Genomic DNA, 113,273 nt, shown 5'->3' with positions numbered 1-113,273 from the left:
CGAGCCCGTCACCGTCTTCTTGAGGAACAGGTGCAGCACCACCATGAGCACGAAGGCCGCCGCGATGATCAGCAGGCGCTGCACCGGCGCCGTGACTCCGCCCAGGTCGATGATGCCGGTGTACGGCGTCTGCATGCGGTGGAAGTCCGCGCCCCACAGGGCCTGCGCGCCGGCCTCCAGGAACAGCAGCACCCCGATGGCCGCGATCATCGGATGCAGGCCCGAGGCATTGCGCAGCGGGTGGAACACCAGCCGCTCCGACACCACGCCGATCAGCGCCACGGCAAGGGCCGAGCCCGCCATCGCCACCCAGTAGTTGAAGCCCCAGGCCGCCATGAGGTGCCACGACACGAACGCCCCGGCCATGTAGAACGCGCCATGGGCGAAATTGGGCACGTGCAGGATGCCGTACACCAGCGTGAGGCCCAGGGCCACCAGGCTGTAGATGCCGCCCAGCGTGAGGCCGTTGAGCACTTGCTGCAGGAACAGGTCCATCAACCGCCCCTCCCTGCGAGCGGTGCGCGGCCGTGCTGCGCGGGCGGCATGGCCTCGGGGCGTGGGCTCGGGGCGTCCCCGCGGGGGCGTGTCTCCATCGTCGTGCTCCTGGTAGGTTTGCAGACAGGCTGCGGCCATCGGCCCAGCCGCCCCGCATGCCGCACGCGATGCGCCGAAGCGGCGCGATCCCCTTGCGGTCGAGGCCGGGCCAGCTTAATAACGAAGCCCCGGATGCCCAACCTCGTATTCCGCTGTGCAGAACATTTCAGGGTAATCACCCAGCGATTGGCGGGTGCGCCAGTCATCTGCGCGACTTGCCGCCACAGGATGCCGCAACAGACTGAAACAATCCGTCCACCACCGGCGACGTTCCGACACGCGGAACTTGCGCGGGCCCCATTGCCACCACCGTCTCGAGGAACCCATGCACCCAGCCCCCCTGGCACGCCTGTGCCACGTACTTCAAGCCCATGTGGACCAGGGCCTGCTGCCCGGCGCGGTGGCGCTGGTGCACCACCAGGGCCGCACCGTGCTGCACCAGGCGGTGGGCGCACAGCGCCCCGGGGCGGACGCCCCCGCCATGGCGCACGACACGCTCTTTCGCATCTACTCGATGACCAAGCCGATTGCCTCGCTGGTGGCACTGATGCTCATGGAGGAAGGCCGCCTGCTGCTGGCACACCCCGTGTCGCACTACCTGCCCGCGTTTGCCGGGCAGCAGGTGTACGACCCGGCCACCGGCCAGCGGGCACCCGCGCCGCGCGCGGCCACCGTGCACGACCTGCTGCGCCACACCGCCGGCCTCAGCTACGCGTGGGAGGCGGGCCCGGTGCCCGACCTGTACCGCGCTGCCCGCATTGGTTCGCGCCGCCACACCAATGCCGGTCTCGCGGCCGCGCTGGGCCCCCTGCCGCTGGTGCATGCGCCCGGCAGCCGCTGGGAGTACAGCCGCGCCACGGATGTGCTGGGCGCCGTGCTCGAGGTGGTGGAAGGCGCGCCCCTGGGCACCATCCTGCAGCGCCGCGTGTTCGGGCCCCTGGGCATGCACGACACGGGCTTTAGCGTCCCTCCCCGGAACCTGCACCGGCTGGCCGAGCCCTTCGCGCGCGACCCCCAGACGGGTACCGAGGTCGCGCTGATCGACGTGGCCGCCCCGCCCGCGTTTGAATCCGCCGGGGGCGGGCTGGTGTCCACCGCCGCGGACTACGCGCGTTTCCTGCAGCTCCTGCTGGGCCGGGGCACCCTGGAAGGCACGGACGGCCCCGTGCGGCTGGCCAGCCGCGCCACGGTGGATTTCATGACGGCGGACCACCTGGGCGGCATCCCCACGGCCGGCGACGTGCTGCCCCCCGGCTACGGATTCGGGCTGGGCGTGGCGGTGCGCACGGCCACCGGGCTGGCGACGCGCCCCGGCTCGGCGGGGCACTACAGCTGGAGCGGACTGGGCGGCACCTTCTTCCTCGTGGACCCGGCGCAGGACCTGTTCGCCATCCTGCTCACACAGGCCCCGGGACAACTGCGCTACCTGAGCGAGCTGTATCCGGCCCTGGTGTACGCCGCGCTCTGAGCGCCCGCCGCCTTACACTCTGCGTCCAGTTGGGCAGCCATAACAACAGGAAATTTATGCAGATTCGCTGTGCACTGGTCGGTATGCCCGGCTCGGGCAAATCCACCATCGGCCGGCAACTCGCCCACCGGGCGGGTGTTCCATTCGTCGACCTGGACCACCGGCTGGAGCAGACCCTCGGCACCACCATCCGCAGCTTTTTCGAAGCGGAAGGCGAAGCGCGCTTTCGCGATGTCGAGTCCCAGGTCCTGGCCGAGGTGGCGCAGGAGCCTGGCGGCATGGTGCTCTCCACCGGTGGCGGCGCCGTGCTGCGCCCGGCCAACCGGGAGGTGCTGCGCCGCTTCGGCAACGTGCTGTACCTGCGCGCCTCGCCCGAAGAGATCTACCGCCGCGTCAAGCACGACAAGACCCGGCCACTGCTGCAGGTGGGCAACCCCATGGACAAGCTGCGCGAGCTGTACGCGCACCGCGACGGCCTGTACCGCGAAACGGCCCACTTCGTGATCGAGACCGGCCGCCCCACGGTGCACACGCTGGTCAACATGATCATGATGCAGCTGGAGATGGCGGCGGGCGCGCAGGGGTAGGTTTCCTGGCGGTTGATGGCTGCGCGGCGGGCTTCAGCGGTTTGGGTTGACCGGCCATCCTGAAGCTGAATGGGCCCCGGGCGCTTATCCATGAACCCTGAATGCTATATTTTCAATAGCTTTCATCGGCACGCCGCACCGCCACCGGTGCATGCAGCGCCATCAGCTCCACCACCCAGTCAATGAACACCCGGACCTTGGCGCTCACATGGCGGTTGGGCGGGTAGGCCACGTACAGGGGCATGGGGTCCATCGTCCAGCCTTCAAACAATGGCACCAGTTCGCCGCTGGCCGCGTGCGGCCGCGCCATGTAGCTGGGCAGCCACAGCACCCCCATGCCGGCCAGCCCTGCGGCCAGATAGGCATTGCCGTCGTCCATCGCGCACACGTAGCGGCCCTGCACGTGGATGCTCTCGCCGCCGCGGCGCATGGCATAGGGAACCGGCTTGCCGGTGCGCGCCCACAGGAAACCCACGATGCGGTGGTGCGAGTCCTCCAGCTCCCCCGGATGCGCGGGCACGCCCGCGTGCCGCAGGTAGCTGGGAGCGGCAAACACGCGCAGTGCGAGCTCGCCCACCTGGCGGGCGATGAGGGACTGGTCGGTGAGGGTGCCGCCGCGCACCACGCAGTCGACGTTCTCGCCCAGCATGTCCACGCGGCGGTCGCTCACGCCCATGTCGAGCTGGATGTCGGGATACCGCGCGTGGAACGCGGGCAGCGCGGGGACGAGGACGAGCCGGGCCAGGGGGCTGGGCACATCCACCCGCAGGCGGCCCCGGGGCGCGGCGGCGGCGGTGGAGAGGCTGGTCTCGGCGTCGTCCAGGTCGGCCAGCAGGCGCACCACGCGCTCGTAGTAGGCGGCGCCATCGGCGGTGACATGGACCTTGCGCGTGGTGCGGTTGAACAGCCGGACCCGCAGGCGTGCCTCCAGTTGCTGCACCAGCTGGGTCACCGTGGTCTTGCTCATGTGCAGGGTTGCCGCCGCCTTGGTGAAGCTGCCGGTTTCCACCACCCGCGCGAAGGCCTGCATTGCGTCAAAACGGTCCATGGGGATGCTCCGGTGCGGCCGCCTCAGGGGGCCCGTGGGGGTGCGCGGGTCGAGCCCGTGCCGCGCTCCAATGGGCCTGGTGCGGCCCGCGATTGTTTGGATTCTAAGAACAGTGATGGACAGGCTTGCCTCTTTATCGGCCGGCCCCGCGCTTCTACAGTGCCTTCATCGTCAACACGGGGCGGCTTGCCGGCCCCACCGAAGGAGTTTTTTCATGGCCCAACGTGATGTGGTGTTTCCGGCCGGTCGCCAGGCGCTGTACGAGCGCAACCGCTATTCGCCGGCGGTGCGGTCCAACGGTTTTCTGTTCGTGTCGGGCCAGGTGGGCAGCCGCGAGGATGGCTCGCCCGAGCCCGACCTGAAGGCGCAGGTGCGGCGGGCGTTCACCAACCTGGACGCGGTGCTGCAGGCGGCGGGCTGCACCTTTGACGATGTGGTGGACGTGACGATGTTTGTCGTCAACCCCGAGGCGAACTTTGAAGCGGTGTGGAGCATCGTGCCCGAGTTCTGGGGCGAGGCGCCCCACCCCACGCTGACGGGCATTGGCGTGACCTGGCTGTATGGGTTTCAGTTCGAGATCAAGGTGATTGCCCGGCTGCCGCAAGGCCAGGGCGGCTGAATCTTGCAGGGAGCGGATGGCTGCAATCTTTGAATGAAATGGGGCCCCAGCGCTTATCCCGAAAGCGCTGGCAGCTATGATTTTCATATCAACCGCACATCACCCCGCGCCCCGGCGGCGCTGGCCTGCGGCCACGGCCAGCAGACCCAGGGCCAGCCACCAGATCAGCCCGTCGCCCAGCGGCACGGCCGTGGCGGCCAGCCCGAAGCCCGCGCCGCCCGCGTCCACGACGGCGCCGTTGGCGGCCAGGTCATCATCCCCCAGGGCGCCGTCGGTGATGGAGAAGGTCGCCACCGCGCCCGCCACCCCGGCGGGCAGGGTGTACCAGCGTGGCGCCGCGTTGGGCGGGCTGGCCGGCGTGGGGCCGTACTTCCAGTACTGGGTGTGGGCCGGCAGCGCGCCGGGGTAGGTGATGGTGAACTGCAGCGTGCTGCCCGGCGTGCAGCCCGTGGTGGCGAAGTCAAACAGCCCGTGCGGAAACTGCACCCCCGCCGGGGCGCTGTGGGCGGGCGGGCTGGACGCGTGGCCCGACGGCGGGATGAACTGCGCGCTGGCGAACACGCACCCCGCACCGCCGCCGCCAAAGCTGGCCGTGATGGTGCCCGAGCCCGTGGGGGACGGGCCGCTGTAGGTCTGCGCCAGCGCCACCTGCAGCGTGTAGGCCTGGCTGCCTGCATAGGCCGCCCCGCTGGCGTCGGTGGCCGTGACGGTGAAATGGTAGGTGCCCGGTGCGCCCACGGTACCGGCCAGCACGCCGGCCGTGCTCAGCGCCAGGCCCGGGGGCAAGGCGCCGGTGCTCACGGCATAGCTGTGCGGGGCCAGCCCACCGGCCGCCGCGAGGGCCTGGCTGTAGGCGCTGTACGCGCCGGCAGCGGGCAGCGTGGCGGGCGCCAGGGTGACGGTGGGGGCTCCCACCGTGAGCGCCACAGCCTGCGCGCCGTTGAACGGGCCGGCGCCGGTGCTGCTGTCGGTGGCGGTGAGGTGGAGGTTGAACGCACCGGCCACCGAGGGCGTGCCCGACACCGTGGCGCTGTCGGCCGTGGTGGCCGTGACCGACAGGCCCGGGGGCAGGTTCTGCACCTGCAGGCCCGTGTAGGGGGCGGCGCCGCCGCTCCAGGTGAAGGTGCGGGTGTAGGCGCTGCCCACCGTGGCGGTCTGCGCACTGTTGGGGCTGACCACCAGGGTGGGCGGGCTCACGGTCAGCGTGACGGTGGCGGGCGACGATGTGCCGGAGGTGTTGGTGGCGGTATAGGCAAGACTGTCACTGCCCGCATAGCCCGGCGTGGGCGTGTACTGGAGGGTGGTGCCACTGACCATCGCCGTGCCGTGCGCGGCCGGCGTGGTGAGGGCCAGCGACGTGGCCGCCCCGCCGGAGAGGCTCAGCGGCACGGCGTTGCCGCTGGAGCCATAGGCCACCGTGTGCGCCGAGTGGCTGGCCACCGGCGCCGCATCGGCCACCACCAGCGTGTAGGCGCGCGTGGCGGTGTAGGGGCCGGTGCCGGTGCTGCTGTCGGTGGCGGTCACGCTGAAGTTGAAGGACCCCGTGGCCGTGGGCGTGCCCGACAGCACGCCACCCGCGCTGAGCAGCAGCCCGCCCGGCAACGCCCCGGCCGTGACGGCATGGGTGTACGGCGCCGTGCCGCCCGATGCCGCGAGCGGGGTGCTGTAGGCCACGGTGCGCGTGCCGCCCGGCACGGTGGCGGGGGCCAGCGACACCGTGGGGCTGGCAATGGCCACGGTATAGGCCTGCGAGCCCGCATACGGCCCCGGAAAGGCGCTGCTGTCGGTGGCGGTGACCGTGAAATTGAACGCACCGCCCGCCGTGGGCATGCCGCCGAGCAGCCCGCCGGTGGACAAGGCCAGCCCCGTGGGCAGCGCGCCCGCCGTCACCGCGAATGCATAAGGGCCTGCGCCACCGCTCCCCGCCAGGGTCTGGCTGTAGGCCGCCGCCACCGTGCCGACCGGCAGGGTGCCGGGGCCGACGGCCACAGGCACATCGTCGTTGGTGATGGTGCCCAGGCCCTGGTTGTCGGCGATGGTGGCGTTGACGGCGCCGCTCAGGTGGACGAAGAAGGTCTCGTGGGCCTCGGGCGTGGTGTCGCCGACCACGGGCACCGTGACGGTGAGCAAGGTTTGCCCTGGCATGAAAGTCAGCGTGCCGCTGGTGGCGGTGTAGTCGCCGGGCTGCGTGGCCGTGCCGTTGGCCGTGGCGTAGTTGACGCTGGTGGTGAAGCCACTCGGCGCGCTCAGGGACACGGTGAAGACGGCGCCGGTGGTACCGCCGTGGCCCTCCACCACGGTCACATCGTTGATCGACAGGCTGGGGGCCGCGTCGTCGTTGACGATGGTGCCCTGGCCCTGCGCGTCGCCCGCCACGGCATTCACCAGATTGGTCACATTCACCCAAAACGTCCTGTCCGGCTGGAAGAGCGCATTGCCCGGCACCTGCACCACGAAGGGGTAGGTGCTGCTGCCTGCGGGTATGGCCTGGCCCGCGAGGCTGTGCGCCACGTAGTCGGCCCCCGCGGTGGCCGAGCCATTGGCCGTGGCGATGTCGAAGGTGACGCCGCCCGGCCCGGCGGGCGCGCTGAGGCTGACCGTGAAACTGAAATGGGCCATGCCCGCATTGCCTTCGCTGGCCGCCACGTCGTTGATGGACAGCACGGGCTGCTGGCTGACCACCAGCGTGTAGTTCTCCAGCTCGAAATAGCTCCCAGGCCCCGTGCTGGCGTCCGTGACCCGCAAGGTCACCGGGTAGCTGCCCAGGGACGCCGCCGTGGTGCCGCTGACCACGCCCGCGCCGGAGATGCTGATGCCCGCCGGGAAGCTGCCCGTCTCCAGCAGATAGCTGTAGGGCGGCACACCGCCCGTGGTGGCCAGTGCTTGCGAGAAGGGCTGGCCCTGCACCGCCGTTCCCGTGGGGGTGGCCAGCGCCAGGCTCGGGTTGCCCACCGTGCCGGTGTAGCCCTTGTCCACGAACAGGCCGCCATGGCCGGTGGAGCGCACGCTGAAGGTGTAGCCCCCGCGCCGGGTGGGCGTGCCGGTGATGGCGCCCGAACCGGCCAGGCCGAGGCCCGGGGGCAGCGCGCCGCCTTGCAGCGTGTAGGTGTATGGCGCCGTGCCGCCGCTGGCGCTGAGGGCCTGCGAAAACGGCGTGCCCGCCGTCAGGGCGGGCAATGTTGCGGGTGCGACCGCAATGGGAGACGACGAGGGATGGATGGTGACCGTCACGCCCACGACGCTTTGCGCAGTGGCGTTGCCCGATGCGTCGGTGAACTCGAAGTAGTCGCTGGTGGCGCTGTTGCCATTGTGGCTGTAGTCCAGGACCCAGTTCGGTCCGGTGATGCGCAGGTTGGCACTGCCATGCACCGGCAACGCCGGCCCGTCCACCGGACCGGTGCCCGCCCAGCCAATACCTGGCGTGCAGTCGGTCACGTCGATGGTGACCGTGCCGCCTTGCGTGACCCCACCACCCTTGGCCGGGCAGATGAGCGAGGTGTGCGCGGCGCTGGCCATGCCAGGCTGCAGCAAACCCGCCAGCAGCGCCGCGCAAGCCAGCAGGCGCAGGGCCGCATGATGGAGCCCCTCCGGAAATCCATGGAAACGCAGCATTGGCATCGCCCCTACACAGTTCTTTGTCTTGTGCTTGGGCGGGCCCTGCGCGGCCCACGGCGGGAGCCACTGTCCTGTGAAAAGTGCAGCGGCAGCGCCGCACCGAGCTTGTCCCAATCGTGGCTGATTACATGCTGCGCCCTGGCAAATAGCATCCCTCCTGAAGTAGGGTTCCCACTGCCGAAAACACGCGCCAGGCATGGCGCAGGCGCGCCGGTCTGGAGGCAGGCCCATGGCTTGCGAAGCGCTTTCCGGCAAAGCCGCCAACAGAAAGGCCCCGCGTGCGGGGCCTTTCTGTCTATTCAATCAAATCAGCCCCTGGCGCTTATCCATCAAGCGCCAGAAGCTATAAAATCAATAGCATCACAGATTCGGCGCCAGCAACCGCTCCAGCACCTTCTCATCCATCCTGCGGCGCTGCGCCATGTCGTGCAACTGGTCTTCACCGATCTTGCCGACGTTGAAGTACACGGCATCCGGATGACCGATGTAGAAGCCGCTCACGCTGGCCGCCGGCATCATGGCCAGGCTTTCGGTGAGGGTCATGCCGATGTCTTCGCACTGCAGCACACGGAACAGCTCGCTCTTGGCGCTGTGGTCGGGGCAGGCGGGGTAGCCGGGCGCGGGGCGGATGCCGCGGTACTTCTCGGCGATCATGTCGTCGTTGCTCAGCGCCTCGCCGGCGGCATAGCCCCACAGGTCGGTGCGCACGCGGTGGTGCAGGGCTTCGGCAAAGGCTTCGGCCAGGCGGTCGGCCAGGCTCTTGAACAGGATGGCGGAGTAGTCGTCCAGCGCGTCGATGAAGGCCTTTTCCTTCTTCTCGATCCCCAGGCCCGCCGTCACGGCGAACATGCCGGCGTAGTCGGCAATGCCGCTTTCCTTGGGCGCCACGAAGTCGGCCAGGCAGCGGCTGGGGCGGGTCACGCCGTCGATGGTGTGCTTTTCCGCTTGCTGGCGCAGGCCGTACCAGGTCATGGCGACCTCGGTGCGGGTGTCGTCGGTGTAGAACTCGATGTCGTCGTCGTTCACGCTGTTGGCGGGCAGCAGCGCCATCACGCCGCTGGCCGTGAGCCACCGGCCTTCGATGATTTTTTTCAGCATGGCCTGGCCATCGGCAAACACCCGCGTGGCCTCCACGCCCACCACCTCATCGGTGAGGATGGCGGGGTACGGGCCGGCCAGGTCCCAGGTCTGGAAGAACGGGCCCCAGTCGATGTACCTGGCCAGCTCGGCCAGGTCGAAGTTCTTGAACACGCGGCGGCCCAGCGCACGTGGCACGGCGGGCTGGTAGGCGGACCAGTCCACGGGTGTCTTGTTCGCGCGGATCTTGGCCAGGGGCCACAGGGGCGTGGCCTTCTTGTTGGCGTGCTGGATGCGCACCTTGTCGTAGTCGGCATTCAGCTCGTCCACGTAGTTCTGCACGCCGTCGCCCAGCAGGCTCTGCGCCACGCTGACGCTGCGCGAGGCATCGGGAACGTAGACCACGGGGCCTTCGTAGTGCGGCGCGATCTTCACGGCGGTGTGCACGCGGCTGGTGGTGGCGCCGCCGATGAGCAGCGGGATCTTCTTGATGCGGAAGTGCTCGTCCTTCTGCATCTCGCCCGCGACGTACTGCATTTCTTCCAGGCTGGGGGTGATCAGGCCCGACAGGCCCACGATGTCGGCGCCCTCGACCTTGGCGCGCGCCAGGATCTCGTGGCAGGGCACCATCACGCCCATGTTCACCACCTCGAAGTTGTTGCACTGGAGCACGACGGTGACGATGTTCTTGCCGATGTCGTGCACGTCGCCCTTGACGGTGGCGATGACGATCTTGCCCTTGCTGCGCACGTCGCGCCCTGCCAGTTCGTCCTGGCGCTTTTCTTCCTCGATGTAGGGGATCAGGTGGGCCACGGCGGACTTCATCACGCGCGCGCTTTTCACCACCTGGGGCAGGAACATCTTGCCGGCGCCGAACAAATCGCCCACCACGTTCATGCCGTCCATGAGCGGGCCCTCGATCACGTGCAGCGGACGGCCGCCCCTGGCCAGGATCTCGCGGTAGGCCTCTTCGGTGTCCTCGGTGATGAAGTCGGTGATGCCGTGCACCAGCGCGTGCGACAGGCGCTCGCCCACGGTCTTGGGGTGCTCGGGCGTGCCGCGCCATTCGAGTTTCTTGCTCTCGTCCTTGGCGCCGCTCTTGGCGGTTTCGGCGATCTCGACCAGGCGCTCGCCGGCGTCGGGGCGGCGGTTGAGCACCACGTCTTCCACGCGCTCGCGCAGCACGGGCTCCAGGTCGTCGTACACACCCACCATGCCGGCATTGACGATGCCCATGTCCATGCCCGCCTTGATGGCGTGGTACAGGAACACGGTGTGGATGGCCTCGCGCACGGGGTCGTTGCCCCGGAAGCTGAACGACACGTTCGACACGCCGCCCGAGACCTTGGCGCCCGGCAGGTTCTGCTTGATCCAGCGCACGGCCTCGATGAAATCGACGGCGTAGTTGTTGTGCTCTTCGATGCCGGTGGCCACGGCGAAGATGTTGGGGTCGAAGATGATGTCTTCGGGCGGGAAACCCACTTCATCGACCAGGATGCGGTAGGCGCGTTCGCAGATTTCGATCTTGCGTTCGTAGGTGTCGGCCTGGCCTTTTTCGTCAAACGCCATGACCACCGCAGCGGCGCCGTAGCGGCGCACCAGGCGCGCCTCGTGCTTGAACTTGTCCACGCCCTCCTTCATGGAGATGGAGTTGACGATGCCCTTGCCCTGCACGCAACGCAGGCCGGCTTCGATCACCTCCCACTTGGAGCTGTCCACCATGATGGGCACCCGCGCGATGTCGGGCTCGGACGCGATGAGCTGCAGAAAGCGCACCATGGCGGCCTTGCTGTCGAGCATGGCCTCGTCCATGTTGATGTCGATGACCTGGGCGCCGTTCTCCACCTGCTGGCGCGCCACGGCCAGGGCCTCTTCGTACTGGCCGTTCAGAATCATGCGCGCGAACGCCTTGGAGCCGGTGACGTTGGTGCGCTCGCCGATGTTGACGAACAGCGTGCCCTCGCCAATGGAGACAGGCTCCAGGCCGGACAACTTCATGGGGGGGACGGACAAATCTGACATAAGGCTCACCTGCGCGGCACAAGGGGGTTCAGGTGAGCGTCGTTGTCAATGTACTGAGGGATGCGCGGCCCAAGCCTGACGAGCCGCCATGCCCCACCAGGGCACGGCAAGCCGCTGCAACGCTCCTTGGACCAAGGGGCCGATTGTAGTTGGCCCGCCCGCGGTCAGCGCATCTGGCGGCGCTGGCCCAGCGCGACCAGCAGCACCAGGCCGGCGAGCAGCCACAGCGCCCATTCCGACAGGGACGGAATCGCGCTCGGGGCCGCCGCGATGGTGTCGGTGTCGGTGGCGCTGTTGTTGCCGGGGTTGGGGTCGGTCACGCCACCTGGGGCCGCGACGGTCGCGGTGTTGACCAGTGTCCCCGTCGCCGACGCGCCCACCGTGGCGCTGACGGTGTAGGTCACCGATCCGCCCGCGGGCAGGTTGACGGTGTCGTTGATGCTGCCACTGCCCGCCGCCGTGCAGGTGCCGCCGCCCGCGCCCACGCAGGTCCAGGTGCCGGTCAGCACCGCGGGCAGGGTGTCCGCCACCGTTGCCCCAGCGACGCCGGAGGGCCCGGCATTGCTCGCGGTGATGGTGTAGGTCACCGAGCCGCCCGGGGTGGCCGTGGTCACGCCATCCGTCTTGGTGATGGCCAAATCCGCCTGCGGCGTGACGGTGTCGGTGTCGGTGGCGCTGTTGTTGGCCGGGTTGGGGTCGGTCACCCCGCCCGGTGCCGTCACCGTCGCCGTGTTGACCAGCGTTCCCGTGGCCGCCGCACTCACCGTGGCGCTGACGGTGTAGGTCACCGAGCCGCCCGCGGGCAGGTTGACGGTGTCGCTGATATTGCCGCTGCCCGCCGCCGTGCAGGTGCCTCCGCCCGCGCCGACGCAGGTCCAGGTGCCCGTGAGGGCGGCGGGGAAGGTGTCCACCACGCCCGCGCCTGCGGCGTTCGATGGGCCGGCGTTGCTGGCGGTGATGGTGTAGGTGACCGAGCCGCCCGGAACGGCCGTGGTCACGCCATCCGTCTTGGTGATGGCCAGGTCGGCTTGCGACGCGAGGGTGTCGGTGTCGGTGGCGCTGTTGTTGGCGGGGTTGGGATCGGTCACCCCGCCCGGCGCTGTCACCGTCGCCGTGTTGACCAGCGTTCCGGTCGCCGAACCGCTGATCGTGGCGCTCACCGTGTAGGTGACCGATCCCCCCGCGGGCAGGTTGACGATGTCGTTGATGTTGCCGCTGCCCGCCGCCGTGCAGGTGCCACCGCCCGCGCCGACGCAGGTCCAGGTGCCGGTGAGCGCGGCAGGGAAGGTATCGAGCACCGCGGCCCCCGACGCGTTGGACGGCCCCGCGTTGCTGGCGGTGATGGTGTACGTCACCGATCCGCCCGGAACGGCCGTGGTCACGCCATCGGTCTTGGTGATGGACAGATCCGCCTGTGGCGTGAGCGTGTCGGAGTCGGTGGCGCTGTTGTTGGCTGGGTTGGGGTCGTTCACGGCAGACGTCACCGTCGCGGTGTTGGTCAGCGTGCCCGTCGCAGACGCATTGATCACGGCGCTCACCGTGTAAGTCACCGAGCCGCCCGCGGGCAGATTGACGCCATCGTTGATGTTGCCGCTGCCCGCCGCCGTGCAGGTGCCGCCGCCCGCGCCCACGCAGGTCCAGGTGCCGGTGAGCACGGCCGGAAAAGTGTCCGCCACCGTGGCACCGACGGCGGGGTCCGGCCCTGCATTGCTGGCGGTGATGGTGTAGGTCACCGATCCGCCCGGCGTGGCCGTGGTCACTCCATCGGTCTTTGTGATGGAAAGGTCCGCGTCTTGGGCATGCGCTGCGGTCGCGGCCACCATGGCCAACAAGAACGCAGTGAGCCACAGCAATGCACGTTGGCGCATGGTGAAGTCCCGATTTGGAGTGGAAGGGTGGCCAAAGTGTAACGCCACGTTTCCATCTGGAACGTTCATGCGCGTCGGCGCGCGCTGACGGCGCGTCCCGCGCTGGACGCGGTCGAATCGCCCTTAACGCACCGGCAGAAACTGCAGGAAAGTCCCGCCCACGATACCCTGCACGTAGCTGATGGCAGCGCGACGGTACTTTTCGGTGGTCAGGGCGGCCAGCAGGTCGAGCCGCGCGATGACCTTGCCGAACTCGCGCTCGAAGCTCAGGTTGCGGCCCTGGGGCCCGATTTCGTCGGCCAGCAGCAGCGGCTGGCCCTGGGCATTGCGGCGCTGGGCCAGCAGCCACACGGCGCTTTCCACATTGCGCGCGGCGTTGTAGAGGTGCTGGGCATCCACACCATCGAGCAAGAAGAACTCGGTCTTGCCGCCATGGGCCGTGATGATCATGTCGGCCGTCGCATGGATGAACGCCGCCACGCGGTCTCCCGCAAACTCCGGCGCCAGCGCAAAGCCCATCGCGGCGATGTCACGACGCCCCTGCAGTGGCGCCCAGGGCTGGCGCTGCAGGATGGCCGTGCGCACCTGCTCGGCGGCGTGCTCGCGGCTGGTGGTGCTGGTCTTGCGCCATTCGGCGGGGTTGCGGCGGTAGAGCTTGTCCATGAGGCGGAACAAGCCCTCCAGGTTCTCCTGCATGGCCAGCGTGGCCAGGCGGTTCATGTCGGACTGGGCCAGCTCACCGGGCGCGGCGGATGCGCCCTTGACCTCGCCGCGCTGCGTGGGCGCGTTGCCCGCGCAGCCCGCGAGCACGGCGCACAGCAGCGCACAGGACGACATCCACAGGATAGAAAAGAACGGCCCACGCATGGGGGCCGATTATCGGGCGCAGTGCGGGCCTCGCACAGTCGGTTGACACTGTTTGAAGATCTCAGGCCGCTGCAATGCATCGAACGGGCGAACCCGCGCCACACCCCCCGTTGGCGTCAGCTGCGGCCTGCGCTGTCAGGGTTGGGGATGCCCTCCATCGGGCATTCCTCGGTGCCCACCATGGGCCGCGTGATGGCTTCCACGGCCTTGCGCGTGCCTTCGGGGTCATTCACCCAGCGGGTGTAGAAGTCATACGGGCAGGCGGCCACGCCCTGGTCCCCGTCGCGGGAGTTGATCATGCCGGTGTAGCCCCGGTGCAGCAGCTTGAAGAGGTGGTTTTCGGACTGCCCGTTCCTGCGGAAGTCGCGGATCAGGCTTTTTGACAACGCTGCGTACTGCACCCCGTATTCCTCCTCGCCGCATTCACCCAGCGTTCGGCCATCAAAGCCAATCAGCGCGCTGTGGCCAAAGTAGCTGTACACGCCGTCGAACCCGGCGGCATTGGCCACGGCCACGTAGGTGTTGTTGGCAAAGGCCATGGCCTTGCTCATCAGAATCTGTTGCTCCTTGGCGGGGTACATGTAGCCCTGGCACCGCACGATGAGCTCAGCGCCCTTCATGGCGCAGTCGCGCCAGATCTCGGGGTAGTTGCCGTCGTCGCAGATGATGAGGCTGATCTTCAGGCCCTTGGGGCCTTCGCTCACGTACGTGGTGTCCCCCGGGTACCAGCCTTCGATGGGGGTCCAGGGCATGATCTTGCGGTACTTCTGCACGATCTCGCCCTGGTCGTTCATCAGGATCAAGGTGTTGTACGGCACCTTGTGCGGATGCTTCTCATGGCGCTCGCCGGTGAGCGAGAAAACGCCCCACACCTTGGCCTTGCGGCAGGCGGCGGCGAAGATCTCGGTCTCCTCGCCGGGGATGGTGGCCGCCGTGTCCATCATCTCCTGGGCGTCGTACATGATGCCGTGGGTGCTGTACTCCGGGAAGATCACCAGGTCCATGCCGGGCAGGCCGGTCTTCATGCCCACCAGCATGTCCGCGATCTTGCGCGCGTTGTCCAGCACCTCGGCCTTGCTGTGCAGGCGTGGCATCTTGTAGTTGACCACCGCCACGCCAACGGTGTCCTTGCTGCTGGAGATATCGCCGTGAATCATGGTGAAGCATCCCCAATCAATGAGAAATCATCCAGGGCCGTTTGCTGGGAAACGCCTTGGCGCCGCTGGGCGCCGTCACCGTGGCCTTGCGGCTTTGCGATGACGAACAGCAACCACAGCCTGCGGGGTGCTTGAGGCGGGCGTAGTCGCCCGAGCGCTGCGGCTCGTGCCGCGCGCGCTCGTTGGTGGCGATGGCGCTGCGTGCGGACGCACTCATGAGCGCCAGGCGCGGCGCGGTGGCAAACACGCGCGGCGATGCGGCGCCGCAGTCCGGGCAGGCGGCGGGTTCGTTGCGGTCCGCCAGCAGGCGGAAGGCATCAAAACCGCCACACTGGGCACAGGCGTAGTCGTAGGTGGGCATGGCGGTTTCTTTCTGGCGAAGGCGCCCCGTGGGTCAGGCCAGATCGGGCGACAGCGGCATGGCCACCGAGCCATCCAGGTGCTGGACCGGCCCTGCGGCGCTGGGGTTGATGTCAAAGTCAAAGATCTGCGTGGGCAGCCACAGCGTGGCGCAGGCGTTGGGCACATCCACCACGCCGCTGATGTGGCCCTGCACAGGCGCGGTGCCCAGAATGGAATAGGCCTGCGCGCCCGAGTAGCCGAACTTCTTCAAGTACTCGATGGCGTTCAGGCAGGCCTGGCGGTAGGCCACGTTCACATCCAGGTAGTACTGCTTGCCGCTTTCGTCCACGCTGATGCCTTCAAAGATCAGGTAGTCGTTGTAGGTGGGCGTGATGGGGCTGGGCTTGAAGATGGGGTTCTTGATGCCGTACTTGGCCATGCCGCCCTTGATGAGCGTGACCTTCATGTGCACCCAGCCCGCCATCTCGATGGCGCCGCAGAAGGTGATTTCGCCATCGCCCTGACTGAAGTGCAGGTCGCCCACCGACAGCCCGGCACCGTCCACATACACCGGGAAGAACACCTTGGCGCCGCGCGACAAGTCCTTGATGTCGCAGTTGCCCCCATGCTCGCGCGGTGGCACCGTGCGGGCGCCTTCGGCAGCCGCCTTGGCCTTGGCCTCTCCAGTCAGGCGACCCATGTGCGCGGTGCCCGCCGAGGGTGGGTTGGCCAGCCCGGCCGTGGGGTCCGAGTCGATCAGGGTCTGCTCACGGGCGTTCCACTGCTCCAGCATCTTGCGGTCGGGCAGGCAGCCGATCAGGCCGGGGTGGATGAGGCCGGCGTACTTCACACCCGGCACATGGCGCGAGCTGGTGAACATCCCATGAAAGTCCCAGATGGACTTTTGCGCCTGGGGAAAGTGCTCGGTCAGAAAACCGCCGCCATTTTTCTTGCTGAAGAAACCGTTGAAGCCCCACAGGCTGTCCTGCTTGGCGCCAATGTCCAGCAGGTCCACCACCAGCAGGTCGCCCGGCTCGGCGCCCTTCACGCCCACGGGGCCGCTGAGGTAGTGCACCGTGGTCAGGTCGATGTCGCGCACGTCGTCGGCGCTGTCATTGTTCTTGATGAAACCGCCGGTCCAGTCGAACGTCTCCAGCACGAACTCATCGCCGGGGTTGACCCAGCAGGCCATGGGGATGTCGGGATGCCAGCGGTTGTGGATGTTCTCGTTCTCGGTGGGCGACTTGCTCAGATCGACCTTGATCAGGGTTTCAGCCATGGCGTGCTCCTTGGAAGGGGTGGGTGATGAAAGGGGTTGAAGGCAGGACGTTGCGCTGGCGCAGCTGCGAACTTCGTCAAACAGACAGATAGGCTTTGATGCGCTGCTGGTCGGTGTCAGCGCGTGCCGTCTCATGCACCAGACGGCCGCCTTCGATGACGAACAGCCGGTCGGCCACGTCCATGGCGAATGACAGCACCTGCTCGCTCACCACGATGGTGATCTGGCGCAGCTTGCGGATCTCGTTGAGCGCCTTGGCGATGTCCTTGATGATCGAGGGCTGGATGCCCTCGGTGGGCTCGTCGAGCAGCAGCACCTTGGGGTCGGTGACCAGCGCGCGGGCAATGGCCAGCTGCTGCTGCTGCCCGCCCGACAGGTTGCCGCCCTTGCGGCGGCGCATGTCCCACAGCACGGGGAACAGCGCGTAGATGTCTTCGGGAATCTGTCGCGTCTTGGAGTTTTCCAGCCCGGTCTCGATGTTCTCTTGCACCGTGAGGGTTGGGAAGATCATGCGGCCTTGCGGCACATAGGCAATGCCCTTGGCCACGCGGCGAAAGCTCTCGTCTTTGGTCACGTCCTGGCCTGCCACGGTGATCTGGCCGCTCTTGACGGGCATCACGCCCATGAGGCTCTTGAACAGCGTGGTTTTGCCCATGCCATTGCGGCCCATGATGGCCACGGTCTCGTTGGCACGGCCGTCAAACGAGATGCCGTGCAGCGCCTCGCTCTGGCCGTAGGCCACAAACAGATCCTTGACTTCCAGCATGCTGCGCTCCTGTGGGGGTTCGGTGGGCGGGTGGCGAGGTCAATGACCGAGGTACACGTCGATGACCTTGGGGTTCGCCTGCACCTTCTCCATGGGGCCTTCGGCCAGGATCTTTCCCTGGTGCATCACGGTGACCTTGTGGGCAATGCGCTTGACGAACTCCATGTCGTGCTCAATGACGATCACCGCGCGGTTCTTGCAGATGCGCTGCAGCAGCTCGGCCGTCAGCTCACGCTCGCGGGCGCTCATGCCAGCGATGGGCTCGTCCAGCATCAGCAGCTCGGGCTCCTGCATCAGCAGCATGCCGATCTCCAGCCACTGCTTTTGCCCGTGGCTGAGCAGGCCCGCCTCGGTGTCGAGCTTGTCCCCCAGGCCGATGTCCTCGGCCACCACCTGCACACGCGCCTTGACTTCGTCGGTGCACTTGAACGCCAGCGCGCCCAGCACCGAGCGGCCCGCGGGGTAGGACACCTCCAGGTTCTGGAAGACCGACAGGTTCTCGTAGATGGAGGGGGTCTGGAACTTGCGCCCGATGCCCAGCCGCACGCGCTTGTGCTCGGCCATGCGGGTGAGTTCTTCGTTCTTGAACTTGATGCTGCCGCCGGTTGCGCGGGTCTTGCCGCAGATCAGATCCAGCAGCGTGGTCTTGCCCGCGCCGTTGGGGCCGATGATCACGCGCAGCTCGTTCTTGTCGATGTACAGCGTGAGGTCGTCGATGGCCTTGAAGCCGTCGAACGACACGGTCAGGTCTTCAATGGCCAGCGCGAAGTCGGTGTTGCTCATGAGGAGTGCTCCGGTGGTTTCAGACGCCCTGGCGGCTCACGCCATCAGGCAGCGTGGCAGACGGTACGGGCGACGATGCCGCCGCTGGCCCAGCATCGGCGGGTGGGCGGACTGCGGGTGCCCGGCCTTGGGCGGACGCCTGGCGCAACGCTTCGCGGCGGCCCTTCCACCAGGGCACCACATGGCTCTCCCACAGGCCCGCCAGGCCCATGGGGAAGGCCATGGTCACGCCGATGAAAAGCCCGGCCATGAGGAACAGCCACAACTCGGGAAAGCTCTCCGAGAAATACGTCTTGCCCGCGTTCACCAGCAAGGTGCCATACACGGCACCCACCAGGCTCATGCGCCCGCCCACGGCGGCGTAGATCACCATCTCGATGGACGGAACGATGCCCACGAAGCTGGGCGACATGAAGCCCACCTGCAGCGAGAACATGGCGCCCCCGATGCCCGACAGCGCGGCGGCCAAGCAGAAGGTGAAGACCTTGAAATTGGCCACGTCGTAGCCCGAAAAGCGCACGCGGTCTTCCTTGTCGCGCATGGCCAGCAGCAGCGTGCCCACCTTGCCGGTCTGTATCCAGCGGCACAGGACGATGGAGCCGATGAGCAGCGCCACGCACACGTAATACAGGATGTACTTGGCGCTGTCGGTGCGCGTGTCCCAGCCCCACAGGGTCTTGAGGTCCGTCATGCCGTTCACGCCCCCGGTGTAGCCCTGCTGGCCGATGATGAGCACGGTCAGGATCAGCGCCACGGCCTGCGTGATGATGGCAAAGTACACGCCGCCCACGCGGCGCTTGAACATCGCGAAGCTGATGACCCAGGCCAGCACCGTGGGCACCACGATGACCGCTGCCAGCGCAAACGGCAGGCTCTTGAAGGGAATCCAGAAGCTGGGCAGCTCGGTGATCTGGTTCCAGTCCATGAAGTCCGGGATGCCGGGCGTGGACTGGATCTTGGTGCTGATGGGGTCCGACGCCTCGAGCTTGAGGAACATGGCCATGGCATAGCCCCCCAGGCCAAAGAACACGCCCTGCCCCAGGCTGAGCACGCCGCCGTAGCCCCACACCATCACGAGGCCGATGGCGACGAACGCATAGGTGAGGTACTTGCCCACCAGGTTCAGCCGAAAGATGTCGAGTGCCAGCGGCAGCACCACGGCCAGCAGCACGGTGAGCAGTACCAGGCTGGCGAGCTGGTAGCGCAGGATCCAGGCTTTGAGGGCGTTCATGCGGAGACTCCGGTGGGCTCGAAGGAAATGGACAGTTGAGCGAATTTCATCGGCGAACTTTGGAGGCGAACAAACCCTGCGGCCGCACCATCAGGATCAGCACGATCAGCGACAGCGTGATCATCTTGGCCATGGAGCCCGCCATGAAGAACTCGGTGATGGACTGCGTCTGCGCAATGCCGAAGGCCGACACCACGGTGCCCAGCAGGCTGGCGGCGCCGCCAAACGTCACCACCAGGAAGGCGTCCACGATGTAGAGCGAGCCCGATGTGGGGCCGGTGGAGCCGATGGTGGTGAACGCTGCGCCCGCCACGCCGGCAATGCCGCAGCCGATGGCGAACGTGAGGCGGTCGGTCTTCTGGGTGTCGATGCCAATGGCGTTGGCCATGACGCGGTTGCTCACCGTGGCGCGCACCCGCAGGCCCCAGCGGCTTCGGTGCAGGGCGAGCAGCACGCCGCCCGTGACCACCGCCGTCAGCGCCAGCACGAACAGGCCATTGATCGGGATGTCCAGCCCCTCGGCGGGCGCCCAGGAGCCCAGCAGCCAGTCGGGCAAGGTCGGGCTGACCTCCTTGGGGCCGATGAAGGTGCGAAACGATTGCTGCAGGGCCAGGCTGATGCCCCAGGTGGCCAGCAGCGTGTCGAGCGGGCGCTTGTACAGGTGGCGGATCAGCCCCCATTCCACCAGCCAGCCCGCCGCAAACGCAAATCCGAACGCCGCCACGATCGCCAGCGGAAAGTAATACGGAATCATCTGCGGCGCATGGTTGGCCGCCAGGGTGGAGCCCAGGTAGATGGTGTAGGCGCCAATGGTCATGAACTCGCCATGGGCCATGTTGATCACGCCCATCTGCCCAAAGATGATGGCCAGGCCCAGCCCCATGAGCAGCAGCACGGCAAACAGACTCAGGCCCGCAAAGCCCTGCATGAGGCCGATGTTCATCATTTCGGAAAAGGTCATGTTGCAGCTCCTGCGTGGGCAGCGTTGGAAAACGAACAGCGGTGCCATGGGGCGGCCTCTTGCGAGGGACACCGAGGAAGGGCCGCCCCGCACCGAGGGTGTCGTCCCCCTCCCGCGCAGCAAGAGAGGGGGAAGGCGCGAAGCGCCTCAGGGGGTGTTTATTGATAACCTTTGGGAAATGGATCGGGCTTGATCAGCGCGGGCGACTCGGACACCACCTTGAACGACGCGTCCGGCATTCCCATGGCGATGCGCGACTTGCTCCACAGGTGGTGGTTGGCGTCCACCTTCACATAGCCCTCCGGCGCGGTGGTCAGTTCAATGCCGGGCGATGCGGCCACCACCTTGTCCACGTCAAAGCTCTTGGCTTTTTCGACCGCCGCCTTCCACAGCCAGGGGCCCAGGTAACCCGCCTGGGTCACGTCGCCAATCACGGCCTCCTTGCCGTACTTGGCCTTGAAGGCGGTCACAAACTTCTTGTTGTTTTCGTTGTCGAGCGACTGGAAGTACTTCATCGACGAATAGAAGCCCGCGAAGTTCTCGCCGCCCACCCCGGTCATTTCGTCCTCGGTGACCGACAGCGTGACGAGCAGCTGCTTGTCACCCGTGATGCCCGCGGCCTTGAGCGCCTTGTAGAACGCCACGTTGGAGCCACCCACCACCGCCACAAACAGGCAGTCGGGCTTTTGCACCTTGATCTTGTTCATGAGCGAGCCGAAGTTGGTGCTGCCCAGCGGGTAGTACTCCTCGCCCACGACCTTGCCCTTCTGGAAGTTCTCGATGTGCTTGCGCGCAATCTTCATGGAGGTGCGGGGCCAGATGTAGTCGGAGCCAATCAGGAAGAAGCTCTTGGCCTTCTTCTCGGTCTTGGCCCATTCCAGGCTGTACAGGATCTGCTGCGTGGCTTCCTGGCCGGTGTAGATCACATTCTTGGACTGCTCCAGGCCTTCATAGAACGTGGGGTAGTAGAGCAGGCCGTTTTCCTTTTCGAACACCGGCAGCACGGCCTTGCGCGAGGCACTGGTCCAGCAGCCAAACACGGCGGCGCAGCGGTCGTTGATGAGCAGCTTCTTGGACTTCTCGGCAAACGTGGGCCAGTCGGAGGCGCCGTCTTCCTTGATCACCTTGATCTTGCGGCCCAGCACACCGCCCATGGCGTTGATCTGGTCAATGGCCAGCTGCTCGGCCTGGATGGAGCCCGTTTCGGAAATCGCCATGGTGCCGGTGGCCGAGTGCAACTGGCCCACGGTGACTTCGGTGTCGGTGATGGCCAGCTTGGTGGTGTTGACCTGCGCCGTGGGCTGGCCAAAAGACCAGGCGGGCAGGCCCGCTACCGACGCGGCGCCCAGCGCCTGCAGGATGCGACGGCGGCCGGGTTCGGCCTGGACGGAGTCACTGAAGCGGGGGTCGGAGGGGTGGCTCATGAAGGCGCTCCTTGCGGGATCGGTGTGAATGAATGAAGGAAGGGACGGGACGAAAGCGGGTTGTTGTTTGCGCTGTGGAATGAAGGTTAGGGACAACCCTTGCATGCGCCCATACGTCAATTAACGTAGGGCTGCCTACGCACCCCGGTGCGCACCCTGCGCATGGCCCCGCGCACCCGTGCAGCGCCCCAACGCGGTGCACGCCTAGAACGCTTCTTGCTTGAAGCCTGCGCATGGCCCCACCGCTCCCACCCAACGCCCAGAGCGCGCCGCAGACCATCTTCCGGTTCCGGCGCGAATACAACGCGTGGGTGGCCGACGAGACCATGGAGGACTACGCGCTGCGCTACACGCCCAAGAGCTTTCGGCGCTGGAGCGAATTCCGCGTGGCGAACACCGCATTTGGGTCGCTGTCGTTCCTGGCGCTGGAGGCCATTGGTGGTGCGATTGCGCTGAACTACGGCTTCAGCAACGCCATGTGGGCGATCCTCACCGTGGGCCTCCTGATCTTTCTGACGGGCCTGCCCATTGCCTACTACGCCGCGCGCTACGGCCTGGACATGGACCTGCTCACGCGCGGCGCGGGCTTTGGCTACCTGGGCTCCACCATCACGTCGCTGATCTATGCGGTGTTCACCTTCATCTTCTTTGCGCTGGAGGCGGCCATCATGGCGCTGGCGCTGCAGATGGTGGTGGACTGGCCGCTGGAGTGGTGCTACATCGCGTCGTCGCTGGTGGTCCTGCCGCTGGCCATGCGCGGCATCACCCTCATATCGCGCCTGCAGGCGTGGACGCAGCCGCTGTGGCTGTTCCTGCTGCTGCTGCCCTTTGTGTGGATTGCACTGGCCCAGCCGCAGCTGTACCGCGACTTTGCGGGGCTTTCGGGCCTCAAGAGCGGCAGCAGCCAGTTCGACCCGCTCATGTTTGGTGCAGCGGCTGCGGTGATCTTTTCGCTGGTGGTGCAGATTGGCGAGCAGGTGGACTTTCTGCGCTTTCTGCCCGAGCGCACGTGCGCCAACCGCCTGCGCTGGTGGGGCGCCGTGCTGGTGGCAGGCCCCGGATGGATCGTCATGGGCATGCTCAAGATGGCGGGCGGGGCCTTTCTGGCGTTTGCCGCGCTGCAGTTCGAGGTGGGCGCCCAGCGCGCCGCCGAGCCCACGCAGATGTTCCTCGCAGGCTTTCACCAGGTCACGCAGGCGCTGGGCCTGCCAGGGCTGGCCGTGGCGGTGACGGTGGTGTTCGTGGTGGTGTCGCAGATCAAGATCAACCTCACCAACGCGTATGCGGGCTCGCTGGCATGGTCCAACTTTTTCGCGCGCGTCACCCGCAGCCACCCGGGGCGTGTGGTGTGGTTGGTGTTCAACGTGTTGATTGCCACGCTGCTGATGACGCTCGGGGTGTTTGGAGCGCTGGAGAAGGTGCTGGCCGTGTACAGCAACGTGGCCATCGCCTGGGTGGGCGCGCTGGTGGCCGACCTCGTCATCAACAAGCCGCTCGGGCTCTCCCCCAAGGGCATCGAGTTTCGGCGCGCGCACCTGTACGACTTCAACCCCGTGGGGCTGGGCGCCATGGTGCTGGCGGCCACGGTGGCCTGCGGCGCCTATGCGGGGCTGCTGGGCGAAGAGGCGGCCGCGTTTTCGCCCTTCATCGCGCTGGTGCTGTCGATGGCGCTGGCGCCGCTGCTGGCCTGGCTGACGCAGGGCCGCTACTACCTGGCGCGCGCGCCGGGCAACGAGTGGCGCCCCGGCGAGATCGTGCGCTGCGCCGTGTGCGAGAACCAGTTCGAGTCCGAAGACATGGCGCGCTGCCCGGCCTATGCCGCGCCCATTTGTTCGCTGTGCTGCTCGCTGGAGTCGCGCTGCCACGACCGTTGCAAGACCGGCTCGCGCGCGGCCGACCAGTTGCGCGGCGTGGTGATGGCCCTGCTGCCGCAGCGCTGGGCCATCAAGGTGAACTTTCGCCTCGGACAGTACCTGATGGTCGTGGTGTCGCTGTGCGCGGTGATGGCGTTTCTGGTGGGCGTGGTGTATGTGCAAGAGAGCCTGCAAACCCCTGCGCCCGAGCAGGTGCTGCGGATGCCGTTCCTCAAGGTGTTTGCGTTGCTGGCGCTGCTGGCGGCCGTGTGCGCGTGGTGGGTGGTGCTGAGCACTGACAGCCGGCGCATGGCGCAAGATGAATCAGAGCGGCAGACGCAGCTGCTGCTGCAGGAGATCGAGGCCCACAAGCGCACCGACGCCGAACTGCAGGCCGCCAAGGACCAGGCCGAGTCGGCCAACCAGGCCAAGACACGCTACGTGGCGGGCATGACGCACGAGCTGCGTTCCCCCCTCAACAGCATCCTGGGCTACACGCAGATCCTGCTCAAGAACCCGCACACCGAAGGCTGGATGCGCGAGACGCTGTCCACCATGCAGCACAGCGGCCAGCACATGCATGCGCTCATTGACGGGTCGCTGGAGCTGGCGCGCATCGAGGCCGGGCGCCTGCGGCTGGACATGGCCCCGCTGCCGCTGCCCGACCTGATCGAGAACATCGAAGCCATGCTGCGCCCGCAGGCCGAGGCCAAGGGCCTGCACTTTGTGGTGGAGACACTGGGCACCATGCCCGGCTGGATTCGGGCCGACGCCAAGCGCCTGCGGCAGATCCTCATCAACCTGCTGTCCAACGCGGTGCGGTTTACCGAGCGCGGCGAGGTGCGGCTGCGCATGGACTTTCGCCAGCATGTCTCGCGCATTGAAGTGATCGACACCGGCATCGGCATCGAGCCGCAAGACCTGGAGCGCATCTTTGTGCCGTTTGAACGCGGCAGCGCGGGGCGCCGGGCCAGCGAGGCGGGCACGGGCCTGGGGCTGACCATCACGCACCTGCTTGCCGAGCTGATGGGTGGCCAGCTCACACTGACCAGCACCCCGGGCCAGGGCAGCACCTTCACCGTGCGGCTGTACCTGCCCGGCATTGCGGTGGACCCGGCCTGGACCCCGCCCAGCCGCGCCACGCTGCGCCCGGTGATCGGCTACCTGGCACCCCGGCGCACGCTGCTGGTGGTGGACGACCAGCCCCTGCAGCGCCAGCTGCTGGCCGGCCTGCTGGTGCCCCTGGGCTTTGATGTGCGCGAGGCCGCCAGCGGCCGCGAATGCCTGGAGATCGTGCGCCAGACACCGCCCGACCTGGTGCTGCTCGATATCACCATGGACGACCTGGACGGCTGGCAGACCGCTGCCCTGCTGCGCGCGCTGCGCCCCGCGGCCGAGCTGCCCGTCGTGTTCGTATCGGCCAACCTGTTTGAACATGAAGCGACGCGCCTGGCCGCCCAGCAGTGCCAAGGCTTCGTGGGCAAGCCCGTGATCGAATCCGAACTGCTGCAGGCGCTGGAGCACGCGCTGCAGCTGGAATGGGTGCGCGACAACACCCCGCTGGCGCCCGGCCCGGATCCCGCCGCAGGCCCCGCCAACCCGGACGACACCCTGGCCACCCTGCCCGAAGAGCTGCGCGAAGACCTCACCCGGCTGGCGCGATCCGGCCAGGCCGCCGCGCTGCGCGAGCGGCTGCGGCGCGCACGCGGCGACCTGCCGGGCCACGCCGCCACGCTGGCGCTGCTGCAGGCCAGCGCCGACCGCTTTGACTTCGAAACCCTGGCACACCACCTGCGCGAGCCCGAAGAGGGAACCCCATGAACGACCAACCCGACGCCGCCCCGCAGATCAGCCAGCGCGTGATCCTGGTGGTGGACGACGCGCTCGACACCCTGCGCATGCTGTGCGATGCACTGGCCGCCGAAGGCTACGCCGTGCTGGCCGCGCGCGATGCCGAAGAAGCCTTGCAGCGCTTTGACCTCACCGTGCCCGACGGCGTGCTGCTGGACGCGGTGATGCCCGGCATGGACGGCTTTGCGCTGTGCCGCCAGCTCAAGGCCACCCCGCCCTGGTCGCATGTGCCCGTGGTGTTCATGACGGGCTTGTCGGACACCGAACAGATCCTGCAGGGCTTTGCCAGCGGCGGCGTGGACTACGTGGTCAAGCCCCTGCGTATCCCCGAGGTGCTGGCCCGGCTGGCCACGCATGTGCGCAACGCCCAGGCCACGCGGCTGGCGCGCGAGGCGGTGGACGTGGCCGGGCTCGGCGTGGTGGTGCTCGACGGCCAGGGCCGCGTGGCCTGGCGCTCACCGCAGGCCACGCGCTGGCTGGAGACAGCTTTCGCCCGTGAAGAGGCACCGGCCGAACGCGCGGCCGCCTGGCTGGTGCAGGCGCGCCGGGAGGGCGCGCAAACCCTGCCCCTGGCCGATGGCCGGCAGCTGCTGGCCCGGCACATGGGCGCCAGCGGCCTGGCCGAATCCATGCTGCTGCTCAGCCACGCGCAGCCCGAGGCCGCCGCGCCGCGCCACCTGCAGCAGGTGGCGCTGACCCCGCGCGAGACCGAGGTGCTGTCCTGGCTGAGCAAGGGCAAGACCAACCGCGACATCGCCGACATCCTGGGCATGAGCCCGCGCACGGTGAACAAGCACCTGGAGCACATTTTTGAAAAGCTGGGGGTGGAAACACGCACCGCCGCCGCGGCCATTGCGGGGCAGTTGCTGCAGGTCTGAGTCCGGATTTTCCGGATGGGCCACGCCTGCCCCCATTCGTCCGGGCGGAGCCTGTCGACGCCAGGGCGCTCCTTGCGAGCGGCCCTTCGACGGGCCCGGGCGACCGGCTGATCCGAGGCAGGCACCCATCAGGTCAGTTGAGGTCAAATTGACCTTTGGCGCTTATCCATCAAGCGCCAATAGCTATTAATTTAATAGCGAAATTCCTTGCAACCTCAGGCAGCCACGGGCTCCATGGCCGAGGCCGGCAGGCCGAACAGATGGTCGAACACCCAGTTGAAGACAAAGGTGTAGCACAGGAAGAACACGATCAGCCCCAGGTCCATCACGAACGCGTGCCACAGGCTGATGCCGAACCACCACGCGAACAGCGGCACCAGCGTGAAGACCAGTCCGCCCTCGAAACCGATGGCATGCGCCACGCGCCGCGCCACGCTGCGGCCGCGCACGGGCTGGCGTGCTTCCCAGCGCTCGAAGGCCCAGTTGAAGATGATGTTCCAGAGGATGGCAATCACCGAGGCCGCCACGGCCACCACGCTCGAATGGCCCGCGCCCTGACCCGTCAGCAGGGCCAGCCCCGCCGTCGCCGCCACGATGGCGATCAGTTCGTACAAGGTCACATAGATCAGGCGGCGCTTGAGGCCCTGCAGACCAAAAAGAGTAGGTTTCTTGTCCATGGGCCGGACTTTATATTCAACAATCTGACATATAAAGTCAGCTTGTTTCAGTTTTATTGATAGATCAGGAACCACCATGGCCTTCAGTTCCGACAGCGTGCAGGTCTTTCTGGCCGCGCTGGACCACGGCTCGTTCTCGGCGGCGGCACGCGCGCTCTCGCGGGTGCCCTCGGCGGTGAGCATGACGATGGCCCATCTGGAGGCCGAGCTGGACGTGCAGCTTTTCGACCGCAGCGGGCGCGAGCCCCGGCCCACCGCGGCAGCGCGTGCGCTGGAGCCCCAGGCCCGGCTGCTGGCGGGCCAGCTGCAGCAGCTCAACGCCCAGGCGCTCGCGCTGACCCAGGGGCTGGAGGAGCGGCTGACGCTGGCCATCGCCCCCGAGCTGCTCGCTGCGCGCTGGACCGGGCCCCTGGCCGCGCTGGCGCAGGAGTACCCGCTGCTCCAGGTCGAGGTGCTGGCCGCGCCGCAGGTGGATGCGCTGGAGCTGCTGCACGGCGGCCGCGCCCAGCTGGCGCTGGTGTTCGAGCGCCCCAGCATCGACGGGCGCGAGGGTTTCCAGGAGGTGGGCACCGAGACGCTGGTCGCCGTGATCGCCCCCGAGCATCCGGTGCTGGAGGGCGCACGGGCGTCGGCGAAGGCGCGGGGCGAAGACCCCGGGCGCGCCATGCTGCGCGAGGAGCACCTGACCACCACGCGCCAGATCGTCGTGGCCAGCCGCGACCTGGCGCAGACCGATCCCCGCTTTGTGTTTGCCCGGCACCACTGGCGCACCGACAACCACCTGGCCGCGCTGGGGCTGATCGAAGCGGGCCTGGGCTGGGGCTGGCAGCCCCGCGCGCTGGTGCAGCCACGCATCGAGGCCGGCCGCCTGGTGGAAATGCCCTTCGAGAACCTGAGCAACGGCACCGCGCTGTGGGTGGACGTGGTGTGGTCCAAGGAGCGCCCGCTGGGCCTGGGCGCGGCGCGCTTCGTGGCGCTGATGCGGGAGAGCACGGGGGTGCGCTCGGCCCCCGGCGACTGCACCCTCAAGAAGGGCTCCAGCGCCTGACCATCATGCGCAATTAGCTATTATTTCAATAGCATCCATGCCGCCAGTCGTGCGCCGGAACCGCCGCGCCTCGCCGTCCTCGGGCACCCACAGGCGGTGCGCCCAGCCGCCCTGCTCGGCCAGCGCACGCACTGCCGCGCGGGTGGTGGGGCAGTGGTCCAGGGCCTGCAGGTGGTTGACCACCAGGGTGCCGGGCGTCAGCGCGGCGGCCTCGGCCATGTCGGCGGCGTCCATGAGGATTTCCGCGCCGATGTCGAAGCGCGCGCCCCCAGCGGGCAGCACCGCCACATCCGGCTTCAGTCGCGCCAGGCAGTCGCGCACGGCGGGGGTCAGCAGCGTGTCGCCCGCCAGGTACACGCGGGGCTCGCCCGGCAGCTCCAGCAGGTAGCCATGGCCGTGCTCCATGAACCGGCCGATCCAGCCCCGGCCGTGCACGCAGGCGATCGGCGTGACATGGCCGCCCAGCGCGAACGGCTGGCGCTGCGGGCCGGACAGCGGCCACGCCGCCAGGCCCCGTTGCGCCAGGTAGCCCGCGTCGCGCGGCATGCAGACCACCGGAATCTGCCGCTCTCGCAGAAAACGCTTGCCCGCGCGGTCCAGGTGGTCGAAGTGGCCGCGCTGGCAGTGCGTGATGAGGGCGTGCGTCACGCGCTCCAGCGCCGCGTCCGTGCCCGGCGGCAGGTCGACGATGGGATTGCGCTCGCGCCCCTGGCCCAGGTAGCGCAGCGCAGGCAGGGCGCCGCGCGGGGCGAGCATCGGGTCCACCAGCAGGCCCACGGGGCGGCCTTCCGATGAGAATTCCAGCAGGACGGTGGCATTGCGCAGATGGGTGATGTGCATGGGGGTCTCCAACAGGGCCGGGGGGTGGGTCGATGGCCGATTGTGGGATGCCGCGGCCTGCGCGAGAATGGCCTGATCGGACAACTTCTTGCCATTTCCGGGCAACCACTTTTTTCCCCCATGGCAACACCCGTCGAGCCATCCCTCCCGCGTCGCTCCGTGCCGCCGCCCGCCGCCCCGCTGCGCCTGGGCCTGCTGCTGTACCCCGGCTGCATGCCGGCGGGCCTGTTCGCTGCCGCCGACATGGCCCGCGCGGCCGGCCTGCGGGTGCAGCGGCCCGTGGTGCAGACGCAGTGGGTGGGCGCCGACCTGCAGCCCGTGCCCACGTGGCAGGGGCCGGCGCTGGCGCCCACCGCCGCCCTGGCCGGGGCCGATGTGGATGCGGTGCTGGTCCCCGGCCTGTGGCTTTCGTCCACGAACGGCCTGGCCGCGCAACTGCAGCAGCTGGCCCCGGTGGTGCGCGCCCTGGCCGCCCTGCCCCGCCGCACGCAGGTGTGGAGCTACTGCGCCGGTGTGCTGCTGGCCGCAGCCAGCGGCCGCCTGCGCGGGCGTGGCGCCACGGCCACCTGGTGGCTGCGCGCCGCGCTGGAGCAACAGTTCGGCGCCGTGCGCTGGCGCTTCGACGAACCCCTGGTGCAGGACGGCGCCGCCACCACGGCGGCCGGTGCCAACGGCCACCTGCCGCTGATGCTGCACGCCCTGGGCGCGCGGATCGCGCCCGAGGCCCTGGCGGACCTGCAGGCGCTGCTGATGCTGCCGCGCCCGCGCGCCACCCACCCGGCGTTCGCGGGGCACGACCTCATGGCCACGGCCGACGCCGAACTGCGCCGCGCCATGCTCTGGGTGCAGCGCAGCCCCGCCGCAGAGCTGCGGCTGCCCGCGCTGGCGGACGCGCTGGGCGTGTCGCCCCGCACGCTGGCGCGCCGGGTGCAGGCCCACACGGGGCTGCCGGCGGCGCACTGGATGCGCCGCATCAAGCTGCGCCAGGTGAGCGAGGCGCTGTGCGACACGCCACGGCCCTTGAAGCGCATCGCCGAAGACCTGGGTTTTGCCAGCGAAGCCGGCCTGCACCGGGCCTTTCGCCAGGCCACGGGGCAGACGCCGCTGGCCTACCGCATGGCGCACGGGCGCGGTTGAAGAAAGAACCCCGGCAGAAGGCTGGCGGGGTAGCCCCGCAGCCGCGCTTTTGCGATCATCCGCCCTCGCCCTGCAAGATCGCCACACGTTCCGAGGACCCGCCCATGCCCCAGACCTACACCGCCACCTGCCATTGCGGCGCCGTCCATGTGCAAGCGGGCCTGGACCTGAGCCAGCCCACCTTCCGCTGCAACTGCTCCATCTGCCGGCGCACGCGCTTCTGGGCAGCCGTGGCGCTGCCGGGCCAGTTCCACATCGTGCGCGGGCAGGACGAGCTCACGCGCTACCAGTTCAACACGCGCAAGAACCTGCACTACTTCTGCAGGCACTGCGGCGTGCGCGTGTTCGGCCACGGCACCGAGACGCCGATGGGCGAGATGTACGGCGTCAACGTGGGCTGCATCGACGGGCTGACGGACGAAGACCTCTCGCGGCTGGCCATCGTGCGCATCGACGGCCGGCACGACCAGTGGCAGCAACCGCCGGCCCACGCAGGCCACTTGTGAGCTAACCTCTTTCACACCAACGCACCGCCCCTGGAACCCCATGCCGTCACCCCTGATTCCCAAGTCCCGCAACAAGGCCGCCGAGCTCTGGTCGCAATGGCAACCCGGCAAGCCCGCCGATGGCGAGGGCAAGGGCAGCAGCCGGGGCAAGCCGCCACGCGGCGTGTCGCTGCAGGACTACGACCCGGGCGCCAAGCCGTTTTCGCAGGGCGAGAAAGCCCGGGACAAGGCCGCCGTCGAGGCGCTGGCCGAGGAACTCGATGTGCTGCAGAACCTGTTCTATGCCGACAAACGCTACAAGCTGCTCGTGGTGCTCCAGGGCACCGACACCTCGGGCAAGGACGGGACGATCCGGGGCGTGTTCGGCCGCATGAGCGCCCTGGGCGTGCATGCCGTGGGCTGGAAGGCGCCGACCGAGGCCGAGCGCGCCCGCGACTACCTCTGGCGCATCCACCAGCAGGTGCCACAGGCCGGCGACATCACGGTGTTCAACCGCAGCCACTACGAGGACGTGCTGGTGCCCGTGGTCAACGGCTGGATCACGCCCGAACAGCACCAGCAGCGCCTGGCCCACATCAACGACTTCGAGCGCATGCTCGGCGAAACGGGCACCATCGTGCTCAAGTTCCTGCTGCACATCAGCCCCGAGGAGCAGCGACAGCGCCTGCAGGAGCGCCTGGACGATCCGGCCAAGCACTGGAAGTTCAGCATGGGCGACATCGAGGTGCGCAAGCAATGGGCGGAGTACCAGCGCGCCTACGACGCCCTGCTGGCCGCCACCCACACGCCCTGGGCACCGTGGACCATCGTGCCCGCCAATTCCAAGACCCACCGCAACCTGATGATCGCCACCGTGCTGCGCGAGGTGCTGCAGAACCTGGACCTGCGCTACCCGACGGGCGACCCGGCGCTGACCCATTTCACGGTGGAATGACCGGCGTGGCGGGCGGCCGCCCGGTGCCCGCGCCCGGCGCGGCCCATGGTGCAGTGCCGCATGGGGCGGTCGTTTGCGTGGTTATGCAACAAATGCATAACACACAAACACTACGGCCTTAGACAGCGTGCGGCGGCAGGCATAAGCTTCGCGGCTTGAACTGATCCCACAAGGAATTCACCATGTCTTCATCCACGGGCGCCCCAGCCTCCAACCCCGCAGGCGCAGTCCACACCCTGCCCTCGTACCTGCAGGCCGACCACCTCGGCCCCTGGGGCAACTACCTGCAGCAGGTAGACCGCGTCACCCCTTACCTGGGCAGCCTGGCGCGCTGGGTGGAAACGCTCAAGCGCCCCAAGCGCATCCTGATCGTGGACGTGCCGATCGAGCTGGACAACGGCACCATCGCCCACTACGAGGGCTACCGCGTGCAGCACAACCTGAGCCGGGGCCCCGGCAAGGGCGGCGTGCGTTTCCACCAGGACGTGACACTGTCCGAAGTGATGGCCCTGTCGGCCTGGATGTCGGTCAAGAACGCCGCCGTGAACGTGCCCTACGGCGGTGCCAAGGGCGGTATCCGCGTGGACCCCAAGAAGCTGTCGATGGGTGAGCTGGAGCGCCTGACGCGCCGCTACACCAGCGAGATCGGCCTGCTGATCGGCCCCTCCAAGGACATCCCCGCCCCCGACGTGAACACCAACGGCCAGATCATGGCCTGGATGATGGACACGTATTCCATGAACGTGGGCGCCACCGCCACCGGCGTGGTGACCGGCAAGCCCGTGGACCTGGGCGGCTCGCTCGGCCGTGTGGAAGCCACTGGCCGCGGCGTGTTCACCGTGGGCGTGGAAGCCGCCAAGCTCACCGGCCTGGCGCTCGACGGCGCCCGCGTGGCCGTGCAGGGCTTTGGCAATGTGGGCGGCATCGCGGCCAAGCTGTTTGCCGAAGCGGGCGCCAAGGTGGTGGCCGTGCAGGACCACACCGGCACCATCTTCAACGGCAAGGGCCTGGACGTGCCCGCGCTGCTGGCGCACGTGAAGACCCGGGGTGGCGTGGGCGGCTTCGCCGGCGCCGATGTGATGCAGCCCGAGGAGTTCTGGGGCGTGGATTGCGAGATCCTGATCCCCGCCGCCCTGGAAGGCCAGATCACCAAGGACAACGCAGGCCAGATCAAGGCCAGGCTCGTGATCGAAGGCGCCAACGGCCCCACGACCACCGAGGCCGACGACATCCTGCACGACAAGGGCGTGCTGGTGCTGCCCGATGTGATCGCCAACGCCGGCGGCGTGACGGTGAGCTACTTTGAATGGGTGCAGGACTTCTCCAGCTTCTTCTGGAGCGAGGACGAGATCAACGCCCGCCTGGTGCGCATCATGCAAGAGGCCTTCGCGGGCATCTGGCAAGTGGCGCAAGAGCACAAGGTGAGCCTGCGCACCGCCACCTTCATCGTGGCCTGCCAGCGCATCCTGCACGCCCGCGAAATGCGCGGCCTGTATCCGTAAGCGCCCGCAGCGGCTGCGCCGCTTCCCCCGAGGGGACACGCCGGTGGCCTGGCGTGAAGGCGCCGCCTGATTGCGCAGGGGCACTTTCTAGTCCGCCATCCTGGCCACGCCCTTACCGGGACGGGCCTTGCCAAAAAACCGCCACGCCGTGATCCGGCCTGGCGGTTTTTTCTTTGTCTGCGCACGGTGCGCCGACCTGCTTGTTGCGCCACGGCGACGGGCACGCGGCGCGCACCGCCGTTCACGGAGCCAAAGCGACCGCACAGCCGAAGCAGAAACAAGAAGATACGCGCACGTACAAATGGTCATCTTTTGCCACGGGTGCGCGTGAAAAACTTCCTTGACCTTGCTTTCACGCCCCTCCTGGGAGACTTCCGGTGGCCTTACCTTCCCTGCGCAGCCTGGTGGCGCGCTTTCTCCTGAACCGCTTGCGCACCGCCCGCGCCGTCGCCCGCCTGGCGTACCGCCTGCACCCCCACAAGCCCGCGCTCATCGACCGGCGCGGCACGCTCACCTATGCGCAGCTGCACGAGCGCGTGTTGCGCCTGCGGGCCTGGATGCAGGCGCAGGGCGTGAAGAAGGGCGACGTCGTGTTCACCTGGCTGCCCGAGACCGGCGAGCAGTACGAAACCCGCCTGGCCACGTTCGAGAACGGCACCATCTTCGCGAGCTTCCACAAGCACCTGCCGGCCGATGCGGCGCTCACCACCATGGGCCGCGTCAAGCCCACGGTGTTCATCCACGACCCGCTGCTGAGCGCTCCCATCCTGCAGGCCGTGCGCGAGCAGCTGCCCGGCCTGCGCCTGCTGGCGCTGGGGGATGAGTACGAACTGGCGCTGGCGCAGGCCACCCCCACCGCGGGCACCGCCGAGGTGCACGAGGACGACGTGTTCGCGCTGCACATGACCTCGGGCACCACGGGCCTGCCCAAGTCCATCGGCTACAGCAACCGCAAGTACCTGGACAGCGTGCGCCTGATCTCGCGCGCCATCGACTTCAGGCCACCCGCCCACGGCCCCGACGTGAACATGCTGGGCCTGCCGCTCACCGGGCCGGGCTCGGGCCTGGTGCTGCCCACGCTGCTCTCGGGCGCGGCGCTGGTGATGCCCGAGGACTTCCGCGCCAGCACGCTCGCGGGGCTGATCCAGAAGCACCGCGTGTCGCGCGCCTTCCTCTCGCCCTCGGCCATCATCGACCTGCTGGACGAGCCCACGCTGGACCAGTACGACCTGTCGTCGCTGACCCACGTGCCCTATGGTTCGGAGATGATGCCCGCGCCCAAGATCGCCGAGGCCATCCGCCGCTTCGGGCCGATCTTCCAGCAGGGCTACGGCTGCCTGGAGGCCCTGCCGCCCATCACCTGGCTGCTGCCGCACGAACACGTGGATGCCCAGGGCAACCCGCTCGGCCTGGAGGTGCTCTCCACCGTGGGCCGGGTCATGCCCGGCGTGCAGGTGGTCATCCGCGGCGACGACTTCACGCCGCTGCCGCAGGGCGAGATGGGCCTGATCACCGTGCTGACGCCCGTGCGCTTCGACGGCTACTGGCTCGACCCCGAAAAGACCGGCGAGACCCTGCGCGACGGCTGGGTGGTGATGGGCGACCTGGGCTATTTCGACACGGCAGGCTACCTGCACGTGCTGGGGCGCAGCGCCGACCGCGTCTCGCGCGATGGGCAGCTGCTGAACCCGCGCGAAGTGGAAGAGGTGGCGCACACCCACCCCTCGGTCAAGGAAGCCTGCCTGGTGCAGCATGGTGCGCAGGCTGTGCTGGTGCTGAGCCTGCGCCAGAGCTGGCGCAAGGAGCACGACTGGCGCACGCTCGAAGGCGAGATCGCGCAGTACCTGGCCGGGCAGCTGCCCGCCCACCTGCAGCCGGACGATGTGCGCATCGTCGAGGAGATTCCGCGCAGCTTCCTGAACAAGATGCTGCGCCGCGAAGTGCGGCTGATGCTCGAAGCCGCGCCGCCGCGCGCCGCAGCCTCCAGTGCGCCCACGCCCGCCGCGGTGCCTTCGTCCGTCCCGGCGGTGGCACCGTGATGCACCACAGCCACGCGCCGGGCAGCACCACGCCATCGCCCCTGACCCTCGGCACCAAGCTCAGCTACGCGGTCGGCAACGTCGGCCTGCAGATGCTGATCGCGGCGATGAATTTCATGCTCATGATCTTCTACACCGACGTGGCCCTGGTCGCGCCGGCCGTGGCAGGCGCGGCGCTGCTGGTGGGCAAGGTGTGGGACACCGTCAACGACCCGCTGTTCGGCTGGGTGACCGACCGCACGCGCTCGCGCTGGGGCCGTCACCGCGTCTACCTCGTCTACGGAGCCCTCCCGCTGGGCATTGCGGCAGCCGCGGTGTGGATGGTGCCGCCGGGCCTGTCGCCGGTGGCCGCGTTCCTGTGGATCGCCATCACGTACACCGTGTTCGACACGCTCATGACGCTGGTGCAGCTGCCCTACCAGGCGATGGCCGCGAACATGACCACCGACTACGACGAGCGCACCAGCCTCACGGCCCATGCCTCCATGGGTGCGCTGCTGGGCTTCTTCGCGGGCAGCGTGTTCATGCCGGTGCTGGTGCGGGCCGCGCCCGACGCCCGCACCGGCTATGCACTCGCGGGCTCGTGCTTCGGCCTGATCGCCGGCGCGGCCGTGGCCGTGGTGGCCTGGCGCGTGCGCGAGCCCCAGCGCGGCGCCGAGCCCGCCGCCGACGCCTGCGACCGCCAACCCATGTGGGACAGCGTGCGCGAGACCCTGCGCACCACGCTGCGCAACCGCCCTTTCCTGCTGCTGATGAGCGCTGCGACCCTGGTGCGCCTGGGCCTCACGCTGGTGCAGGCCTCGCTCGCGTACTTCGTGATCTACCAGCTGCAGGGCGACAAGGGCGACCTGCCGCGCTACATGGGCACGCTGCTCGGCGTGGTGGGCCTGTCGCTGTTCGTGTGGAAGGTCGTGGTCGACCGCTGGGAAAAGAACTGGGCGTACGTCCTGGGCCTGGTGCTGTGCGCGGGCGGCCTGGTGGCGCTGTACTGGGTGGGGCCGGGCGACCAGCGCCTGGTCATGGGCATCCTGGTCGTCATCGGCATCGGCATGGGCGCGCACTGGATCGTGCCCTTCGCCATGGTTCCCGACACCATCGACCACGGCCACATGCAGGTCGGCGAGCGCAAGACGGGCATGTACTACGGCCTGTACGGCCTGATGGACAAGCTGGCACGCACGCTGGCCACGGTGATGGTGGCCGGCATGCTGGACGTGACGGGCTACGTGCCCAACGTGGCGCAGTCGGCCAGCGCGCTGCAGGGCATCACCCTGATGACCGGCGTGCTGCCGGCGCTGTGCCTGGTGCTGGCCGTTCCGCTGCTGGTGGCCTACCCCATCACGCGGTCGCGCCACGCGGACATCCTGCACAAGACCCGCTGACCCGCGAGGCCGCGCCCCGCCAGCGCGATCCCCGAAAAGTCCGGACGAACAGGGTCTAGGCGCCGGGCGCGGGGCCCACCGGCTCCGGTGGCCGCACCCCGCGCTGCGCCAGGCAGAAAGGCTGGGCGCACTCCGCGCGGGCCGCATAAGGGCAGCCCACGGTCTCGCACAAACCGGAGGCGCCGTTGCGGGCGCGGTCCTCCTCGCGCGGCACCTGGCCGCTGGCCTGCAGCACGGCCATCTGCGTCCACGGGTCCATGCGCAGCTGCGCCAGCAGGTCGCGGCCATACACGGCAGCGGGCATCTGCGGCTGGAAATCCATCACCAGCAAAGCGCTGGTGCGGGGTGCCGAGGCCTCCAGCCCTTGCAGCACCAGCGCGAACACCCCGGACTGCAGCGACTGCGCACTGCCCGTGAACGGCACCTGCAGCGGCGCCGCCGTGGAGGGCGTGGCGGTCGCCGCCGCCGCTGCGGATGCGGTAGCCGAAGGCGCCTGCGACGCCAGCCACGGCACCGGCACGCGCAGGGTCAGCGCAAAGCCGCGCGGGCCTTCGGGCGTCTGCACGCTGCCCTGGCGCACCAGCCAGGTCTGCAGCGGCGGCGCCTCTGCGTCCACCGCGCCGCTTTCCAGCGCCTGCGCCAGCCCGATGGGCCAGGGCTGGGCGGCCGTGACCCGCTGGGGCGCCACACTGCCCGCCGTGAGCTGCGCCACCAGCGCACCCACCATGCGCAGCAGCGGCGCACCCAGCCCCGTGGCGGGCCAGTCGGCGCCCGACACGGATGCCGTGGAGGAGGCTGGCACAGGCGCGCCCACGGGCAGCGGCGGCGGTGCCAGCGCCCCCCGCGGCGCGGCGCCGGCCCTGGCGCCGGGGGCCGCAGCGGCGGCCGCGTTGCCCGCCACCCCGCGCCGTGGTTCAAAACCTGCGCCGAGCTGCTCGCGCGCCTGCGCCGAGATGCTGGCCTTGTCGGCCGCCGGGGCGGGCAGAGGTCCAGCGGGCGGGCTGGGAGAGGTCGGTGTGGGCGGAGGCGCGCTCGGGTCGGCCGTGGGCAGCGGCGCGGTCGCGGGGCCGGGCTTGTCCAGCCCCAGCAGCGCGGCCTGCCGCTGCAGGGCCGCTTCGGCCAGGAACTGGGCCACGGGCGGCAGCGCGCTGCGGGAGGGGTCGATGGGGAGGGCCATACCGGACAAGCGTGGGAGTTTCCGATTCTGAAGCGATTCCACGGGCGTGAACAGGGCACGCCGCCCGCAGCGTGCAAAACCATCAACAAGCTACCAAATGCATAGCTGAAAATGCACTAAATTCCAGCGCCAGTGGCCTATCTGATTCAAAATTGCGCCGGTCCGCTGGCACCACCCGGTGCCGGTGCCCCGTGGTTCCAAGCTCGCCATGCGCCAACGCCCTGCCCCACCATCCCACCACACGCCCGGCCCCACGCGGGCGCCCCACCCGGGGGTCGCACCCGCCCTGCTGGGCGCGGTGGCGGGGTTTCTGCTGTTCAGCGCGTGGATCTTTGCACCGGGCTGGGAGCGCGCATTCCGCTCCGACAACTCGCCCGCATCGTGGCTGTCGAGTGCGCTGCTGCTCACGCTGTGCATCACCGCGCTGCGCCTGACGGCCGAGCGCTGCCTGCCCTGGCGGCTGGGCGTGTGGCTGGTGCTGGCCTTCGGCGCGCTGGCGCTGGACGAGCAGTTCATGCTGCATGAGTTCTGGAAATTCCGCTGCCACGAATGGACCGATGCCTGCCGCTGGAGCGCCGTGCGCGAGGCGCCCATGCTGGCGGTGGCCGTGGTGGGCCTGGCCACGCTGGCCTGGTTGCACCGGGCACTGTCGCACCGCAGCACCCAGGCCCTGCTGTGGACCGGGTTCGCCGTGGGGCTGGCGGCGATGGCCGTGGACCAGTGGCCCGAGGTGCAGCCGCACTGGCCCTGGTTGCCAGGGCTGCCGGAGTTGCTGACTACGCTGGAAGAGGCGCTGGAGGTGATGGCGGAGGCGCTGGTGCTGGGGGCGTTGTTGCGGCAGCCGGGTTTGCGGTGAGTGTGGGTATCACTTCGGGCTGATTGAGCGGTCACTTTGGGCCTCAAGCCGCCGTTCAGAAGCGCCGTCCTGAAGCCGCCATTGACTTGCTGCAACGGCTGTTGGAAATCTCGGTGTTTGCCTACGGCAAGCTGTGTTTGCCGAATGAATGTGTGCCGGGTTTCCACGGAATTTTTAAACCTGGACTATCCTGCACGGTCCATTTTGTCCCGCAGGTTTTGCGGTCTAAATTACCTTAGGTGTCACCAAAAGCCTTTATGACCGCTGAGACCGCCAAACACTACGCAGCGCTGTCCGAGCTGTTCATGACGGATCAGTCGTTTGACTTGGGCAACGAAGTGACGATCCGGATTGCATACGCGCATATGTTTGCGAACCACATGCTCGCGTACGCACCGGCACAGCCAGGCAAGCCAAGCCCCGGTCCATGGAAAGCGACGAGAGGCGGTAACTGGCATGACATTACAGCCGAACTCTCCATTCCAGTGGATGGTGTGCCCGGCCTTGGATCGTTCCATGAAATTGCTCGCGCTGTCCTACTGGTTATACGACTCGGCATAAATCCTGCGACTTATCTTTCGGCCACTTCCAACAAGTCTTTCTTCGCGCACTCTCAAGCTTCAGATCCTGATGCGTGGGTTCAGCCGGTAGAGACTGAGCTACGGCGCTTTCCGCTAGCGGTGGATGATGGAAAAGTAAACGCTGACAGAGCCGCTTGGCTGTCTGACAGGTGGCCAACAACTGCACGCCTGATCCGTCAAAGTCCCGAGTTCGCTTTGGCTGCGGATGCTTTGGCGATCGGTCAGTATGTTCACCGAACCTCGCTGGTCATGGTCGCGATTTGGGCGGCGCTTGAAGCGCTTTTCTCTCCGTCAAATAGCGAGTTGAGGTTTCGAGTTTCCGCGTTGATTGCGTCGTTTCTGGAGCCGCCGGGCGAGCGCCGCCGGTCGAGGGTGAAAGAAATCGGCAAGCTCTACGACAAGCGCTCTTCCGCCGCACACGGAAAGTCGAGCCACGAAAATACCGACCTGCTCGCGTCGTTCAACCTTCTGGGTGAAGTGTTGCGAAGGATGGTTGATCAAGGTCGTGTACCTACCAAGGCAGAGCTTGAGGGTTTGCTTTTCGGCGATGTAGAAAGCCCTTCGTGACATCCAACCCATCGAGCGGGTGTCCAACAGGCTGCGTCAGTCGGCCACCTCATGTCAAACTTTGAGCGTCCGCTTTCACCTGACACCACCGACTGCTCCTGACCGGAAGCTCCCCCTGAACACTTCTGAGCTCCCCACCCCAAGCATCTGAAAACCCGGCCCTTCCCCGCCCCCAACTGCCTCGCAAGGAGTCCACTCACGTGCACTCCTGATCCGCCCAGTACCCCGCCCGGAACCACTGGCCATTGATGTTCAGGTACCACCGCCAGTCAAAAACCGGCTCAAAGCTCATGCCACCCGGCGCAGGGGTATCGATGCGCAGGATGTCCGCCACGCCGTCGCGGTCCACGTCGATCTCGTGCACCATCACCGCCGTGTGCTTGCGCTGGGGCTTGTCCCGGATGGGCGGGTCGGCGGGTTGCATCCAGCTCGTGGCGTAGCGGCGGGTCTTCACCTTCACGGCATCGGGCGGCAGCTTGCCGGGCACGACCAGGCGGACCAGCACCTCGGCGGTGTCGGACAGTCTGGCGTAGCCACGCACGGGGACCGTATCGTCCTCGCGCGGGTCGCCGAAGCCCTTGCCTGGGTAGTGGCCGCCGCAGTAGTGGTCGGCGTTGCTGATGTCCCAGTAGCGCTGGCGCAGGGCCCGTGCGCCGACCAGCCCCTGGTGGGTGATGGCATACAGAGTGAGCGCGGGGGCAAAGGCCAGGTCGGCAGACCCCACGTCCCAGAAGCCGGTCACGAACTCGATCTCGGGCCCCATGTGGCGGTTGAAGCTGCCATGCGGCGCGCCGGTGGGGACCACGCTGATGCGGGTTCCCGCCACCGCCGCCAGGCCATCGGCATCCGTTTCGTGCAGCAGGGCCACGCTGGCGTGGGTGCGGAAGTACGAAGGGGCGATGGTGGGCAGAACGGGCCGCGTGGCGAGCGGGGCCACGGCGGGGATGTGGTCTACCGCGCGGGTGGCCAGCTTCAGGTCGGCGAGCGGGTCAATGGGCTCGCCCCGGTCAATCTCCTGCTCGGGCCGCAGCGGCACACCCGCGCGCAGCAGCTTCTTGGCGGCTTCGAACTCGGGGCGTGCCGGGTACACCACGGGCGCCTCGGCTGGGTGGGTCTTGGTCAGGGCATTGAGCTGCAGAGCGGCGGGCCGGGGCAAAGCGTTGCCATAGGCACGCAGCCGGTTGGGCGATGGTGCCACCCAGAACGCACGGGCTGCGTCCTTGCCCGCCTGGGCCAGGGTCAGGGGCTGGTCAGACAGCAGATTGCAGGACACATGGGCTTGCAACGGTGCCGCCAATGCGGGGCCCAGGCGCGCATCGCCCCGGTAGAGCACGGCGCACCAGCCGTCGCGCTCGGCAAGCTGGTCCAGCGCAGTATTGGCGGGCACCTGGGCCAGCACGCTGGCTTGGGCCTGGGCCGACTCGCGCAGGTTGACCCACGAGCCTTGTACGTAGCGCACCTTGGCGGGCGCCAACTGCGGCGTGCCTGCAGCGGGGCCCTGCGCCAAGGTGCTGGTGCTGGCGAGCGCGGCCACAACCGACAGTGCCAAAACCGACGCGCCGCTGCGATGGTGCGTCCACATGGTGGTGCGCCCCGCTCAAGCCACGACGGCGGGTTCGGCCGCCGCGGCCGCAGCCGGTGCCTCCACCACGCGGGCCAGCAGCGCGCCGGTATAGCGCGCAGGCAGCGGAATCCACACGCGCACCGGGTTGCCTTGCGCCACCGCCACCGGTTGGCCTTCCGCATTGCGCATCTGGTCCAGCCGCACGGTGATGTTGCCGCTGGGGTGCACCACTTCGATCAGGTCGTCCACCGCAAAGTGGTTCTTGGTTTCGACCAACACCCAGTCGCCTTGCAGCCCCACTTCGGCCTGCCCCTCGGCGCCCAGCACCTCGCCCACGAACTGGCTGCGCTGCGTGGTGGAGTGGCCGTTGATGTAGTTCTGGTAGTCGTTGCTGGGGCGCCGCTCCAGCAGGCCGCCGGTGTAGCCCCGGTTGGACAGGCCTTCGAGCTCGATGAGCAGCTCGGGGTTGAACGGGCGGCCGGCCACGGCGTCGTCGATGGCGCGGCGGTAGACCTGGGCGGTGCGGGCCACGTAGTACAGGCTCTTGGTGCGGCCCTCGATCTTGAGCGAATCGACACCGATCTGCGCCAGGCGCGCCACGTGCTCCACCGCGCGCAGGTCCTTGCTGTTCATGATGTACGTGCCGTGCTCGTCTTCCATGATGGGCATCATCTGCCCGGGGCGGCCGGCCTCTTCGATGAGGTAGACCTTGTCGGCCTTGGGGTGGCGCTCGCCGTTGCCGGTGGTCGATGCGAAGGACTGTTCGGCCTTCTGCTGCGCGGCCTCGAAGTTGAAGTCGCCTTCCATCTTCTGCGCAATGGCTTCGCCCGTGGTGGGGTCGATGTCGGCGTCGTGGGTGGCGTAGTTCCAGCGGCAGGCGTTGGTGCAGGTGCCCTGGTTGGGGTCGCGGTGGTTGAAGTAGCCGCTGAGCAGGCAGCGGCCCGAGTACGCGATGCACAGCGCGCCGTGCACGAAGACTTCGAGCTCCATGTCGGGGCATTCCTGGCGGATTTTTTCGATCTCGTCCAGGCTGAGTTCGCGCGAGAGGATGACGCGCTCCACGCCCATCTTCTGCCAGAACTTCACCGCCGCCCAGTTGGTGGTGTTGGCCTGCACCGAGAGGTGCACCACCTGCTCGGGCCACTTTTCCTTGACCATCATGATCAGGCCCGCGTCGGCCATGATGAGGGCGTCGGGTTGGCAGTCGATCACGGGCTCGATGTCGCGCAGGTAGGTGCGGATCTTGTCGTTGTGCGCGATCAGGTTGCTGGTCACGAAGAACTTCTTGCCGCGCGCATGGGCCTCGGTGATGCCTTGGCGGATCTGCTCGAGCTTGAACTCGTTGTTACGCGCGCGCAAGGAATAGCGCGGCTGGCCGGCGTACACCGCGTCGGCGCCAAAGTCGTAGGCGGCGCGCATCTTGTCGAGCGAGCCGGCGGGCAGCAGGAGTTCGGGGGCTTTGAGGAGGGTGGTCATGGGATGGCCCAATCTAGAAATCGTCGGGGGTCGGGTTCAGCGGGGCATCAGGGGCAGGCCCGCGAGCATGCCCACGGCCTGCGCGGGAAAGTCTTCGGCATCGAACGCCTTGTCGCCATCGGCATCCTGCACGCCGTTGGGCATCAAACCTTTGAAGTCGAACTGGCGCGTGTCCATGAAGTGCGAGGGCACCAGGTTGCGCAGCGCCACGGCCATGTTCTCAATGCGGCCGGGGTACAGCTGCTGCCAGTCGCGCAGCATCTGGCCGATCTGCTTGCGCTGCAGGTTCTCCTGGCTGCCGCACAGGGTGCAGGGGATGATGGGGAAGTTGCGGATCTCGGCCCAGCGCGTGAGGTCATCCTCGGCCACATAGGCCAGCGGGCGGATGATGAGGTGGTCGCCCCGGTCGCTCTGCACCTTGGGCGGCATGCCCTTGAGCTTGCCGCCGAAGAACATGTTCAAAAAGAAGGTCTGCAGCATGTCATCGCGATGGTGGCCCAACGCGATCTTGGTGCAGCCCAGCTCGTCGGCCACGCGGTACAGGATGCCCCGGCGCAGGCGGCTGCACAGGCTACACATGGTCTTGCCTTCGGGGATGTGCTCCTTGACGACGCTGTAGGTGTCCTGCGTTTCGATGTGGAAGGGCACGCCCACCTTCGTCAGATACTCGGGCAGCACATGGGCCGGAAAGCCGGGCTGCTTCTGGTCGAGGTTGACGGCGATCAGCTCGAACTTGTGGCCGTTGCGCTGCTGCAGCAAACGCAGCACGTCGAGCAGGCCGTAGCTGTCCTTGCCGCCGGACACGCAGACCATGACCTTGTCGCCGCCTTCGATCAGGCCAAAGTCGCCAATGGCCTGGGCGACTTGCCGCACCAGGCGCTTTTCGAGCTTGAGCGCGGCGTGGGCGGCGGCTTTGTCGGCGGCCTCAGCAACAGGGGTTTCGGGCAGGGTGGCGGTAACGGACATGGGGAGCGGGCCGGGGTTCTGGCAAAGGGTGCGGGCGAAAGTTCAACCGAAGGCGCAAGGGTGCCGCAGAGTCATGCGCCCGGCAATGCGCCACCGCAGCGCAGTGACGATCTGAGTGCTGCGGTTTTTATAGCTACCAGCGCTTTCTGGATCAGCGCCAGAGGCCAGTTTGCCTCCAAATTCAGGCTTCAGCGGGGTAGAACATCTTGCGCGTGGGCACGTTTTCCACCGCCTTGGCGATGGCGCCGATGTGGTCCGGCGTGGTGCCGCAGCAGCCGCCCAGGATGTTGACCAGCCCCTCGGCCGCGAACTCGTGCACCAGGCGGCTGGTGATCTCGGGGGTTTCGTCAAACCCGGTGTCGCTCATGGGGTTGGGCAGGCCCGCGTTAGGGTAGCAGCTGATGAACGTGTCCTCGGCCACGCGGTTCAGCTCCTGGATGTAGGGGCGCATCAGCGTGGCGCCCAGGGCGCAGTTCAGGCCGATGGCCAGCGGGCGGGAGTGGCGCACGCTGTGCCAGAAGGCCGTGACCGTCTGGCCCGAGAGGATGCGGCCCGAGGCGTCGGTGACAGTGCCGCTGATGATCAGGGGCAGGCGCTGGCCGCTGTTCTCAAAAAACTCGTCGATGGCGAACAACGCGGCCTTGGCGTTGAGCGTGTCAAAAATCGTCTCGACCAGCAGCACGTCGCTGCCGCCCTCGACCAGCGCCTCGGTCTGCTCGTAGTACGCGGCGCGCAACTGCTCGAAATCGACATTGCGCGCGCCCGGGTCGTTCACGTCGGGGCTGATGCTGGCAGTCTTGGGCGTGGGGCCCAGGGCGCCGGCGACGAAGCGGGGCTTGTCGGGCGTGGAGTATTTGTCGCAGGCGGCGCGGGCCAGCCGGGCGGACTTCAAATTCATCTCGCGCGCCAGCTCGGCCATCTTGTAGTCCTCCTGCGCGATGGTCGTCGCGCCGAAGGTGTTGGTCTCAATGAGGTCGGCGCCAGCGGCTAGGTAGCGCTCGTGGATGTCGGTGATCACGTCGGGCCGGGTGAGGCTGAGCAACTCGTTGTTGCCCTTCACGTCGCGCGGGAAGTCCTTGAAGCGGTCCCCCACGCTGCCCGGGCCGGTGTAGCCCTCGCCCCGGTACTGCGCCTCGCCCAGCTTGAAGCGCTGGATCATGGTGCCCATGGCGCCGTCGAGGATGACGATGCGTTGGGCGAGGATGTCGGGCAGCTGCGCGGCGCGGGTGTAGTGAAGGGCTTGCATAGGCCGCTATTGTAGAAAGCCGGGCTAAACGGCTTTCTACCCTGGACTAATCTGCCTTCATGCGTGCGAACAAGGATTGCGCCGCCCGCAGAGCTTCTTGGCGCACGGATTCATCCGCCGTGGGGAGTTCGATGCCATCTACCCCGTTCACGAACATGGGGCCACCCACATCGTCGTCGTAGCTGGAGCCATCCTCGTGAATAGCCCGGTAGTCGCCTTGGGTGAGATCCTTACCCAGCAACTAGGCGTAGTGAAACCAGGTCCATACCTTGAGCGGATCGTCCGCGTGCCACGATTCCATCAGCTTCGCCAATGGCCCGCAGCGCTCACGGGGCATGCCCAGCGCCTCGGCCCGCGCCGCGCATGGCCCAGGACGCAAGTTGCCGTAGTGCGCCAGGAGCGGCTGCGATGGCTGGGGGCATAGCAGGCCATGGGCCTTCAGTGCGGCATGGGAGCCGAGCCCCAGCGCAGCGGCCAGCAGTTCATAGACGTGAGACCGCTTGACGTTGGCACGGTCGGCGCCTGCAATCGTTTGAAGGTGGGTTTGCGCCTGACGCGCAAACGAAGCGATGTTGTTCATGTGAAACCTTTCTTCAGCGAGCGCGCAACGCCGGGAAAGTGCACACGTTTAAGCCACGGCAGCGCACTCTATGAATAGAGGCCGCATGAAATCAATGAAGAGGAAGAAGAGAGCCTTTTTTTGCTCGTGTGCAAGCAGGGTGGGCACCGTACGAAATTGTAAGCCGGTGATTGGCAAGGCCTCTTGATTTGACAGCATCACGCCACCCAACCATACTAGTCAGTCTAGTCAAACCAGCAAAAGGAGCCTTTATGCATGCTTGGCAACTACAAGACGCCAAAAGCCGCTTTAGCGAACTGGTGGAATGCGCACTGAACGAAGGCCCCCAACTGGTTACCCGGCGTGGCAACGACGCCGTGGTGCTGATGGCCGCGCCCGAGTACCGGCGGCTGGCGGGCGAGGATGCGCTGGTGTCCCTGCTGTTGCAGGCGCCACGCGGGGAGCCGCTGGATACGGCACGGTCAGCCGAACCCATTCGCACGTTGGCGCTGGAGTGATCTGAAGTGAAGTACCTGCTGGACACTTGCCTGCTGTCTGAATTGGTGCGGCCCGCGCCCAATCCCGCAGTGCTGGAGTGGATGGGCGCGCGCACGTCTGCCGACCTGTTTGTCTCCGCTCTGACACTGGCCGAGCTGGAGCGAGGCATTGTGCGACTGCCGCCTTCGCGCCGCCAGAGCGAACTGGCCACTTGGCTCGCCAGTGTGCAGGCGGGGTTTGGGCAGCGGACTCTGGCCTTCACACGGGATACGGCCGGGTATTGGGCGCGCCTGTGCGCGCAGGCCGAGGCAGCGGGCAAGCCGATGGCGGCTTTCGACTCGCTGATTGCCGCGACGGCGCTGGAGCATGGCCTGGCCGTGGTCACGCGCAACGTGAGCGACTTTGCCAGCGCACCCGTGGTGCTGATCAATCCTTGGGACATAGCACCCGGCGCACAATAAGCCCCTTCGCGAGCGGGCACACTCACCGCGAAAGTATTGGTCAAATTGGCCTCTAGCGCTTGACATACAAGCGCTACCAGCTATTAATTTCAGAGTATCCGCTTGTCCTCCCGCCTGTCTCCCGCCTTGTCCCCCGCCCATACCGTCCTGCAGGACGTCTTCGGCTACGAGCAATTCCGCGGCCCCCAGCAGGCCATCGTTGAACACGTGATCGCGGGCAGCGATGCCCTGGTGTTGATGCCCACGGGCGGCGGCAAGTCGCTGTGCTACCAGGTGCCGGCCATCGTGCGCCAGCAGCAGGGGCGCGGCGTGACCATCGTGATCTCGCCCCTGATCGCGCTGATGCACGACCAGGTGGGCGCGCTGCACGAGGCGGGGGTGGATGCGGCCTTTTTGAACTCCACGCTGAGCTTTGACGAGGCGCAGGACGTGGAGCTGCGCCTGCAGACCGGCGACATCACGCTGCTGTATGCGGCGCCCGAGCGGCTGAACACGCCGCGCTTCCTGGGCCTGCTCGACAGCCTGTACCACGAGGGCCACCTGTCGCTCTTCGCCATCGACGAGGCGCATTGCGTGAGCCAGTGGGGCCACGATTTCCGGCCCGAGTACCGCGCGCTCACGGTGCTGCACGAGCGCTATGCGGGGGTGCCGCGCATCGCGCTCACGGCCACGGCCGACGACCTCACGCGCGCCGACATCATCGAGCGCCTGCAGCTGGAAGACGCGCGGCTGTTCATCAGCAGCTTCGACCGGCCCAACATCCGCTACACCATCGTCGAGAAGAAGGACGCCACCACGCAGCTGCTGCGCTTCATCGAGCGCGAGCACGCGGGCGAGGCGGGCGTGGTGTACTGCCAGTCCAGGAAACGCGTGGAGGAGCTGGCGGCCACCCTGAGCGACGCCGGCCTCACGGCCCTGCCCTACCACGCGGGGCTCGACACCAAGGTGCGCCAGCGCAACCAGGACCGCTTCCTGCGCGAGGAAGGCATCGTGATGGTGGCCACCATCGCCTTCGGCATGGGCATCGACAAGCCCGACGTGCGCTTCGTCGCGCACGTGGACATGCCCAAGAACATCGAGGGCTACTACCAGGAGACCGGCCGCGCGGGCCGCGACGGCCTCAACGCCGATGCCTGGATGGCCTATGGCCTGAACGACGTGGTCAACCAGCGCCGCATGATCGACGAGAGTCCGGCGGGCGAGGAGTTCAAGCAGGCACTGCGCGGCAAGCTCGACGCGCTGCTGGCCCTGGCCGAGGCCACCGACTGCCGCCGCGTGCGGCTGCTGGCCTACTTTGGCGAAGCCTCCACGCCCTGCGGCAACTGCGACAACTGCCTGACACCACCCGCGATCTGGGACGCCACCGACGCGGCGCGCAAGCTGCTGTCCACCATCTACCGCGTGAACCAGGCCAGCGGCATCAGCTTTGGCACGGGGCACATCATGGACATCCTGCGCGGCAAGAAGACCGAGAAGGTCGCGCAGTTCGGGCACGAGAAGATTTCCACCTTCGGCATTGGCGCGGACCTCTCGGAACCGCAACTGCGCGGCGTGCTGCGCCAGCTGATCGCCACGGGCGCTTTAGGCCTTCAGAAGGTGATGCTGGACAGCGGCCACAGCTTCGACACGCTGTGCCTCACCGAGGGCTCGCGCGCCGTGCTCAAGGGCGAGGTGCCGGTGCAGCTGCGCGAATCGGTGTCGTCCGCACCAGCCAAGCGCACGCGCAAGGGCAGCGCCCCGCCCGCCGCCGCCGCCAACCTGGGGCCCGACGCGCAGGTGCGCTTCATCAACCTCAAGGCCTGGCGCGCCGAGGTGGCGCGCGAGCACAACCTGCCCGCGTATGTGATCTTCCACGACGCCACGCTCGCGGCGATTGCCGAACGCAACCCGGGCACGCTGGACGACCTGCAGGGCATCAGCGGCATGGGGGCGAAGAAGCTCGAAGCCTACGGCGCCGACGTGCTGCGGGTGGTGGGCGGCTGAGCCGCCCGGCCACCGGCATCGCCCCACCCCCTGCCAGGCTGGCGCGCGCGTGCGTGTGGCGGGGAGGGCTACCTTCCCGCGCGCAGCGCGCGAATGCCCTCTGAAAAACGCCGCAGCGTGGGCGTGCTGTCGCCCGGCGGCACCATCAGCTCGATGAGCTGGAAGCGCCCACGTTCGGCAAACGCGGCATCGAGCGCCGCCTTGAACTGGGCGCGCGTGTGCACCCGGTGGCCGCGCCCGCCCAGCGCGTCGGCGGCCTCGGCCAAGTGCCAGTCGCCGAGCGCGGCGCAGCGCGACGTGGTCTGGAACGCGCGGATCATTTCCCAGGTCTGGTTGTTGAGCACGATGGCGATGGGGTCCAGCCCCAGGCGCGGGCAGTTGCCCAGCTCCCAGCCCGTCATCTGGAAGGCACCGTCGCCCACGAGGATGAGGCTGCGCTGGCCCGTGGCCACCTGGGCGCCGATGCCGGCCGGCACCCCGAACCCCATCGACGCGTAGTAGCCCGGTGCCACCAGCGGCGTGGGCAGCAGCTCCATGGCGGCGAACAGGCAGTCGCCGATGTCCGAGACGATGTTCATGGGGCCGTGCGTGCGGATGCGGTCGTTGAGCGCGCGGGAGAGGTCGGCCGCACACACGGGCGCATCGTCGGCCACCAGGCCTTCGGGGCAGATGGGCGGGGGTGGCAGCGCACGTGCCGTCGCAACACCCGCTGCCGGGGCACGGGCCAGCAACGCCTCCACCAGCGCGGCCAGGGGGATGTCCGGGTACAGGTGGTGGCCCACGCGCGCCTCGCGGTGCGCGGCGATCAGCGCGCGGCGGAAGTCCATGCGCTGGGCGCTCACGCCGAAGTTGCTGTCCGACAGGATGGCGCCCAGCATCACGGGCAGGTCGGAGTCGTCCAGCAGCGCGCTGGTCTCCGGTGCGCCCGCCACGCCCAGGTAGGTGCCGTGGAAGGGCACGCCGGCATGCCCCGCGTCCTCGGCCAGCAGGCCCCGGCCCATGAAGGTGGTGAGCACGGGCAGCTGAAGGCGGCGCGCGAGTTCGGCCACGCGGGCTTCCAGGCCAAAGCGGCGCACCTCCACGTCCACCACCAGCACGGGGCGCCGGGCAGCCTGGATGCGGGCCATCCATTCGTCGGCGCATTCGGCCACGGCGGCTGCGTTGAACGGGCTGGGGGGCAGCACCGGCACCTCGGCCATGGGGTGCAGCGTCATGTCGCGCGGCACCTCGATGAGCACGGGCTGCGAGTATTCGCGGCAGCTGCGCAGCACGCGGGCAAGGTCGGCTGGCGCGGTGGCGGGGTCGGACAGGCGCACCTGGTCGCAGGTGATCTCGCGGAAGATGCGCCACTGCGAATCGACATGGCGCACCTGGTGGTGCAGCACCAGGCCGGAATGAGCCTCGACCTCGCCGGGGCAGCCGGCCAGCACCACCAGCGGCGAGCGCTCGGCATAGGCCCCCGCCACCGCATTGACCACGTTGAGCGCGCCCGCGCCGTAGGTGACAGCCACCACGCCCAGCCCGCAGTGCATGCGCGCGGCGGCATCGGCGGCAAAACCCAGCGAGGGTTCGTGGCTGAGCGTGACCAGCGGCAGGATGCCGCTTTCCTCGATCTGCGCGAACAAGGGCAGGATGAAATCACCGGGGATGCCGAAGATCTCGCGCGCGCCGTGGGTTTTGAGCGCGTGCAGCAGCTGGAGGCCGAGGGGGTTCATGGAGGATTTCCTGACAAGGTGGTGCCGGTGTGCGGCGGTGGCGCGAATGATCCGCGCGGGCCGCGCAAAGCACCTCTGACGCGCATCAAAGCGTGTGCAACAGCGGCCGTATTTGCAGGTTCATTTCATGCAGGGATCTGCAACGCAGGAAATCTGCGCCCGGCGCTCACACCCGGCGCAAGGTGAATCCGGAAAACAGCGCGGCCAGTTGCTGCTGGTGTGTGGGCGCCAGCGCCCAGGCCGGGGCGCCGAGCACGCGGCATTCCTGCAGCGCCCAATGCCGCACCCCGCGCGCGGCCAGGGCCTGGGCCAGTTCCAGCAATTCGTCCACACCAAACAGGCCCGCGTGCCAGGTGGTGCGGCATTCGTGGTCGATGCCATGGGCCAGCATGGCATCGAGCGCGGCCCAGGCGCGCGCGCCGCTGCCGGGGGTGGCGGTGATGGCGTCGTAACGCTGCGGCAGGGCCTTGATGTCCAGCCCCACCCAGTGGAGGCGCGGCAGCAGCGCCGCCAGCCGCCCGGGGTACATGCCGCCGGTGTGCAACGCAGCCTGCAGGCCCAGTGCGCGCACGGCATCCACCGCAGCGGGCAGCGCGGCTTGCAGCGTCGGCTCACCGCCCGAAAACACCACGCCGTCGAGCAGGCCCCGGCGGCTGTGCAGGAACTGCAGCGCCTGGTCCCACGGCAACGCCGGGGGCGCGGCGGCGTCGAGCAGCCCGGGGTTGTGGCAGTAGCCGCAGCGCCAGGGGCAACCCTGGCAATAGAAAACGGCCGCGAGGCGACCGGGGAAGTCGATGGTGGTGAGCGGCGTCATGCCGCCCAGCCGCAGCGCGGACGCTGGCGGCGCCTCAGCAGGCGTTGCTTCCACCACGCGCCTGCTCTGAAAAGAAACGGCGCTCGGCGTGCTCGCCCTGCTTGCCCGTGTTGAAGCTGGCCACGGGGCGGTGGTAGCCCATGACGCGGGTCCAGACCTCGCAGGGCTGGCGCTCGCCGTCGGTGAGCTGCACGGCGGCCAGGGCGGCCTGTTCGGGGGTAGAGAAATGGCTCATGTGATCTCCTTCATGGTTAAAAAATGCTTCTTTATTGATAGCTGCCAGCGCTTTATTGATAAGCGCTACAGGCCAATTTGGTTTGAAATTCGAGGTCAGGCCGCCAGCCGCCGCCGCTTGGCGTCCAGCCGCTCTTCGTCGCAGCGCGGGCAGAACGGGTGCTCGCCCGCCAGGTAGCCGTGCGTGGGGCAGATCGAGAACGTGGGCGTGACGGTGATGTAGGGCAGGCGAAAGCGCGTGAGCGCGCGCCGCACCAGATCGCGGCAGGCCGCGCCGCTGGACAAGCGCTCGCCCATGTACAGGTGCAGCACGGTGCCGCCGGTGTATTTGGATTGCAGCGCCTCCTGCCGCATCAAGGCCTCGAACGGGTCGTCGGTGAAGCCCACGGGCAGCTGCGAGGAGTTGGTGTAGTAAGGCTGCTCGGACGTGCCCGCCTGCAGGATGGCGGGCCAGCGCTTTTTGTCTTCCTTGGCGAAGCGGTAGGTGGTGCCTTCGGCGGGCGTGGCCTCCAGGTTGTAGAGGTGGCCGGTTTCTTCCTGGAAGGCCGTCATGCGCTCGCGCACGTGGTCGAGCAGGCGCACGGCAAACGCGTGGCCCCATTCGCTGGTGATGTCGTGCCGGTCCGCCGTGAAGTTGCGCACCATCTCGTTGATGCCGTTCACGCCCAGCGTGGAAAAGTGGTTGCGCAAGGTGCCCAGGTAGCGCTTGGTGTAGGGGAACAGGCCCTGGTCCATCAGGCGCTGGATGAGCTTGCGTTTGGTCTCCAGGCTTTGTTTGCCCAGTTCCAGCAGGCGGTCGAGCGCGGCGAACAGGCCCGCCTCATCGCCCGCATGCTGGTAGCCCAGGCGCGCGCAGTTGATAGTGACCACGCCCAGGCTGCCCGTCTGCTCGGCGCTGCCGAACAGGCCGTTGCCGCGCTTGAGCAGTTCACGCAAATCGAGTTGCAGGCGGCAGCACATGGAGCGCACCATGTTGGGCTCCAGCTCGGAGTTGATGAAGTTCTGGAAGTACGGCAGACCGTACTTGGCCGTCATCTCGAACAGCAGCTGCGCGTTCTCGCTCTCCCACGGAAAATCCTTGGTGATGTTGTACGTGGGGATGGGGAAGGTGAACACCCGGCCCTTGGCATCGCCCGTGGTCATCACGTCGATGTAGGCGCGGTTGATGAGGTCCATCTCGGCTTGCAGCTCGCCGTAGCTGAACGGCATTTCCACGCCAGCGATCACGGGCACCTGCTCGCGCAGGTCCTCGGGGCAGGTCCAGTCGAAGGTGAGGTTGGTGAACGGCGTTTGCGTGCCCCAGCGCGAGGGCACGTTGAGGTTGTAGACCAGCTCCTGGATGCACTGGCGCACGGCGGCGTAGTCCATGGCATCAATGCGCACAAAGGGCGCCATGTAGGTGTCGAACGACGAGAACGCCTGCGCGCCCGCCCACTCGTTTTGCAGCGTGCCCAGGAAGTTCACGATCTGCCCCACGGCCGAACTCATGTGCTTGGGCGGCCCCGCCTCCACCTTGCCCGGCACGCCGTTGAGCCCCTCGTGCAGCAGCGTGCGCAGCGACCAGCCCGCGCAGTAGCCGCTGAGCATGTCGAGGTCGTGGATGTGCAGGTCGCCGCTCCTGTGCGCCTCGCCGATCTCAGGCGTGTAGACGTGCGACAGCCAGTAGTTGGCCGTGACCTTGCCCGCCACGTTCAGGATCAGCCCGCCCAGCGAGTAACCCTGGTTGGCGTTGGCGTTCACGCGCCAGTCGGCGCGCGTGAGGTATTCGTTGATGGAGCTTTCCACATCGACCAGCGTCTGCCGGTCGGCGCGGAGCTGGGCGTGCTGCTCGCGGTAGACGATGTAGGCGCGCGCGGTCGCCAGGTGGTTGGCGGCGATCAGCGTCTGCTCGGCCACGTCCTGGATCTGCTCGATGGTGGGTGCCTCGCCATGGAAGCGGTGGATCAGCACCTTGGTGACCTGGGCGGTGAGCAACGCCGCTTCGTCGGCGCCGTATTCACCCGAGGCCTGGCCCGCGCTGGCCAGCGCGGCGCGGATGCGTTCGGCGTCAAAAGGAACGCGCTGGCCGCTGCGCAAAACGACTTCGCGGGGCAAGGTGGAAAGGGTGGACGCCATGGGTTCGACCAATCTGTGGAACGGGTTAAAAACACTACCTATGGTGTCCACGATACCCACCAGCCACTATAGGTAGTTTGACCCAACACAATCGAGGCAGTAAGCAGGGGTAAAAAAAATGCCGGCACAAAGGCCGGCGAAAGGAAGGTGCCGTCAGGCCCTACCGATGGATGGGGGTGCGTGTGATGGCACGCTGGAGCACAAGAGGTGTGCGTGGAAAAGGTGGGTGTTTTTGTTGGGGGCTAGGGGCTGCTGGGGCTCCACCGCTGCGGCCGGGCTGCGTTCGCGTGGGCGCTCAATGGCAGGCGGCGGTTTCTTCCTCCTCGATGCGCGGATAAAAGTCATGGTCTTCGCGCTGCATGCGCTCGAACACCCGGCGCAGCACCACGTTGGCCTCGTCCCGAAAGCCCTGCGCATCGCGGCGCACGGCCTCGGCCGTGTTCCAGCGGCGCGCAAAGGCGTCGTAGGCGCTGGCAATAGAGGCCATCTCGCTCTGGTACTGGCGGCCCAGGCGCGCCAGTTCGGGGTTGCCACCGCGCTGCAGTGCGGGGTAGAGCACCTGGTCTTCCACGGCCAGATGCAGCTTGATGGTGCCGCTCATCGCCACGATGCCCTGCGCGATGGCCGTGGCGTTGGCCTGCACGCCCGCGTGGGCCAGGGCGCGCAAGGTGGCGATGCTGCGCAGGATGTCGGTGTGCTGGTGCTTGAATTTGTCGAGGTTCATGGTCAGTCCTTGTGGGCAAACGGTGTGTGAGCGCGGTGGCCGCTTGTGGCTGCCGCCGCGCACGGTGCATTTCAGCGGCGGGCCTGTGCCAGGTAGGCCCCCGTGGAAGCGGCCGGGGCCCGCGAACCGAACACACCGCTCACCACCTGCCAGGCCATGGCCAGCGCGCCGACGATGAAGACCACGTCGCCGAAGGTGCGCACCCAGCGCAGCGTCTGGATGAAGGGCTGCTGCATGAAGGCCTCGCCCCGGGCGTACCACAGGCCTTCGCTCACGCTCGCGTGGAACTGGAACAGGGCGATGGGGAACAGGCTGGTGGCGATCATCAGCACCAGGCCGGCGTTGAGCCACCAGAAGCCCGTCTTCATGAGCCGCTCGCTGAACACCAGCTGCGGTCGGATGTAGCGCAGCACCAGCAGCGTGAAGCCCAGCGCCAGGAAGCCATACACCCCGAACAGCGCGGCGTGGGCATGCACCGGCGTGGTGTTCAGGCCCTGCACGTAGTACAGCGAGATGGGCGGGTTGATCATGAAGCCGAAGACACCCGCGCCCAGCATGTTCCAGAAGGCCACGGCCACGAAGCACATCAGCGGCCAGCGCAGGCGGGCCATCCAGGGCGTGCGGTGCTGCAGGCGCCAGTGTTCCCAGGCCTCGTGGCCCAGCACGACCAGCGGCACCACTTCGAGCGCGCTGAAGGCCGCGCCCACCGCCATCACCGGGGTGGTGGTGCCTGCAAAGTAGAGGTGGTGGAAGGTGCCGGGCACGCCGCCCAGCATGAACAGCGAGGCCGAGGCCAGGCTGGCCGTGGTGGCCATGCGCACCGACACCAGCCCCAGCGTCGAGAAGATGAAGGCGAGCGCCGTGGTGGCGAAGACTTCGAAGAAGCCCTCGACCCACAGGTGCACCACCCACCAGCGCCAGTACTCCATCACCGACAGGTGGGTGCGTTCGCCGTAGAAGAAGCCCGCGCCGTAGAACAGGCCGATGGCCACCACCGACGCCGTCAGCAGCGCCAGCAGGTTCTTGTCGCCGCCGGGGGTGCGCAGCGCCGGCACGATGCCGCGCAGCATGAGCACCAGCCAGAAAGCGATGCCGGTGAACTTGCCGATCTGCCACAGGCGGCCCAGGTCCACGTATTCATAGCCCTGGTGGCCCAGCCAGAAGTTCCACTCGGGCGGCATGATCTGCGCGATGGCCAGGTAGTTGCCCGCGAACGAGCCCACCACCACCACGACCAGCGCCCAGAACAGGATGTCCACGCCCAGCTTCTGGTAAGCCGGGTCCTTGCCGCCATTGATGAGCGGCGCCAGGAACAGGCCCGCGGCCAGGAAGCCCGTGGCGATCCAGAACAGCGCGCTCTGGATGTGCCAGGTGCGCACCAGCGAATAGGGGAACCACTGCGACACGTTGATGCCGTAGAACTGCTGGCCTTCCACCGTGTAGTGGGCCGTGAAGCCGCCCAGCAGCACCTGGAAGCTGAACAGCGCCACGATGAGGAACAAATACTTGCCCAGGGCGCGCTGCGAGGGCGTGAGCGGCACGCGCGAGAGCGGGTCGTGCTGGGGTGGCGTGGGCTCCACCTCGTCGTGCTTGCGCAGGAAGGACCAGCCCCACACGAGGAAGCCCACGCCCGCCATCATCACGACCACGCTCATCACGGACCAGACCATGTTCTCGGCCGTGGGCTTGTTGCCGATCAGCGGCTCGTGGGGCCAGTTGTTGGTGTACGTCGCCGTGGTGCCGGGGCGCTCGGTGGCGGCGGCCCAGGCCGTCCAGAAGAAGAAACCCGTCATCTGCGCGCGCCGCTCGGCGCTGGGCAGGGTGTTCTCCTTCATGGCGAAGTGCTCGCGGGTCTTGTGCAGCGCGGGCACGTCGCTGAAAAGCTGGTCGTAGTACAGCGCGGTCATCGCGATCGCGTCGGCCCGCACCGAGGACACCGTGGCCACACCCGTCTCGGGGTGGTAGGTGTTGGTGCGGTACTCGGTCTTCATGCGGTCGCGCAGCACGGCCTGGGCGGCGGCGTCGATGTCTGCAAACGGCTTGCCATGGGCGCGCTCGGACGCCACTTCCAGCCAGTTGAGCAGCTCGCGGTGCAGCCAGTCGGCCGTCCAGTCGGGTGCCTGGTAGGCGCCGTGGCCCCAGATGGAACCCAGCTGCATGCCGCCCACCGACTGCCAGGCGGTCTGGCCGTCGAGGATGCTGTCGTGGGTGAAAAGCACTTCACCCCCGGCCGTGGCGATCCTGGCGGGAATGGGCGGCGCGGTGCGGTAGACCTCGGCGCCGTAGTAGCCCAGCAGGCTGAAGGTGACGATGAGCACGCCGATCAGCGTGAACCAGAGCTTGCGGTAGTTACCCATGGCGGGCCTCCTGCTTCAACAGAACAACAACGAAGGGGCGGCGCCAGCGTGCGCTGGCGGCGTGGGGTCGGGGTCTTGTGGTCATGGCTTTTCGGAACGAGTGAATCGGTGTCACTGTCCACATCGCAAGCGCCGGGCCAGGGCTGCAGGCCCATCAAATCAACCACTTGCAGCGGTCATGGTCTTTTTGACCATCCATGGATAGGGTTTAATTCACCCATCAAAGGTAAATATCACCATGGACCATAGCCCCCTGCTCGCCGACCTGGCCACCGATCTGCCCCAGGCCGTGCGCCTGCAGCGGCTGGCGGACCACCTGCGCACGCGCTTTCACTGCGGGGCCGTGGCCCTGCTGCAGCTGGAGGAAGACCACCTGCGCCCCGTGGCCGTGGAGGGCCTGGTGCGCGAGGCGCTGGGCCGGCGCTTCGTGGTCAACCAGCACCCCCGGCTCGCCGCCATCCTGGCGCGGCGCGAGGTGACCTGTTTCGACCACGACAGCACCCTGCCCGACCCCTACGACGGCCTGCTCGACACCCTGGTGGGCGAGCCCCTGCCCGTGCACGACTGCATGGGCGTGAGCCTGTGGGTGGACGGCCAGCCCTGGGGCGTGCTGACGCTGGACGCACTGCAGACCGGCACCTTCGGCGAGGCCGCACGCGCCGCGCTGGCCGACTGCAAGGTGCTGGTGGAGGCGGCCGTGCGCATCTCGCGGCTGGAGCGCGAGGTGCAGGCGCTGCGCAGCGCCCCCCACACCCGCAGCGCCGACGACGAGCGCACCACCCGCGCAAGCGATGGCGACATGGAGATCGTTGGCCAGAGCGAGCCCCTGCTGCGCCTGCTGCACGAGCTCACGGTGGTGGCGGGCTCGGACCTGCCGGTGCTGCTGCTGGGCGAAACCGGCGTGGGCAAGGAGCTGTTCGCGCGCCTGCTGCACCGCCAGTCCACGCGCCGCACCAAGCCCCTGGTGCACGTGAACTGCGCGGCGCTGCCCGAGTCTCTGGCCGAGAGCGAACTCTTCGGCCACGTGCGCGGCGCGTTCTCCGGCGCAGTGGCCGATCGGCCCGGGCGCTTCGAGGCCGCCGAGGGCGGCACGCTGTTCCTGGATGAGGTGGGCGAGCTGCCGCTGGCCGTGCAGGCCAAGCTGCTGCGCACGCTGCAGAACGGCGAGATCCAGCGCCTGGGCGCCGACCGCCCGCGCCGCGTGGACGTGCGCGTGATCGCCGCCACCAACCGCAACCTGCGCGAGCAGGTGCGCGACGGCGCGTTCCGCGCCGACCTGTACCACCGGCTGTCGGTGTACCCCGTGCCCATCCCGCCGCTGCGCGAACGGGGCAACGATGTGCTGCTGCTGGCAGGTCGTTTTCTGGAACTGAACCGCGCGCGCCTGGGCCTGCGCAGCCTGCGCTTGTCGGCCAGCGCACAGGACGCACTGCGCCGCTACCCCTGGCCCGGCAACATCCGCGAGCTGGAGCATGTGGTCAGCCGCGCCGCCCTCAAGGCCCTGAGCCGGGGCGTGAACCGCGCCGACATCGTGACGCTGGAGCCTGCACTGCTCGACCTGGACGCCGACGCTGCCAGCGTGGCCCATGCCCCGCCGGACGCCAGCGCCCCCGCCGTGGCCACCACGCCGCCCACCCCCACCACCGCCGAAGGCCCGCTGCGCGACGCCGTGGATGCCTGCCAGCGGCACGCCATCACGCAGGCCCTGGCGCGCCACCAGGGCAACTGGGCCCAGGCGGCGCGTGCGCTGGAGGTGGACGCGAGCAACCTGCACAAGCTGGCGCGCAGGCTGGGCATCAAGTAGATGCTTCCATTTTGATAGCATTCAGCGCTTACCCCTCAAGCGCTGGCGGCCATTTTCTTCCCATGTCCATGTCGGGGGGCCTGCGGCACGCGGGCCTGCGCCACAATGGCGCCATGCTGACCCTCCAAGACATCCGAGACGCCGCCACCCGCCTGCAGGGCCAGGTGCTGGACACCCCCTGTGTGGAATCCAAGACGCTCTCGCAGATCGTGGGCGCGCAGGTATTCCTCAAGTTCGAGAACCTGCAGTTCACGGCCTCGTTCAAGGAGCGGGGCGCCTGCAACCGGCTCACCTTGCTGGTCGACGCGGAACGTGCCCGCGGCGCGGCGCCCGGAACGACGCCGGGTGTGGTGGCCATGAGCGCGGGCAACCATGCCCAGGGCGTGGCCTACCACGCGCAGCGCCTGGGCCTGCGCGCGGTGATCGTGATGCCGCGCTTCACGCCCGGCGTGAAGGTGGAGCGCACCCGCGGCTTCGGCGCCGAGGTGGTGCTGCACGGCGACACGCTCGAAGAAGCCCGGGCCCACGCCTACGGGCTGGCCGATGCGCAGGGGCTGACGTTCGTGCACCCCTACGACGACGAAGCCATTGCCGCGGGCCAGGGCACGGTCGCGCTGGAGATGCTCGCCGCCCAGCCCGATCTGGACATGCTGGTCGTCGCCATCGGCGGGGGCGGGCTGATCGCCGGCATGGCCACGGCGGCCAAGGCGCTCAAGCCCGGCATCGAGATCGTGGGCGTGCAGGCGGCGCGCTTTCCGTCGATGGTCAACGCCGTGCGGCACACGCAGCACCCCATGGGCACCTCGACCATCGCCGAGGGCATTGCCGTGGGCACCCCGGGCAAGATCACCCAGGAGGTGGTGCAGCGCCTGGTGGACGACCTGGTGCTGGTGGACGAAGGCGACATCGAGCAGGCCGTGCTGATGCTGCTGGAGATCGAAAAGACCCTGGTCGAGGGCGCGGGCGCCGCGGCCCTGGCGGCGCTGGTGCGCCACCCCGCCCGCTTCAGGGGCAAGCGCGTGGGGCTGGTGCTCTCGGGGGGCAACATCGATCCGCTGCTGCTGGCCGCCATCATCGAGCGCGGCATGGTGCGCTCGGGCCGGCTGGCGCGCATCAAGGTCAGCGCGCGCGACGTGCCGGGCGTGCTCGCGCGCATCACCGCCACCGTGGCCGACGCGGGCGCGAACATCGAGGAAGTGCACCACCAGCGCGCGTTCACCATGCTGGCCGCGCAGAACGTGGAGATCGAGCTGGTCCTGCAGACAAGGAGCAAGGCGCACGTGGACGAGGTGCTGGGCAAGCTGCGTTCGGCGGGCATGGAGGCCGACCTGATCTGACCCCCGGCGCGGGGTTTTCAGCCCCGTGCACGCCGGCGCGGCTAGAATTGCGCAAGTTTTAAGCATCTGGAGCCCACACCATGTCCGACCACCACACTACGCACGCCCCCGAATCGCTCCCGCACGATCCCGTGGAAAACGTGGTTCACGTGATTCCCGTGGTGCTGCCCGTGGTCGGCGGCATCATGATGTTCCTGCTGGCCTTCATCGCCGTGTACATGGCCTGATCGATTGCCCTGGCACCGCCACAAGCCCCGCTGCGCGGGGCTTTTTTTCGCCTTGCACCACCCCCGTCACCAGGAGACCCCATGAGACCCGGACACGCCCTCGTCCTTTTTTCCGGTGGCCAGGACTCCACCACCTGCCTGGCCTGGGCGCTCACGCAGTTCGAGCGCGTGGAAACCATCGGCTTCGACTACGGCCAGCGCCACCATGTGGAGCTGCAGGCCCGGCAGGCCGTGCTGGCGGCCCTGCGGTCCCGCTTCGGGCCATGGCGTGACCGGCTCGGCGACGACCACATGATCGACCTGGCCGTGCTGGGCCGCATCAGCGACACGGCGCTGACCAGCGACGCCGAGATCCAGATGACCGCCGCCGGCCTGCCCAACACCTTCGTGCCGGGGCGCAACCTGCTGTTCTTCAACCTGGCCGCCGCCGTGGGCTACCGGCGCGGGCTGCACACGCTGGTGGGCGGCATGTGCGAAACCGACTTCTCGGGCTACCCCGACTGCCGCGACGACACGCTCAAGGCGCTGCAGGTCGCCGTGTCGCTGGGCATGGGGCAGCGCTTCACGTTCGAGACGCCGCTCATGTGGCTGGACAAGGCCGCCACCTGGGAGCTGGCCCGCACCCTGGGCGGCGACGCGCTGGTGGATCTCATCATCACCGAGTCGCACACCTGCTACCACGGGGTGCGCGACACGCTGCATGCCTGGGGCTACGGCTGCGGCACCTGCCCGGCGTGCGAGTTGCGCAAGGCGGGCCATGCGCGGTGGCAGGCCGGCCAGACAGGCCAGCCCAGCACCTGAAGGGCGGGACAGAGCGGGACTGGGCGGATTGTGATGCATAACCTCATGCATCTTTTGCATGGTTTTAGCCCCAGTCTGACAGACAAGCGGTCGGCAGATTCATAAAATTGACACCCCAGCCGACCCGCGGAATCCGTGGAAATAGCCTCCACCCCGTGGGGCTGATCCACGCTCCCGCCCGCCGACTGAGCACGAAAGCCGTTTTTTCAAAGGCAGCGCTCAGCATCGCAACTGCGCCAGGCCTTGCCGCGATCCACCGGGTCCGCTTCCTTTGAAAAAACTGTTTTTCAACTTAGGAAGCTCCCGATGAACGCACCCACCATGCAGGGCCTGAATCTCAACGCCCCCGCTTACGTCAAGAACGCCCGGCTGCTCGCCTGGGTGGCCGACATGGCCGCCCTGTGCAAGCCCGACACCATCTACTGGTGCGACGGCAGCAAGGAAGAGTACGACCGCCTGTGCCAGCAGCTGGTCGACGCCGGCACCTTCAAGAAGCTCAACCCCGCCAAGCGCCCCGGCAGCTTCCTGGCCTGGTCCGACCCGTCGGACGTGGCCCGCGTGGAAGACCGCACCTACATCTGCTCGGCCGCCAAGGAAGACGCAGGCCCCACCAACAACTGGATGGCCCCCGCTGAAATGCGGGCCACGCTGCAGCCCCTGTTCGACGGCTGCATGAAGGGCCGCACCATGTACGTGGTGCCCTTCAGCATGGGCCCCCTGGGCAGCCACATCGCCCACATCGGCGTGGAGCTGACCGACAGCGCCTACGTGGCCGTGAACCAGCGCCTCATGACCCGCATGGGCAAGGCCGTGTACGACGTGCTGGGCGTGGAAGGCGAGTTCGTGCCCTGCATGCACACCGTGGGCGCCCCCCTGGCCGAAGGTGAAAAGGACACGACCAGCTGGCCCTGCAATCCCAAGGTCAAGTACATCGTGCACTACCCCGAAACGCGCGAGATCTGGTCGTACGGCTCGGGCTACGGCGGCAACGCGCTGCTGGGCAAGAAGTGCCTGGCCCTGCGCATCGCGTCGACCATGGGCCGCGACCAGGGCTGGCTGGCCGAGCACATGCTCATCCTGGGCGTGACCAACCCCGCCGGCAAGAAGTACCACGTGGCCGCCGCCTTCCCCAGCGCCTGCGGCAAGACCAACTTCTCGATGCTGGTGCCGCCCGAAGCAGGCTTTGCCGGCTGGAAGGTCACCACCATCGGTGACGACATCGCCTGGATCAAGCCCCATGCCGACGGCAAGATGTATGCCATCAACCCTGAAGCCGGCTACTTTGGCGTGGCCCCCGGCACGAACATGCACACCAACCCCAACTGCATGAAGAGCCTGGACAAGGACGTGATCTTCACCAACGTGGCCCTGACCGACGACGGCGACGTGTGGTGGGAAGGCATGGAAAAGGACACCGGCAAGCTCCCGGACCACCTGATCGACTGGCAAGGCAAGGACTGGACGCCCCAGACCGCCAAGGAAACCGGCGCCAAGGCGGCCCACCCCAACTCGCGCTTCACGGTGGCCGCCACCAACAACCCGGCGCTCGATGCGCAGTGGGACGACGCCAACGGCGTGGCGATCGACGCCTTCATCTTCGGCGGCCGCCGCTCCACCACCGTGCCGCTGGTGACGGAAGCCCGCACCTGGACGGAGGGCGTGTACATGGCCGCCACCATGGGCTCCGAGACCACCGCCGCCGCCTTCGGGGCCCAGGGCGTGGTGCGCCGCGACCCCTTCGCCATGCTGCCGTTCTGCGGCTACAACATGAGCGACTACTTCCAGCACTGGCTGAACATGGAAGGCAAGATCGCCGCCACCGGCAAGGCCGTGCCCAAGGTCTTCTGCGTGAACTGGTTCCGCAAGGACGAGGCCGGCAAGTTCGTCTGGCCCGGCTACGGCGACAACATGCGCGTGCTCAAGTGGATGATCGACCGCATCGAAGGCCAGGCCCAAGGCCAGGAAACCATGTTCGGCGTGGCGCCCCAGTACGCCGAGATCAACTGGACGGGTCTGGATTTCAGCGCCCAGAAGTTCGACGCCGTGACCAGCATCGACAAGGCGGCCTGGGCCGATGAGTTCAAGCTGCACGATGCCCACTTCGAGCAACTGGCCTACCACCTGCCCACGGCCCTGCTGGATACCAAGGCCCTGCTGGAAAAACGCCTGGCTGCATAAAACCCTGTTCTTCCCAGTCCGAGAAACCGCCCCTTCTGCCGAACGGGCGGTTTTTTCATGGGCCGGCGCCAGGGGGGGAAACAGGCCAGGCGCAGGACAGCCGGACCATGAAAAAAGCCGTGGCGAGCGTTCGCCACGGCTTCAAGGGGATCGGGACTGCCGCGCCGGCCGCGCAGCGCGGTCTCAGTAGTACGTGCGGATATCGTTCACCGTGGGGATGCCCATTGCGTGGTTCAGTTCAGCCATGATGCGGGGATCCTTCATGGCGACTTGCCAGGTGCGCTCGTCGTCCGCGGCGCGGCGGCGGTTTTCCGCCCAGGCGCGCCCTGCCACGCGCAGAGCGGCGCCAGCACGGCGTGCCGGGGCGGTCAGCAGGGCCAGGGCGGCGAACGCCACCAGCCACAGCACCATCCACGCGGCCAGCAGGTGGCCTTCGCTCCAGGTGTCGATCACCTGGTTGGCCACGACCAGCAGTGCCGACACGACGGCCGCGAGCAGCAGGGTGGCGGCGCCACGGGCGCCGTCAAAGTTGGCGGCCACGCTCTTCAGAGCGGCGGCGGCGTTTTCGGCGCGGACCACGCCGGGGTGTTCAGTGGGGTAGTCAACGTGTGCAAAGCTGGTCATTTCGGTTTCCCTTTTCTAACGCTTGTGGCGAGATTGCCGGGCGATGGGGTGATATTAGGGTTTACCCTTTGCATGTTCAAGTTTATATTTTGAATCATTGATATTCATAATGGTGATGAATTGCCATGACACCCTTGAACTTCCGCTCGCTGGACCTGAATCTGTTGCGCGTCTTCGACGAGGTGATGGCCGAGCGCAGCCTCACGCGCGCGGCGCACAAGCTGTCCATCACCCAGCCCGCCGTGAGCAATGCCATGCGCCGGCTGCGCGACGTGCTGGGGGATGAACTGGTGGTGCGCAGCGGCCAGGGGGTCGAGCCCACGCCCCGCGCCTTGGCGCTGTGGCCCCCCGTGCGCGAGGCCCTGGCCCATCTGCAGGACTCCCTGGCGCCGGGGCGCTTCGAGCCCGCCACGGCCGAGTCCACCTTTGTGCTGGCCATGGCCGATGCCACGGCGGCCACGCTGGTTCCCGCCCTCGTGGAGATCATCGAGCGCGAGGCCCCCGGCATTTCGATCCGGGTGCTGCCCCTGACCACCCGCGACCCCCGGCGCCTGCTCGACGAGGAAGCCGCCGACATGGCGGTGGGCTACTTTCCGGCCGTGCTGGCGGACCTCACGGCACGCGCGCAGTCGGGCGGGGCGGTCGCGTTCGAGAGCCGCCGCCTCTACGACGGGGAATACGTGTGCGTGATGCGCCAGGGCCACCCGCTGGCGGACGCGCCGCTCACCCTGGACGCCTATTGCGCTGCCCGGCACATGCTGGTGAGCTTTTCCGGCCGCCCTTTCGGTTTCATCGACGAGGCGCTGGCCTCACTAGGCCGCGAGCGCAAGGTGGTGATCACGGTCAACCAGTTCTTCACCGCCGGGCGCGTGGTGTCGGGTTCGGACCTGCTGACGGTGCTGCCGCGCCACTTCGTGCCCGTCACGGGCATCTCCGACGCGCTGGTGCAACGGGCCCTGCCGCTGGACGTCCCGCCCGTGCACGTCGATGCCCTGTGGCGCCGCCGCGGCCCGCAGCAGGCGGCGATGACCTGGCTGCTGCACGCCCTGGCGCGCTCGGCGCGCCGTACCTTTCCCGAACCGTGAGGCCCGGGCGCGGGCATCCCCCCACCCACCCCAGCGCGGCCTGCCGCGGCAGTGCCTTGCGGCGGGATCTGGCGCATTTCGGGGTGCCGCCACGGCATTCGATTCGCCCCGTCCCACCCCTAGCCCGTAGACTGCGCGCTCCATGAACATCCAGCTGCTGTCCGATCTGCACCTTGAGGCGCACCCCCATTTCATCCCCGAACCGGCCCCCGGCGCCGATGTGCTGGTGCTTGCGGGGGACGTGGGCTCCTACCAGCAGGGCTCGCTGCTGCAGGACGATGACTTCGGCCTCGCCCGGTTCTCGCCCCTGGCCCCGTACGCGGGCTGGCCCACGCCGGTGCTCTTCGTGCCCGGCAACCACGAATACGACGCGCAGGATTTCGATGCGGCCCACCAGCGGCTGCGCAGGACCTGCGAACGGCTGGGGATCACCTGGCTGGAGCGGGAGGTGGCCACTCTTCAAGGTGTCCGCTTCGTGGGCACCACGCTCTGGAGCGATTTCGACGCATTGGCGGACCATGAAGGCACCACCGACCTGGCCAGGCGCCTGAAGCTGCGCGACAAGGCTTTCCGGGCGGCGAATTTCTATCTGCGCAAGACGGGCGGCACCCGCCATGCGCAGCCGTTCCTCGCCGAGGCCGTGCGCGACCAGGCCCTGGTCTGCCAGCAGTGGCTGGGCGACGCGCTCGCGGTCCCGTTCGACGGGCCCACGGTCGTGGCCACGCACTTCGCGCCCAGCCTGCGCAGTGCCGACCCGCGCTACGGCATGGTGCCGGGCACGGCGGGCTTCTGCAACGCGCTGGACGCCCTGCTGCCCCGCGCGCAGCTGTGGCTGCACGGGCACCTGCATGCCCCGAGCGACTACACGGCACGGGGCCTGCGCGAGGACGGCACGCCGTGGCAGTGCCGTGTCGTGGCCAATCCGCTGGGTTATGCGCGCAAGGGCGAGCAGGCGGCGTTCCAGGCGCAGTGCTGCATCACCTTATGATCGGCGCACGGGGCCCTGCCGCCCCGCAGTGCAGAGGAAAAAACATGACCCAGGTCAAGACAACAGAAGTCCGCGCACGTTAGTCTGACCCATTCCTTTTCGGAGAACACCATGAACATCCTGCTTGCTGTCGACGGCAGCGCCTACACCAAGAAAATGCTGGCTTACCTGGCCACCCACGAAGAACTGCTGGGGGGCAACCACCAGTACACGGTGCTCACCGTGCAGGCCCCGCTGCCCGCGCGTGCCCGCGCGGCCCTGGGCAAGGAAGTCGTGGAGAACTACCACGCCGAAGAAGCCGAGAAAATCCTGGCGCCCGTGTGCAAGTTTCTCGCGCGCCACGGTGTGGAGGCCAAGCGCAGCGTCAAGGTCGGCACGGTGGGCGAGAACATCGCCAAGGTGGCCGACAGCGGCAAGTTCGACCTGCTGGTGATGGGCTCCCACGGCCACGGAGCCCTGGCCACCCTGGTCATGGGTTCGGTCACCACGCAGGTGCTCGCCCACAGCAAGGTGCCCGTGCTGCTCGTGCGCTGAGCCCCGCCGCCCGGCGCAGGCCGCGCCCTGCCTCGGCAGGGTTTTTCGCCCACAAGACAAGAAAGCCCGGCATGCCGGGCTTTCTTGCGAGGTGCGAAACGCCGGAACGGGCTGCCGCTACCGCGCAGCCAGCCCGTCGAAACAGGTGCGCACCACCAGATCCACGATCTGCGCATCCGAATACTGGCCGCCTTCCTTGAGGAAGCTCACCACCGGGTCACAGGCCCGCGCATACAAGGTGTACAGCACCACCAGCGGTGGCAGCGTGGGGTTGATCACGCCCTCGGCCTGGGCCTGGGTGATCCATTCGCCGATCTGGTCGCTCACCGCCACCAGGCCGTTGAGATAGTCCTTGTTGGCCATGAGCACCGCGCGCAGCGTGGAGTTGCGGCTGGGCAACAGCGGCATTTCATTGCTCAGCAGGCGCTCCAGCGACCAGCGCACCAGCGCATGGAGCTTTTCGAGGGGTGGCGTTTCGGCGGGCAGGTCCGCCAGATAGGCCCGCACCCGCGCCAGGATCTGCACCATGGCGGCGCTGCACAGCTCTTCCTTGCTGCAAAAGTGCTTGTACAGGCTGGCCTTGGCAATGCCCACGGCGTTGGCCACATCGTCCATGGTCATGGCGTCGAAGGCCTTTTCGCCCAGGAGCTGGCAGGTGGACTGGAGGATGGCATCCTCGCGCGCCTGGTGCATCTGCTCCTTGAACGAGGCTTTGGGGGGCTGCGTTTGCATGGCGTCCATTTTATACATCACAGTAAAAAAATAAATGACCAAGTTGCAATGCAACTACGTCGTTCACGTTTTCTCCAGCAGGAATCGTGCCGCAGGCCTGGGCGCGAGGGCGGGCAATCTGCGCTGGTGCACTGCAGCACCCGCCCCCATAATCGCGCCGCCATGTCCACGCCGCACGCCCTGCCATCGACAGTTTTCACCACCGACCAGGGTTCCGGCGAAGAGCGCTTCGAGGCCTGGCGCAGCAGCATTTCGGTGGTCTTCGATGTCGCGCCGCTGGACCGCGATCCGCTGGAGAGCTTCAGTGCATCGGTCACCGCCAGCCACCTGGGCGCCCTGCTGGTGGGCGACCTGCGCTTTGGCCGGCAGCAGTTCTCGCGCGGTACGCCGCGCGTGGCGCGCGACGGGGTCAACCACTACCTGGTGCAGTGGTACCGCAGCGGCGGTTTCGTGGGCCAGCACGACGACGGCGTGGACATGCAGGTGCGCGCGGGCGACATCACCGTGTTCGACCTCGGCCGCACGCAGCGCACCTACGCCAGCCCCTCGCACGTCCTGTCCATCGTCGTGCCCCGCGAGATCGCCGACGAGGCCTTTTGCAGCCCCTCGGCCGACCTGCACGGCACGGTGCTGCGCGGCCACACGGCGCTGGGCGGGCTGCTCAGCGACTACCTGCAGTCGCTGCATCGGCGGCTGCCCACCGTCACCCTCCCCGAGGCGCCCGCCGTGGTGCAGGCCACCACGCAGATGCTGGCGGCCTGCCTGCGCCCGGGCCGCGACACCCTCGCCCAGGCGGAGCCACAGATCCAGGGTGTCACCCTCGAACGCATCCAGCAATACATCGCGCAGCACCTGGGGGCCCCGCTCAGCCCCGAGCTGCTGAGCCGCACGTTCGGCGTCTCGCGCAGCATGCTGTACCGGCTGTTCGAGCCGCTGGGCGGCGTGGCGCACTACGTGCAGCAGCAGCGCCTGGCCCGGGCGTTCCACGCGCTGGCCAACCCGGCCAACCGCCGGCTGCGGGTGGGCGAGATCGCCACGCGCGCCGGGTTCACCAGCGAGGCGCATTTCAGCCGCGCCTTTCGCACGACCTTTGGCCTCACGCCCAGCGACGTGCGTGCCATGGGGCGCGGCTGGCAAGCGCCCCGCAAGGGCCCGGACGGCGCCAGCGGGCAGACCACCGCCGAATACGCGGACTGGCTGCGCGGCTTGAGGGTGTAGCACCCGTTTTTGCCCGATCCCTCGGCGGCACGGGCAGTCAAGCGCCCTGAAACGCACAGTCAAGCCGCGCCGTGAATGCTGCCTAGCATGCGCGGCAGCCCTCCTTCACTTCTTCTCCGTGCGCGCCACCATGTTCCTTGTCCGCGGCATCGCCGCCACCCTTTTCGCGGCCAACCAACCGGCGCAGCGTGGGCTTGGCCTTGACCGACGGCGGCCCGGGTCCCGTCGCAGGGCTCGCGCGTCACTCCCAAAACAATAGCTAATCACCCTTTTAAAACAAGCGCTACAAGGCAATTTCATGCAAAAAAACCATCCCTCCCGTCACCCCGCAACCGCCCCACGCATCGCCCTGCTGTGGGCCGCCGCCGCTGCAGCCCCCGCCGCCTGGGCCCAGGGCGCGCCCGTGGGCGCGGTGGCCTATGCCCCGCTGGCGGCCCCGGCCGCCGTGCCCACGCTGTCGCAATGGGGGCTGCTGGTGCTGGTGCTGCTCCTGGCCGCCGCGGCCCGCCACCTGCTGCGCCACGCGGGACACGGCGTGGTCCGCGCCATCGTGCCGGGGCTGCTGGCCTGCGCGGCGCTGCTGTGCATGCCGTGGGGCGGACAGGCGATCGCGGTGCCCTCCAGCGATGTCCCGCTGGACAACCCGGCGGGGGGCGTGGCCGACATTCCCGACCACCCCGACCTGGAACGTGCATTCGCCGACTACCTGCACGCCTACGAGGTGCGCAACACCACGGACCGCCCCCAGCGGATCACCGCCGTGAGCGTGACCGCCGCGCACCGCATCCAGGGCCCGGGTGATGAGACCCGATGCACGGTGGGGCAGACGCTGGCGCCCATGGCCTCGTGCCATCTCGTGGTGGGCCGGCCGCACTGAACGCAGCCGCCGCCCCGGCTAGGCCGCCGGCGCCTCGAGCGTGCGGGCGGCCGTGGCCGTGAGCGCGGCCGTGAGCGCGTCCAGCACCGCCGACTCCAGGTTCCAGCAGTGCCAGTACAGCTGGATCGGCAGCCTGCGGCCGGGCGCCAGGTCCACCATGCTGCCGTCGGCGATGGGCCCGCGCGCCAGCAGCTCGGGCACCACGCCCACCGCCCAGCCGGCGGCCACGGCGCGCATCTGCGCCTCCGACCCGGGCACGAACAGGTGGTTGAGCGCCACGCGCTTGAGGCCGAAGGCACGGGCCACGAATTCGGCGGCCATGTCGTCCTTGCGGTTGAACGACAGGAACGGCACTTCGCGGAAGTTGTGCGGCGTGAGCCCCTGGGGCAGGTGCTGCTGCGCATAGGGCGCAGACGCCACCGCCACGTAGTGCATGGCGCCCAGAGGCACCATCTTGCAGCCGCGCAGGGCCTGCTTGAGCGTGGTCACGCAGCCCAGCACCTGGCCGGAGCGCAGCCATTCCTGGGTGAAGTCCTGGTCGTCCACGATGATTTCGAGCGGCAGGCGCTGGCGCACCAGGTCGTGCAGCGCGCCCATGGCCCAGGTGGCGATGCTGTCGGCATTGATGGCGATCGAGATGCGTTCGTCCTCACGCGTGCCGCCGGGGGCGCTGGGCGCGAGTTCGTGCAGGTCGCGCTCCAGGTCGGCGCGCAGCAGTCGCAGCTGCTTGGTGTGCTTGAGCAGCAACTGCCCCGCCGAGGTGGGCCGCAGCGGACGGCTGCGCACGATGAGCACCGAGCCCACCTGCGCCTCCAGCGCGCGCAGGCGCTGCGACACCGCCGACTGCGTGACATTCAGGCGCTGTGCGGCGCGTTCGAAGCCGCCTTCCTCGACGATGGCGGCAAGGCATTCCAGGGCTGCGGGGTCGTAGGTGCTCATGGGGTCTTCCGGGGGGCTGAAAAGGGCGTGGCCAGGGTTGCTTTATTAGGTGGACTGATGTTTTTGCATCAAGTTTAATTTTGCTTTTAGTCCAACGCAATGTCGCGCACACTGCGCCCCATGAAAACCATCATCCTGGGCGCCGGCATCATCGGCATCAGCACCGCGTGGCACCTGCTCGAACGCGGCCACGAGGTCATCGTGGTCGACCGCCAGCCCGGTGCGGCGCTCGAAACCAGCTTTGCCAACGCGGCGCAGATCTCGGTGAGCTACTGCGAGCCCTGGGCCAACCGCGAGGCACCGCTCAAGGCGCTCAAGTGGATGTTCGACAAAGAGGCGCCGCTGCTGTTCCGCCCCCAGATGGACTGGCAGCAATGGCGCTGGGGCCTGCAGTTCCTGGCGCAGTGCAACGACGCGGCATTCGAGCGCAACGTGCAGCAGATCGTGGCGCTGGGCGCCTACAGCCATGCCGCGCTCAAGGACCTGGTGACCACCACGGGCATTGAGTACAACCGGCTCGAACGCGGCATCGCCCACTTCTACACCGACCAGAAGTCCTTCGACGCCGCGGGCCATGCGGTGGAGCTCATGCGCAAGCACGGCGTGCAACGGCGCCTGGTGAGCCGCGACGAACTGCTGCAGATCGAGCCCGCGTTCAAGGCCTACGGCGACAAGATCACCGGCGGCACCTACACCAGCACCGACGAGAGCGGCGACGCGCGCGTGTTCACGCAGGAACTCGCCCGCCGCTGCATGGCGCGCGGCGCGCAGTTCCTCTATGGCCACGACGTGCTGCGCCTGAACAAGATCGGCAACGCTATTGATTCGGTAGCTGTCATGGCACGCCAGTCCAGCGGCGGGGGCAAAAAAGACTTCATCCTGAAGGCCGACGCCGTGGTCGTGGCCTGCGGCTCCTACAGCGCGCCGCTGTTGCGCAGCGTGGGCGTGGACCTGCCGATCTACCCTGGCAAGGGCTACAGCGCCACGTTCCCGCTGCTCAAGCCCGAGGGCGCGCCCATGGTCTCCACCATCGACGACGGCAAGAAGATCGCCATGAGCCGCCTGGGCAACCACCTGCGCGTGGCGGGCACCATCGAACTCAACGGCTGGGACCTGACGCTGGACAGCACACTGGCCCGCGCACGCTGCCACATGCTGTCGCGCCGCATCGAAGCCATCCTGCCCGGCGTGTGCGACACCCGCACGCCCGAAGAAGGCGGTGACCCGCAGTACTGGACCGGCCTGCGCCCGGCCACGCCCACCAACATCCCGTTCATCGGGCAGACCCGCGTGGGCAAGCTGTGGGTGAATGCGGGCCACGGCACGCTGGGCTGGACGCACGGCGCGGGCTCGGGCAAGGCGCTGGCCGAGCTCATCAGCGGCGAACAGCCCGCGATGAACTTCGGCTTCCTGGGCGACGAACGCGTGCGCGCGCCCCGGGCCGTCGCCACGGCCTGAAGCCACTGCCAGCAGACACGGGCCGGGGCCGTTACGATCCCGTCCATGCCTGCACCGCACTACCTCTTTCTCACCACGTCCACCCGCGAGCCGGGCCACACCGGCAACACCGAGTGGCTCGCGCGCCAGGCGGCCGCCGCGCTGCCCCCGGGCACCACACAAACCTGGCACCACCTGGCCCGCATGGACCTGCCGCCCTTCGTGGACCAGCGCCACACCTCGGGCACCTATGCGCCGCCCGAAGGCGACATGAAGACGCTGCTGGACGCCACGCTGGCGGCCACGCACATCGTGTTCGTGGCGCCGGTCTACTGGTACAGCATTCCCTCGCCGCTCAAGACCTACCTGGACCACTGGAGCGCCTGGATGCGCGTGCCCGGCCTGGCCTTCAAGGAGCCCATGGGCGCGAAGACCCTGGCGCTCATCACCACCAGCGGCGACCGCGCCAAGGCCCAGCCCATGATCGACTCCGTGGAGCTGTGCGCCCGGTTCCTGTCGATGGCCTGGGGCGGCGCGCTCTGGGGCAAGGGCGGGCCGCCGGGGGCGGTGCAGGCCGACGCGCAGGCGCTGGCTGCGGCGCCGGACTTCTTGCTGGCATAGCTAACCACAACGCCGTGCCGGCACGGCCCAGGGTGAGGCTGCTGCGGTCGCGGTGGGTGTGGCTTTCGCCACAGGGGCCGGGACGCCGGCGAGAACAGCTAGGGCTGCCGGCTCCGGGCCAGCGCCACGATGGCGCCAATGGCGCCGCGCGCCTGGGGGCTGTTGTGCCAGCAGGTGGACCTCATCATCTCCGAGATGGTTCTGGTCACCGCGGCCACATCCGCGTCGACCAGTTCGGCCAGCGACGAAAACCCGACCTGCTCCAGGCGCGCAATCACGGTGGCCCCCACGCCGTGCAGGGCCAGCATTTGCTCTTTTTCAGCGGCAGAAAAACCCATGTCACTCCACTGTGGGCATTGCAACGAGGGAGACTGTATCCGCCTGCCCGAGCGCCATCAGGTTCGCCAGGCTCTGGCGGCCCGCAGATCCATCCGGCACCGGGGCGTGCGCGGCGTCTCCCATGGCTGGGGCGCCGGCGCCCGGCGCGCCTTTCCACTTCGCTGTGCCGGCGGCATTGGCCTGCATCATGGGCAGCTCCCTCTCAAGAATGATGCACACGAGGCTATTGCCGGGCTGCTGACAACGTCGTGTCAGGAGCCCAGCCCCATCCGCTGCACCAGAATCCCCAGCCATTCGTGCAGCGCCAGGCTGCTGTCGGCCAGCGCGGAGGCGCGCGGCAGCACCCGGTACAGCTTGCGGGCCTGCCCGCCCTTGAAGCCCATGGGCGCGGGCAGCACCTGCAGCCCCGCGCGCTCGAAGGCCCCGGCCGCGCGCACCATGTGCCAGCCGTGGGTGACCAGGGCAATGCGCTCGATGCCGGCGGCCTTGAGCAGGATGGCGGATTTTCCGGCATTGCTGCGGGTGTCGAGCGACTCCACCTCCGTCCAGCGCACCCGCCCTTTGAACTCGCGCTCCACCACGTCCTTCATGACCAGCGACTCGGCCCGCGTGCCGCCGGTGGAGCCGCCCGTCGCCAGGATGGGCAAGCCCGCCTGCTGCTGCAGGTACACGGCGTAGCGCACCCGCTCACGCGCGCCCCGGCTGAGCACGTCCACGCCGTATTCAGGCGCCACCGTGTCGGCGCCGCCGCCCAGCACTACGATGACCTGCACTTTTAACGAAGGCAACTCCTTGGGGACGACCGCCGGATAGCGCTCCAGGCTGCGCACCAGCACATCCGACACCGGTGGCCAGGACAGCACCAGCACCGACAGCAGCGACAGCACCACCACCGTGATGCCCGTGCGGCGGTGGTAGCGCGCGATCCACAGCCCCACCAGCGCCAGCAGGATGCTGGACACCGGGGGCAACAGCAGCGCAGACAGTATTTTCTTCAGGGCAAACCACATGGCAACAGAAGGAGAAAGGGAAGGAGCAATCAGGCCTGCATGAGCCCGCCCGGCGGCGCCAGGGCATGGCGGGGGAAAAAATGGACCGCTTGGACGGCCGAACCATCGGCCCTGCGGGGTGGGGCAAGCTCAGTGCAGCACCCGCCGCTGCGCCAGAAAGTCCAGCAGCGCGGCATCGAAACCCTCGGGGTCCTCCAGCTGGGGCCAGTGCCCGACATGGGGCAGCACCAGGGTCTGCGCATCGGGCAGCACCTGGGCCAGCGCCTCCAGGGCCGCGGGGGGTGTGCAGCGGTCCAGCGCGCCCCCCACCAGCAGCGTGGGCATGGCCAGGTGGGCCAGCGCGGCAGCCCCGCGATCAAACGTGGGCAAGGCCTCCAGCGCGCGCCGGTAGGCCCCCGGGTACACCTGGGCCAGCGCATGGCTGGCCAGCCGCACCCCTTCGGGCAGGGCTCCGGTGCCGATGAACTGGGGCACCAGCGTCTGCGCCAGCGCCTCCATGCCGCCACCGCCATCCAGCGCTTTCAGGGCGCGCAGCCGGGGCGCCACCCAGTCTTCCACCGCCTGCGCGTCGAGCGCCGGCCCGCCCGCGCACAGCACGAGGCGCCGCACCTGCGATGGGCCGCGCACGGCGGCCTCCAGCGCCACCATGGCGCCCATGCCGTGCCCCACCAGCGTGACCGGGCCACCCCGCAGGGCGTCGATCAGGGCCAGGCAGCTCTGCGCCAGCGCCTTGAAGGTGTAGGGCTCCACGGGAGCGCTGCGGCCATAGCCCGGCATGTTCCAGGCCACGGCGCGGTAGCCGACCGTGGCCAGCGTTTCCACCTGGGGGGCAAAGGTGAGGTGGTCGCCATCGGCGTCGTGCAGCATGAGCACGGTGGGGCCGGAGCCCAGGGCGGTGAAGGTAGGAAGAACGGCCATGCGGTGGAAAACGGAACAGAAATGACTTACGCAAAACAGGATTCAGGCAGGTAGCTCGCCCCCACGCCAGGTGGTGGTTGCATCCCGATTTGCGCAAGTCTTACGGAAGTAAACCCCGCAACAGCGCGGTGGTGGGTGGCGCCTGATAATAGTTGCTCCCCCCTGCTGCCACCGCTGGCACCGCTTTTGTGAACCCTTCGCCCCCCCGCCCCGCCCTCGCCCTGCCACCGAGCTTCTCCACACGCGAGTTTCGCGATGCACTGGGCATGTTTGCCACGGGCGTGACCATCGTCACGGCCCGCACGGCTGCGGGCGACCTGGTGGGGCTCACGGCCAGTTCGTTCAATTCGGTGTCGCTGGCACCCCCGCTGGTGCTGTGGAGCCTGTCGCACGGCGCCAGCACCCTGCCCACCTTTGCCGATGGCTCGCACTACGCCATCCACGTGCTGGCCGCGGACCAGAAGGCGCTGGCCGAGCGTTTTGCCACGCGCGGCATCGACCGCTGGGCAGGCCTGGAACACCGGCCCGGCATCAGCGGTGCCCCGTTGCTGGCCGGGGCAGCCGCCACGTTCGAGTGCTTCAACCGCAGCCAGTACAAGGAGGGCGACCACACCATCTTTGTGGGCGAGGTCGAGCGCTGCGAGCACCGCGAAGGCATCTCGCCCCTGCTGTACCACGGGGGCAAGTTCTACACCGAGCACCCGCTGTGACGACCCCCACCGTGGCCGTGCGCCACGTGAACATCGGCCTGGCCCGGCGCCTGAAGGTGGGCGAACGCTCGGTGCTCACCGCCATCGGCAAGGCGCCCGTCACCGGCCCGGTGGCGGTGGGCCCGCTGGGCCTGGCAGGGGACGAGCAGGCCGACCCGAGCGTGCACGGCGGCCTGGGCAAGGCCGTATACGCCTACCCCGCCGCCCACTATGCGTTCTGGCAGGCCCAGCGCCGCGAACGGGGTGTCAGCCTGTTCGATGAAACCTTGCCGCCGGGTTTCATGGGGGAGAACCTCACCATCGACGGGCCGCTGGAAGCGGAGGTGTTTGTGGGCGACGAATGGCATTTCCCCCACTGCGTGCTGCGGGTGAGTGCCCCGCGCGAGCCATGCTTCAAGTTCAACGCCGTCATGGGGTTTGCGCAGGCGGGCCGCACCATGGCCCTGGCCGGGTGCTGCGGCTACTACCTGGCGGTGGACCAGCCCGGCACCATCGCCGCTGGAGAGACCGCCACGCTGGTGCCCGGGCAGCGCGGGCTGAGCATCGCGCAGGCGCTGGCCGGCAAGTGGGCAAAGCACGCGCGCTAACCAGGCCCCACTGGATTCATCAATATTGATAGCTACTAGCGCTTACCAGATAAGCGTCAGAGCCCAATTTTGCTCGAAACCGAGCCTTCAACGCACCGTGTCGGGCAGCTCGATCTTGACTTCCAGAACCTCCAGGTTGTCCTGGCGCTCCAGGTGCACCTTGAGGTCGTCGGGGTTGATCTTCACGTACTTGGAGATCACCGCCACCAGTTCGCGCTGCAGCGCGGGCAGGTAGTCGGGCTCCGAGGCGTTGCGGCCGTTGCGCTCGTGCGCCAGGATGATCTGCAGCCGCTCCTTGGCGACGCTGGCGGTTTTCTTCTTCTCGCCGAGCAGGAAGGACAGGAAAGAAGCCATGGCTTATTTGCTCCCGAACAGGCGTTTGAAGAAGCCTGGCTTTTCCGCGTCGATGAAACGCAGCGGCTTGTCGGTGGCGCCCAGGAAGCGGTCGATCACATCCTTGTAGGCCTCGGACACATCCGAGTCCTTGGCGTGGATCGCGGGCGTGCCCTGGTTGGACGACTGCAGCACCACTTCCGACTCGGGGATCACGCCGATCAGCTTGATGCGCAGGATGTCCTGGATGTCTTCCAGGCTCAGCATCTGGCCGTCCTGCACGCGGCTGGGGTTGTAGCGCGTGATGAGCAGGTGCTCCTTGATCGGCTCGCCGCCTTCGATCGCGCGCTTGGTCTTGCTGCCCAGCATGCCCAGGATGCGGTCCGAGTCGCGCACCGACGACACCTCGGGGTTCGTCACCAGCAGCGCCTCGTCGGCGAAGTGCATGGCCATCAGCGCGCCGCTTTCAATGCCGGCGGGCGAGTCGCAGACGATGTACTCGAAGTCCATCGCGGCCAGGTCCTTGAGCACTTTCTCGACGCCGTCCTGCGTGAGCGCGTCCTTGTCGCGCGTCTGGCTGGCGGCCAGCACGAACAGGTTGTCGCACTGCTTGTCCTTGATGAGGGCCTGGTTCAGGTTGGCCTCGCCCTGGATCACGTTGATGAGGTCGTACACCACGCGGCGTTCGCAGCCCATGATGAGGTCCAGGTTGCGCAGGCCGACATCAAAGTCGATCACGGCGGTCTTGTGGCCGCGCAGGGCGAGGCCGGTGGCAAAGCTGGCACTGGTGGTGGTCTTGCCCACGCCACCCTTGCCGGAGGTCACGACGACGATTTTGGCCATGTGTTGGGGTCTCTTGAGGGGTTTGATGATGAATGAAGTATCAATTTTCGTGGCGCATGCACCGGGGCGACGCTTGACACGGGCGTGGCCCACACCAGGGCTCCCGCGCAAGGGCCGCCCCGCCGCGCTGGGAGCGTCCCGCTGCGCGCAGCGCTGCGAGAGTGGGGGGGAAGGAGCGAAGCGACATAGGGGGGTGTTTCACTTGAGAGCTTCGATGATGAGCTTCTCGCCATCGAGCCGGACCTGGGCCGGCTTGCCGCGCACATCGGCGGGCAACTCGGTCTCGGTGGTGCGGTAGATGCCCGCGATGGACACCAGCTGGGGCTCCAGGCAGGTCGAAAAGATGCGCGCTTCGGTGTTGCCGCGCGCACCGGCAATCGCGCGACCGCGCAACGGGGCATAGACGTGGATGTTGCCGTCGGCGATCACCTCGGCGCCAAAGCTCACCACGGCCATCACCACCAGGTCGGCGCCACGGGCATACACCTGCTGGCCCGAGCGCAGGGGCTTGTCCACCACCACGGTGCCGGGGCCGGGCATGGGCACTTCGCGCACCACTTCGACCTCGACCTCGCGGATCACCTCGCGCACCACTTCCTGCACCGGGGTGGCAGGGGCCTCGGCGCGAACGGGCGGTGCATCGGGCGCCGCGGCCAGCCCGGCCGCGCGCGCGGCATCCATCTGGGCAGGGCTGCCGCCGCGGACCGCCACGGGCAGGGTGCTGTGGCTGCGCAGCAAGGCCGTGATGGCCGCGAAATCGATGGGTTCCTGCGCTTCGCGCACAGGGGCCAGATCGATCAGCACCGGGTCATTGTCGAAGAAGCCCGGGGCGTCGGCCACGCGCTCGGCCAGGTCGGCGGCAAACAGCGCGGCGTCGGTGGTCTTGAGCACCACGGCCACCACGGGCAAAGAGGCGCTCTTGAGGTCAAAGCTGGTGCGGGACTGCGCCGCCGTCGTAAGGGCCATGAATGAGGGGTGGAAAAGACGCTCGGGAACGGGTTTCAGAAGGCGCAAAGTGTACCGTGGGCCCGTGTAAGAACCTGTTCGCGCTCCCCGGGCGCCCTGCGCGGGAACACAAGGGGAAACGCGCGGCGCCTCGCGCGTGGCGCCGTGCCCCTCCCAGGGGAGCCCGTGCCTTCATCGGAAACCGGGCCAGCGCCCGCGCACCGCAGGCCCGCCGCGGGGCAGGGCCGAGAATCAGAACGCACGGGCGGCGGGAGCCGCGAGCGCGCGCAGCGGGGCGACGTCCTGCAGGCACCAGAGGCGGCGCCCGCCACGGATCCAGCCCTTGCCCTGCCATTCGGCCAGGATGCGGTTGAGCGTTTCGGCGCGGATGCCCAGATGGGCAGCCAGGTGGCGCTGGCTGGTCGGCAGCTGGATGTCCAGGCCCTGCCGCTCGGCCTGCGACACCAGATAGGCGGCCAGGCGCTGCGGGGCATTGCTGCTGGTGAGCCAGTCCACCTCGTTCACCCGCTGGTAAAGGCGCAGGCTCAGCGACTCCAGCAGCCGCAGCGCCAGCGCGGAATGCCGTTCGCAGGCGCCGCGCAATGCCCGCCGGGAAATGCGCCAGACCTGTGTGCCGCCTCGCGCGCGCGCCGTCATCGGGTACAGGCCGTGGGGCATGAACATCGCCGCCTCGGCCACCAGCTGGCCGGCCTCGAAGCAGTGCAGCATGCGCTCGTCGCCCGCTGCGTCATAGCGCAGCACTTCCACGGCCCCCTGGGCGACCAGCAGGCAGTGGCGGGCCTCGTCGCCTTCAAAGAACAGTGTGTCGCCATCGGCGTGGCGCCAGCGCACGGCGTCGCCGCCCAGGGCCGCCAGTACCTCGCGCGGCATGCCTGCGAGCAGGCGCGTGGCGGCCAGCAGCTCTTGCAACGCACCACACGGGCTGGAGGCCACCGCATCCTCCCGCTGGACCGGGGCACCGTTGATAAAAGTCATTTCATATTCCTCTTTGAGCATGCATTCTCCACCAATACGAATAGATCTCATTCATTTCCTCCTGGCCCGCCATGTCATCCCATCGCACCTTCCGCCGTCCACTCCTGGCCATCGCCCTTGCTGGCGCCTTCCCGATACCGGCCGCAATGGCCCAATCCGACACCCCGCAAGCCGCCGCGCTGCCGACCGTGACGGTGCGTGCCGGGAGCGAGGCGGACACCTCGCCCGTGCGGGCCTCGGTGGCGGCCGAGCGTCAGCGCCTGGCACGCGTGCCCGGCGGCACCCACCTAGTCGAACCGCAGAAGGAAACCCGCCTGGCCACGCTGCGCGATGCGCTCGACTACCAGCCGGGCATCGTGATCCAGGACTTCTTTGGGGGCACGGACCAGCCGCGCCTGTCGATCCGGGGCTCGGGCATCCAGAGCAACCCTGTCAACCGCGGCGTGCTGCTGCTGCAGGACGGCCTGCCGCTCAACGAAGCCGACGGCTCCTTCATCATCGGGCTGGTCGAGCCACGCAACGCGGCGTTGGTGAGCGTTCGGCGCGGCGCGAACACGCTCTCGCCCGGCGCCACCACCCTGGGCGGCGAGTTGGACTTCCAGTCGCTCACCGGGGTCGACGGACGCGGCCAGGTGCGCGCCGAGGCGGGCAGCTTCGGCCGCCAGGGGCTGCAGGCCGCCGTGGGCACGCGCGGCGAACAATGGGACGCGCGCCTGAGCGTCAGCGGCGACCGCTTCGACGGCTACCGCCGCCATTCCGCCTCGCAGCGCGACGCGGTGCACGCCAACATCGGGTTCCTGGGCGATGGGGGTTTCGAGAACCGCACCTATTTCAGCTGGACGGACCTTGCCTTCCAGATCCCCACCGTGGTCCCCAAGGACCGCATCGCCTCGAACCCACGCAGCGTGATGGGCGATGGCGCCACGCCGCAGGACCAGCTTCTGAACGTCTACAAGCGCGACCCGCGCCGCGAGGCCACGCAATGGCGCCTGGCCAACCGTTCGCGCTGGGGCAGCGAAGCCCTCCGCCAGGAGGTCGGCGTGTACTGGCAGGACACGGAGGATCTGTTCAACAACCAGACCCACTACACAGTGAGCGGCACCCGCACCACCGGCGCGCAATGGCAGGCCAGCGGTCGCCCCGCGGGCGAGGCCGGCCCGCTGGGCTGGCGCACGGCCCTGGCGTGGTCGCGCAGCAGCATGGAGCGCGACCTGTTCGCCACCAGCCCCGCCAACGGCACGCGCCTGCAGCGCTTTGGCGCCTATGACCTCACCGCCAACAACCTGCAGGCCCTGGCCGGGGCCGACTGGCGCGTGGCGCCCCAGTGGACGCTGGTGGGCCATCTGCAGTGGAGCCGCCAGTCGCGCGACGCGGCCAGCCGCACCGCGGGCGCGGAGCTGGACCAGCAATGGACCTTTGCCACGCCCAAGGTGGGTGTGAACTGGAACCTCACACCCGCGACGCGCTGGTGGGCCAACCTGAGCCGCAGCCACGAGGCGCCAACCTTCTGGGAGATCCTGGGCGCCACCGTGGCCCCCAACAGCCCGGCCACGGCCAGCAGCGAACTGATCCGCCTGTCCATGCAGCGCGCCACCACGACCGAGATGGGCGGCCAGGGCCGTTGGGGCGACGGCACGGGCGCCGTGCAATGGACCGCCGCCGTCTACCGCAGCCAGGTGGCCGGCGAACTCATCAGCACCACCGACGCCAACGGCATCAAGGTGGGCACCTACAACTACGCGGGCGGTACCCGCCACCAGGGGGTGGAAGCAGGCCTGTCGGGCAGCTGGCCCCTGGCCACGGGCGCTCTGGACTGGCGCGGTTCCTGGACCTACAGCGACCTGCGCTTCAAGGGCGGTGAATACGCGGGCAAGCGGATCGCCGGCGTGCCACGCCACCTGCTCAACGCCGAGGTGCTGTGGCGCGTGGGCGACTGGCGCCTAGGCCCCAACCTGCGCTGGATGCCCACCAGCACACCCACCGACCACGCCAACACCGCCGGCGCCGAGCAGGACGCCTACGCGCTGCTGGGCGTGAAGCTCGAATGGCGCAACGGCCCCTGGACCGCCTATCTGCAGGCCGAGAACGTGACCGACCGCCGCTACGCCAGCAGCTACGCCGTCCGCAACCGCGCCACCGCCGCCCAGCCGGGCTACCTGCCCGGCCTGGGCCGCAGTGTGGCGGCCGGCATGAGCTACCAGTTCTGACCGGAGGCCGCCGCATGACACTCCCCTGGAACGGACTTCGCCGCCGCCAGATGCTGGCCGCAAGCTGCGCGCTCGCCCTGGGCGGACATGCGCGCGCCGCCGACCCGTCGCCCGCGGGGCGGCTGCCGCGGATTGCCCTGGCGGGCCCGCCCGCCATCGTGTCCGCGCCGCTCATCCACATGGCCGAGACCGGCGCGCTGAACGGCATCGTCGAGCGCACCACCTTCACCCCCTGGCGCGATCCCGACCAGTTGCGCGTGATGGCCCTGGGCCACCAGGCCGACGTACTGGCGATGCCCAGCAACGTGGCGGCCAACCTCTACAACCGCGGCGCGGGCGTGACGCTGCTCAACATCGCTACCTGGGGCGCGCTGTGGATCGTCACGCGCGACGCCGGGCGCAAGGCGCTTGCGGACTTTCGCGGTGAAGAGATCGCCGTGCCGTTCCGTGGCGACATGCCCGACCTGATGCTGCAGCTGCTGGCCGCCAGGCAGGGCCTGGACCTGCGCCGCGATTTCCGCGCGCGCTACGTGCCCACGCCCATGGAGGCCATGCAATTGCTCATCACGCGCCGCGTTGCGCACGCACTGCTGTCCGAGCCCGCGGTGTCGATGGCGCTGCGCAAGACGCAGTCGTTTCCCGCCGGCCTCGTGGCGCCCGCACTGCACCGCGGCGCCGATCTTCAGCAGGAATGGGGGCGGGTGTTCCAGCGCGCGCCGCGCCTGCCGCAGGCCGGCATCGCCGCCGTGGGCATGGTGCGCGGGCAGCCCGCCGTGCTGGCGGCCGTGGCGCACGCCTACGCGCGTTCGGCCGCATGGTGCCGCGCGAACCCGCTTGACTGCGGCCGTCTGGTGGCGGCGCGCATCGATTTGCTCACGCCCGAGGCCGTCGCCGACGCCCTGGCCACGAGCCAGCTCGACGCCGTGCCGGCCCATGCGGCGCGGGACGACATCGGCTTCTTCTTCGGCCAGCTGTTCGCACGCGATCCCGCGCTGCTGGGCGGCAAGCTGCCCGACGCCGGCTTCATCCACATGCCGCCGCCCGGGGCCCCCGCGTCCCGCCACGGCGGCACCTCTTCGTTTCAAGGATCTCCATGCCAAGCCATCGCCTGATTCCACTGCTCGCCGCCCTGCTGGGCACCATGGCGCTGCCCGTCCTCGCCGCCGGTGGCGGCGACGGCAGTGCGTTCACCCTTACGCCCGAACAGATCACCTGGCAGGAGGGCAAGGCCACCCAGCGTGTGGACGTGCACGCCGACGCCGCGCACCACGTGGTGACGCGCCGCGTGCGCATCGCCGCCGGCACCGACCTGCCCCCCCATGGCCATGAACGCGGCTACCGCCTCGTCACCGTGGTCAGCGGCACGCTGCTGCTGGGCTTTGGCGACCGCTTCGACGCGGCCATGCTCAAGCCCATGCCGCCCGGCAGCGTGTTCTCGGAAGACGCCGGCCACCGGCACTTCGCCCGCACGCTGCAGGAGCCCGTGGTGCTGCAGCTGACCGAAGTTTGCCTTGCTTGCGCCGCCCCATCGCCCGCCCGCCCATGAGCTGTCCCGCACGTTGTTCCGGCCGGGGGCCGGGCTGAGATGCGCCTGGTCTGGCGCCTGCTGCGGGGCGCGCCCGCCTATCTGTGGAGCGGCTGGGGGGCACTGGCCAGCCTGCTGCTGTTCCTTGCGCTGTGGGACCTGGGCGCGGGCCTCTACGGCCCGCTGATCCTGCCCGACCCGCTCACCACCTTCACCGCGCTGCGGGGCCTGGCGCAGTCGGGCGCGGCCTGGCCGGAGCTGGCCGCCACCGCGCGCCGCGCGCTGCTGGGGCTCGTGCTCGCGGCAGGCGTAGGCAGCGCGCTGGGGCTGCTGGCGGGCCTGTCGATGACGGCTTCGATGATGGCGCGCCCCTGGGTCACGCTGCTGCTGGGCATGCCGCCCATCGCCTGGCTGGTGCTGGCCATGCTCTGGTTCGGGGCGGGCGACGGCACACCGGTGTTCACCGTCTTCGTGGCCTGCCTGCCGGTGGTCTTCACCGGCGCGCTGCAGGGCACGCGCACCCTGGACCACCACCTCCGGGACATGGCGCGCGCCTACCGCCTGCCATGGCGCATGCGCATCCTCGACCTGTACCTGCCGCACGTCGCCGCCTACCTGTTCCCGGCGTGGGTCACGGCCCTGGGCTCCTCGTGGAAGGTGGCGGTGATGGCCGAACTGCTCGCCACGAGCGACGGCGTGGGCGCGGCGCTGGCCGTCACGCGTTCGCACCTGGACACGAGCGGCTCGCTCGCCTGGATCTGTGCCGTGGTGGGCAGCCTGCTGGTGCTGGAATATGCGCTGCTGGAACCTTTCAAGCGCGAGCTGGAGCGCTGGCGGGGAGCCGGCGCATGAGCGCGTGCCCATCCAACCTGCAGGTGCGCGGGTTGCGCCATGCCTACGGCCCCGCCCCGGTGCTGGAAGGGATCGACCTCGACGTGCCGGCTGGCCGCATCGTCGCGCTGGTGGGCCCATCGGGCTGTGGCAAGACCACGCTGCTGCACCTGTGCGCCGGGCTGCTGACGCACCAGCAGGGCCACATCCGCCACGGCTTCGCGCACACCGCGCTGATGTTCCAGCAGCCGCGCCTGCTGCCCTGGATGAGCACGCTGGACAACATCGCCCTGGGCCTGAAGGCGCAGGGCGTGGCCCGCGCCGAGCGCCACCGCCGCGCCAGGGAGGCCGCGCTGGCGCTGGGCCTGGCGGCGTCGGTGCTGGCGCAGTTCCCAGCCGAGCTGTCGGGTGGCATGCAAAGCCGCGCGGCCCTGGCCCGCGCGCTGGTGCTGCAGCCCGATCTGCTGCTGATGGACGAGCCGTTCGGCGCACTCGACGTGGGCCTGCGCGGCCAGTTGCACCAGCTGCTGCTCGCGCGCCAGGCCGCACAGGGCATGGCCGTGCTGCTGATCACACACGACCTGATGGAAGCCGTGCGCCTGGCGGACACGGTGCTGGTCATGGCTGCCGCGCCCGGGCGCATCGTGGCGCGCTACGAGCCGCCGGGCGCGGCGCTGACGCGCGGTGACGCGCTGGTGTACCGCTGCACCGCCGAGCTGCGGCAGCACCCCGGGGTGCGCGCGGCATTCGGCCTGCCCGGCGACGCCGGCACCGCGGCGCCGGAGAACGCCACGGGCGGGGGCCGCTGGCAGCCGTTGGCGCCAGGATCGCACACCCCTCACCCTGGACCGTGGGCATCGCGATGCTGAGCAGGCCTGCGGATACGCCACGGCCCGCGCCGTGGCATGCGGCCCATCCGGTGTGGATGTGCGGGATGCGGCCCTTCTTCCTGCTGGCCATGGGCTCGGCCGTCACGCTGCTGGCGTGGTGGAGCGCCGTGCTGGGCGCCGGCCTGCCGCCTCCGGCCGTGGCCGGCGGCGCGGTGGCCTGGCACGTGCATGAACTGGTCTTCGGCTTCGCGCTGGCCGCCGTGGCGGGTTTCGCGCTCACCGCCATGCCTGAATTCACGGGCCAGAGGGGTGCCACGCGCGGGCAGCTGCGTGCGCTGGCGGCGCTGTGGATGCTGGGGCGCATCGGTTTCTGGGGCTCCGGCGCGGCCGGTGCGCCGGCGCTGTGGCTGGCGGCGCTGGCGCACGGCGGGCTGCTGCTGGGGCTGGCGGCCATGCTGGCGCGGCCCCTGTGGTCACCGGCCGGCCGGCGCCATGTGGCGTTCTGGTGGGCGCTGCCCGCGCTGGCGACCGCTGTGGCGGGCTTCTATGCCGATGCGCTGCGGGGCCTGCCGGCCCTGCGCTGGCTGCTTGTGGCACTGGGGCTGCTGATGCTGCTCATCGTGGCGGCCATGAGCCGCATCTCCATGCGCATCGTGAACCGCGCCATCGAACAGGCCACGCCCGGCGCGCCACCCTACGTGGCACGTCCGCCACGGCGCCATCTGGCGGCGCTGTGCATCGCGCTATACACGCTGGCCGAGTTCGCCCGGCCAGGCAGTCACCTCGCGGGCTGGCTGGCGCTGGCGGCCAGTGCCTCGGTGTTCCACCTGATGGGCGACTGGCATGTGGGCCGGGCGCTGCTGCGGCGCACGCCACTTCTGCTCTACGCGGTGTATGCCTGCATGGCGCTGGGCTATGGCGCGCTGGGGCTGTCGCACCTGGGCGCGGGCGGCGGCACGGGCGCGGGGCGGCACCTGATCACAATGGGCGCGGTGGGCCTGAACATCTTCATGGTGATCGCCATTGCCGGGCGGGCGCACTGCGGGCTGCCGCCCGATACCAGCCGCTGGATTCCCTGGGCCGCCGGCCTGCTGCTGCTGGCGACCGCCGTGCGCGCTGGCGCCGCGTGGGCGGGCGGCGGGCCGCTGTGGCTGGCGGGGGCCGGCGCGGGCTGGTGCGCGGCCTTCGCCGTGCTGCTGTGGCGCATCGGACCGCCGCTGTGGCGCGCCCGGGCCGATGGCCGCCAGGGTTGCGAGGGGCCGTGAAGCCTTCCGCCTGCGCTCCGGGTCGCCTGGATGCATGGGCGACGGGCCGCCGGGCAAGGGTCTTTGATAATCGACCGATGTCTTCTCCCCGCAAAACCCACATCGATTCCCTGGCCATCGCCCTGCTGCTGGCCTGCTGCATGTTCTGGGGCTTCCAGCAGGTGCTGGTGAAAGCCACCGTGGGCGAGGTGGCTCCCGTGTACCAGGCCTTTCTGCGCTTCGTGCTGGCCACCGTGGCGGTCGCCGCCTGGTGCGCGTGGCGCGGCGTGCCGCTGTCGGGCGCGGCCGAGCCGGCCGGGGCACCGCGCGCGGGCCTGCTCGCCGGGGCGCTGTTCGCAGGAGAATTTGCCTGCATCTACCTGGGGCTGCAGTACACCACGGCGTCGCGCCTCACGGTGTTCCTCTATGCCGCCCCGTTCTGGGTGGCCCTGCTGCTGCCGCGCTTCATCCCCGGTGAGCGCCTGCAGGGCTGGCAGTGGCTGGGACTGGCCGCTGCCTTTGTGGGCGTGGGGCTGGCGCTGGGCGACGGTCTGCTGGGCCCCGCCAACGCCGCCCTGCCCCGTGCCTGGCTGGGCGACCTGCTGGGCCTGGCCGCGGGCCTGATGTGGGCGCTGACCACGGTGGTGATCCGCACCACGCCGCTCGCGCGCGTGGCGCCCGCCAAGCAGCTGCTCTACCAGGTGGGCGTGAGCGCCGCCGCACTGCCCTGGCTGTCGCTGGTCCTGGGCGAAAGCTGGACCTTGCAGTTCAGCACCTTCGCCTGGGGTTCGCTGCTGGTGCAGGCGCTCGTGGGTGCATTCGTGAGCTATCTGGCCTGGATGTGGATGCTGGCGCACTACCCGGCCACGAAGATCTCGGTGTTCGTGTTCCTCACGCCCGTGTTCGCGCTGCTGTTTGGCGCCTGGTGGCTGGGCGAGCCCGTCACCGCCGGGCTCGTGGCCGCGCTGGTGCTGGTGGCGGCGGGGATCGTACTGGTGAACCGCCGGCCCGCGGCGCAGTAGGCGCGGTGGCAATAGGCCCGCGCCGGGGGGCTACAGCTTCGGGATCCGGATCCGGCTGATCATCAGCGAACCCGACAGCGCGAACAGCAGCACCAGCGGGTGCAGCGTGAAGCCGCCGATGAGCACCTTGCCGAACCACAGGCTCTCGCGCACCGCGCCCAGGTAGGCCGCCAGGGCCAGCAGGCCCACGAGCACGATGGAGGTGGGGATGGGCGTGCCCTCGAAGTACTTCACCTTGCCGTCGTCGCCCGAGAGGGTTTCGGCCGTGACGTTGTAGCGCGCCAGGCGCGAGACGCCGCAGGCCACGAAGTAGGCCAGCACGATGCGGTCGTACAGGCCCTGCATGCCGCAGCCATAGGCGATGATGGCCGGAGCCACGCCGAACGAGATCACGTCGGCCAGCGAATCGAGCTCCCGGCCCATGGCCGAACTCTTCTGGCGCCAGCGCGCGATGCGGCCGTCCAGCACGTCGAAGATGAGCGCGGCCAGCACGAGGGCGGCGGCGAAATAGACGTGCACCACGGCGCCGGTTTCCAGGTAGGTCATCGACGAGAACAATGCGCCCACGCCGCAGACCGCGTTGCCCAGCGTGAACCAGTCGGCCAGGTGGAATTCGCGGATCATCGAGAAACGCTTGGGATGTCGGGGAGTGTTCATGTCAGGAGCTCCGGTCGCGCCATGGTGGATGAGAACGTCCCATTATGGGCGGCCAGGTGCCGGGCTTCTTGTAGGCACACCGCCCGCCCGCTCGAGGATGAAATCGATGAGCGTGCGCACCGAACTGGTCTGGTAGCGGTTGGGCATGTACAGGAGGAACATCTGCGTGCCAAAGACGCTCAGGCGGTAGTCGTCGAGCGCGGTGACGATGCGCCCCTCGCGCACCGGGTCCGCCACCACGTAGTCGGGCAGCAGGCCCACGCCCAGGCCCGCCAGGACCGCGTCGCGCAGGAAGGGAAAATGCTCGGACAGCAGGGTGGGCCGGGGCAGCACTTCCTCGCGCTGGCCGTCGGGCCGGTAGGCGGCCACGCGCAGCTCGCGCCCGATGAAGCCCGAGGTGAAGAGCGGCACCGTGGCCAGGTGCTCCAGGCGCGTGGGCAGGCCGTGCTCCTGCGCGTACGCGCGGGCGGCGCACACCACGTAGCGCACGGGGCCCAGGGCCCGCGACACCAGGGCCGGCGGCGGCTCGGTCATGATGCGGATGGCGATGTCCACGTCCTCGCGCACGAGGTCGCTCACGCGGTTCTCGAACATCACTTCGAGCACGATCCCCGGGTACAGTCGCTTGAATTCGATGAGCCAGCCGGCCATGACCATCTGGCCGTAGCCCAGGGGCATGCTCAGCCCCACGCGCCCCTGCAGGCTCTGGCCCAGCGTGGCGATGGTTTCGCGCGCCGCCAGCATCTCGTTCATGATGCTGCGGCCGTGCTCGTACAGGCGCAGCCCGACCTCGGTGGGCTCCACGCGCCGCGTGGTGCGGCGCACCAGCTGCACGCCCACCGACTTCTCCAGCTGGTGCAGGTGGTAGCTCACGTTGGCGCGGCTCATCTTGAGCTTGCGCGCGGCCAGGCTGAGGTTGCCGGCGTCCAGGATCTCCACCAGCAGGGTCAGTGCCGAGAGGTCCACGTGGCGCGCTCCGCTTGTTTGTCAAAAATATTCATACAGAGTGTCAATCCTTCATGTGATTGTCAAGAAATCCTGTCGGCACAACAATCCCGGGTCTGCCCGCACTTCCGTCCATGACCGCTCCCGCACTCCATCCGCCTTTTGCCCGCACCGCCACCACCCTCCGCGGCCTGCGGGACGTCGAACAGCTGGAAGCCACGCCCCTGGCCCAGGCGCTGCCGGTGCGGAGCACCTATGAAATCCTGCGCAACGCCGCCCATGCGTTCGGCGGCAAGACCGCGCTGACCTTCCTGCCCACGGCCGATCCGGCGGACGCGCCCATCCGCTGGTCGTACGCTCAGCTGCTGGCCGGCATCCACCAGACGGCCAACCTGCTGCACACACTGGGCGTGGGCCCCCGGGACGCCGTGGCCGTGCTGCTGCCCGGCTGCCTGGAATACCACCTGGCCCTGTGGGGCGGCGAGGCGGCGGGCATCGTGCAGCCCCTGAACCCCATGCTCACCGACGAGAAGCTCGCGGCCATGATGGCGCTGGCGGGCGCCAAGGTGCTGATCGCCTACGGCGCGGAAGGCGACGTGGGCTACTGGAGCAAGGCCCTGCGCCTGCGCAGCCAGGTGCCCACGCTCGCCACCGTGCTGCGCGTGGCCCCGCACGATGAGGCGCCCGGCGCCGCCGGCGCGCTGCCCGAGGGCGTGGTGGACTTCGCGGCGCGCCTGCGCCAGCCCGCCGGCCAGCTGGTGAGCGGCCGGCGCATCGCGCCCGGCGACATCGCAGCGTACTTTCACACCGGCGGCACCACGGGCGCGCCCAAGATCGCACGCCACAGCCATGGCGCGCAGGTGTTCACCGCCTGGGCCAGCGTGCAGATGCAGGGCATCACGCCCCAGGACGTGGGCATCAACGGCTACCCGCTGTTCCATGTGGCGGGCGTGCTGCCCGGTTCGCTCGCGGCGCTCTCGGCGGGGGTGGAGACCATCATCCCGACGGCGGGCCTGTTCCGCAACCGCGAGGTCATCGCCAGCTACTGGCGGCTGGTCGAGCGCCACCGCTGCACCTACCTGTCGGCCGTGCCCACGGTGCTGGCCGCGCTGGCCAACGTGCCGCTCGATGGCGCCGACATCTCGTCGCTGCGCTACTGCCGCACGGGCGCGGCCATCCTCGCGCCGGAGCTGGCGGCGCGCTTTGAGCGCCTGTTCGGCCTGCATGTGCACGAAAGCCTGGGCATGACGGAGATGGCGGGCATCTCCACCATCACGCCACCGGGCGTGCACGCGCCCGCCGGCTGCGTGGGCTGGCGCCTGCCGTACGCGCGGCTGCGCATCGTGGCGCTGGACGCGCACGGCAACGCGTCCGGCCAGGACATGCCGCCTGGGCAGCCGGGCATGGTGCTGTTCCAGTCGCCCAACCTGTTCTCGGGGTTTCTGGATGCGGCGGACACGGCCAAGGCCTTCACGGCCGACGGCTGGCTGGCCACCGGAGACCTGGGTTTCGTGGACGCCGAAGGGCGCCTGCACCTGAGCGGCCGCTCCAAGGACCTCATCATCCGCAGCGGCCACAACATCGATCCCAAGGTGATCGAGGACGCGCTGGGCGCCCACCCCGCCGTGCAGCTCGCCGCCGCCGTGGGCGCGCCCGACGCCTATGCGGGCGAGCTGCCCGTGGCCTTTGCCACGCTGGTGCCCGGCGCGCAGGCGACCGAGGCCGAGCTGCTCGCCTTCACCGCAGAGCACGTGGACGAGGCCGTGGCCCGCCCGCGCTGGGTGCGGGTCCTGGGCACCATGCCCGTGACCAACGTGGGCAAGATCTACAAGCCCGCGCTGCGCCTGCAGGCCGCCTGCCACACGGTGCAGGCGCTGGTCGACGGCGTGTGGGCCGAGACCCCCGGCCTCCCCCGCCCCCAGGTGCAGCCCGAAGGCGAGAGCGCCGTGCGCGTGACCCTGCAGCCCGGCCCGGGCGCGGCCGCGCTGCAGGCCCGGCTGCGCGAGGTGCTCGCGCCCCTGCCGCTTGCCGTCACCATCGCCCCGGCGCCAGGAAGCCCCCAGCCCGCCTGAACGAGCCCCGGCCCGCCACCGCGCAGGGCCGGGCCAGCCTGATTTGCAATACCCATGACAGGAGACGACACATGCCCCACCACCCCCCGTCGATGACCCGCCGCCACTGGCTGGGCGCCGCCGCGCTGGCCGCCGCCGCCGCGTGCACCGGCCCCGCCGCCCTGGCGCAGGCCTACCCCAGCAAGCCCATCAAGGTGGTCGTGCCCTTTGCCGCAGGCGGCGCCACCGACGTGCTCGCGCGCGTGCTGGCCGAGAAGATGGCCGCGGGCCTGGGCCAGCCCATGGTCATCGACAACAAGCCCGGCGCGGCCGGCATCATCGGCACCGACGCGGTGGCCAAGGCCGCGCCCGACGGCTACACGCTGCTGCTGGCCTTGAGCAACTCCATGCTCACCAACCAGTTCCTGTACACCAAGCTGCCCTACAGCCCCGAGCGCGACATCGCGCCCATCTACCAGATCGCCATCGCGCCGCTGGTGCTGGTGGCCCACCCCGGCGTGCCCGTGGCCACGGGCCCCGAGCTGCTCAAGTACGTGGTGGCGAACAAGGGCAAGGTGGCCTACGGCTCCTACGGCACGGGCGCCTACCCGCATCTGGCCGGCGCCTACATGAGCCTCACGCAGAACGCCGACATGAGCCACGTGGCCTACCGCGGCGAGGCGCCCATGGTGCAGGACCTGCTGGGCGGCCAGATCCAGATCGCGTTCGCCAGCGCGCTGCAGGCCAAGCCGCACATCGACGCCGGCAAGCTCAAGGCCATCGGCGTGAGCGGCGAGCGCCGCATGGGCGCGCTGCCGGGCGTGCCCACGCTGGCCGAACAGGGCCTGAACGACGAGGCCTACCGCGTGGCGGGCTGGCTGGCCTTTGGCGCACCGGCCGGCACGCCCGCGCCCATCCTGGAGCGCATTGCCGCCGAGGTGCGCAAGGCCACGCAGTTGCCCGACGTGGCGCAGCGCATCGCGGCCATGGGGTTCGATGTGCAGAACAGCTCGCCCGCGCTGTTCACGGCCGCGATCGCCAAGGAGCGGCCGGTGTGGGAGCGATTGATCAAGGCCTCGGGCGCGAAGCTTGACTGACCCCCTGAGCGGCTGCCAGAAACAGCTGCTCTTCGTCATGTCCAGGCCTGCGCAAGCAGGCTTGGAGCCGCAGCCCTCAGCCCCAGAAGGGGGCCGTCGCCAGCGCGGCGCGGCGGCCCTGGCATGGCGGCGCGCCGGTCACAACAGGTGGCAGGAAGCAAAAAAAGGCCCGCGAGGGCCTTTGAGGCCAAAATGGGCCCCAGCGCCTGTCCATCAAGCTCAAGCAGCTATTATTTTTGCAGCACCGTGGCGCCGCACCACGGTGCAGGGGCCCCGCCGCGTTCAATCGAGGGTCACGCCGGTCGATTTCACCACCCCGGCCCAGCGCTGGAGTTCCTTGCCGACATAGGCGCGGTACTCTTCGGGCGTGGAGCCCAGCGGCTCGGCGCCCTGCACCGCCAGCCTGGCACGCACCTCATCGCTTTGCAGCGCCTTGTTGATCTCGGCGTTGAGGCGCTGCACCAGCGCCGCCGGCGTCCTGGCGGGCACCATCACGCCCTGCCAGGCGCCCGCCTCAAAACCGGGCATCACGGTTTCCCCCAGCGTGGGCACGTCGGGGTACAGGGACATGCGCCTGGCGGTGGTGACCGCCAGCAGCTTCAGGCGCTTGTCCTTCACGAAAGGCATCACGGAATTGATGGTGTCCGTCATGAACTGGATCTGCCCCGCCACGAGGTCGACATCCGCGGGGGCGCTGCCCCGGTAGGACACGTGCGTGGCCTCGATGCCCAGGCTCCTGGTGAACTGGAAAGCCGCCAGGTGGGTCACATTGCCATTGCCTGCCGAGCCATAGGAGAGCTTGCCCGGGTTGGCCTTGGCGTAGTCGACGAACTCGCGCACATTGTTGACGGGAAGGCTCGGGTGCACGACCAGGGCCAGCGGCACCACGGCGGTGAGGGCCACGGGCGCCAGGTCTTTCTGCACGTCATAGCTCAGGTTCTTGTAGAGCGCCGGGCTCAGGGTGATGGACGAGGTGTTGTAGAGCAGCGTGTACCCGTCACCCGCCGCCTTGCTGACCTGGGTGCCGCCGATGTTGCCGTTGGCGCCGGGCTTGTTGTCCACGATCACGGACTGCCCCATCTGCTCCGTCAGCTTCTGCGCCAGCACGCGCGCCACCTGGTCGGTGGGCCCGCCTGGCGGAAAGGGCACCACCAGGGTGATCGGTTTGGAAGGGTAGGCCTGCGCATGCGCCAAGCCCATGGGGGCGATGGCCGCCACGCCGGCCGCGCAGCCGAGCATGGCCAGGCATACACGCCGGACGCCGCTGGGTCGCGAAGACGTGCGGGAAGTGCTTTTTTTCATGGTGCTTGTCTCCTGGGTGGTTGTAGTTGGGGAAATCGGTTCACGAACGCCCGGCGAGCAAGCGGGTGGCCGTGTAGGTCATGACCGGTACCCCCTGCTGGTTGAAGACGTCGATGCGCGAGGTCACGACCGCGCGGCCACTCCTGGAGGTGGGCCGGATCTCCGTCACCTCCACCACCGCCTCGATGGTGTCGCCCACCCGCACGGGCGCGAGGATCTTCTGGTGCAGCTCCAGCATCGCAAGGCCCGTGCCCTGGATCATGGTCTGCAGGATGAAGCCCTCGATGAGCGCATAGGTCAGCGCCCCCGGCACGGGCCGCCCCGCCATGGCGCCGCCCTCGTAGCCGTCTTCGATGAAGATCGCCTCCAGCATGCCGGTCACGCCGATGAAGCTGACCAGGTCCGTCTCGGTGACCGTGCGCCGGAAGGTGCGAAAGCGTTGTCCCACGCTCAGGTCCTGCCACACAAACCCCTGTCCGAGGCGCGGCAAATGGCGGTCCACGCCAGCGAGGGCGGCAGGGCGGAGGGTGTCCGCAGAAGGCGTCTGGGGGATCATGGAAGGCGTCCTTGTCAAGAAGAGGGGCCCACGGCTGCGCGGGTGCCCAGCAGTGCCTGGATCCGTGCGCCGCCGAGCCCGGCCTGGGCCAGCAGCGTCTCGGTGTGTTCGCCCAGCCGGGGGGGCATGGCGATGGCGGGGCGCTGCCCGTCAAAGCGCACCGGCACGCCCGGAAAGCGCACCTCGCCCAGGGCGGGGTCGGAGAGGGTTTCGAAGAAATCCGTGGCCACGAGGTGTGGATCCAGGGGCAGATCCTGCAGCCTGGCCACGGGCGCGGCGGGGATTTCCAGCCGCTCGCACACCGCGATCCAGTGGGCCGTGGTGTGGCGCCCGGTGAAGCCCGACGCAAGCTCCAGCAGTTCGGCGATGTGCCGCGTGCGGCTGGCGATGTCGGCGAAGCGCGCATCGCGCGCCAGGTCCGGGGCACCCACTTCGGTGAAGAAGCGCTGCCAGTGCAGGTTGGTGTACGGCATCATGGCCACCGCCCCGTCGGCCGTGCGGTAGGGCCGGCGCCAGGGGGCCAGCACACGCGGGTAGCCCGGTGGGGACAGCGGCGGCTCGAAGTGCTGGCCGTAGTAGTGCTCGACCAGGTTGAAACCCACCATGGACTCGAACATGGGGATTTCCACGAAGGCCCCCCGGCCCGTGCGCTCGCGCTGCCACAGCGCGGCCAGGATGGCATGCGCGGCCACATGGGCACAGGTCTTGTCGGCGGCGATGGTGGGCAGGTAGCGCATTTCCCCGCCCTGCCGTTCCATCAGGTCGGCAAGCCCCGACATGCCCTGGATCACGTCGTCATACGCGGGTTTGCCGGCATAGGGGCCAGGCAAGAAGCCCACCAGGCTGGCGTACACCAGGCGCGGAAAACGCTCGCGCAGCGCCTCGGGCGCGAGGCCCAGGGCCGCCAGCTTCTGCGGCCGCATGCTGTGCATCAGCACATCGGCCGTGGCGATCAGTGCGCCCAGCGCCTCCTGCGCACCGGCCTGCTTGAGGTCCAGCGCCACGCTCTTCTTGCTGCGGTTGGCGCCCAGGAACATCGCCGCCATGCCCGCCTCCCGGGCGGGGCCGGTATGGCGCGTCGAGTCGCCCTCGGGCGGTTCGATCTTGATCACCTCGGCGCCGTAGTCGGCCAGGACCTGGCTGGCCAGGGGGCCGAAAATCACGCTGGACAGATCCAGCACGCGAAGGCCTTGCAAAGGCGTCATCTCACATCCTTCCGAAGGCGGGTGGGCGGGCACGGTGCCTTACTGGAACTTCGGCGCGCGTTTTTCAATGAAGGCGGTCACCGCTTCCCGGTGGTCTGCCGTCTTGTGCGCGATGGCCTGGTAGCCCGCCGAAGTCTCCAGCAGCGAGGCCAGCGAGGCGTGTTCGCCCTCGCGCAGCAGGCGTTTTGTCATCCGCATCACGGCGCCGGGGTTGGCCGCGATCCTGGCGGCCAGCGCCCGCGCGGCGGGCAGCAACTGGTCCGCCACCACCACGCGACTCACCAGGCCGCAGGCCAACGCCTCCTGCGCGCCGATGGCCTCGCCGGTGAACGCCATCTCGGACGCCTTGGCCCTGCCGACCGCGCGCGGCAGCAGCCAGGCACCACCGTCGCCGGGCACGATGCCCACGCGCACAAAACTCTCGGCGAAGGTGGCCGCCTCGCTGGCGATGCGGATGTCGCACATGCAGGCCAGGTCCAGCCCCGCGCCGATGGCCGGGCCGTTGACGGCGCAGATCACGGGAACATCGAGCTGGTACAGCGCCTGGGGGATGCGCTGGATGCCCTGGCGGTACTCCTCGCGGATCAGGTCGGGCGTGAACGCGTCATCAAAGAAACGCTTCATGTCCTTGACGTTGCCGCCCGAGCTGAAGATGGGGCCCGCGCCCGTGAGGATCAGCACCTTGACGCCGGCATCCCGGCGCACGTCCTCGCACAGCTGCACGAACTCGTCCACCGCGGTGTTGCCGGTGAGCGCGTTGCGCGTTTCGGGCTGGTTCATGGTGGCGGTGAGGATGCCGCCGTCGCGTTCAATGGTCAGAAAGGCCATGGCAAATGTCTCCAGTCAGCGAAATGGCACTCAGGCCGGGAATTCGACGTCGGTGATGCGGCGCACCAGGTCGAGCGTGATGCCGCTGTGCTGCAGCAGCGCCTCGCCGGCCACGGTGTGCCAGTACCCCTCGCTGCCGGCCGTCTGGCGCCAGGCATGCAGGCGCCGGGTGAAGAGCTGCAGGTCATGCTCCTCGGTGAAGCCGATGGCGCCGTGGATGGCGTGGGCGGCTTCCGACACGGCCAGCGCGGCCTCGCTGCAGCGCGCCTTGGCGGTCGCCACGCGCAGTCGGTCGGGCTGGATGCCCACGCCGCCGCTGCAGCCGAGCTGCGCGGCCATGCGCGCGGCAAACACGTGTTCGCTCATCACGGCCAGCTGGTGCTGGACGGCCTGGAACTTGCCGATGGGGCGGCCGAATTGCTGGCGTTCGTTGGCGTACCGCAGGGTGCGCTGGAACACGCTGCTGAGGGCACCGGCCATCTGCGCGGCCACCACCGCGGCCTGCAGGGTGCGCACATCCAGCGCGGCATCCACGCCCACCGTGGGGGCGGCATCGCACTGCGCGGCCGACCAGGTCAGCGCCGCGTCCAGCGCCAGTGCATGCGCACGGGCGTGGGCGCCGTCGACGGGAAGCAGGTGCCAGGCGCCGCCGGCCTGCACCAGCACCGCATCGGCCACCTGGCCGCCGCGCACCAGCGCGCAGTGCAGACCGCCGCCGGCGCCACGCTGGCCGCGTGCCAGGGCGATGCTGCCCTGCGGGCGCACCAGCCCTGCCTGGGCCAGCAAGGCCCGCGCCACCATGGTCTCGGCCAGGGGCAGCGGCAGTGCGTGGGCACCGCATTGCTCCAGCACGCCAAAGGCCTGGTCCAGTTCCAGGCCCGCCCCCCCCTCTTCTTCGCCCAGCAGGGCGTCGGCCAGGCCGGTGGATTCCAGCTGCTCCCACAGGCCCCGCGCGGCATCCGCCGCGCGCCCGCCGCACTCGATGGCGCGCACCACGGCGGGGGTGCACCGGTCCGCCAGCACGTCGTGCGCGGCATCGGCGAACAGGTCGTTGTCATTCATGCTCATGTCGGTCATCCATTGCGTTGCACACACTGCCCCCCGGCCCCTGGCCGAAGCGCGGCCCGGTCGGAGGCGCCAGGCACGGTCCCCACGCAGCGCGCGCGCGAGAGATGCCGCGCAGCAGCCCAGGGGCGTCTCATCTCAAGCCCAGGCCGCGGGCGATCATTCCGCGCAGGATGTCGCGCGTGCCGCCGCGCAGCGAGAAGGAGGGCGAGGCCTCGGTCACGTACTTGAGCGTCATCAGGAGCTCCACGGGCACGTCCTCGGCCTCGCGCGCGAACAGGTCCTCGGCAATGGCCGCTGGAATCATCTGCTCGAGGGTGGTTCCAAGCTCCTTCACCAGCGCCGCCTCGACGATGGGGCTCGCGCCCTGCGTGAGTTTTTCCTGCACCGACACGGACATGGCGCGCAGCGGCGCCAGCTGCGTGAGCACCTTGCCCGCCAGCCGCACGGCCGAGTCGGTGCGTCCCTGGGGCGTGCGCACGTAGCCGAGCCACTGGTCGAACAGCACGATGGAGGAGAACAGGCGCTCGGGCCCGCTGCGCTCGAACGCCAGCTCCGCGGTGACCTGCTCCCAGCCCTGGCCCTCGGCGCCAATGAGCGCATCCAGCCCCAGCTGCACGTTGTCGAAGAACACCTCGCAAAAATGGCTGTCGCCAGAGAGGTCTTCGATGGGGCGCACCGTGACCCCCGGCAGCGACAGGTCCACGATGACCTGCGACAGGCCCTGGTGGCGGTCCTCGGAGGTGCCCGAGGTGCGTACCAGCGCGATCATGTACTGGCAGTGGTGGGCGTTGGTGGTCCAGATCTTCTGGCCGTTGAGCACAAAGCCTTGCGCATTGGGCACGGCGCGCGTCTTCACGCTGGCCAGGTCCGAACCCGCGTTGGGTTCGCTCATGCCGATGCAGAAGAACGCCTCGCCCTTGCACACGCGCGGAATGTAGAACTGCTTTTGCGCCTCGGTGCCGTACTTCAGGATCAGGGGCGCGCTCTGGCGGTCGGCGATCCAGTGCGAACCCACGGGGGCGCCGCAGGCCAGGTATTCCTCCACCAGCACGTAGCGCGTGAACGCGCTGCGCCCGCCCCCGCCGTACGCCCTGGGCAGCGTGATGCCGATCCAGCCCTTGTCTCCCAGCCGGCGGCTCAGAGCGCTGCTGTAGCCGCCCCAGGAGCGCGCGCGGATGTGCGCGGGCAGGTCGGCAATGGCCTCCTGCAGGAAGGCGCGCACCTCGGCGCGCAGTGCCTCGTCTTCAGCGGGAATGCGCGTGAGCGCCAGTGAATCCAGGGTGCTCATCCCAAAACTCCGTCGTCCTTGTAGGCCTGCAATTGCGCGGGCGAAAAACCCAGGTAGCGGGCCAGCACCTCGTCGGTGTGCTGGCCTAGCTGCGGGGGCGTGTGGCGGTAAGTGACGGGCGTGTCCGACAGGCGGATGGGGCTGGCCACCAGCGGCACCTCGCCCGCCTGCGGGTGCGGCATCGCGATCCGCAGGCCCCGGGCCTGGACCTGTGGGTCCTCGAACACGTCGCGCACGGTGTTGATGGGGCCGCAGGGCACGGCGTGCCGCTCCAGCAGAGCGATCCAGTCGCGCGTGGTGCGCGCCACCGTGGCGGCGCGGATGCGGCCGACCAGTTCCTCCCGGTGGGCCAGGCGGCCGGCGTTGCACGCGAAGCGTTCGTCCTGCGCCCAGTCCGGTTCGCCGATGGCATGGCAAAAGCGTGCAAACTGTCCGTCGTTGCCAATGGCCAGGATCATGTGGCCGTCCTGCGTGGGGAAGTCCTGGTAGGGCACGGTGTTCGGGTGCGCATTGCCCATGCGCTGCGGCACCTTGTCGCCGTACAGGTAATTCATGCCCTGGTTGGCCAGGCAGGCCACGCCCACGTCGAGCAGCGCCAGGTCGATGTGCTGACCCCGGCCCGTGTGCTCGCGCGCCTGCAGCGCAGCGAGGATGGCCGTGCTCGCATACAGCCCGGTGAGGATGTCGGTGAGCGCCACGCCCACCTTCATGGGACCGCCGCCGGGTGCCCCGTCGGGGTGGCCGCTGATGCTCATGAGCCCACCCATGCCCTGGATCAGGAAGTCGTAGCCCGCGCGGTGCGCGTAGGGGCCGTCCTGGCCAAAGCCGGTCACGGAGCAGTACACCAGGCGCGGGTTCAGCGCGCTCAGGCTCGCATGGTCGAGCCCGTACTGCGCCAGGCCGCCGGTCTTGAAATTCTCGATGAGCACGTCGCACCGCGCCGCGAGCTCGCGCACGATCCGCTGACCCTCGGGCCGGGTGAAGTCCACCGTCACCGACTGCTTGTTGCGGTTGGTGCACATGTAATAGGCCGACTCGCCGGTGGGCCGGCCCGCCGCGTCCGTCACATGGGGAGGGCCCCAGGCGCGGGTGTCGTCGCCGGTGCCCGGGCGCTCGACCTTGATCACTTCGGCCCCCAGGTCGCCCAGGGTCTGCGCGGCCCAGGGGCCGGCCAGCACGCGGGACAGGTCGAGTACCTTCACATGCTGCAGCGCACCCGGCTGCGCGGCGGGAGCACCGCTCATTGCAGCGGCACCTTGGCCTGGGTGACGATGCGCTTCCACAGCACGATCTCGTTTTTCTGGAACTCGTGCATCTGCGCGGGCCCACCGGTCATGGCGGTGGCTCCGATGCGCTCGTAGAAGGCACGGGTCTCGTCCATCCTGGAGATGGCGGTGAACAGCTCGGCCAGCCGGGCGGTTTCGGCGGCGGGGGTCTGGGCGCTGACCATGGCGCCCACCCACGTGTAGGCCTCGAAGCCCGGCAGGCCCGCTTCCGTGGCGGTGGGCACGTCCGGCGCCGCGGCCACGCGCTTGTCGGACGCCACGGCCAGCACCTTCACGCGGCCGCCCTTGGCTAGCTCCTGCACGGCGGTCACCTCGGCGAAGGTGTAGTCGACGGTGCCCGAGGCCACGGCCGTCATGGTCTCGCCGGCGCCCTTGAAGGGCACGTGCACGGTGTGGATGCCCGCCGTGTCGTTGAGCAACTCGCCCATGAGCTGGTAGCCGGCCGAGCCCGCGCCGAAGTTCACCTTGCCCGGGCTGGCCTTGGCGTAGGCGATCAGGCCCTTGAGGTCGCTGTACGCCGCCTTGGGCATGGCCGCGATCATGGCGGGCGAACGCATCATCATGGTCAGCGGCGAGAAGTCCTTCACCGGGTCGTACGGCAGCTCCTTGAACAACGCGGCGTTCACCGCCAGCGTGGAGTTGCTGCCGATGAAGACGGTGTAGCCGTCGGCCGGCGCCGACAGCACTTGCTTGACGGCGATGAAGCCGTTGGCGCCGGGCTTGTTTTCCACCACCACGGCCTGGCCCGTGAGGTCCTGCAGCTTGCGCGCGAAGTAGCGCGCCGAGGTGTCGGTGCCGCTGCCGGGGCCGAAGGGCACGACGAACTTGATGGTTTTGGCAGGGAATGCCTGGGCTTGCACGGCGGGGGCCAGGGCCGTGGCGGCAAGCGCCAGCAGCGCGCCGGCCACGGTTCTACGGGATTGCATCACGGTGTCTCCTTCATGGAATTTTTTTGATCGTCAGGCCCTGCCCAGGCCTGCAGGCGAATGTAGGCAGCGGGCACCCATGCTGTCTAATATTAAAAATTCACAAACCGATATTTGTTTGGTATCCCATGAACCTGCGCCAGCTGCGCCAATTCGTCACCCTGGCGGAAACCGGCAACTTCCACCGCACCGCCGAGCTGCTGCACATGGCCCAGCCGCCGCTGTCGGTGTCCGTGCGCAAACTGGAGGAGGAACTGGGCAGCCGCCTGTTCGAGCGCCACAGCACTGGCGTGCGCCTGACGGCCGAGGGCCAGGCCATGCTGCCCGAGGCGCACCTGGCGCTGTTTCACGCGGAGCGCTGCCGCCAGGCCGTGGCGGACGCGCGCGAGGGGCTGGGCGGCCTGCTGCGCCTGGGCATCATCGGATCGGCCACCTATGCCCTGCTGCCGGAGCTGATCCCGTCCGTGCGGGCGCGCTACCCGCAGATCGAGCTGGAGCTGTCGGAGGCCACATCGACCGAAATCCTCGACGGGCTGCTGGCGCGCCGCTTCGACGTGGGATTCGTTCGCTACCCGGTTCTGCACCCCGAGCCGTTCGAGCTCCTGCCCATGGACCGCGACGATTTCGTGCTCGCCGTGTCCGCGCACGGCCCGCTGGCGAAGCGCGACGCGATCGCGCTCTCGGAAGCGGCGGGCGAGCCCTTCATCATGTACCCGCAGGACAAAGTGCCCGGGCTGTCCGCCCTGGCGCTTCTGCGCTGCCAGCTGTCGGGCTTTTCACCCCGCGTGGCACAGGAGGCCATGCAGGTGCAGACCATCATGAGCCTGGTGGCCGCGGGCCTGGGCGTGGGACTGGTGGCCGGCGTCGCGCGGCTGGTGGTGCCGCCCGGCGTGAAGTGCCTGGCGCTCACCGACAACCCGCCGGGCTTCAAGGTGGGCATCGCGCTCGCGCGGCGCGCGGGGGAGGCCAGCCGGCTCGTGGAGCGCTTCATCGAGCATGCGATGGGCTTTTCCAGCGTGCCCCGACCCGGCCCGGATATGGATCAAACCGGGCTGTAGCGTACAGCCCGCAAGCGCGGGCAGCTATGTATTTTGCACTTCTGCCGCGCGCTCGGCGGCAAACGCCACATACCAGTCCAGGCAGCCCGGGTTGGCCATGGCGTCCTTGTTCACCACCTTCTCGATGGGCTGGCCCAGCAGCAGTTTCTTGATGGGCAGCTCCTGCTTCTTGCCGCTCAAGGTGCGCGGCACCTCGGCCACCGCGAAGATGTCGTCGGGCACGAAACGCGGGCTCAGCGCCGTGCGCACCGCGCCGTTGATGCGGGCGCGCAGGGCCTCGTCCAGCGTGTGGCCGGGGCGCAGCACCACGAACAGCGGCATGTAGCTTTCGCGGCCCAGGTATTCCAGGTCCACCACCAGGCTGTCGAGCACCTCGGGCAGGGCTTCGACCGCGCTGTAGATCTCGCTCGTGCCCATGCGCAGGCCGTGGCGGTTGATGGTGGCGTCCGAGCGACCGTAGATGATGCAGCCGCCGTTGGCGCCGATCTTGAGCCAGTCGCCGTGGCGCCACACCGCGCCCATGCGCGCGGGGCCATCGCCGCCGCCGGGCTGGCGGCCGTGGCCAGGCGGGTACATGTCGAAGTAGCTCGACAGGTAGCGTGAACCGTCCTTGTCCCCCCACAGGTACAGCGGCATCGACGGGATGGGCTGCGCGCACACCAGCTCGCCCACCTCGTCCATCACCGGCACGCCCTCGGCATTCCAGGACTCCACGGCCGCGCCCAGCATGCGGCATTGCATCTCGCCGGGCACCTGGGGCATCTCGCGGTTGCCGCCGATGAAGGCGCCGCAAAAGTCGGTGCCGCCCGAGATGTTGTTCCACCAGATGTCGTGCGTGCCCAGGGCCTCGAACTGCGCCGTGCCCCATTCCTGCACCTCGGGCGACAGCGGCGAGCCCGTGGTGCCCAGCGCGCGGATGCGCGTGAGGTCGCCGTATTCGGCCAGCGCGATGCCCGCCTTCATGCAGTTGGCAAAAAACGCCGCGCCCGCGCCGAAGAAGGTCACGCCCGTCTCGGCCGCGAAGCGCCACAGCACGCCCCAGTCGGGGTGGTCCTTGCTGCCGCCGGGGTTGCCGTCGTAGATCACGCAGGTGGTGCCCGACAGCAGGCCCGAGAGCTGTGCGTTCCACATCACCCAGCCCGTGGAGCTGTACCAGTGGTAGCGCTCGCCGAAGCTGTTGGGCTCGTAGCTGCAGCCGATGTCGTTGTGCAGCACCTTGAGCTGCAGCGCCACCAGCACCGTGCCGCCGTGGCCGTGCACGATGGGCTTGGGCAAGCCGGTGGTGCCGCTGGAATAGACGATCCACAGCGGGTGGTCGAACGGCAGCCACATCGGCTCGAAAGCTTCAGTTGCAGCATCATTTCGGGCTGTAGCGCTTGTCCAGCTTGCGTAACCAGCTATCGAAACAGAAGCATCCAGATTGCCCAGCAACACCGCGTGCCGCACGCTGGGCAGCGCCGCGCGCAGCTCGGCCAGCACGCCGGTGCGGTCGTGGTCGCGCCCGCCGTAGGTCACGCCGTCCACGCCGATCAGCACCTTGGGCTCGATCTGGCGGAACCGGTCGAGCACCGCATGCGTGCCCATGTCGGGCGCGCAGATGCTCCACACGCCGCCGATGCTCACCGTGGCGAGGAAGGCCACCATCGCCTCCGGCACGTTGGGCAGGTAGGCGGCCACGCGGTCGCCGGGCTCCACGCCCTGGGCCTTCAGGTGCAGCGCCAGCGACGCGACCTGGCGGCGCAGCTCGGGCCAGCTCATTTCGCGGTGGTGGCCCTTTTCGTTGCGGCTGATGAGGGCCGGCAGACCGGCCGCGTGGGCGGCGTCCACATGGCGCAGCGCCTGCCGCGCGTAGTTGACCTGGGCGCCCGGGAACCACTGCGCGCCGGGCATGGTGTTGCGCGCCAGCACCGCCGTGTGCGGCGTGGGCGATTCGATGCGGAAGTAGTCCCACACGCTCTGCCAGAAGGTATCCAGCTCCGTGGTCGACCAGCGCCACAGCGCGTCATAGCTGTCGAACGCAATGCCGCGCTCATCGCGCAACCAGTTCTGGTACAGGCGAATCTGCGGCACAAACGGCGCCGCGGACCGGGGAGGAAGTGGGGGGATTGTTTTGCTTGTCTCCATGGCGACGCAGCGTACCAGCGGTGGGTGGAAGGGGCTAGTTGGCTCCGTCGCCGGGTTGACACGGGGGTGGTCATTCAGATGCTCGATGGTCTGCTGACCGAGGCCGGGAGTGCCGCTGTATGAGCAATCCCCCTGCCACGCCTGCCGCAACCACCGTCCCGGCTCTGCAACCCCACATTGCTCGCCATATCCTGGCGCTGCGCGATCAGCGGGTGATGCTGGACGCGGATCTGGCCGCGCTGTGCGGGGTGGAGACCAAGGTGCTGGTGCAGGCCATCAAGCGCAATAGCGAACGGTTTCCTGGGGATTTCATGTTCCAGCTGGATGCCCAGGAGTGGGCTTCTTTGAGGTCACAGTTTGTGACCTCAAACACCGGCCGGGGTGGCCGCCGCTATGCGCCCTATGCGTTCACCGAGCAGGGCGTGGCAATGCTGTCTTCGGTCTTGAACAGCCCGCGCGCCATCGCCATCAATATCGAGATCATGCGAGCCTTTGTGCAGGTGCGTTCCATGGCCGCGACGCACCAGGAGTTGACCCGGCAGCTCTCGGAGTTGCAGGACAGGGCTGAGGTCCTGGCGATGCAGCATGACACCTTCAGCCGCAATACCCGCGCCCAGCTCAAGCAGGTGTTTGATGCGCTGCGCGAGCTGATGACGCCGCCGGAGCCGCCCAAGCGGCCTATCGGGTTTGTGACGCCTGAGGACAAGAAGGGCAGCAAACCCGGCAGCGCCAAGGCGAAGGGCAAGAAGGTGTAGCGCACAAACACCCAGCGGCTAAAAGAAGAAGCCACCTGAATCCCGCAGCTTTTATCGCTGGGGGGATGCAGGTGGCTTTTATGTTTTAAGCATTAATGAGTGCTTACAGCCATCGAAATTGGAGCATGCGGCCAAGTGCGAACTGCCGCTTATCCGCAGCGTCAACCTATAGCCAAATTTACCGCATTAATCGCAAAAAACGGCCGCATACCAATAATTTTTAGGATCATTGAACCAAGGATCAGATTGCGATCTGCACAATGGTCGGAGACATTTTCTGTCTAAATCATATCTCGTCATTAAACCGACGAGTTCATAAAAACTTATTTTATCTATTGGCTCCTCTATCGTCACAGCCAAACCGGACGGAGTACCGGTGACCTCCTTAACTGCCGGAATAGCTTTTAACCAAGCGAAGAAGCAATCCTCATCAGGCTCACAGTAGTACCGAGACGGCTCTGGAATCAATAGCATTTCTTCCTCTTTAAAAATCACTTGGACTTTGGAGGCCAAACATTTCTGTATCCTCCACCAGGACTCTGAACATCCCATTGAGGACCACCGTGAGCACGCCCACCCCAACCCGTAGGGCACCAAACATCTCCATTGGCATCTTGCCATCCATAACTAGATCCACCCCTTCCTGGATTCGGATTTGGAACCCAATTCTCCCCGCCCTTGGGATCTTTGAATCCTTGCTCTTCCCCCGGTTTACCTGGCGCCTTCGGACCGTTCGGGTCATACGCGTTATCTGGTGGTTTGATTAGCATCGGGCCGACGATATTCCAGCTAATCCACGCACCCGCCCCCGCCCCTATAAGACCGCCCACCACTGTGCCAACGGGGCCAAAAGCGGAGCCCGCACCAGCTCCAGCCCCAGCACCTGCCAAGGGGTTTAGGCCTTGTGGGTCGGTGTAGCTGAGTGGATTCCCCTCCACATAGGTAAACCGATTCCACCCCCCATCCAACCCAATCGGATCCCCCTGCGTGTACCGCCCCGTGCTCGCATCGTAGTACCGGTGCAGGTTGTAGCTCAACCCCGTCTCCTCGTTCCACACCTGCCCCGGGTAATACAGAGTGAAACTCACCAACTCGCTGTCGCCCCCCGCGCCTACCTGTTCGTAGCCCTTCGCCCCCATGGTCGGCTGTACTTCTCAAGACCCGCTGATCAGCCATTGCCAGGCCACTTGCCTTGCTGGTCGGTCAATCGCCGGGGGTGTTCAGGTGGTCCGTGTCGATCACATACAACCGACCATTAATCTGCGCGGCAATGGGCAGGGGGCCACTGGTCGTGGACAGGTAGATGACCTCGGTGCTCTCGGGCTCTCCCGCCGGGGCGGCGCTGGTGCTGTTCCTTTGGCTACCGTACTGGCCCAGCACCGTGCTGCCCATTTAGCGGCTGGATGGGGTGGCGGGTGGCTTTTGGTTCAAATTAAATGACGCCCTATTAATTCTCCATCATCAATATATAACTCCTTCCCGGGCGTCTTAAGAGATGTCATATCCAAGCAAATGACTTGAGTTGCTTTTTTCAAAGCAGCACATAGCTCTTGCGTGCTAATTTCAATCGACTTTTCTCTTGTTTCCTTCCAAAGACGAGCAAGATCCCATGCATCGCCATCGGATAATGTTTCTACATCTCTAAGGAGCCACATCTCTGCAAGATCAGACCCCTCAGAGAGGACCATGCAACACGCCTCTCCTGTTATTGGGAAATTTTTTAAATTATTATCCATAAAACTTCCCTCACATTAGTTGAGAGGTCTGTGGCTTCCTCGACCGGGCGTTCCACCAGTTGGATTTGGAACATAGTCATGTTGATGCGGATTTGGGAGCCCTCGGCCGTGGTCAGTGAAATCGATGTCTCGGACTGGATTTCCGTTGCTATCGAATTCTCGGGCCTGGCTATATCGCCCTTTTCTTCCATCTCTTTGTCCCAGCTGGGTATGTGGGCGGCCTTCAGCTTCGGGGTCTGGCACTGGAGTGTTATGCCTTGGATCTCTCGGAAGATCTCGATCAGGAAAATTACCTCCACCACCGCCTTCGGAATTCATCCAGTTCCTGAAATTCTTCGCCAAATCAGCGCAAAAAACCCGGCACCCTTGACTCGCCATACATGCGACAGGAATCAGCAGAAGTGGATGAGGAACCGGGGTGGCCACCTGCAGGCCCTTCGGATCGGTATACCTAAGCGGATTCCCTCCCACATAGGTAAAACATCTCTACTTGCATCTTGCCAACCATGACTACATTTTGGCGGTCTGCCCCTCCCTGTCACTCTATCGCTCATCAACGACATTCACAGTCAGCATTTTCAGTGCGGTATGCCTCTTTAGGCGTTGCTGGACCGCGATACACCAAATGACCTTCCATATTGTTACGCGCGCATTTCTGAGAGCAATATTCTTGACGAGTTGGTTTATCACTAGCTGTGGCTAATAACCAGGATAAGCCTGCAAACGCTGCAAGAACCGCGATAAAGATTGCCACCCGCTTCACGTCAGATTTTTTCATTAGTTCGCCACCAAGCGCCAAGCCGTACATTGCAGAGGTCTGAGTTCCTGCATCGGCGGTTTGCACATGTTGCCCGCATTAGCGCCACTACTTATGGGCGGGGCCGACCAAGTGACGCACACTCTAGATAGATTCGGCATAGTCCACGGATAGTCATACCCAAACCTATTGCAGATGATCAATATCAATTATTGCATTGACATAACTAGCAAAAGCAGACATTCCAACCTGTATTTGCAAGGACGGAATTCGATCAGATCGTGGCAATACTATTGTCAGCTTTGCTGTTCCAGTTTTCGCGATTGTTTTAATTTCCTCTTTTGCGCAATCGATATTATTCTCAATTTGCATCCAGTGTTCTTTTATCTCGTCGGATTCAGAGCGAGTCCCGATAGACCACAAGTTTTGCCGAGGAAGATCTAACGCATTATTCCGCTCTCCGCGCAGGAGCTCTACATCTGGCTTAATCCCTGTCCTTTTGGAGATATCTTTGGGAGTCACCAAAGTTCCCAATAATTGAAAGTCAATTTTCATGGTTTTGGAACGATTCCTCGATTGTTCATGTGTAGATATTGGGCTTGGCGACTGCAGCAGCAGCAGTGCCACCCAAACCACCGCCGGCAGCAGCGTTGCACATCGCTACCGAAGCCAGAAGAGAGTTTTGGCAAACCATCTTGCACTGGCCAAAGTCCATTTCCTTCTGGCTTCTGTTGTCGGAAGGCGTCGGCGACAAACCCGCGGCACATTCTGCAGTAGCGCAATTTCCGGGTGGTGTTTTTGGCTCTAACCAACGATCCAGCGTGGGCGAGCCAGTGGAGCGCAACCCCAGCGGGTCCGTAAACATCAACGGATTCCCCCCCACATAGGCAAAGATTGTTCCCCTCGACACGCGCGTACCGTAAGCACAGGCTTTTTTCCTAAGCCTGGCGCGGGTTTGGCAGCATCTGCGCTGGAGGGTCTGCATGGGTGGAGAAGAATTTTTCCCAGAGGCGCATTCTGCCCCACGCACCTGCGGACACACCCACGGGCGCGCACATGGGCGCGGGGCCGCACCTGAACCGGTGCATGGGCTGCTGCCTTCTTTAGCGGCTGGTAGTTATTGCATTTTTGATAGCTGCCAGCGCATGCTGGGTAGGCGCTAGAGCCATTTTCTACTTAAAAATCTTCGCCTGCTGGATGGCGCAGCCCGTGCATCCGGGCTTGCCGCGCTCAGGACCCGTTCCCCCACGGATAGCGCCTCGCGCAGATGAACGAAGGCCCGCACCACATAAATCCCCATCTCCACCGCCTGGGCACTGGCGAGCACATTGGCCACCTGAATCGCCCCATGCTCGGTGAACGCATAGGCAGCACCTTGGAGAACTTGAGCTTTTGCAGGTGATCGCAATTTGCGACCACCTTGGCCTTCTTGATGGAGTATTGCGAGCTAGCCGCCAATACCGATGTGACCAAGCGGCTGCGCGAGCTGACCCCGGAACACAAGGATCTGGCCCAGCAGTTGGCGGAGCTGCATGAGCGCATGGAACGTCTGGAATTGGGCCACGATACGTTCAGCCGCAATACCCGCGCTCGACTCAAGCAGGTCTTCGATGCGCTGCGCGAGTTGATGACGCTGCCCGAGCCAGCCAGGCGGTCTATCGGGTTTGTGACGCCTGAGGACAAGAAGGACGGCAAGAGCGGCAACGCCAAGGCGAAGATGACGGACAAGAAGGCGTAGCGGCCAACCTCCCAGCAGTTAAAAGAAGAAGCCCCCTGAACCCCGCAGCTTTACCGCTGACGGGAAACGGACCGCTGGCGCTTGTAGATATTGCGCTGGCATCTATTTATTTTCAAAACGTCTTATAAGAGCCTCACACTCAAGGAGCGACTCCTCAATCGACGATCTATCTACTTCAGTTAATTCGAATTTTCCATTAAAAATGGCCGCGTTTATCTGCTCCATAGACAAAATTACGGGGAAGACCGCATCCCGCCACGAGTCATTTTCAAACACGCCACCGACCCCCTCAATGCGCTGAATAAGTGAGTTCAAATCAAGTGTTCCATCGCGATATTCGCTGATCGCTTGCCGGAGCACAAAAGCCTGCCGAGAGAAAAAATCATCCATTACAAGCTCATTATCTAGGAATAACCGTAATCACCTGCCCATTTCCACCGGTGACGACAACCACACCATTAGGCCCTGTATGCACTGTCGTTCCAGGCTGATTTCCAGACGACGCTCCCCCGTTCTGAATCGCATCTTCGACCGCTGAAGGAGGAACGCCGCGACCCTGCATTCGGTCTAGCGCATGCCCGGTGTAATCTCGACCTCCGATATTCGTCGGCCGATTGGTACCTGGCTTGACATCCATCGGCCCACCTCGCTGTCCGGTGGGCGCACTTGGATCTTTGTCCCCAGCACTTGCACCCTCCGAATTCATCCAATTTCTGGATAAATAATCCCACGTCTGTTTGCAAGCATTTGCAGTAGTGATAACAACACCACCAGCGGCAGCCGCACACAGAGGATTGCTCATGCATGCAATGACCGCCGCTGGAATCGCCAGTCCCTTGGGGTCCGTCCACTTCAATGGATTGCCATTGACATAGGCAAACCGATTCCACCCCCCATCCAACCCAATCGGATCCCCCTGCGTATACCGCCCCGTACCAGGCGCGTACGTGCGGAAGTAGTTGTAGTGCAGCTTCGTCTCTGGGTCAAAGTACTGCCCCGGATACCGCAGGTTGAACGTGACTTCCGGGATGCTGGTGGCGCCCGTGGTGGGGGTGGTGGTCTCGCTGGTGAACCGCTTGGCCCCGATGGTGGGCTGTTCGTCGCCGAACGCACTGTACGCCCACTGCCACGCCACCCGCCCGTCGGCCTGGGTGAGCTTCCTCGGGGTGTTCAGGTGGTCGCTGTGGATGGCGTAGGCGGTTCCCTTGATCACCGCTGCGATCGGCATGGGGCCGCTGGCGGTGGGCAGGTACAGGTATTGCGCGGTGCCTGTGCTGTTGCTGCCGCCCGCGCCGTATTCGCCCAGCAGGCTGCCGTCTTCTGCATACACGTAGCTGTAGCCCAGCTTCTCGGCGTCGCTGGTGCCGGGGCTCCAGAGTTTGCTGAAGAAGCTGAGGATTTGCTGGATGAGGCCGGGTGGTTCTGCCTGGGTTTCCTTGTTGTCGTCGCCTTCGTCGTCGGCCAGCAGGTTGTTCAGGTTCTTGCCGGTTTTGCTATTGCTGGTGCCGCTGCTTTGTGTGGTGCTGCTGTACAGCGGCTCGGTCTTGAACACGCGCTGGCCCAGGCCGTTGTGGGCGTATTTGGTGGTAGGGGCGTCTTCGCCCTGGCCGGTGCTGGCGCTTTCCATGCGGCCTTCGCTGTCGTAGCGGTAGGTGGTCAGGCCGTCGCCCAGCAGGTCGCCTGCGCTGTTGTATTGGTAGGTGACGCTGGTGTTGGCCGCGCTGCCGCCCGCGGTGGCGGTTTGCGTAAAGCCCAGCAGGCGGTTGTGGGTGCTGGCACTGCCGTAGGTGCGGCTGAGGGTGCCAGGGGTGCCCACGGTGGTGGTCTGCACGCTGGTTTTGCGGTTGCCGTTGGCGTCGTAGGTGTAGGTGGTGGTGCGCCCTGTGTCTCCAAGCTCGATGATGCGGCCCGCCAGGTCGTACTTCACCGTCCAGAGTTTGGTGGCCTGGCTGAGGGTGCTGTCCTGGGGGTTGGTGCTGGCAGGCTGCCACAGGTCTTGGCTGATGGTCGTGATGCGGCCCGCTGCGTCGTACTGGTAGCTGCTGAATTCGGTGGTGGCCAGTTGGCCCGCCGTGTTGTAGCTGCGGGTGGCGGGGATGGCGGCCGCACCGCCGGGCAGGTTCCAGCTCCAGCCAGTGGGCTGGCCCAGGGGGTTCCAGGTGATGCCGCTGACCAGGGGCTGGCCCGCCCAGGTCAGGCCCGTGAGCTGGCCGGTGGTGTCGTAGACGTTTTGCAGCACTTGCCCGCCGGGGTAGGTGGTGCTGGCCAGCAGGCCCTGGGCGTTGTAGCCGTAGCTCACGCTGCGGGTGTCGCCGTTGATCAGGGTCTGGGTCTTGGTGGTGATGCGGCCCAGCAGGTCGCGCTGGTAGGTGGTGGTGCCGCTGGCGTCCGCGATCTCGCCAAGGTATCCCCGGCTGGCGGGGGTGAGGTCGTAGCGCAGGGTGGTGGTGCGCCCGTCGGCATAGGTGATGAGCGTGGGGCGGCCCAGCAGGTCGCGTTCGATGGTGGTGGCCTGGCCCAGGGCGTCGGTCACGGTGCTGGGCAGGCCCTGGGCGTCGTACTGGGTGCTTTGCAGGCCGCTGTCGGGGCTGGTTTCGGTGGTGGCATTGCCAAGGGCGTCACGGGTGGTGGTGGTGGCTACGCCTTTGAAGTCTTTGGCTTGGGTGATGGCATCCAGGGCGTTGTAGGCCAGCGATGCGGTGGCGTTCTCGGCGTTGGTGATGGCCTTGGTACGGCGCAGGGCGTCCAGGCTCTGGCGGGTGCTTTGGTTTAGGCCATTGGTGCTAGCCACCCAGTCGCCGTTGCTGTCATAGCCATAGGTGGTGGTGAGTTGGCCGCCCAGGGTGACGCTGGCCACGCGGTTGAGGCTGTTGATGGTGCGTGCCAACCGCCATACCGTTTGCCCCTGGGCATTGCGGATGTCTTCCTGCGTGCGGTTGCCCATGGCATCCAAGGTGTAACTGCCGGAGTTGCCACGGTTGTCGCTCCAGCCAGTGAGGCGCTGGGCCAGGTCGTAGGTGTAGCTGACAACGTGGCCGTGCGGCAGGCTGGCTGTAGCGACCTGGCCACTGGGTCTGTAGGTGACTGTCGTCAACAAGCCACCCCGATTGACGGTGAGCATGCGACCCCGTGCGTCGTACGTGTAGGTGGTCACCAAGCCCGCGGGGGCCGTGTGGGTGAGCAAACGGCCTGCGGCGTCATGGGTGTAGGTGTCGGTATGGCCCTGGGCGCTGGTGGCGCTGGTGAGGTTGCCAGCGCTGTCGTATTGGTAGCTGGTCACCGCCCCATTGGGGGCGATCTCGGTGGCAATCAGGCCCGAGGGGTGGTAGGTCCATCTGGTGGTGCGGGCGGTGCCGCCGCCGCTACCACTGCCACCGGTGTCGGTGACGGTCTGGCTCAGGCGGTTGCCGACGTTGTCGTAGGTGTAGGTGGTGGTGCGGCCGGCCTCAGTCACAGTCAGGGGCAGGCGCCACTGCGAGTGCCATTCTGTTGTGATGGTGCGCGATTCGGGCGTGCCCACCGCTTCGGTTGTCGAAAGCCTCAGGCGACGCGCCCCATCCCAGGTATAAGACGTGACCGCATCTCGGAAGTCGGTCTCGGAGTCAATGAGACCCAAAGCGTTCTGCACCCGCGTGCGAGCGTCGGGGGCCCCGATGAGCGACGGCGAAGAGCTGCTGGTTACGGCTGCGACGCCGCGTACAGAGCGATAGTTATATGACCTCGTGTTGCCCCTTGGGTCAGTGACAGAAGCGAAGCTGCCGGGAGGCGACCCGCGATAGTCGACCAAGTAACGGTTGACGTCGCCGGCTAGCGCGGTGCTGATGGCATAGCCTTGAGCGTCATAAGTCATGGTCGCATAACGCACACCCTGCACGGAGATGCCCGTCAGCAGTTCCGGAAAGTTTGAGTCTTCATAGTGAAAGCTGCGTTCAGTGCCGTCCGAATAGCCGGCGGTGGACAACCGGCCGCTAGTGTCATACGTGTAGCCGACTGTCCCGGCCGGGGTGTTGACACTGACCAGTTGTCCGCTGGCGTTGTATTGAAACGCCAGAGCGCGTCCGAATTGGTTGCTTACCTGAGTGACCTTGCCTGCGGTGTCGTGGCCATAGTTGACCGTCCAGCCGTTACGACGGGTCACCGATTGCAGGATGCCCGTGGCATCAAACACAAGCACGCTGTCGTCCGCCAGCAGATGCAGGGTCCAACCATTGGCGCTCTGACTGAGCACATCGAACCCAGTTGCTGGCCTCCAAGGACCGACAGTGGGAGTTGTATCTCGAACAAATAGCCGTTGCCCACCATCCGGCAAATCAATGTCCAGGAAGTTGTCGCCGCGCTGTTTTATCCTTGCGTAGTGGTTATGACGCCAGACCCGGCCCATGGAACCCGCAGCGCCGATGGGTTTTCTGACCCATCTGCTTAGCGATATCCGCTTGAGGTGAAGTCCGTTTGGTCCCACATCCGTGTAGTCTGACTCCACATGGAACTCGTCCCCAGAGGCCGGCAATATGGGCTTTCCGAACGAACTACCATCCGGCCCTTGCCCACCGGAGCCTGCACACGGGCATCTGTTACATGGCGGGCCGCTGGGACTATTGCCTGGACCGGGTTCGCTGTCTGGCCCGAGCCCCGGATCACCGCCGGGGCCGTTACCCGGCCCGTCGCCGGGGCCCGGATCCACCTCGATGTAGAGCGTTTTCTCGCACCAGTAGACATTGCCAGCCGCATACAAGATCCACTTATCCCTGGGCTTTGGGTCGGGCTCATCCTGCTTGCAGTAGGGCGCACGCGAAATTTCTCGCATCGTGGAGAAATCTGTTTGCCCCGTCTGAGTGAACGTTCTTTGTACGTCCCACATGTAAGACCACGGGTACCCATTGATCGAACTATTGCTGGGTTCGCCGCGCAGGTTGGATATCGTGTATTGAAGGTAGGCGGTGTTCCAACCGGCGTACTTCGCCTGAACTTCTGCCCAAGCTTCCTCCAAGGTATCAAAGGTCATTAAATTAAGGCTTCGCCCCGACGCAGTGGTGAAAAGATAGTCGGGGGAGTGTTTAATGACTACTGTGTCAGCTGCTACCGCCGCCAAGGGAGCCGCAAACAACAGTGCGAGCCCGACACAATTTTTAAAGAACTTCATAAAACATCCCCTCCCATTTTTCTTCTCGTAAGAAAAGCTTCCACTTTGCGGTCGACACAATAGTCGATGTCCAGCTTCAAGGTCAGGATCGTCTTTCCCGAATCTCTAAAAAAGTTCGGACAATCTGGGGCACCCGCGAGGCGCCCGAGGGTCGATAGGGAACGACCCGAGAAAGTTTTATGCCACGTCCGTAGTCGCCCTTCGGTAGCCAGCCTGCGCAGGCTGAATACGCATCTCCATGGTTGTTGAGATCCGTCCCGGCATACCATGCAGTACAGGTTTGTGCCGATACCCCGGGGCTCGCCAGCATCGCTAGCGAAGCAAGTAGCGTGGACAAGAGTATTGAATGAATAGATCTCGCAGTTAGGCGCTCCAGAGTGGGCGTGGCGGTATTCCCTCCTGTACTTTTAGATGCCAGCAACCCGCCAGCATATTTGAATACGCCCTGAGTATGGGCAACTCCCCACAGTAGTATGTCCCCCCGACATCCGCCCCCTAGGCAACCACCGCGCCGCATTCCGCCTCAAGCCTCAAATGTGCAGCCCGGGGTTCTTTCCGAATGGTTCAACGCAGTCGGCCCCTCAGCCATGCAATGCACGTTATCAGCAGAAATGCCCGCGCAGGTCCGCACCTAACAAAACCGGAACCTTTGTTTGGTCATGCCCCGCCACAGCGCTGAAGGCCCTAGCTGTGATGTCTCAATAGGTTGTTCATCCGTCTCGGATTTGGGAAGCTGTGGTTACCAGGCCAAGCCACTCAAGTCAGG

General features: G+C 67.6%; 101 protein-coding genes, 1 pseudogene and 1 riboswitch (1 of these 103 running past the window's edge). Of the genes and pseudogenes, 43 read left to right on the top strand and 59 right to left on the bottom strand.

Annotated features, from left to right (window positions below):
- A protein-coding gene (locus AC1RCS_RS00510; protein WP_218296566.1) for a branched-chain amino acid ABC transporter permease crosses the window boundary here: on the bottom strand, nt 1-495 show its 5' portion. The gene continues 369 nt to the left of window position 1, outside the view; only the first 495 of its 864 coding nucleotides appear in the window; the start codon lies at nt 493-495; the stop codon falls past the left edge of the window.
- Nucleotides 496-919: 424 nt separating this feature from the next.
- Between AC1RCS_RS00510 and AC1RCS_RS00505 the strand changes: the two genes are divergently transcribed.
- On the top strand, nt 920-2,062 hold the full coding sequence (locus AC1RCS_RS00505) for a serine hydrolase domain-containing protein (protein WP_492255467.1): 1,143 nt from the start codon (nt 920-922) through the stop codon (nt 2,060-2,062).
- Nucleotides 2,063-2,118: 56 nt separating this feature from the next.
- Nucleotides 2,119-2,649 carry a shikimate kinase gene (locus tag AC1RCS_RS00500; RefSeq protein WP_218296564.1) on the top strand — a complete coding sequence of 177 codons (531 nt, stop codon included), beginning with the start codon at nt 2,119-2,121 and terminating at the stop codon, nt 2,647-2,649.
- A gap of 112 nt (nt 2,650-2,761) precedes the next feature.
- Here the strand turns inward: AC1RCS_RS00500 and AC1RCS_RS00495 are convergent, their stop codons facing one another.
- Complete coding sequence (locus AC1RCS_RS00495; RefSeq protein WP_492244771.1) at nt 2,762-3,697, bottom strand: LysR family transcriptional regulator; 936 nt, start codon at nt 3,695-3,697, stop codon at nt 2,762-2,764.
- A 214-nt stretch (nt 3,698-3,911) separates the two neighbouring features.
- Here AC1RCS_RS00495 and AC1RCS_RS00490 point away from each other — a divergent pair, with 214 nt between their 5' ends.
- Nucleotides 3,912-4,316, top strand: a complete 405-nt coding sequence (locus AC1RCS_RS00490; protein ID WP_218296562.1) for a RidA family protein — start codon at nt 3,912-3,914, stop codon at nt 4,314-4,316.
- 99 nt (nt 4,317-4,415) lie between these two features.
- On the opposite strand, the gene AC1RCS_RS00485 is transcribed toward AC1RCS_RS00490, so the two are convergent.
- The 12 genes from AC1RCS_RS00485 to urtA all read right to left on the bottom strand — a co-directional run bounded on the left by AC1RCS_RS00485 (nt 4,416) and on the right by urtA (nt 21,708).
- Nucleotides 4,416-7,934, bottom strand: a complete 3,519-nt coding sequence (locus tag AC1RCS_RS00485) for a putative Ig domain-containing protein (protein WP_492244772.1) — start codon at nt 7,932-7,934, stop codon at nt 4,416-4,418.
- Nucleotides 7,935-8,291: 357 nt separating this feature from the next.
- Complete coding sequence (metH, locus tag AC1RCS_RS00480; protein WP_492244773.1) at nt 8,292-11,006, bottom strand: methionine synthase; 2,715 nt, start codon at nt 11,004-11,006, stop codon at nt 8,292-8,294.
- 51 nt (nt 11,007-11,057) lie between these two features.
- Nucleotides 11,058-11,164, bottom strand: a riboswitch (S-adenosyl-L-homocysteine riboswitch).
- A 30-nt stretch (nt 11,165-11,194) separates the two neighbouring features.
- Complete coding sequence (locus AC1RCS_RS00475) at nt 11,195-12,898, bottom strand: IPTL-CTERM sorting domain-containing protein (RefSeq protein WP_492244774.1); 1,704 nt, start codon at nt 12,896-12,898, stop codon at nt 11,195-11,197.
- Between the two features lie 123 nt (nt 12,899-13,021).
- Nucleotides 13,022-13,765: a hypothetical protein gene (locus AC1RCS_RS00470; RefSeq protein WP_218296558.1), complete on the bottom strand. Its 744-nt coding sequence runs from the start codon at nt 13,763-13,765 to the stop codon at nt 13,022-13,024.
- A 116-nt stretch (nt 13,766-13,881) separates the two neighbouring features.
- Nucleotides 13,882-14,922 (bottom strand): aliphatic amidase, encoded by a 1,041-nt coding sequence (locus AC1RCS_RS00465; protein ID WP_492244775.1) that lies wholly within the window; start codon nt 14,920-14,922, stop codon nt 13,882-13,884.
- Nucleotides 14,923-14,938: 16 nt separating this feature from the next.
- Nucleotides 14,939-15,283, bottom strand: coding sequence for an FmdB family zinc ribbon protein (locus AC1RCS_RS00460; protein WP_057228095.1), 345 nt, complete (start codon nt 15,281-15,283; stop codon nt 14,939-14,941).
- A gap of 33 nt (nt 15,284-15,316) precedes the next feature.
- Nucleotides 15,317-16,543, bottom strand: coding sequence for a formamidase (gene fmdA, locus AC1RCS_RS00455; protein WP_218339192.1), 1,227 nt, complete (start codon nt 16,541-16,543; stop codon nt 15,317-15,319).
- A gap of 76 nt (nt 16,544-16,619) precedes the next feature.
- Nucleotides 16,620-17,309 (bottom strand): urea ABC transporter ATP-binding subunit UrtE, encoded by a 690-nt coding sequence (gene urtE / locus AC1RCS_RS00450; RefSeq protein WP_218296555.1) that lies wholly within the window; start codon nt 17,307-17,309, stop codon nt 16,620-16,622.
- Between the two features lie 39 nt (nt 17,310-17,348).
- Entirely contained in the window at nt 17,349-18,092 is a 744-nt protein-coding gene (urtD, locus tag AC1RCS_RS00445; protein WP_369641065.1) for an urea ABC transporter ATP-binding protein UrtD, read from the bottom strand.
- 19 nt (nt 18,093-18,111) lie between these two features.
- Nucleotides 18,112-19,323, bottom strand: coding sequence for an urea ABC transporter permease subunit UrtC (gene urtC / locus AC1RCS_RS00440; protein WP_369641064.1), 1,212 nt, complete (start codon nt 19,321-19,323; stop codon nt 18,112-18,114).
- A gap of 46 nt (nt 19,324-19,369) precedes the next feature.
- On the bottom strand, nt 19,370-20,284 hold the full coding sequence (gene urtB / locus AC1RCS_RS00435; protein ID WP_218296553.1) for an urea ABC transporter permease subunit UrtB: 915 nt from the start codon (nt 20,282-20,284) through the stop codon (nt 19,370-19,372).
- A gap of 158 nt (nt 20,285-20,442) precedes the next feature.
- Complete coding sequence (gene urtA / locus AC1RCS_RS00430; RefSeq protein ID WP_218296552.1) at nt 20,443-21,708, bottom strand: urea ABC transporter substrate-binding protein; 1,266 nt, start codon at nt 21,706-21,708, stop codon at nt 20,443-20,445.
- A gap of 233 nt (nt 21,709-21,941) precedes the next feature.
- Between urtA and AC1RCS_RS00425 the strand changes: the two genes are divergently transcribed.
- Nucleotides 21,942-25,382 carry a hybrid sensor histidine kinase/response regulator gene (locus AC1RCS_RS00425; RefSeq protein ID WP_492244776.1) on the top strand — a complete coding sequence of 1,147 codons (3,441 nt, stop codon included), beginning with the start codon at nt 21,942-21,944 and terminating at the stop codon, nt 25,380-25,382.
- Nucleotides 25,379-26,290 carry a response regulator transcription factor gene (locus AC1RCS_RS00420; protein WP_218339195.1) on the top strand — a complete coding sequence of 304 codons (912 nt, stop codon included), beginning with the start codon at nt 25,379-25,381 and terminating at the stop codon, nt 26,288-26,290. The genes AC1RCS_RS00425 and AC1RCS_RS00420 overlap by 4 nt, the downstream gene beginning before the upstream one ends.
- A 215-nt stretch (nt 26,291-26,505) precedes the next feature.
- Here AC1RCS_RS00420 and AC1RCS_RS00415 read toward each other — a convergent pair whose 3' ends face one another.
- Complete coding sequence (locus AC1RCS_RS00415) at nt 26,506-26,967, bottom strand: PACE efflux transporter (RefSeq protein WP_218296549.1); 462 nt, start codon at nt 26,965-26,967, stop codon at nt 26,506-26,508.
- A gap of 76 nt (nt 26,968-27,043) precedes the next feature.
- Between AC1RCS_RS00415 and AC1RCS_RS00410 the strand changes: the two genes are divergently transcribed.
- Complete coding sequence (locus AC1RCS_RS00410) at nt 27,044-28,015, top strand: LysR family transcriptional regulator (RefSeq protein ID WP_492244777.1); 972 nt, start codon at nt 27,044-27,046, stop codon at nt 28,013-28,015.
- A gap of 3 nt (nt 28,016-28,018) precedes the next feature.
- On the opposite strand, the gene AC1RCS_RS00405 is transcribed toward AC1RCS_RS00410, so the two are convergent.
- Complete coding sequence (locus AC1RCS_RS00405) at nt 28,019-28,855, bottom strand: MBL fold metallo-hydrolase (protein ID WP_492244778.1); 837 nt, start codon at nt 28,853-28,855, stop codon at nt 28,019-28,021.
- A gap of 120 nt (nt 28,856-28,975) precedes the next feature.
- Here AC1RCS_RS00405 and AC1RCS_RS00400 point away from each other — a divergent pair, with 120 nt between their 5' ends.
- The 6 genes from AC1RCS_RS00400 (at nt 28,976) to AC1RCS_RS00375 (ending at nt 36,355) form a co-directional block, all read left to right on the top strand.
- Nucleotides 28,976-29,992, top strand: a complete 1,017-nt coding sequence (locus AC1RCS_RS00400; RefSeq protein WP_492244779.1) for a helix-turn-helix domain-containing protein — start codon at nt 28,976-28,978, stop codon at nt 29,990-29,992.
- A 104-nt stretch (nt 29,993-30,096) separates the two neighbouring features.
- Entirely contained in the window at nt 30,097-30,498 is a 402-nt protein-coding gene (locus AC1RCS_RS00395; protein ID WP_218296545.1) for a GFA family protein, read from the top strand.
- A gap of 40 nt (nt 30,499-30,538) precedes the next feature.
- Nucleotides 30,539-31,432 carry a PPK2 family polyphosphate kinase gene (locus AC1RCS_RS00390; protein WP_492244780.1) on the top strand — a complete coding sequence of 298 codons (894 nt, stop codon included), beginning with the start codon at nt 30,539-30,541 and terminating at the stop codon, nt 31,430-31,432.
- 182 nt (nt 31,433-31,614) lie between these two features.
- Nucleotides 31,615-32,934 (top strand): Glu/Leu/Phe/Val family dehydrogenase, encoded by a 1,320-nt coding sequence (locus AC1RCS_RS00385; RefSeq protein ID WP_218296543.1) that lies wholly within the window; start codon nt 31,615-31,617, stop codon nt 32,932-32,934.
- Nucleotides 32,935-33,311: 377 nt separating this feature from the next.
- Nucleotides 33,312-34,973: a class I adenylate-forming enzyme family protein gene (locus AC1RCS_RS00380; protein ID WP_492244781.1), complete on the top strand. Its 1,662-nt coding sequence runs from the start codon at nt 33,312-33,314 to the stop codon at nt 34,971-34,973.
- Entirely contained in the window at nt 34,973-36,355 is a 1,383-nt protein-coding gene (locus tag AC1RCS_RS00375; protein WP_492244782.1) for an MFS transporter, read from the top strand. The genes AC1RCS_RS00380 and AC1RCS_RS00375 overlap by 1 nt, the downstream gene beginning before the upstream one ends.
- A 55-nt stretch (nt 36,356-36,410) precedes the next feature.
- On the opposite strand, the gene AC1RCS_RS00370 is transcribed toward AC1RCS_RS00375, so the two are convergent.
- On the bottom strand, nt 36,411-37,532 hold the full coding sequence (locus tag AC1RCS_RS00370; protein ID WP_492244783.1) for a hypothetical protein: 1,122 nt from the start codon (nt 37,530-37,532) through the stop codon (nt 36,411-36,413).
- A gap of 208 nt (nt 37,533-37,740) precedes the next feature.
- Here AC1RCS_RS00370 and AC1RCS_RS00365 point away from each other — a divergent pair, with 208 nt between their 5' ends.
- Both AC1RCS_RS00365 and AC1RCS_RS00360 read left to right on the top strand, forming a co-directional pair.
- The gene (locus AC1RCS_RS00365; RefSeq protein ID WP_492244784.1) at nt 37,741-38,388 is read left to right on the top strand and encodes a DUF8692 domain-containing protein; all 648 of its coding nucleotides are present in this window, start codon (nt 37,741-37,743) and stop codon (nt 38,386-38,388) included.
- Nucleotides 38,389-38,645: 257 nt separating this feature from the next.
- Nucleotides 38,646-39,536, top strand: coding sequence for a hypothetical protein (locus AC1RCS_RS00360; protein ID WP_492244785.1), 891 nt, complete (start codon nt 38,646-38,648; stop codon nt 39,534-39,536).
- A gap of 196 nt (nt 39,537-39,732) precedes the next feature.
- Here AC1RCS_RS00360 and AC1RCS_RS00355 read toward each other — a convergent pair whose 3' ends face one another.
- The 5 genes from AC1RCS_RS00355 to AC1RCS_RS00335 form a co-directional block, all read right to left on the bottom strand.
- Nucleotides 39,733-41,118, bottom strand: a complete 1,386-nt coding sequence (locus tag AC1RCS_RS00355) for an SH3 domain-containing protein (protein ID WP_492244786.1) — start codon at nt 41,116-41,118, stop codon at nt 39,733-39,735.
- 15 nt (nt 41,119-41,133) lie between these two features.
- On the bottom strand, nt 41,134-42,576 hold the full coding sequence (gene trhP / locus AC1RCS_RS00350; RefSeq protein WP_492244787.1) for a prephenate-dependent tRNA uridine(34) hydroxylase TrhP: 1,443 nt from the start codon (nt 42,574-42,576) through the stop codon (nt 41,134-41,136).
- 36 nt (nt 42,577-42,612) lie between these two features.
- On the bottom strand, nt 42,613-43,542 hold the full coding sequence (ttcA, locus tag AC1RCS_RS00345; protein ID WP_492244788.1) for a tRNA 2-thiocytidine(32) synthetase TtcA: 930 nt from the start codon (nt 43,540-43,542) through the stop codon (nt 42,613-42,615).
- Nucleotides 43,543-43,723: 181 nt separating this feature from the next.
- Complete coding sequence (locus AC1RCS_RS00340) at nt 43,724-44,788, bottom strand: homocysteine S-methyltransferase family protein (protein WP_492244789.1); 1,065 nt, start codon at nt 44,786-44,788, stop codon at nt 43,724-43,726.
- A gap of 241 nt (nt 44,789-45,029) precedes the next feature.
- The gene (locus AC1RCS_RS00335) at nt 45,030-45,368 is read right to left on the bottom strand and encodes a hypothetical protein (RefSeq protein WP_492244790.1); all 339 of its coding nucleotides are present in this window, start codon (nt 45,366-45,368) and stop codon (nt 45,030-45,032) included.
- A 251-nt stretch (nt 45,369-45,619) separates the two neighbouring features.
- On the opposite strand from AC1RCS_RS00335, the gene AC1RCS_RS00330 reads away from it, so the two are divergent.
- From AC1RCS_RS00330 to recQ, 3 genes are all read left to right on the top strand, one after another.
- Nucleotides 45,620-45,865 (top strand): type II toxin-antitoxin system Phd/YefM family antitoxin, encoded by a 246-nt coding sequence (locus AC1RCS_RS00330; RefSeq protein WP_008904540.1) that lies wholly within the window; start codon nt 45,620-45,622, stop codon nt 45,863-45,865.
- A 6-nt stretch (nt 45,866-45,871) separates the two neighbouring features.
- Entirely contained in the window at nt 45,872-46,306 is a 435-nt protein-coding gene (locus tag AC1RCS_RS00325; protein ID WP_492244791.1) for a type II toxin-antitoxin system VapC family toxin, read from the top strand.
- 126 nt (nt 46,307-46,432) lie between these two features.
- The gene (gene recQ / locus AC1RCS_RS00320; protein ID WP_218339485.1) at nt 46,433-48,289 is read left to right on the top strand and encodes a DNA helicase RecQ; all 1,857 of its coding nucleotides are present in this window, start codon (nt 46,433-46,435) and stop codon (nt 48,287-48,289) included.
- Nucleotides 48,290-48,357: 68 nt separating this feature from the next.
- Here recQ and ipdC read toward each other — a convergent pair whose 3' ends face one another.
- From ipdC to AC1RCS_RS00290, 6 genes are all read right to left on the bottom strand, one after another.
- The gene (ipdC, locus tag AC1RCS_RS00315) at nt 48,358-50,004 is read right to left on the bottom strand and encodes an indolepyruvate/phenylpyruvate decarboxylase (protein WP_492244792.1); all 1,647 of its coding nucleotides are present in this window, start codon (nt 50,002-50,004) and stop codon (nt 48,358-48,360) included.
- Nucleotides 50,005-50,170: 166 nt separating this feature from the next.
- Nucleotides 50,171-50,818, bottom strand: a complete 648-nt coding sequence (locus AC1RCS_RS00310; RefSeq protein WP_492244827.1) for an anaerobic ribonucleoside-triphosphate reductase activating protein — start codon at nt 50,816-50,818, stop codon at nt 50,171-50,173.
- A gap of 34 nt (nt 50,819-50,852) precedes the next feature.
- The gene (nrdD, locus tag AC1RCS_RS00305; RefSeq protein ID WP_369641049.1) at nt 50,853-51,053 is read right to left on the bottom strand and encodes an anaerobic ribonucleoside-triphosphate reductase; all 201 of its coding nucleotides are present in this window, start codon (nt 51,051-51,053) and stop codon (nt 50,853-50,855) included.
- A gap of 95 nt (nt 51,054-51,148) precedes the next feature.
- Nucleotides 51,149-53,167, bottom strand: a complete 2,019-nt coding sequence (locus AC1RCS_RS00300; RefSeq protein WP_492244793.1) for a ribonucleoside triphosphate reductase — start codon at nt 53,165-53,167, stop codon at nt 51,149-51,151.
- 295 nt (nt 53,168-53,462) lie between these two features.
- Complete coding sequence (locus tag AC1RCS_RS00295; RefSeq protein ID WP_492244794.1) at nt 53,463-53,891, bottom strand: hemerythrin domain-containing protein; 429 nt, start codon at nt 53,889-53,891, stop codon at nt 53,463-53,465.
- Between the two features lie 71 nt (nt 53,892-53,962).
- Nucleotides 53,963-56,248: a nitric-oxide reductase large subunit gene (locus AC1RCS_RS00290; RefSeq protein ID WP_492244795.1), complete on the bottom strand. Its 2,286-nt coding sequence runs from the start codon at nt 56,246-56,248 to the stop codon at nt 53,963-53,965.
- A gap of 238 nt (nt 56,249-56,486) precedes the next feature.
- Here AC1RCS_RS00290 and norR point away from each other — a divergent pair, with 238 nt between their 5' ends.
- The 5 genes from norR (at nt 56,487) to AC1RCS_RS00265 (ending at nt 62,595) form a co-directional block, all read left to right on the top strand.
- The gene (norR, locus tag AC1RCS_RS00285) at nt 56,487-58,052 is read left to right on the top strand and encodes a nitric oxide reductase transcriptional regulator NorR (RefSeq protein WP_492244796.1); all 1,566 of its coding nucleotides are present in this window, start codon (nt 56,487-56,489) and stop codon (nt 58,050-58,052) included.
- A gap of 113 nt (nt 58,053-58,165) precedes the next feature.
- Nucleotides 58,166-59,389: a threonine ammonia-lyase gene (locus AC1RCS_RS00280; protein WP_218296527.1), complete on the top strand. Its 1,224-nt coding sequence runs from the start codon at nt 58,166-58,168 to the stop codon at nt 59,387-59,389.
- A gap of 80 nt (nt 59,390-59,469) precedes the next feature.
- On the top strand, nt 59,470-59,616 hold the full coding sequence (locus AC1RCS_RS00275; protein ID WP_218296526.1) for a hypothetical protein: 147 nt from the start codon (nt 59,470-59,472) through the stop codon (nt 59,614-59,616).
- A gap of 81 nt (nt 59,617-59,697) precedes the next feature.
- Nucleotides 59,698-60,417, top strand: a complete 720-nt coding sequence (queC, locus tag AC1RCS_RS00270) for a 7-cyano-7-deazaguanine synthase QueC (protein ID WP_369641045.1) — start codon at nt 59,698-59,700, stop codon at nt 60,415-60,417.
- A 306-nt stretch (nt 60,418-60,723) separates the two neighbouring features.
- Nucleotides 60,724-62,595, top strand: a complete 1,872-nt coding sequence (locus tag AC1RCS_RS00265; RefSeq protein WP_492244797.1) for a phosphoenolpyruvate carboxykinase (GTP) — start codon at nt 60,724-60,726, stop codon at nt 62,593-62,595.
- 183 nt (nt 62,596-62,778) lie between these two features.
- On the opposite strand, the gene AC1RCS_RS00260 is transcribed toward AC1RCS_RS00265, so the two are convergent.
- A complete protein-coding gene (locus AC1RCS_RS00260) occupies nt 62,779-63,219 on the bottom strand; it encodes a hypothetical protein (RefSeq protein ID WP_218296523.1) in 441 nt (146 codons plus the stop codon).
- 125 nt (nt 63,220-63,344) lie between these two features.
- Here AC1RCS_RS00260 and AC1RCS_RS00255 point away from each other — a divergent pair, with 125 nt between their 5' ends.
- From AC1RCS_RS00255 to AC1RCS_RS00245, 3 genes are all read left to right on the top strand, one after another.
- On the top strand, nt 63,345-64,304 hold the full coding sequence (locus tag AC1RCS_RS00255; protein WP_218296522.1) for a LysR family transcriptional regulator: 960 nt from the start codon (nt 63,345-63,347) through the stop codon (nt 64,302-64,304).
- Between the two features lie 142 nt (nt 64,305-64,446).
- Nucleotides 64,447-65,292 (top strand): metallophosphoesterase, encoded by an 846-nt coding sequence (locus tag AC1RCS_RS00250; protein ID WP_492244798.1) that lies wholly within the window; start codon nt 64,447-64,449, stop codon nt 65,290-65,292.
- A gap of 111 nt (nt 65,293-65,403) precedes the next feature.
- Complete coding sequence (locus AC1RCS_RS00245; protein ID WP_218296520.1) at nt 65,404-65,826, top strand: universal stress protein; 423 nt, start codon at nt 65,404-65,406, stop codon at nt 65,824-65,826.
- A gap of 117 nt (nt 65,827-65,943) precedes the next feature.
- Here AC1RCS_RS00245 and AC1RCS_RS00240 read toward each other — a convergent pair whose 3' ends face one another.
- Nucleotides 65,944-66,567: a TetR/AcrR family transcriptional regulator gene (locus AC1RCS_RS00240; protein ID WP_218296519.1), complete on the bottom strand. Its 624-nt coding sequence runs from the start codon at nt 66,565-66,567 to the stop codon at nt 65,944-65,946.
- A 153-nt stretch (nt 66,568-66,720) separates the two neighbouring features.
- Here AC1RCS_RS00240 and AC1RCS_RS00235 point away from each other — a divergent pair, with 153 nt between their 5' ends.
- Nucleotides 66,721-67,776 carry a helix-turn-helix domain-containing protein gene (locus AC1RCS_RS00235; RefSeq protein WP_492244799.1) on the top strand — a complete coding sequence of 352 codons (1,056 nt, stop codon included), beginning with the start codon at nt 66,721-66,723 and terminating at the stop codon, nt 67,774-67,776.
- Between the two features lie 298 nt (nt 67,777-68,074).
- Nucleotides 68,075-68,653, top strand: coding sequence for a midcut-by-XrtH protein (locus AC1RCS_RS00230; RefSeq protein WP_218296517.1), 579 nt, complete (start codon nt 68,075-68,077; stop codon nt 68,651-68,653).
- An 18-nt stretch (nt 68,654-68,671) separates the two neighbouring features.
- Here AC1RCS_RS00230 and AC1RCS_RS00225 read toward each other — a convergent pair whose 3' ends face one another.
- Nucleotides 68,672-69,592 carry a LysR family transcriptional regulator ArgP gene (locus AC1RCS_RS00225; protein ID WP_218296516.1) on the bottom strand — a complete coding sequence of 307 codons (921 nt, stop codon included), beginning with the start codon at nt 69,590-69,592 and terminating at the stop codon, nt 68,672-68,674.
- 120 nt (nt 69,593-69,712) lie between these two features.
- On the opposite strand from AC1RCS_RS00225, the gene AC1RCS_RS00220 reads away from it, so the two are divergent.
- On the top strand, nt 69,713-71,050 hold the full coding sequence (locus tag AC1RCS_RS00220; protein ID WP_492244800.1) for a D-amino acid dehydrogenase: 1,338 nt from the start codon (nt 69,713-69,715) through the stop codon (nt 71,048-71,050).
- A gap of 45 nt (nt 71,051-71,095) precedes the next feature.
- Entirely contained in the window at nt 71,096-71,650 is a 555-nt protein-coding gene (locus AC1RCS_RS00215; RefSeq protein ID WP_492244801.1) for a flavodoxin family protein, read from the top strand.
- A gap of 98 nt (nt 71,651-71,748) precedes the next feature.
- Here AC1RCS_RS00215 and AC1RCS_RS00210 read toward each other — a convergent pair whose 3' ends face one another.
- The 4 genes from AC1RCS_RS00210 to AC1RCS_RS00195 all read right to left on the bottom strand — a co-directional run bounded on the left by AC1RCS_RS00210 (nt 71,749) and on the right by AC1RCS_RS00195 (nt 73,917).
- Nucleotides 71,749-71,988 carry a helix-hairpin-helix domain-containing protein gene (locus AC1RCS_RS00210; RefSeq protein ID WP_369641037.1) on the bottom strand — a complete coding sequence of 80 codons (240 nt, stop codon included), beginning with the start codon at nt 71,986-71,988 and terminating at the stop codon, nt 71,749-71,751.
- Nucleotide 71,989: 1 nt separating this feature from the next.
- Nucleotides 71,990-72,178 (bottom strand): hypothetical protein, encoded by a 189-nt coding sequence (locus tag AC1RCS_RS00205; RefSeq protein ID WP_492255469.1) that lies wholly within the window; start codon nt 72,176-72,178, stop codon nt 71,990-71,992.
- 62 nt (nt 72,179-72,240) lie between these two features.
- On the bottom strand, nt 72,241-72,999 hold the full coding sequence (locus AC1RCS_RS00200; RefSeq protein WP_492244802.1) for a YdcF family protein: 759 nt from the start codon (nt 72,997-72,999) through the stop codon (nt 72,241-72,243).
- A gap of 129 nt (nt 73,000-73,128) precedes the next feature.
- Nucleotides 73,129-73,917, bottom strand: coding sequence for an alpha/beta fold hydrolase (locus AC1RCS_RS00195; protein ID WP_218296511.1), 789 nt, complete (start codon nt 73,915-73,917; stop codon nt 73,129-73,131).
- A gap of 188 nt (nt 73,918-74,105) precedes the next feature.
- Between AC1RCS_RS00195 and AC1RCS_RS00190 the strand changes: the two genes are divergently transcribed.
- On the top strand, nt 74,106-74,627 hold the full coding sequence (locus tag AC1RCS_RS00190) for a flavin reductase family protein (RefSeq protein WP_029414219.1): 522 nt from the start codon (nt 74,106-74,108) through the stop codon (nt 74,625-74,627).
- Nucleotides 74,624-75,214: an MOSC domain-containing protein gene (locus tag AC1RCS_RS00185; protein WP_218339225.1), complete on the top strand. Its 591-nt coding sequence runs from the start codon at nt 74,624-74,626 to the stop codon at nt 75,212-75,214. The genes AC1RCS_RS00190 and AC1RCS_RS00185 overlap by 4 nt, the downstream gene beginning before the upstream one ends.
- Nucleotides 75,215-75,301: 87 nt before the next feature.
- Here AC1RCS_RS00185 and minE read toward each other — a convergent pair whose 3' ends face one another.
- The 4 genes from minE to AC1RCS_RS00165 form a co-directional block, all read right to left on the bottom strand.
- Nucleotides 75,302-75,568: a cell division topological specificity factor MinE gene (gene minE / locus AC1RCS_RS00180; RefSeq protein ID WP_015011987.1), complete on the bottom strand. Its 267-nt coding sequence runs from the start codon at nt 75,566-75,568 to the stop codon at nt 75,302-75,304.
- Between the two features lie 3 nt (nt 75,569-75,571).
- Complete coding sequence (minD, locus tag AC1RCS_RS00175; RefSeq protein ID WP_218296509.1) at nt 75,572-76,390, bottom strand: septum site-determining protein MinD; 819 nt, start codon at nt 76,388-76,390, stop codon at nt 75,572-75,574.
- Nucleotides 76,391-76,588: 198 nt separating this feature from the next.
- The gene (gene minC, locus AC1RCS_RS00170; protein ID WP_218296508.1) at nt 76,589-77,356 is read right to left on the bottom strand and encodes a septum site-determining protein MinC; all 768 of its coding nucleotides are present in this window, start codon (nt 77,354-77,356) and stop codon (nt 76,589-76,591) included.
- A gap of 231 nt (nt 77,357-77,587) precedes the next feature.
- Nucleotides 77,588-78,331 (bottom strand): Crp/Fnr family transcriptional regulator, encoded by a 744-nt coding sequence (locus AC1RCS_RS00165; protein WP_492244803.1) that lies wholly within the window; start codon nt 78,329-78,331, stop codon nt 77,588-77,590.
- Between the two features lie 146 nt (nt 78,332-78,477).
- Between AC1RCS_RS00165 and AC1RCS_RS00160 the strand changes: the two genes are divergently transcribed.
- From AC1RCS_RS00160 to AC1RCS_RS00130, 7 genes are all read left to right on the top strand, one after another.
- Nucleotides 78,478-80,538: a TonB-dependent receptor family protein gene (locus AC1RCS_RS00160; protein WP_492244804.1), complete on the top strand. Its 2,061-nt coding sequence runs from the start codon at nt 78,478-78,480 to the stop codon at nt 80,536-80,538.
- A 14-nt stretch (nt 80,539-80,552) separates the two neighbouring features.
- Nucleotides 80,553-81,650, top strand: a complete 1,098-nt coding sequence (locus AC1RCS_RS00155; protein WP_492244805.1) for an ABC transporter substrate-binding protein — start codon at nt 80,553-80,555, stop codon at nt 81,648-81,650.
- Nucleotides 81,632-82,084, top strand: a complete 453-nt coding sequence (locus tag AC1RCS_RS00150; protein WP_492244806.1) for a cupin domain-containing protein — start codon at nt 81,632-81,634, stop codon at nt 82,082-82,084. Before AC1RCS_RS00155 ends, AC1RCS_RS00150 begins: the two co-directional genes overlap by 19 nt.
- 39 nt (nt 82,085-82,123) lie before the next feature.
- The gene (locus AC1RCS_RS00145) at nt 82,124-82,915 is read left to right on the top strand and encodes an ABC transporter permease (RefSeq protein WP_492244807.1); all 792 of its coding nucleotides are present in this window, start codon (nt 82,124-82,126) and stop codon (nt 82,913-82,915) included.
- Entirely contained in the window at nt 82,912-83,763 is an 852-nt protein-coding gene (locus AC1RCS_RS00140; RefSeq protein ID WP_492244808.1) for an ABC transporter ATP-binding protein, read from the top strand. The genes AC1RCS_RS00145 and AC1RCS_RS00140 overlap by 4 nt, the downstream gene beginning before the upstream one ends.
- On the top strand, nt 83,757-84,989 hold the full coding sequence (locus AC1RCS_RS00135; protein WP_492244809.1) for an NnrS family protein: 1,233 nt from the start codon (nt 83,757-83,759) through the stop codon (nt 84,987-84,989). The genes AC1RCS_RS00140 and AC1RCS_RS00135 overlap by 7 nt, the downstream gene beginning before the upstream one ends.
- Before the next feature lie 77 nt (nt 84,990-85,066).
- The gene (locus AC1RCS_RS00130; RefSeq protein WP_492244810.1) at nt 85,067-85,990 is read left to right on the top strand and encodes a DMT family transporter; all 924 of its coding nucleotides are present in this window, start codon (nt 85,067-85,069) and stop codon (nt 85,988-85,990) included.
- Nucleotides 85,991-86,020: 30 nt separating this feature from the next.
- On the opposite strand, the gene pssA is transcribed toward AC1RCS_RS00130, so the two are convergent.
- Together pssA and AC1RCS_RS00120 are read right to left on the bottom strand one after the other, a co-directional pair.
- Nucleotides 86,021-86,647: a CDP-diacylglycerol--serine O-phosphatidyltransferase gene (pssA, locus tag AC1RCS_RS00125; protein ID WP_218296505.1), complete on the bottom strand. Its 627-nt coding sequence runs from the start codon at nt 86,645-86,647 to the stop codon at nt 86,021-86,023.
- A gap of 42 nt (nt 86,648-86,689) precedes the next feature.
- Nucleotides 86,690-87,613, bottom strand: coding sequence for a LysR family transcriptional regulator (locus tag AC1RCS_RS00120; RefSeq protein ID WP_218296504.1), 924 nt, complete (start codon nt 87,611-87,613; stop codon nt 86,690-86,692).
- Between the two features lie 113 nt (nt 87,614-87,726).
- Between AC1RCS_RS00120 and AC1RCS_RS00115 the strand changes: the two genes are divergently transcribed.
- Nucleotides 87,727-89,664 (top strand): acyl-CoA synthetase, encoded by a 1,938-nt coding sequence (locus AC1RCS_RS00115; protein WP_492244811.1) that lies wholly within the window; start codon nt 87,727-87,729, stop codon nt 89,662-89,664.
- Between the two features lie 71 nt (nt 89,665-89,735).
- Nucleotides 89,736-90,740: a Bug family tripartite tricarboxylate transporter substrate binding protein gene (locus AC1RCS_RS00110; RefSeq protein ID WP_218296502.1), complete on the top strand. Its 1,005-nt coding sequence runs from the start codon at nt 89,736-89,738 to the stop codon at nt 90,738-90,740.
- 282 nt (nt 90,741-91,022) lie between these two features.
- On the opposite strand, the gene AC1RCS_RS00105 is transcribed toward AC1RCS_RS00110, so the two are convergent.
- The 8 genes from AC1RCS_RS00105 to AC1RCS_RS00070 form a co-directional block, all read right to left on the bottom strand.
- Nucleotides 91,023-92,042, bottom strand: a complete 1,020-nt coding sequence (locus AC1RCS_RS00105; protein ID WP_218339228.1) for a Bug family tripartite tricarboxylate transporter substrate binding protein — start codon at nt 92,040-92,042, stop codon at nt 91,023-91,025.
- A gap of 40 nt (nt 92,043-92,082) precedes the next feature.
- Nucleotides 92,083-92,598: a MaoC family dehydratase gene (locus AC1RCS_RS00100; RefSeq protein WP_369641022.1), complete on the bottom strand. Its 516-nt coding sequence runs from the start codon at nt 92,596-92,598 to the stop codon at nt 92,083-92,085.
- A gap of 14 nt (nt 92,599-92,612) precedes the next feature.
- Nucleotides 92,613-93,803: a CaiB/BaiF CoA transferase family protein gene (locus tag AC1RCS_RS00095; protein WP_218296500.1), complete on the bottom strand. Its 1,191-nt coding sequence runs from the start codon at nt 93,801-93,803 to the stop codon at nt 92,613-92,615.
- Nucleotides 93,804-93,842: 39 nt separating this feature from the next.
- A complete protein-coding gene (locus AC1RCS_RS00090) occupies nt 93,843-94,631 on the bottom strand; it encodes a crotonase/enoyl-CoA hydratase family protein (RefSeq protein WP_492244812.1) in 789 nt (262 codons plus the stop codon).
- A 30-nt stretch (nt 94,632-94,661) separates the two neighbouring features.
- Entirely contained in the window at nt 94,662-95,693 is a 1,032-nt protein-coding gene (locus AC1RCS_RS00085) for an acyl-CoA dehydrogenase family protein (RefSeq protein ID WP_492244828.1), read from the bottom strand.
- Between the two features lie 136 nt (nt 95,694-95,829).
- Nucleotides 95,830-96,987, bottom strand: coding sequence for an acyl-CoA dehydrogenase family protein (locus tag AC1RCS_RS00080; protein ID WP_492244813.1), 1,158 nt, complete (start codon nt 96,985-96,987; stop codon nt 95,830-95,832).
- Nucleotides 96,984-98,231, bottom strand: a complete 1,248-nt coding sequence (locus AC1RCS_RS00075; RefSeq protein WP_492244814.1) for a CaiB/BaiF CoA transferase family protein — start codon at nt 98,229-98,231, stop codon at nt 96,984-96,986. Before AC1RCS_RS00075 ends, AC1RCS_RS00080 begins: the two co-directional genes overlap by 4 nt.
- Nucleotides 98,228-99,199 (bottom strand): Bug family tripartite tricarboxylate transporter substrate binding protein, encoded by a 972-nt coding sequence (locus tag AC1RCS_RS00070; RefSeq protein ID WP_218296496.1) that lies wholly within the window; start codon nt 99,197-99,199, stop codon nt 98,228-98,230. Before AC1RCS_RS00070 ends, AC1RCS_RS00075 begins: the two co-directional genes overlap by 4 nt.
- 128 nt (nt 99,200-99,327) lie before the next feature.
- Here AC1RCS_RS00070 and AC1RCS_RS00065 point away from each other — a divergent pair, with 128 nt between their 5' ends.
- Nucleotides 99,328-100,257 carry a LysR family transcriptional regulator gene (locus AC1RCS_RS00065; protein WP_218339232.1) on the top strand — a complete coding sequence of 310 codons (930 nt, stop codon included), beginning with the start codon at nt 99,328-99,330 and terminating at the stop codon, nt 100,255-100,257.
- A gap of 24 nt (nt 100,258-100,281) precedes the next feature.
- Here the strand turns inward: AC1RCS_RS00065 and AC1RCS_RS00060 are convergent, their stop codons facing one another.
- Nucleotides 100,282-102,381, bottom strand: coding sequence for an acetoacetate--CoA ligase (locus AC1RCS_RS00060; protein ID WP_492244815.1), 2,100 nt, complete (start codon nt 102,379-102,381; stop codon nt 100,282-100,284).
- A gap of 119 nt (nt 102,382-102,500) precedes the next feature.
- Here AC1RCS_RS00060 and AC1RCS_RS00055 point away from each other — a divergent pair, with 119 nt between their 5' ends.
- Nucleotides 102,501-103,136: an ORF6N domain-containing protein gene (locus AC1RCS_RS00055; RefSeq protein WP_492244816.1), complete on the top strand. Its 636-nt coding sequence runs from the start codon at nt 102,501-102,503 to the stop codon at nt 103,134-103,136.
- 491 nt (nt 103,137-103,627) lie between these two features.
- On the opposite strand, the gene AC1RCS_RS00050 is transcribed toward AC1RCS_RS00055, so the two are convergent.
- The 6 genes from AC1RCS_RS00050 to AC1RCS_RS00025 form a co-directional block, all read right to left on the bottom strand.
- Complete coding sequence (locus AC1RCS_RS00050; protein ID WP_492244817.1) at nt 103,628-104,275, bottom strand: RHS repeat-associated core domain-containing protein; 648 nt, start codon at nt 104,273-104,275, stop codon at nt 103,628-103,630.
- A gap of 64 nt (nt 104,276-104,339) precedes the next feature.
- Nucleotides 104,340-104,528: a hypothetical protein gene (locus AC1RCS_RS00045; protein ID WP_492244818.1), complete on the bottom strand. Its 189-nt coding sequence runs from the start codon at nt 104,526-104,528 to the stop codon at nt 104,340-104,342.
- 35 nt (nt 104,529-104,563) lie between these two features.
- Complete coding sequence (locus AC1RCS_RS00040) at nt 104,564-104,824, bottom strand: hypothetical protein (protein WP_492244819.1); 261 nt, start codon at nt 104,822-104,824, stop codon at nt 104,564-104,566.
- A 32-nt stretch (nt 104,825-104,856) separates the two neighbouring features.
- A complete protein-coding gene (locus AC1RCS_RS00035) occupies nt 104,857-105,171 on the bottom strand; it encodes a hypothetical protein (RefSeq protein WP_492244820.1) in 315 nt (104 codons plus the stop codon).
- Between the two features lie 254 nt (nt 105,172-105,425).
- Nucleotides 105,426-105,716 carry a hypothetical protein gene (locus AC1RCS_RS00030; protein WP_492244821.1) on the bottom strand — a complete coding sequence of 97 codons (291 nt, stop codon included), beginning with the start codon at nt 105,714-105,716 and terminating at the stop codon, nt 105,426-105,428.
- A gap of 99 nt (nt 105,717-105,815) precedes the next feature.
- Complete coding sequence (locus AC1RCS_RS00025; RefSeq protein ID WP_492244822.1) at nt 105,816-106,184, bottom strand: DUF4279 domain-containing protein; 369 nt, start codon at nt 106,182-106,184, stop codon at nt 105,816-105,818.
- Between the two features lie 865 nt (nt 106,185-107,049).
- Here AC1RCS_RS00025 and AC1RCS_RS00020 point away from each other — a divergent pair.
- Nucleotides 107,050-107,367: a hypothetical protein gene (locus tag AC1RCS_RS00020; RefSeq protein WP_492244824.1), complete on the top strand. Its 318-nt coding sequence runs from the start codon at nt 107,050-107,052 to the stop codon at nt 107,365-107,367.
- 102 nt (nt 107,368-107,469) lie between these two features.
- Here AC1RCS_RS00020 and AC1RCS_RS00015 read toward each other — a convergent pair whose 3' ends face one another.
- The 3 genes and pseudogenes from AC1RCS_RS00015 to AC1RCS_RS00005 form a co-directional block, all read right to left on the bottom strand.
- Nucleotides 107,470-107,757, bottom strand: coding sequence for a hypothetical protein (locus tag AC1RCS_RS00015; protein WP_492244825.1), 288 nt, complete (start codon nt 107,755-107,757; stop codon nt 107,470-107,472).
- A 10-nt stretch (nt 107,758-107,767) separates the two neighbouring features.
- Nucleotides 107,768-110,821: an RHS repeat-associated core domain-containing protein gene (locus AC1RCS_RS00010; protein ID WP_492266987.1), complete on the bottom strand. Its 3,054-nt coding sequence runs from the start codon at nt 110,819-110,821 to the stop codon at nt 107,768-107,770.
- A gap of 318 nt (nt 110,822-111,139) precedes the next feature.
- Nucleotides 111,140-111,748: pseudogene (locus AC1RCS_RS00005) on the bottom strand (hypothetical protein); the annotation flags it as partial.
- Between the last annotated feature and the right edge of the window lie 1,525 nt (nt 111,749-113,273).

This window comes from Acidovorax sp. GW823-FHT01C06 (genome assembly GCF_058798375.1).
The sequence above is the reverse complement of the archived record's forward strand: the minus strand, read 5'-3'. Positions and strand labels throughout refer to the sequence as shown.

Coding starts and splice junctions, on each gene's coding strand:
- AC1RCS_RS00505 (WP_492255467.1), top strand. CDS start 920: ATGCACCCAGCCCCCCTGGCACGCCTGTGCCACGTACTTCAAGCCCAT.
- AC1RCS_RS00500 (WP_218296564.1), top strand. CDS start 2,119: ATGCAGATTCGCTGTGCACTGGTCGGTATGCCCGGCTCGGGCAAATCC.
- AC1RCS_RS00495 (WP_492244771.1), bottom strand. CDS start 3,697: ATGGACCGTTTTGACGCAATGCAGGCCTTCGCGCGGGTGGTGGAAACC.
- AC1RCS_RS00490 (WP_218296562.1), top strand. CDS start 3,912: ATGGCCCAACGTGATGTGGTGTTTCCGGCCGGTCGCCAGGCGCTGTAC.
- AC1RCS_RS00485 (WP_492244772.1), bottom strand. CDS start 7,934: ATGCCAATGCTGCGTTTCCATGGATTTCCGGAGGGGCTCCATCATGCG.
- metH (WP_492244773.1), bottom strand. CDS start 11,006: ATGAAGTTGTCCGGCCTGGAGCCTGTCTCCATTGGCGAGGGCACGCTG.
- AC1RCS_RS00475 (WP_492244774.1), bottom strand. CDS start 12,898: ATGCGCCAACGTGCATTGCTGTGGCTCACTGCGTTCTTGTTGGCCATG.
- AC1RCS_RS00470 (WP_218296558.1), bottom strand. CDS start 13,765: ATGCGTGGGCCGTTCTTTTCTATCCTGTGGATGTCGTCCTGTGCGCTG.
- AC1RCS_RS00465 (WP_492244775.1), bottom strand. CDS start 14,922: ATGATTCACGGCGATATCTCCAGCAGCAAGGACACCGTTGGCGTGGCG.
- AC1RCS_RS00460 (WP_057228095.1), bottom strand. CDS start 15,283: ATGCCCACCTACGACTACGCCTGTGCCCAGTGTGGCGGTTTTGATGCC.
- fmdA (WP_218339192.1), bottom strand. CDS start 16,543: ATGGCTGAAACCCTGATCAAGGTCGATCTGAGCAAGTCGCCCACCGAG.
- urtE (WP_218296555.1), bottom strand. CDS start 17,309: ATGCTGGAAGTCAAGGATCTGTTTGTGGCCTACGGCCAGAGCGAGGCG.
- urtD (WP_369641065.1), bottom strand. CDS start 18,092: ATGAGCAACACCGACTTCGCGCTGGCCATTGAAGACCTGACCGTGTCG.
- urtC (WP_369641064.1), bottom strand. CDS start 19,323: ATGAACGCCCTCAAAGCCTGGATCCTGCGCTACCAGCTCGCCAGCCTG.
- urtB (WP_218296553.1), bottom strand. CDS start 20,284: ATGACCTTTTCCGAAATGATGAACATCGGCCTCATGCAGGGCTTTGCG.
- urtA (WP_218296552.1), bottom strand. CDS start 21,708: ATGAGCCACCCCTCCGACCCCCGCTTCAGTGACTCCGTCCAGGCCGAA.
- AC1RCS_RS00425 (WP_492244776.1), top strand. CDS start 21,942: ATGGCCCCACCGCTCCCACCCAACGCCCAGAGCGCGCCGCAGACCATC.
- AC1RCS_RS00420 (WP_218339195.1), top strand. CDS start 25,379: ATGAACGACCAACCCGACGCCGCCCCGCAGATCAGCCAGCGCGTGATC.
- AC1RCS_RS00415 (WP_218296549.1), bottom strand. CDS start 26,967: ATGGACAAGAAACCTACTCTTTTTGGTCTGCAGGGCCTCAAGCGCCGC.
- AC1RCS_RS00410 (WP_492244777.1), top strand. CDS start 27,044: ATGGCCTTCAGTTCCGACAGCGTGCAGGTCTTTCTGGCCGCGCTGGAC.
- AC1RCS_RS00405 (WP_492244778.1), bottom strand. CDS start 28,855: ATGCACATCACCCATCTGCGCAATGCCACCGTCCTGCTGGAATTCTCA.
- AC1RCS_RS00400 (WP_492244779.1), top strand. CDS start 28,976: ATGGCAACACCCGTCGAGCCATCCCTCCCGCGTCGCTCCGTGCCGCCG.
- AC1RCS_RS00395 (WP_218296545.1), top strand. CDS start 30,097: ATGCCCCAGACCTACACCGCCACCTGCCATTGCGGCGCCGTCCATGTG.
- AC1RCS_RS00390 (WP_492244780.1), top strand. CDS start 30,539: ATGCCGTCACCCCTGATTCCCAAGTCCCGCAACAAGGCCGCCGAGCTC.
- AC1RCS_RS00385 (WP_218296543.1), top strand. CDS start 31,615: ATGTCTTCATCCACGGGCGCCCCAGCCTCCAACCCCGCAGGCGCAGTC.
- AC1RCS_RS00375 (WP_492244782.1), top strand. CDS start 34,973: ATGCACCACAGCCACGCGCCGGGCAGCACCACGCCATCGCCCCTGACC.
- AC1RCS_RS00370 (WP_492244783.1), bottom strand. CDS start 37,532: ATGGCCCTCCCCATCGACCCCTCCCGCAGCGCGCTGCCGCCCGTGGCC.
- AC1RCS_RS00365 (WP_492244784.1), top strand. CDS start 37,741: ATGCGCCAACGCCCTGCCCCACCATCCCACCACACGCCCGGCCCCACG.
- AC1RCS_RS00360 (WP_492244785.1), top strand. CDS start 38,646: ATGACCGCTGAGACCGCCAAACACTACGCAGCGCTGTCCGAGCTGTTC.
- AC1RCS_RS00355 (WP_492244786.1), bottom strand. CDS start 41,118: ATGTGGACGCACCATCGCAGCGGCGCGTCGGTTTTGGCACTGTCGGTT.
- trhP (WP_492244787.1), bottom strand. CDS start 42,576: ATGACCACCCTCCTCAAAGCCCCCGAACTCCTGCTGCCCGCCGGCTCG.
- ttcA (WP_492244788.1), bottom strand. CDS start 43,542: ATGTCCGTTACCGCCACCCTGCCCGAAACCCCTGTTGCTGAGGCCGCC.
- AC1RCS_RS00340 (WP_492244789.1), bottom strand. CDS start 44,788: ATGCAAGCCCTTCACTACACCCGCGCCGCGCAGCTGCCCGACATCCTC.
- AC1RCS_RS00335 (WP_492244790.1), bottom strand. CDS start 45,368: ATGAACAACATCGCTTCGTTTGCGCGTCAGGCGCAAACCCACCTTCAA.
- AC1RCS_RS00330 (WP_008904540.1), top strand. CDS start 45,620: ATGCATGCTTGGCAACTACAAGACGCCAAAAGCCGCTTTAGCGAACTG.
- ipdC (WP_492244792.1), bottom strand. CDS start 50,004: ATGAACCCCCTCGGCCTCCAGCTGCTGCACGCGCTCAAAACCCACGGC.
- AC1RCS_RS00310 (WP_492244827.1), bottom strand. CDS start 50,818: ATGACGCCGCTCACCACCATCGACTTCCCCGGTCGCCTCGCGGCCGTT.
- nrdD (WP_369641049.1), bottom strand. CDS start 51,053: ATGAGCCATTTCTCTACCCCCGAACAGGCCGCCCTGGCCGCCGTGCAG.
- AC1RCS_RS00300 (WP_492244793.1), bottom strand. CDS start 53,167: ATGGCGTCCACCCTTTCCACCTTGCCCCGCGAAGTCGTTTTGCGCAGC.
- AC1RCS_RS00295 (WP_492244794.1), bottom strand. CDS start 53,891: ATGAACCTCGACAAATTCAAGCACCAGCACACCGACATCCTGCGCAGC.
- AC1RCS_RS00290 (WP_492244795.1), bottom strand. CDS start 56,248: ATGGGTAACTACCGCAAGCTCTGGTTCACGCTGATCGGCGTGCTCATC.
- norR (WP_492244796.1), top strand. CDS start 56,487: ATGGACCATAGCCCCCTGCTCGCCGACCTGGCCACCGATCTGCCCCAG.
- AC1RCS_RS00280 (WP_218296527.1), top strand. CDS start 58,166: ATGCTGACCCTCCAAGACATCCGAGACGCCGCCACCCGCCTGCAGGGC.
- AC1RCS_RS00275 (WP_218296526.1), top strand. CDS start 59,470: ATGTCCGACCACCACACTACGCACGCCCCCGAATCGCTCCCGCACGAT.
- queC (WP_369641045.1), top strand. CDS start 59,698: ATGAGACCCGGACACGCCCTCGTCCTTTTTTCCGGTGGCCAGGACTCC.
- AC1RCS_RS00265 (WP_492244797.1), top strand. CDS start 60,724: ATGAACGCACCCACCATGCAGGGCCTGAATCTCAACGCCCCCGCTTAC.
- AC1RCS_RS00260 (WP_218296523.1), bottom strand. CDS start 63,219: ATGACCAGCTTTGCACACGTTGACTACCCCACTGAACACCCCGGCGTG.
- AC1RCS_RS00255 (WP_218296522.1), top strand. CDS start 63,345: ATGACACCCTTGAACTTCCGCTCGCTGGACCTGAATCTGTTGCGCGTC.
- AC1RCS_RS00250 (WP_492244798.1), top strand. CDS start 64,447: ATGAACATCCAGCTGCTGTCCGATCTGCACCTTGAGGCGCACCCCCAT.
- AC1RCS_RS00245 (WP_218296520.1), top strand. CDS start 65,404: ATGAACATCCTGCTTGCTGTCGACGGCAGCGCCTACACCAAGAAAATG.
- AC1RCS_RS00240 (WP_218296519.1), bottom strand. CDS start 66,567: ATGGACGCCATGCAAACGCAGCCCCCCAAAGCCTCGTTCAAGGAGCAG.
- AC1RCS_RS00235 (WP_492244799.1), top strand. CDS start 66,721: ATGTCCACGCCGCACGCCCTGCCATCGACAGTTTTCACCACCGACCAG.
- AC1RCS_RS00230 (WP_218296517.1), top strand. CDS start 68,075: ATGCAAAAAAACCATCCCTCCCGTCACCCCGCAACCGCCCCACGCATC.
- AC1RCS_RS00225 (WP_218296516.1), bottom strand. CDS start 69,592: ATGAGCACCTACGACCCCGCAGCCCTGGAATGCCTTGCCGCCATCGTC.
- AC1RCS_RS00220 (WP_492244800.1), top strand. CDS start 69,713: ATGAAAACCATCATCCTGGGCGCCGGCATCATCGGCATCAGCACCGCG.
- AC1RCS_RS00215 (WP_492244801.1), top strand. CDS start 71,096: ATGCCTGCACCGCACTACCTCTTTCTCACCACGTCCACCCGCGAGCCG.
- AC1RCS_RS00210 (WP_369641037.1), bottom strand. CDS start 71,988: ATGGGTTTTTCTGCCGCTGAAAAAGAGCAAATGCTGGCCCTGCACGGC.
- AC1RCS_RS00205 (WP_492255469.1), bottom strand. CDS start 72,178: ATGATGCAGGCCAATGCCGCCGGCACAGCGAAGTGGAAAGGCGCGCCG.
- AC1RCS_RS00200 (WP_492244802.1), bottom strand. CDS start 72,999: ATGTGGTTTGCCCTGAAGAAAATACTGTCTGCGCTGCTGTTGCCCCCG.
- AC1RCS_RS00195 (WP_218296511.1), bottom strand. CDS start 73,917: ATGGCCGTTCTTCCTACCTTCACCGCCCTGGGCTCCGGCCCCACCGTG.
- minE (WP_015011987.1), bottom strand. CDS start 75,568: ATGGCTTCTTTCCTGTCCTTCCTGCTCGGCGAGAAGAAGAAAACCGCC.
- minD (WP_218296509.1), bottom strand. CDS start 76,390: ATGGCCAAAATCGTCGTCGTGACCTCCGGCAAGGGTGGCGTGGGCAAG.
- minC (WP_218296508.1), bottom strand. CDS start 77,356: ATGGCCCTTACGACGGCGGCGCAGTCCCGCACCAGCTTTGACCTCAAG.
- AC1RCS_RS00165 (WP_492244803.1), bottom strand. CDS start 78,331: ATGACTTTTATCAACGGTGCCCCGGTCCAGCGGGAGGATGCGGTGGCC.
- AC1RCS_RS00160 (WP_492244804.1), top strand. CDS start 78,478: ATGGCCCAATCCGACACCCCGCAAGCCGCCGCGCTGCCGACCGTGACG.
- AC1RCS_RS00155 (WP_492244805.1), top strand. CDS start 80,553: ATGACACTCCCCTGGAACGGACTTCGCCGCCGCCAGATGCTGGCCGCA.
- AC1RCS_RS00150 (WP_492244806.1), top strand. CDS start 81,632: ATGCCAAGCCATCGCCTGATTCCACTGCTCGCCGCCCTGCTGGGCACC.
- AC1RCS_RS00145 (WP_492244807.1), top strand. CDS start 82,124: ATGCGCCTGGTCTGGCGCCTGCTGCGGGGCGCGCCCGCCTATCTGTGG.
- AC1RCS_RS00140 (WP_492244808.1), top strand. CDS start 82,912: ATGAGCGCGTGCCCATCCAACCTGCAGGTGCGCGGGTTGCGCCATGCC.
- AC1RCS_RS00135 (WP_492244809.1), top strand. CDS start 83,757: ATGCTGAGCAGGCCTGCGGATACGCCACGGCCCGCGCCGTGGCATGCG.
- AC1RCS_RS00130 (WP_492244810.1), top strand. CDS start 85,067: ATGTCTTCTCCCCGCAAAACCCACATCGATTCCCTGGCCATCGCCCTG.
- pssA (WP_218296505.1), bottom strand. CDS start 86,647: ATGAACACTCCCCGACATCCCAAGCGTTTCTCGATGATCCGCGAATTC.
- AC1RCS_RS00115 (WP_492244811.1), top strand. CDS start 87,727: ATGACCGCTCCCGCACTCCATCCGCCTTTTGCCCGCACCGCCACCACC.
- AC1RCS_RS00110 (WP_218296502.1), top strand. CDS start 89,736: ATGCCCCACCACCCCCCGTCGATGACCCGCCGCCACTGGCTGGGCGCC.
- AC1RCS_RS00105 (WP_218339228.1), bottom strand. CDS start 92,042: ATGAAAAAAAGCACTTCCCGCACGTCTTCGCGACCCAGCGGCGTCCGG.
- AC1RCS_RS00100 (WP_369641022.1), bottom strand. CDS start 92,598: ATGATCCCCCAGACGCCTTCTGCGGACACCCTCCGCCCTGCCGCCCTC.
- AC1RCS_RS00095 (WP_218296500.1), bottom strand. CDS start 93,803: ATGACGCCTTTGCAAGGCCTTCGCGTGCTGGATCTGTCCAGCGTGATT.
- AC1RCS_RS00090 (WP_492244812.1), bottom strand. CDS start 94,631: ATGGCCTTTCTGACCATTGAACGCGACGGCGGCATCCTCACCGCCACC.
- AC1RCS_RS00085 (WP_492244828.1), bottom strand. CDS start 95,693: ATGAATGACAACGACCTGTTCGCCGATGCCGCGCACGACGTGCTGGCG.
- AC1RCS_RS00080 (WP_492244813.1), bottom strand. CDS start 96,987: ATGAGCACCCTGGATTCACTGGCGCTCACGCGCATTCCCGCTGAAGAC.
- AC1RCS_RS00075 (WP_492244814.1), bottom strand. CDS start 98,231: ATGAGCGGTGCTCCCGCCGCGCAGCCGGGTGCGCTGCAGCATGTGAAG.
- AC1RCS_RS00070 (WP_218296496.1), bottom strand. CDS start 99,199: ATGCAATCCCGTAGAACCGTGGCCGGCGCGCTGCTGGCGCTTGCCGCC.
- AC1RCS_RS00065 (WP_218339232.1), top strand. CDS start 99,328: ATGAACCTGCGCCAGCTGCGCCAATTCGTCACCCTGGCGGAAACCGGC.
- AC1RCS_RS00060 (WP_492244815.1), bottom strand. CDS start 102,381: ATGGAGACAAGCAAAACAATCCCCCCACTTCCTCCCCGGTCCGCGGCG.
- AC1RCS_RS00055 (WP_492244816.1), top strand. CDS start 102,501: ATGAGCAATCCCCCTGCCACGCCTGCCGCAACCACCGTCCCGGCTCTG.
- AC1RCS_RS00050 (WP_492244817.1), bottom strand. CDS start 104,275: ATGGGGGCGAAGGGCTACGAACAGGTAGGCGCGGGGGGCGACAGCGAG.
- AC1RCS_RS00045 (WP_492244818.1), bottom strand. CDS start 104,528: ATGGGCAGCACGGTGCTGGGCCAGTACGGTAGCCAAAGGAACAGCACC.
- AC1RCS_RS00040 (WP_492244819.1), bottom strand. CDS start 104,824: ATGGTCCTCTCTGAGGGGTCTGATCTTGCAGAGATGTGGCTCCTTAGA.
- AC1RCS_RS00025 (WP_492244822.1), bottom strand. CDS start 106,184: ATGAAAATTGACTTTCAATTATTGGGAACTTTGGTGACTCCCAAAGAT.
- AC1RCS_RS00015 (WP_492244825.1), bottom strand. CDS start 107,757: ATGGATGATTTTTTCTCTCGGCAGGCTTTTGTGCTCCGGCAAGCGATC.